The organism is Geodermatophilus sp. SYSU D00684, from assembly GCF_054050455.1.
This window is the reverse complement of the sequence record NZ_JBJGZI010000022.1, coordinates 1-86,570: the sequence shown is the minus strand read 5'-3', so window position 1 is coordinate 86,570 and position 86,570 is coordinate 1. Positions and strand designations below refer to the sequence as shown.

General features: G+C 74.2%; 101 protein-coding genes. 25 read left to right on the top strand and 76 right to left on the bottom strand.

Annotated elements, in window-relative coordinates; translation table 11 throughout:
* Positions 1 to 170: 170 nt before the first annotated feature.
* From ACI79L_RS16870 to ACI79L_RS16850, 5 genes are all read right to left on the bottom strand, one after another.
* Complete coding sequence (locus ACI79L_RS16870; protein ID WP_456937878.1) at positions 171 to 1,193, bottom strand: hypothetical protein; 1,023 nt, start codon at positions 1,191 to 1,193, stop codon at positions 171 to 173.
* Between the two features lie 190 nt (positions 1,194 to 1,383).
* The gene (gene sucD, locus ACI79L_RS16865) at positions 1,384 to 2,262 is read right to left on the bottom strand and encodes a succinate--CoA ligase subunit alpha (protein ID WP_456937877.1); all 879 of its coding nucleotides are present in this window, start codon (positions 2,260 to 2,262) and stop codon (positions 1,384 to 1,386) included.
* A gap of 91 nt (positions 2,263 to 2,353) precedes the next feature.
* Complete coding sequence (sucC, locus tag ACI79L_RS16860; RefSeq protein ID WP_456937876.1) at positions 2,354 to 3,517, bottom strand: ADP-forming succinate--CoA ligase subunit beta; 1,164 nt, start codon at positions 3,515 to 3,517, stop codon at positions 2,354 to 2,356.
* A gap of 64 nt (positions 3,518 to 3,581) precedes the next feature.
* A complete protein-coding gene (locus ACI79L_RS16855) occupies positions 3,582 to 3,968 on the bottom strand; it encodes a hypothetical protein (protein ID WP_456937875.1) in 387 nt (128 codons plus the stop codon).
* The gene (locus ACI79L_RS16850; RefSeq protein WP_456937874.1) at positions 3,965 to 5,065 is read right to left on the bottom strand and encodes a hypothetical protein; all 1,101 of its coding nucleotides are present in this window, start codon (positions 5,063 to 5,065) and stop codon (positions 3,965 to 3,967) included. The genes ACI79L_RS16855 and ACI79L_RS16850 overlap by 4 nt, the downstream gene beginning before the upstream one ends.
* Positions 5,066 to 5,252: 187 nt before the next feature.
* On the opposite strand from ACI79L_RS16850, the gene ACI79L_RS16845 reads away from it, so the two are divergent.
* Together ACI79L_RS16845 and ACI79L_RS16840 are read left to right on the top strand one after the other, a co-directional pair.
* Positions 5,253 to 6,143, top strand: coding sequence for a lipase family alpha/beta hydrolase (locus ACI79L_RS16845; protein WP_456930224.1), 891 nt, complete (start codon positions 5,253 to 5,255; stop codon positions 6,141 to 6,143).
* 182 nt (positions 6,144 to 6,325) lie between these two features.
* The gene (locus ACI79L_RS16840) at positions 6,326 to 7,255 is read left to right on the top strand and encodes a M23 family metallopeptidase (RefSeq protein WP_456937873.1); all 930 of its coding nucleotides are present in this window, start codon (positions 6,326 to 6,328) and stop codon (positions 7,253 to 7,255) included.
* A gap of 96 nt (positions 7,256 to 7,351) precedes the next feature.
* Here ACI79L_RS16840 and pcrA read toward each other — a convergent pair whose 3' ends face one another.
* The gene (gene pcrA, locus ACI79L_RS16835) at positions 7,352 to 9,646 is read right to left on the bottom strand and encodes a DNA helicase PcrA (protein WP_456930226.1); all 2,295 of its coding nucleotides are present in this window, start codon (positions 9,644 to 9,646) and stop codon (positions 7,352 to 7,354) included.
* Between the two features lie 252 nt (positions 9,647 to 9,898).
* Between pcrA and ACI79L_RS16830 the strand changes: the two genes are divergently transcribed.
* The 5 genes from ACI79L_RS16830 (at position 9,899) to ACI79L_RS16810 (ending at position 13,033) form a co-directional block, all read left to right on the top strand.
* On the top strand, positions 9,899 to 10,168 hold the full coding sequence (locus ACI79L_RS16830; protein ID WP_456937872.1) for a chorismate mutase: 270 nt from the start codon (positions 9,899 to 9,901) through the stop codon (positions 10,166 to 10,168).
* Between the two features lie 104 nt (positions 10,169 to 10,272).
* Positions 10,273 to 10,845 (top strand): carboxymuconolactone decarboxylase family protein, encoded by a 573-nt coding sequence (locus ACI79L_RS16825; RefSeq protein ID WP_456937871.1) that lies wholly within the window; start codon positions 10,273 to 10,275, stop codon positions 10,843 to 10,845.
* The gene (locus ACI79L_RS16820) at positions 10,842 to 11,729 is read left to right on the top strand and encodes an RNA polymerase sigma-70 factor (protein ID WP_456937870.1); all 888 of its coding nucleotides are present in this window, start codon (positions 10,842 to 10,844) and stop codon (positions 11,727 to 11,729) included. Before ACI79L_RS16825 ends, ACI79L_RS16820 begins: the two co-directional genes overlap by 4 nt.
* A 9-nt stretch (positions 11,730 to 11,738) precedes the next feature.
* A complete protein-coding gene (locus ACI79L_RS16815) occupies positions 11,739 to 12,473 on the top strand; it encodes a PIG-L deacetylase family protein (RefSeq protein ID WP_387987633.1) in 735 nt (244 codons plus the stop codon).
* Between the two features lie 92 nt (positions 12,474 to 12,565).
* Positions 12,566 to 13,033, top strand: coding sequence for a nitroreductase/quinone reductase family protein (locus ACI79L_RS16810; protein WP_456937869.1), 468 nt, complete (start codon positions 12,566 to 12,568; stop codon positions 13,031 to 13,033).
* Positions 13,034 to 13,039: 6 nt separating this feature from the next.
* Here the strand turns inward: ACI79L_RS16810 and ACI79L_RS16805 are convergent, their stop codons facing one another.
* Entirely contained in the window at positions 13,040 to 13,699 is a 660-nt protein-coding gene (locus ACI79L_RS16805; RefSeq protein ID WP_456930232.1) for a response regulator, read from the bottom strand.
* A complete protein-coding gene (locus tag ACI79L_RS16800; protein WP_456937868.1) occupies positions 13,696 to 14,985 on the bottom strand; it encodes an ATP-binding protein in 1,290 nt (429 codons plus the stop codon). The genes ACI79L_RS16805 and ACI79L_RS16800 overlap by 4 nt, the downstream gene beginning before the upstream one ends.
* Before the next feature lie 125 nt (positions 14,986 to 15,110).
* Between ACI79L_RS16800 and ACI79L_RS16795 the strand changes: the two genes are divergently transcribed.
* Positions 15,111 to 16,004, top strand: a complete 894-nt coding sequence (locus ACI79L_RS16795; protein ID WP_456937867.1) for a PspC domain-containing protein — start codon at positions 15,111 to 15,113, stop codon at positions 16,002 to 16,004.
* Positions 15,997 to 16,296: a hypothetical protein gene (locus tag ACI79L_RS16790; protein ID WP_456937866.1), complete on the top strand. Its 300-nt coding sequence runs from the start codon at positions 15,997 to 15,999 to the stop codon at positions 16,294 to 16,296. The genes ACI79L_RS16795 and ACI79L_RS16790 overlap by 8 nt, the downstream gene beginning before the upstream one ends.
* 73 nt (positions 16,297 to 16,369) lie before the next feature.
* On the opposite strand, the gene ACI79L_RS16785 is transcribed toward ACI79L_RS16790, so the two are convergent.
* Positions 16,370 to 16,954, bottom strand: a complete 585-nt coding sequence (locus ACI79L_RS16785) for a dienelactone hydrolase family protein (RefSeq protein WP_456937865.1) — start codon at positions 16,952 to 16,954, stop codon at positions 16,370 to 16,372.
* Positions 16,955 to 17,018: 64 nt separating this feature from the next.
* Between ACI79L_RS16785 and ACI79L_RS16780 the strand changes: the two genes are divergently transcribed.
* Positions 17,019 to 17,705 (top strand): helix-turn-helix transcriptional regulator, encoded by a 687-nt coding sequence (locus tag ACI79L_RS16780; protein ID WP_456937864.1) that lies wholly within the window; start codon positions 17,019 to 17,021, stop codon positions 17,703 to 17,705.
* A 3-nt stretch (positions 17,706 to 17,708) separates the two neighbouring features.
* On the opposite strand, the gene guaA is transcribed toward ACI79L_RS16780, so the two are convergent.
* The 3 genes from guaA to guaB are packed head-to-tail and all read right to left on the bottom strand — an operon-like array spanning position 17,709 to position 21,942.
* Positions 17,709 to 19,271, bottom strand: a complete 1,563-nt coding sequence (guaA, locus tag ACI79L_RS16775) for a glutamine-hydrolyzing GMP synthase (RefSeq protein ID WP_456937863.1) — start codon at positions 19,269 to 19,271, stop codon at positions 17,709 to 17,711.
* A complete protein-coding gene (locus tag ACI79L_RS16770) occupies positions 19,271 to 20,407 on the bottom strand; it encodes a GuaB3 family IMP dehydrogenase-related protein (RefSeq protein ID WP_456929456.1) in 1,137 nt (378 codons plus the stop codon). The genes guaA and ACI79L_RS16770 overlap by 1 nt, the downstream gene beginning before the upstream one ends.
* Positions 20,408 to 20,409: 2 nt before the next feature.
* Positions 20,410 to 21,942 (bottom strand): IMP dehydrogenase, encoded by a 1,533-nt coding sequence (gene guaB / locus ACI79L_RS16765; RefSeq protein ID WP_456937862.1) that lies wholly within the window; start codon positions 21,940 to 21,942, stop codon positions 20,410 to 20,412.
* 209 nt (positions 21,943 to 22,151) lie between these two features.
* Here guaB and ACI79L_RS16760 point away from each other — a divergent pair, with 209 nt between their 5' ends.
* Positions 22,152 to 22,544 (top strand): DUF5319 family protein, encoded by a 393-nt coding sequence (locus ACI79L_RS16760; protein ID WP_456929458.1) that lies wholly within the window; start codon positions 22,152 to 22,154, stop codon positions 22,542 to 22,544.
* A gap of 63 nt (positions 22,545 to 22,607) precedes the next feature.
* Here the strand turns inward: ACI79L_RS16760 and ACI79L_RS16755 are convergent, their stop codons facing one another.
* On the bottom strand, positions 22,608 to 23,342 hold the full coding sequence (locus tag ACI79L_RS16755) for a response regulator transcription factor (RefSeq protein ID WP_456901378.1): 735 nt from the start codon (positions 23,340 to 23,342) through the stop codon (positions 22,608 to 22,610).
* Positions 23,343 to 23,586: 244 nt separating this feature from the next.
* Here ACI79L_RS16755 and ACI79L_RS16750 point away from each other — a divergent pair, with 244 nt between their 5' ends.
* A complete protein-coding gene (locus ACI79L_RS16750; protein WP_387987654.1) occupies positions 23,587 to 23,886 on the top strand; it encodes a WhiB family transcriptional regulator in 300 nt (99 codons plus the stop codon).
* 128 nt (positions 23,887 to 24,014) lie between these two features.
* Here the strand turns inward: ACI79L_RS16750 and ACI79L_RS16745 are convergent, their stop codons facing one another.
* The 3 genes from ACI79L_RS16745 to groES all read right to left on the bottom strand — a co-directional run bounded on the left by ACI79L_RS16745 (position 24,015) and on the right by groES (position 26,851).
* Complete coding sequence (locus ACI79L_RS16745; RefSeq protein WP_456937861.1) at positions 24,015 to 24,524, bottom strand: hypothetical protein; 510 nt, start codon at positions 24,522 to 24,524, stop codon at positions 24,015 to 24,017.
* 221 nt (positions 24,525 to 24,745) lie between these two features.
* Positions 24,746 to 26,392: a chaperonin GroEL gene (gene groL / locus ACI79L_RS16740; protein WP_456937860.1), complete on the bottom strand. Its 1,647-nt coding sequence runs from the start codon at positions 26,390 to 26,392 to the stop codon at positions 24,746 to 24,748.
* A gap of 150 nt (positions 26,393 to 26,542) precedes the next feature.
* Positions 26,543 to 26,851 carry a co-chaperone GroES gene (gene groES, locus ACI79L_RS16735; protein WP_110005357.1) on the bottom strand — a complete coding sequence of 103 codons (309 nt, stop codon included), beginning with the start codon at positions 26,849 to 26,851 and terminating at the stop codon, positions 26,543 to 26,545.
* Positions 26,852 to 27,034: 183 nt separating this feature from the next.
* Here groES and ACI79L_RS16730 point away from each other — a divergent pair, with 183 nt between their 5' ends.
* From ACI79L_RS16730 to ACI79L_RS16720, 3 genes are read left to right on the top strand one after another with little or no spacing between them, the layout of a single operon-like run.
* Positions 27,035 to 28,252, top strand: a complete 1,218-nt coding sequence (locus ACI79L_RS16730) for a THUMP-like domain-containing protein (RefSeq protein ID WP_456937859.1) — start codon at positions 27,035 to 27,037, stop codon at positions 28,250 to 28,252.
* Positions 28,253 to 28,284: 32 nt separating this feature from the next.
* The gene (locus ACI79L_RS16725) at positions 28,285 to 28,527 is read left to right on the top strand and encodes an RNA polymerase subunit sigma-70 (RefSeq protein ID WP_456937858.1); all 243 of its coding nucleotides are present in this window, start codon (positions 28,285 to 28,287) and stop codon (positions 28,525 to 28,527) included.
* Entirely contained in the window at positions 28,527 to 29,009 is a 483-nt protein-coding gene (locus tag ACI79L_RS16720) for a Clp protease N-terminal domain-containing protein (RefSeq protein WP_456937857.1), read from the top strand. The genes ACI79L_RS16725 and ACI79L_RS16720 overlap by 1 nt, the downstream gene beginning before the upstream one ends.
* A gap of 28 nt (positions 29,010 to 29,037) precedes the next feature.
* Here the strand turns inward: ACI79L_RS16720 and tsaD are convergent, their stop codons facing one another.
* The 5 genes from tsaD to ACI79L_RS16695 are packed head-to-tail and all read right to left on the bottom strand — an operon-like array spanning position 29,038 to position 32,254.
* The gene (gene tsaD / locus ACI79L_RS16715) at positions 29,038 to 30,075 is read right to left on the bottom strand and encodes a tRNA (adenosine(37)-N6)-threonylcarbamoyltransferase complex transferase subunit TsaD (RefSeq protein ID WP_456937856.1); all 1,038 of its coding nucleotides are present in this window, start codon (positions 30,073 to 30,075) and stop codon (positions 29,038 to 29,040) included.
* Complete coding sequence (gene rimI, locus ACI79L_RS16710; protein WP_456937855.1) at positions 30,068 to 30,520, bottom strand: ribosomal protein S18-alanine N-acetyltransferase; 453 nt, start codon at positions 30,518 to 30,520, stop codon at positions 30,068 to 30,070. Before rimI ends, tsaD begins: the two co-directional genes overlap by 8 nt.
* Complete coding sequence (gene tsaB, locus ACI79L_RS16705; RefSeq protein ID WP_456937854.1) at positions 30,517 to 31,152, bottom strand: tRNA (adenosine(37)-N6)-threonylcarbamoyltransferase complex dimerization subunit type 1 TsaB; 636 nt, start codon at positions 31,150 to 31,152, stop codon at positions 30,517 to 30,519. Before tsaB ends, rimI begins: the two co-directional genes overlap by 4 nt.
* Before the next feature lie 11 nt (positions 31,153 to 31,163).
* On the bottom strand, positions 31,164 to 31,625 hold the full coding sequence (tsaE, locus tag ACI79L_RS16700; RefSeq protein WP_456929467.1) for a tRNA (adenosine(37)-N6)-threonylcarbamoyltransferase complex ATPase subunit type 1 TsaE: 462 nt from the start codon (positions 31,623 to 31,625) through the stop codon (positions 31,164 to 31,166).
* Entirely contained in the window at positions 31,622 to 32,254 is a 633-nt protein-coding gene (locus tag ACI79L_RS16695) for a uracil-DNA glycosylase (protein WP_456937853.1), read from the bottom strand. The genes tsaE and ACI79L_RS16695 overlap by 4 nt, the downstream gene beginning before the upstream one ends.
* 102 nt (positions 32,255 to 32,356) lie before the next feature.
* On the opposite strand from ACI79L_RS16695, the gene ACI79L_RS16690 reads away from it, so the two are divergent.
* A complete protein-coding gene (locus ACI79L_RS16690; RefSeq protein ID WP_456937852.1) occupies positions 32,357 to 32,908 on the top strand; it encodes a TIGR04222 domain-containing membrane protein in 552 nt (183 codons plus the stop codon).
* A gap of 3 nt (positions 32,909 to 32,911) precedes the next feature.
* Here the strand turns inward: ACI79L_RS16690 and ACI79L_RS16685 are convergent, their stop codons facing one another.
* From ACI79L_RS16685 to ACI79L_RS16625, 13 genes are all read right to left on the bottom strand, one after another.
* Entirely contained in the window at positions 32,912 to 34,111 is a 1,200-nt protein-coding gene (locus tag ACI79L_RS16685) for an alpha/beta fold hydrolase (protein ID WP_456937851.1), read from the bottom strand.
* Positions 34,112 to 34,131: 20 nt separating this feature from the next.
* On the bottom strand, positions 34,132 to 35,262 hold the full coding sequence (gene alr, locus ACI79L_RS16680) for an alanine racemase (protein ID WP_456937850.1): 1,131 nt from the start codon (positions 35,260 to 35,262) through the stop codon (positions 34,132 to 34,134).
* Entirely contained in the window at positions 35,259 to 36,713 is a 1,455-nt protein-coding gene (locus ACI79L_RS16675; protein WP_456937849.1) for an NAD(P)H-hydrate dehydratase, read from the bottom strand. Before ACI79L_RS16675 ends, alr begins: the two co-directional genes overlap by 4 nt.
* Positions 36,710 to 37,087, bottom strand: a complete 378-nt coding sequence (locus ACI79L_RS16670) for a holo-ACP synthase (RefSeq protein ID WP_456937848.1) — start codon at positions 37,085 to 37,087, stop codon at positions 36,710 to 36,712. The genes ACI79L_RS16675 and ACI79L_RS16670 overlap by 4 nt, the downstream gene beginning before the upstream one ends.
* A 120-nt stretch (positions 37,088 to 37,207) precedes the next feature.
* Positions 37,208 to 39,082, bottom strand: a complete 1,875-nt coding sequence (gene glmS / locus ACI79L_RS16665) for a glutamine--fructose-6-phosphate transaminase (isomerizing) (protein WP_456937847.1) — start codon at positions 39,080 to 39,082, stop codon at positions 37,208 to 37,210.
* A gap of 88 nt (positions 39,083 to 39,170) precedes the next feature.
* Complete coding sequence (locus ACI79L_RS16660; protein ID WP_456937846.1) at positions 39,171 to 40,010, bottom strand: DUF427 domain-containing protein; 840 nt, start codon at positions 40,008 to 40,010, stop codon at positions 39,171 to 39,173.
* A 69-nt stretch (positions 40,011 to 40,079) separates the two neighbouring features.
* Positions 40,080 to 41,429 carry a phosphoglucosamine mutase gene (glmM, locus tag ACI79L_RS16655; RefSeq protein WP_456937845.1) on the bottom strand — a complete coding sequence of 450 codons (1,350 nt, stop codon included), beginning with the start codon at positions 41,427 to 41,429 and terminating at the stop codon, positions 40,080 to 40,082.
* An 11-nt stretch (positions 41,430 to 41,440) separates the two neighbouring features.
* A complete protein-coding gene (rpsI, locus tag ACI79L_RS16650; RefSeq protein WP_456929476.1) occupies positions 41,441 to 41,860 on the bottom strand; it encodes a 30S ribosomal protein S9 in 420 nt (139 codons plus the stop codon).
* Positions 41,857 to 42,300 (bottom strand): 50S ribosomal protein L13, encoded by a 444-nt coding sequence (gene rplM, locus ACI79L_RS16645; RefSeq protein WP_456937844.1) that lies wholly within the window; start codon positions 42,298 to 42,300, stop codon positions 41,857 to 41,859. The genes rpsI and rplM overlap by 4 nt, the downstream gene beginning before the upstream one ends.
* 209 nt (positions 42,301 to 42,509) lie before the next feature.
* A complete protein-coding gene (locus ACI79L_RS16640) occupies positions 42,510 to 43,718 on the bottom strand; it encodes a DUF7373 family lipoprotein (protein WP_456937843.1) in 1,209 nt (402 codons plus the stop codon).
* Positions 43,719 to 43,833: 115 nt separating this feature from the next.
* The gene (locus ACI79L_RS16635; RefSeq protein ID WP_456937842.1) at positions 43,834 to 44,145 is read right to left on the bottom strand and encodes a hypothetical protein; all 312 of its coding nucleotides are present in this window, start codon (positions 44,143 to 44,145) and stop codon (positions 43,834 to 43,836) included.
* A gap of 45 nt (positions 44,146 to 44,190) precedes the next feature.
* Positions 44,191 to 44,676: a beta-class carbonic anhydrase gene (locus ACI79L_RS16630; RefSeq protein WP_456929478.1), complete on the bottom strand. Its 486-nt coding sequence runs from the start codon at positions 44,674 to 44,676 to the stop codon at positions 44,191 to 44,193.
* Positions 44,677 to 44,750: 74 nt separating this feature from the next.
* Positions 44,751 to 45,716: a PfkB family carbohydrate kinase gene (locus ACI79L_RS16625; RefSeq protein ID WP_456937841.1), complete on the bottom strand. Its 966-nt coding sequence runs from the start codon at positions 45,714 to 45,716 to the stop codon at positions 44,751 to 44,753.
* A gap of 69 nt (positions 45,717 to 45,785) precedes the next feature.
* On the opposite strand from ACI79L_RS16625, the gene moeA reads away from it, so the two are divergent.
* Genes moeA through ACI79L_RS16605 form a run of 4 tightly spaced genes read left to right on the top strand, consistent with a single transcriptional unit; the run spans position 45,786 to position 48,521 of the window.
* Entirely contained in the window at positions 45,786 to 46,979 is a 1,194-nt protein-coding gene (moeA, locus tag ACI79L_RS16620) for a molybdopterin molybdotransferase MoeA (protein WP_456937840.1), read from the top strand.
* Positions 46,976 to 47,446 carry a cyclic pyranopterin monophosphate synthase MoaC gene (gene moaC / locus ACI79L_RS16615; RefSeq protein WP_456937839.1) on the top strand — a complete coding sequence of 157 codons (471 nt, stop codon included), beginning with the start codon at positions 46,976 to 46,978 and terminating at the stop codon, positions 47,444 to 47,446. Before moeA ends, moaC begins: the two co-directional genes overlap by 4 nt.
* Complete coding sequence (locus ACI79L_RS16610; protein ID WP_456937838.1) at positions 47,434 to 47,934, top strand: MogA/MoaB family molybdenum cofactor biosynthesis protein; 501 nt, start codon at positions 47,434 to 47,436, stop codon at positions 47,932 to 47,934. Before moaC ends, ACI79L_RS16610 begins: the two co-directional genes overlap by 13 nt.
* Positions 47,931 to 48,521, top strand: coding sequence for a DUF6578 domain-containing protein (locus tag ACI79L_RS16605; RefSeq protein WP_456937880.1), 591 nt, complete (start codon positions 47,931 to 47,933; stop codon positions 48,519 to 48,521). The genes ACI79L_RS16610 and ACI79L_RS16605 overlap by 4 nt, the downstream gene beginning before the upstream one ends.
* On the opposite strand, the gene fdhD is transcribed toward ACI79L_RS16605, so the two are convergent.
* Positions 48,439 to 49,275 (bottom strand): formate dehydrogenase accessory sulfurtransferase FdhD, encoded by an 837-nt coding sequence (gene fdhD / locus ACI79L_RS16600; RefSeq protein WP_456937837.1) that lies wholly within the window; start codon positions 49,273 to 49,275, stop codon positions 48,439 to 48,441. The two genes, ACI79L_RS16605 and fdhD, sit on opposite strands and share 83 nt — an antisense overlap.
* Positions 49,276 to 49,316: 41 nt before the next feature.
* Between fdhD and mobA the strand changes: the two genes are divergently transcribed.
* On the top strand, positions 49,317 to 49,907 hold the full coding sequence (gene mobA, locus ACI79L_RS16595) for a molybdenum cofactor guanylyltransferase (RefSeq protein ID WP_456937836.1): 591 nt from the start codon (positions 49,317 to 49,319) through the stop codon (positions 49,905 to 49,907).
* 32 nt (positions 49,908 to 49,939) lie between these two features.
* Positions 49,940 to 50,602 carry an NAD(P)H-binding protein gene (locus tag ACI79L_RS16590; protein WP_456937835.1) on the top strand — a complete coding sequence of 221 codons (663 nt, stop codon included), beginning with the start codon at positions 49,940 to 49,942 and terminating at the stop codon, positions 50,600 to 50,602.
* Between the two features lie 76 nt (positions 50,603 to 50,678).
* Here ACI79L_RS16590 and truA read toward each other — a convergent pair whose 3' ends face one another.
* The 37 genes from truA to rpsL form a co-directional block, all read right to left on the bottom strand.
* On the bottom strand, positions 50,679 to 51,461 hold the full coding sequence (gene truA / locus ACI79L_RS16585; protein ID WP_456937879.1) for a tRNA pseudouridine(38-40) synthase TruA: 783 nt from the start codon (positions 51,459 to 51,461) through the stop codon (positions 50,679 to 50,681).
* A gap of 73 nt (positions 51,462 to 51,534) precedes the next feature.
* On the bottom strand, positions 51,535 to 51,912 hold the full coding sequence (locus ACI79L_RS16580) for a hypothetical protein (RefSeq protein WP_456937834.1): 378 nt from the start codon (positions 51,910 to 51,912) through the stop codon (positions 51,535 to 51,537).
* A complete protein-coding gene (gene rplQ, locus ACI79L_RS16575; protein WP_456937833.1) occupies positions 51,909 to 52,550 on the bottom strand; it encodes a 50S ribosomal protein L17 in 642 nt (213 codons plus the stop codon). The genes ACI79L_RS16580 and rplQ overlap by 4 nt, the downstream gene beginning before the upstream one ends.
* A 149-nt stretch (positions 52,551 to 52,699) precedes the next feature.
* Complete coding sequence (locus ACI79L_RS16570; RefSeq protein ID WP_456937832.1) at positions 52,700 to 53,776, bottom strand: DNA-directed RNA polymerase subunit alpha; 1,077 nt, start codon at positions 53,774 to 53,776, stop codon at positions 52,700 to 52,702.
* A 120-nt stretch (positions 53,777 to 53,896) separates the two neighbouring features.
* On the bottom strand, positions 53,897 to 54,523 hold the full coding sequence (rpsD, locus tag ACI79L_RS16565; protein WP_456929490.1) for a 30S ribosomal protein S4: 627 nt from the start codon (positions 54,521 to 54,523) through the stop codon (positions 53,897 to 53,899).
* A gap of 35 nt (positions 54,524 to 54,558) precedes the next feature.
* The gene (gene rpsK, locus ACI79L_RS16560; RefSeq protein ID WP_012950456.1) at positions 54,559 to 54,966 is read right to left on the bottom strand and encodes a 30S ribosomal protein S11; all 408 of its coding nucleotides are present in this window, start codon (positions 54,964 to 54,966) and stop codon (positions 54,559 to 54,561) included.
* 100 nt (positions 54,967 to 55,066) lie between these two features.
* The gene (gene rpsM, locus ACI79L_RS16555; protein WP_456548794.1) at positions 55,067 to 55,447 is read right to left on the bottom strand and encodes a 30S ribosomal protein S13; all 381 of its coding nucleotides are present in this window, start codon (positions 55,445 to 55,447) and stop codon (positions 55,067 to 55,069) included.
* 15 nt (positions 55,448 to 55,462) lie between these two features.
* Positions 55,463 to 55,576 (bottom strand): 50S ribosomal protein L36, encoded by a 114-nt coding sequence (rpmJ, locus tag ACI79L_RS16550; RefSeq protein ID WP_012950458.1) that lies wholly within the window; start codon positions 55,574 to 55,576, stop codon positions 55,463 to 55,465.
* A 73-nt stretch (positions 55,577 to 55,649) separates the two neighbouring features.
* Positions 55,650 to 55,871: a translation initiation factor IF-1 gene (gene infA, locus ACI79L_RS16545; protein ID WP_012950459.1), complete on the bottom strand. Its 222-nt coding sequence runs from the start codon at positions 55,869 to 55,871 to the stop codon at positions 55,650 to 55,652.
* Positions 55,872 to 56,178: 307 nt separating this feature from the next.
* The gene (gene map / locus ACI79L_RS16540) at positions 56,179 to 56,982 is read right to left on the bottom strand and encodes a type I methionyl aminopeptidase (RefSeq protein ID WP_456937831.1); all 804 of its coding nucleotides are present in this window, start codon (positions 56,980 to 56,982) and stop codon (positions 56,179 to 56,181) included.
* 70 nt (positions 56,983 to 57,052) lie between these two features.
* Entirely contained in the window at positions 57,053 to 57,661 is a 609-nt protein-coding gene (locus ACI79L_RS16535; RefSeq protein ID WP_456937830.1) for an adenylate kinase, read from the bottom strand.
* Positions 57,661 to 58,971, bottom strand: coding sequence for a preprotein translocase subunit SecY (gene secY / locus ACI79L_RS16530; protein WP_456937829.1), 1,311 nt, complete (start codon positions 58,969 to 58,971; stop codon positions 57,661 to 57,663). Before secY ends, ACI79L_RS16535 begins: the two co-directional genes overlap by 1 nt.
* A gap of 191 nt (positions 58,972 to 59,162) precedes the next feature.
* Positions 59,163 to 59,606 carry a 50S ribosomal protein L15 gene (gene rplO / locus ACI79L_RS16525; protein WP_456937828.1) on the bottom strand — a complete coding sequence of 148 codons (444 nt, stop codon included), beginning with the start codon at positions 59,604 to 59,606 and terminating at the stop codon, positions 59,163 to 59,165.
* Positions 59,607 to 59,619: 13 nt separating this feature from the next.
* Complete coding sequence (gene rpmD, locus ACI79L_RS16520) at positions 59,620 to 59,799, bottom strand: 50S ribosomal protein L30 (protein WP_387987725.1); 180 nt, start codon at positions 59,797 to 59,799, stop codon at positions 59,620 to 59,622.
* A gap of 1 nt (position 59,800) precedes the next feature.
* Positions 59,801 to 60,415 carry a 30S ribosomal protein S5 gene (gene rpsE, locus ACI79L_RS16515; RefSeq protein WP_387987727.1) on the bottom strand — a complete coding sequence of 205 codons (615 nt, stop codon included), beginning with the start codon at positions 60,413 to 60,415 and terminating at the stop codon, positions 59,801 to 59,803.
* Between the two features lie 40 nt (positions 60,416 to 60,455).
* Positions 60,456 to 60,863, bottom strand: coding sequence for a 50S ribosomal protein L18 (gene rplR, locus ACI79L_RS16510; protein WP_456937827.1), 408 nt, complete (start codon positions 60,861 to 60,863; stop codon positions 60,456 to 60,458).
* Entirely contained in the window at positions 60,863 to 61,402 is a 540-nt protein-coding gene (gene rplF, locus ACI79L_RS16505; RefSeq protein WP_456937826.1) for a 50S ribosomal protein L6, read from the bottom strand. Before rplF ends, rplR begins: the two co-directional genes overlap by 1 nt.
* Before the next feature lie 14 nt (positions 61,403 to 61,416).
* A complete protein-coding gene (gene rpsH / locus ACI79L_RS16500; protein ID WP_456901390.1) occupies positions 61,417 to 61,821 on the bottom strand; it encodes a 30S ribosomal protein S8 in 405 nt (134 codons plus the stop codon).
* A gap of 122 nt (positions 61,822 to 61,943) precedes the next feature.
* Positions 61,944 to 62,129 (bottom strand): type Z 30S ribosomal protein S14, encoded by a 186-nt coding sequence (locus tag ACI79L_RS16495; protein ID WP_012950469.1) that lies wholly within the window; start codon positions 62,127 to 62,129, stop codon positions 61,944 to 61,946.
* Positions 62,130 to 62,151: 22 nt separating this feature from the next.
* A complete protein-coding gene (gene rplE, locus ACI79L_RS16490) occupies positions 62,152 to 62,736 on the bottom strand; it encodes a 50S ribosomal protein L5 (RefSeq protein WP_456937825.1) in 585 nt (194 codons plus the stop codon).
* A 2-nt stretch (positions 62,737 to 62,738) separates the two neighbouring features.
* Positions 62,739 to 63,092 (bottom strand): 50S ribosomal protein L24, encoded by a 354-nt coding sequence (rplX, locus tag ACI79L_RS16485; protein ID WP_456937824.1) that lies wholly within the window; start codon positions 63,090 to 63,092, stop codon positions 62,739 to 62,741.
* 2 nt (positions 63,093 to 63,094) lie between these two features.
* Positions 63,095 to 63,463: a 50S ribosomal protein L14 gene (rplN, locus tag ACI79L_RS16480; RefSeq protein WP_387987738.1), complete on the bottom strand. Its 369-nt coding sequence runs from the start codon at positions 63,461 to 63,463 to the stop codon at positions 63,095 to 63,097.
* A gap of 220 nt (positions 63,464 to 63,683) precedes the next feature.
* Entirely contained in the window at positions 63,684 to 63,983 is a 300-nt protein-coding gene (gene rpsQ / locus ACI79L_RS16475; RefSeq protein ID WP_369202793.1) for a 30S ribosomal protein S17, read from the bottom strand.
* Positions 63,980 to 64,213 (bottom strand): 50S ribosomal protein L29, encoded by a 234-nt coding sequence (gene rpmC, locus ACI79L_RS16470; RefSeq protein ID WP_387987741.1) that lies wholly within the window; start codon positions 64,211 to 64,213, stop codon positions 63,980 to 63,982. Before rpmC ends, rpsQ begins: the two co-directional genes overlap by 4 nt.
* A complete protein-coding gene (gene rplP, locus ACI79L_RS16465) occupies positions 64,213 to 64,629 on the bottom strand; it encodes a 50S ribosomal protein L16 (RefSeq protein ID WP_387987743.1) in 417 nt (138 codons plus the stop codon). The genes rpmC and rplP overlap by 1 nt, the downstream gene beginning before the upstream one ends.
* A 3-nt stretch (positions 64,630 to 64,632) precedes the next feature.
* Entirely contained in the window at positions 64,633 to 65,541 is a 909-nt protein-coding gene (rpsC, locus tag ACI79L_RS16460) for a 30S ribosomal protein S3 (RefSeq protein ID WP_456937823.1), read from the bottom strand.
* Positions 65,541 to 66,020, bottom strand: a complete 480-nt coding sequence (rplV, locus tag ACI79L_RS16455) for a 50S ribosomal protein L22 (RefSeq protein WP_456929499.1) — start codon at positions 66,018 to 66,020, stop codon at positions 65,541 to 65,543. The genes rpsC and rplV overlap by 1 nt, the downstream gene beginning before the upstream one ends.
* A 26-nt stretch (positions 66,021 to 66,046) precedes the next feature.
* Entirely contained in the window at positions 66,047 to 66,328 is a 282-nt protein-coding gene (rpsS, locus tag ACI79L_RS16450) for a 30S ribosomal protein S19 (protein ID WP_073421347.1), read from the bottom strand.
* A 23-nt stretch (positions 66,329 to 66,351) separates the two neighbouring features.
* The gene (gene rplB / locus ACI79L_RS16445) at positions 66,352 to 67,185 is read right to left on the bottom strand and encodes a 50S ribosomal protein L2 (RefSeq protein WP_073421345.1); all 834 of its coding nucleotides are present in this window, start codon (positions 67,183 to 67,185) and stop codon (positions 66,352 to 66,354) included.
* A 41-nt stretch (positions 67,186 to 67,226) separates the two neighbouring features.
* Positions 67,227 to 67,529 carry a 50S ribosomal protein L23 gene (rplW, locus tag ACI79L_RS16440; protein ID WP_456929500.1) on the bottom strand — a complete coding sequence of 101 codons (303 nt, stop codon included), beginning with the start codon at positions 67,527 to 67,529 and terminating at the stop codon, positions 67,227 to 67,229.
* Positions 67,526 to 68,335: a 50S ribosomal protein L4 gene (gene rplD, locus ACI79L_RS16435; protein WP_456937822.1), complete on the bottom strand. Its 810-nt coding sequence runs from the start codon at positions 68,333 to 68,335 to the stop codon at positions 67,526 to 67,528. Before rplD ends, rplW begins: the two co-directional genes overlap by 4 nt.
* Positions 68,332 to 68,997 (bottom strand): 50S ribosomal protein L3, encoded by a 666-nt coding sequence (gene rplC, locus ACI79L_RS16430; RefSeq protein WP_456937821.1) that lies wholly within the window; start codon positions 68,995 to 68,997, stop codon positions 68,332 to 68,334. The genes rplD and rplC overlap by 4 nt, the downstream gene beginning before the upstream one ends.
* Before the next feature lie 16 nt (positions 68,998 to 69,013).
* Positions 69,014 to 69,319, bottom strand: a complete 306-nt coding sequence (gene rpsJ, locus ACI79L_RS16425; protein ID WP_014742859.1) for a 30S ribosomal protein S10 — start codon at positions 69,317 to 69,319, stop codon at positions 69,014 to 69,016.
* 168 nt (positions 69,320 to 69,487) lie between these two features.
* Positions 69,488 to 70,681, bottom strand: coding sequence for an elongation factor Tu (gene tuf, locus ACI79L_RS16420; protein ID WP_456929503.1), 1,194 nt, complete (start codon positions 70,679 to 70,681; stop codon positions 69,488 to 69,490).
* Positions 70,682 to 70,771: 90 nt separating this feature from the next.
* Positions 70,772 to 72,871, bottom strand: coding sequence for an elongation factor G (fusA, locus tag ACI79L_RS16415; RefSeq protein ID WP_456937820.1), 2,100 nt, complete (start codon positions 72,869 to 72,871; stop codon positions 70,772 to 70,774).
* Positions 72,872 to 72,975: 104 nt separating this feature from the next.
* Positions 72,976 to 73,446, bottom strand: coding sequence for a 30S ribosomal protein S7 (rpsG, locus tag ACI79L_RS16410; protein WP_075013303.1), 471 nt, complete (start codon positions 73,444 to 73,446; stop codon positions 72,976 to 72,978).
* A 1-nt stretch (position 73,447) separates the two neighbouring features.
* A complete protein-coding gene (rpsL, locus tag ACI79L_RS16405; RefSeq protein ID WP_012950487.1) occupies positions 73,448 to 73,822 on the bottom strand; it encodes a 30S ribosomal protein S12 in 375 nt (124 codons plus the stop codon).
* A gap of 612 nt (positions 73,823 to 74,434) precedes the next feature.
* Between rpsL and ACI79L_RS16400 the strand changes: the two genes are divergently transcribed.
* The 3 genes from ACI79L_RS16400 (at position 74,435) to ACI79L_RS16390 (ending at position 76,898) form a co-directional block, all read left to right on the top strand.
* Entirely contained in the window at positions 74,435 to 75,400 is a 966-nt protein-coding gene (locus ACI79L_RS16400; protein WP_456937819.1) for a hypothetical protein, read from the top strand.
* Positions 75,401 to 75,546: 146 nt separating this feature from the next.
* Complete coding sequence (locus tag ACI79L_RS16395; RefSeq protein WP_456937818.1) at positions 75,547 to 75,777, top strand: hypothetical protein; 231 nt, start codon at positions 75,547 to 75,549, stop codon at positions 75,775 to 75,777.
* Positions 75,778 to 75,854: 77 nt separating this feature from the next.
* A complete protein-coding gene (locus ACI79L_RS16390; RefSeq protein WP_456937817.1) occupies positions 75,855 to 76,898 on the top strand; it encodes an LLM class F420-dependent oxidoreductase in 1,044 nt (347 codons plus the stop codon).
* A 155-nt stretch (positions 76,899 to 77,053) separates the two neighbouring features.
* Here ACI79L_RS16390 and ACI79L_RS16385 read toward each other — a convergent pair whose 3' ends face one another.
* The 4 genes from ACI79L_RS16385 to ACI79L_RS16370 form a co-directional block, all read right to left on the bottom strand.
* Complete coding sequence (locus ACI79L_RS16385) at positions 77,054 to 80,959, bottom strand: DNA-directed RNA polymerase subunit beta' (protein WP_456937816.1); 3,906 nt, start codon at positions 80,957 to 80,959, stop codon at positions 77,054 to 77,056.
* A 96-nt stretch (positions 80,960 to 81,055) separates the two neighbouring features.
* Positions 81,056 to 84,565: a DNA-directed RNA polymerase subunit beta gene (gene rpoB / locus ACI79L_RS16380; protein ID WP_456937815.1), complete on the bottom strand. Its 3,510-nt coding sequence runs from the start codon at positions 84,563 to 84,565 to the stop codon at positions 81,056 to 81,058.
* Positions 84,566 to 84,947: 382 nt separating this feature from the next.
* Positions 84,948 to 85,892 (bottom strand): hypothetical protein, encoded by a 945-nt coding sequence (locus tag ACI79L_RS16375; RefSeq protein WP_456937814.1) that lies wholly within the window; start codon positions 85,890 to 85,892, stop codon positions 84,948 to 84,950.
* A 5-nt stretch (positions 85,893 to 85,897) separates the two neighbouring features.
* Positions 85,898 to 86,359 carry a hypothetical protein gene (locus ACI79L_RS16370; protein WP_456937813.1) on the bottom strand — a complete coding sequence of 154 codons (462 nt, stop codon included), beginning with the start codon at positions 86,357 to 86,359 and terminating at the stop codon, positions 85,898 to 85,900.
* Positions 86,360 to 86,570: the final 211 nt, after the last annotated feature.

The following is an 86,570-nucleotide window of genomic DNA, read 5'->3' as shown; positions in this document are numbered from 1 at the left end:
GGCCCGCGCCCGCCCGCCCGCCCCGCGCCCCCCCCCCCCCCCCCCCCCCCCCCCCCCCCCCCCCCCCCCCCCCCCCCCCCCCCCCCCCCCCCCCCCCCCCCCCCCCCGCCGGGGCGCCCCCCCCCCCCCCCCCCCCCGGGACGGTGCGCCCCTGACGGGGCGCGGTCGGGTCAGGACTGGCCGTGGCCCGAGGCGGAGGAGCCGCCGTGCTGCCCGGAGGACGGCTGACCGGGGTCGGTGGCCGGCGACGGGGTGTACGGCTGGCCGTGACCCGGCTGCCCGGGCTGCCCCGGCTGGGCCCACGGCTGCGCCGGCCGGCCGCCGTAGGGAGCGGGCTGGCCGTACGGGCCCGGGGCGCCGTACGGGCCGGGGGCCGCAGGCGCGCCCGGGGTGCCGCCCTGGCCGACGCCGAAGTCCGGCGCCTGCTGGTTGGCCCACTGCGCGGCGCCGGCGAAGGCGCCGGGCAGCGCCGGCCTGGTGCGCATCTCCGGCAGCAGCCGCAGGAACGCGAAGACGACGACCGCGACGGTGACCAGGAAGCCGAGCAGCGCGAAGACCGAGAAGCCGGCGTCGAAGGTCTGGATCCAGGCGATCAGGGTGAGCAGCGCGGCCAGCCCGGCCAGGCCCACGGTGATCCAGCTGCGCGGGAAGCCCAGGTCCAGCGGCACGACCGCCGGCAGCAGCGCCCACACGGCGGCCAGGAGCAGCAGCACGAAGCTGGAGGTCACCAGGCCGCTGACCTCGAAGCCGGAGAAGCTGTAGCTGATCTCCGGGACGTCGAAGCCGGGGACGTCGAAGCCGAAGTCGTCACTGCTGGAGAAGGTCGCCCACGGCAGCAGCGCGAGGACCAGGTAGACCAGCGCGCCGGCGGCGACGACGTAGTCGGCCATCTTCAGGCGCTTGAGGTCGAAGCCCGGACCGGTCGGGCGCGGGGCCTGGCCGTACGGCGAGGGGGCGCCGGGCGGCGGCTGCTGGCCGTACGGCTGCCCGTAGGGCTGCGGCGCGCCGTAGGGCTGCTGGCCGTAGGGCGGCTGCTGCCCGTACGGGGCCTGCTGGCCGTAGGACGGCTGCCCCTGGGGAGCTCCGTAGGCGGGCGGCTGCTGCCCGTACCCCGGCTGGCCGTACCCCGGCTGGCCGCCCGGTCCCGGCTGCCCGGGCATCCCGGGCTGCTGAGGCGGCTGACTGGACGTCATCGTTCGACTCTCCCTCGTCACATCGGTACGGCGTCGCGGATGCTCTCCCCCGCCGTCGACGGGCTGCAACCTCGCCACGCTCGCCCCTCACCACCAGGGGCGAGATCGTGACCGCCTCGCGACCCGTCCCCGGGAAGCGGAACTGCCCCGGCTCCTGGGGAGGGGCCGGGGCAGTTCACGCAGGTGGCGCTCAGGCGCCGACGATCTCCCGCATGAGGCGGGCGGTCTCCGACGGCGTCTTGCCGACCTTGACCCCGGCGGCCTCGAGGGCCTCCTTCTTGGCCTGCGCGGTGCCGGCCGAGCCGGACACGATGGCACCGGCGTGCCCCATCGTCTTGCCCTCGGGCGCGGTGAACCCGGCGACGTAGCCGACGACCGGCTTGGTCACGTTCGCCTTGACGAAGTCGGCCGCACGCTCCTCGGCGTCGCCACCGATCTCACCGATCATGACGATGGCCTCGGTCTCCGGGTCGTCCTGGAAGGCCTGCAGGCAGTCGATGTGCGTGGTGCCGATGACCGGGTCGCCGCCGATGCCGACGCAGGTGGAGAAGCCGATGTCCCGGAGCTCGTACATCATCTGGTAGGTCAGCGTGCCGGACTTGCTGACCAGCCCGATCTTGCCCTGCTTGGTGATGTTGGCCGGGATGATGCCGGCGTTGGAGCGCCCGGGGCTGATCAGGCCGGGGCAGTTCGGGCCGATGATCCGGGTGGCGCCGCCCTGGGCGTGGGCCCAGAAGTAGGTCGAGTCGTGCACCGGGATGCCCTCGGTGATGACGACGGCGAGCCCGATCTGGGCGTCGACGGCCTCGATGACCGCGCCCTTGGCGCCGGCCGGCGGCACGAAGATGACGCTGACGTCGGCGCCGGTCTCCTTCATGGCCTCGGACACGCTGCCGAACACCGGCACGCTGGCGCCCTCGAAGTCGACGCGCTCGCCGGCCTTCTTCGGGTTCACGCCGCCGACGATCGCGGTGCCGGAGGCGAGCATGCGCTGGGTGTGCTTGCGCCCCTCCGAGCCGGTCATGCCCTGGACGATGACCTTGCTGTTCTCGTTGAGGAAGATCGACATCTCTTCAGGTCCTGTCTGGAGGTGATGGAACGGCCCCTTTCCAGGGGCCCGCCCCGAGCCTGCGAGGGGTGGGGAGGGAAGGGGTCCTTCCTCAGGCGGCGGCGAGCTCGGCGGCCCGGCGCGCGGCGCCGTCCATCGTGTCCACCAGGGTCACCAGCGGGTGGTTCGCCTCGGCGAGGATGCGCCGGCCCTCCTCGACGTTGTTGCCGTCGAGCCGGACGACCAGCGGCTTGGTGGCCTCGTCGCCGAGGATGCCCAGCGCGTGCACGATGCCGTTGGCGACCGCGTCGCAGGCGGTGATGCCGCCGAAGACGTTGACGAAGACGCTCTTCACGGCCGGGTCGGACAGGATGATGTGCAGCCCGTTGGCCATCACCTCGGCCGAGGCGCCGCCGCCGATGTCGAGGAAGTTGGCCGGCTTGACCCCGCCGAACTCCTCGCCCGCGTAGGCGACGACGTCGAGGGTGCTCATGACGAGCCCGGCGCCGTTGCCGATGATCCCGACCTCGCCGTCGAGCTTGACGTAGTTGAGGTCCTTCTCCTTGGCCGCGGCCTCCAGCGGGTCGGCCGAGGCGGCGTCCTCGAGCTCGGCGTGCTGGGGGTGCCGGAAGGAGGCGTTCTCGTCGAGGGTGACCTTCGCGTCGAGCGCGAGGACGGTGCCGTCGGGCGCCTTGGCCAGCGGGTTGACCTCGACCAGGGTGGCGTCCTCCTGGGCGAAGGTCTCCCACAGCTGGACGGCGATGGCGATCACCTGGTCGCGCACCTCGGGGGCGAACCCGGCGGCGTCGACGATCTCGGCGGCCTTCTGCGCGTCGACGCCGGTCGTGGCGTCGACGGGGACGCGGGCGAGGGCCTCGGGCCGCTCGACGGCGAGCTGCTCGATCTCCATGCCGCCCTCGACGCTGGCCATGGCCAGGAAGGTGCGGTTGGCGCGGTCGAGCAGGTAGGAGAAGTAGTACTCCTCGGCGATGTCGCTGGCCTGGGCGACCATCACGCGGTGGGTGATGTGGCCCTTGATGTCCAGCCCGAGGATGTCCTGGGCCCGCGCCCGGGCCTCGTCGGCGTCGTTCGCCAGCTTGACGCCGCCGGCCTTGCCGCGGCCGCCGGTCTTGACCTGCGCCTTGACGACGACGGTCTGCCCGATCTCGCGGGCGATCGCCTCGGCCTGGTCGGGTGTCTCGGCCACGCCGCCGGGCAGCACGGGCACGCCGTGCGAGGCCAGCAGGTCACGCGCCTGGTACTCGAAGAGATCCACGAACAGGCACCGTAAACCTCGCCCGTCCCGGCCGCCGCACCGGCACCGGGCCCCGTGCGCGGGGTCACAGACCCCCGGAGAGCCGCCGCAACGCGGCCACGACGTCGTCGGGCGGGGTGCCGTCGGGGAAGCGGCGCACGCCGGCGGGCAGGTCGCCTCCCCCGTCCCCGTCGCCGTCCCCGAGGACGAAGGCGATGACGTCGTCGGCGCCGGTGGCGGACAGCCGGTCGAGCAGCTCGCCGAGCAGCCCCGGCGGCGCCCCGGCCACGCCGACGGCGTCGGCGTCCTCCTGCACGACCGTGGCGGCCAGCCGCCCGGCCGAGGCCACCTCGCCGGTCAGCACGACCTCGGCGCCGGTGTCGCGCAGCGCGCAGGCGAGGGCGACCGCGCGCGGGTCGTCCCGCCCCTGGGGCCCGGCGACGACGACGCGCAGCCGCTCGCCCGCGGTCACCGGGCGGTCGTGCGGCGCAGCCGCCAGGCGAGCACGGTGAGCAGCGCGTAGCCCAGCCCGGCGGCGAGCAGCCCGGCGCCGGGGACGGTCCACTCCAGCTCGTCGGAGGCGACGGCGTCGCGCAGCCCGCCGAGCCCGGCGGCGAGCACGGTCACCGTGACGGCGAGGAAGCCGCCGACGGCGGCCAGCCGCGGCCGCAGCGAGGGCGCCAGCACCGAGGCGAGCAGGACGGCGCCGGCCAGCAGCAGCCCGCCGAGCAGTGCCAGCCCGGGCCGCTCGAGCAGCGCCTGCGGGCCCTGCTGCTCGACGACGACCTCCAGGCCGGTGGACGGGTCGGCGACCAGCCGGTCGGGGACGTCGGCGGCCGGCAGCGCCAGGCACAGCACGGTGAGGACACCGAGCAGCACCGCCGCGCCGGCCAGCGCGCCGCGTGCGGGGTCCAGCGCGCCGCGGTCCTCCATGACCGTGCGGCTCCACGCCGCCGCGGCGCACCCGCCGGCCAGGACGGCCAGCGCGAGCCCGGCGACCTCCAGCCACCAGCCGGCCCCGGTCTGCACGGAACTGGTGAGCACCCGCTCCCCGGCCAGCACCTCGACGCCGGGACGGACGGTGGAGGAGCTGCCGCGGTAGACCTCGATGAGCAGGGAGCCCAGCGCCAGCACGCCGCCGACGCCGCTGTAGGCCAGCCCGAAGCGCGGCACCCGGCCGGCGGCGAGCCCCGCGCCCACGGCGACGGCGGTCAGCGGGACGACCAGGCCGACCAGCACGCCGCCGAGCCCGCCGGCCAGCGACAGCTCCCGGCCGCCGACGACGAGGTAGACGGGGAACAGCGCGGCCACCCCGGCCAGGCCGGCGAGCACCAGCAGGACACCCGCGACGCGGGCGCTGCCGGGCCGGTGGCCGACGACCAGCCCGTCGTCCGGGACAGGAGGGGCGGCCGGCGGGCGGGCCGGGCGCCGGTCCGCGGCGGGCCGGGCGCCGGTGCGCCGCGCCCCCGCGGCCGCGGACCCGGTGCGGCGGGCGGCCCCCGCGGTTCCGGGCCGCCGCACGCCGTCCCGGGTCCGGTCGTCGCGGGCAGCACTCTCACGGCCGGCCACGGGTCCCCCTTCGTCGAGATGTGTCGCGTTCCGGTCTCGATCTCGTCGAGATCTCCGCATCGCCTGTGTGACGGTCACCACACCAGGGCATTACCGTCGCGTGAACCGAGCACCACTGCGGTGCTCCGCCGCTGACGGGCCCGGGTCCCTGGACACCGCCGGCGGCAGTCGAACGGGAAGGACGTCCATGCGCGCGACCGGCGACCCCGGGTGCCGTCCAGAGTGGCACACCGGAGAGCCCTCCCCGGGTACGCCACGGGACGCCCTGCGGGCGCTGGTCTCCCCCACCACCGTCGCCGGCGGGCTCACCGAACTGGCCTGGGTCGGGGCGCACGCGCTGCTCTACCCGCTCGGCGCGCGGACGGAGGCCCTGCTGCTGGACCCGCGCCGCCGCCCGGGCGTCCAGCCGGCCGCCGTCCGCGCGCTGTTCGCCGCCGACCCGCTCGCCGCGCGCGTCCCGGTGCTGCTGGTGCACGGGCTCATCGACAACCGGTCGATCTTCACCGTCATGCGCCGCCGCCTGCGGCGGCGCGGGTTCACGCAGGTCTGCACCTGGAACTACAGCCCGCTGCTGGGCGACGTCGCCGAGGGCGCGCGCGACCTGGGGGAGCACGTCGAGCGGATCTGCGCCCGCACCGGCCACGACCGGGTGCACCTGGTGGGACACAGCCTCGGCGGCCTCATCGCCCGGCACTACGTGCAGCGCCAGGGCGGGGGCCGGCGGGTGGAGTCGCTGGTGACCCTCGGCACGCCGCACGGCGGCTCGGTGCTGGCCCACCTGCTGCCGACGCCGATGGTGCGCCAGCTGCGGCCCGGGTCGCCGGTGCTCCAGGAGCTCGCCGAGCCGGCGCCGGACTGGTCGACGCCGATGACCGCCGTCTACAGCAACCTCGACCAGATCGTCGTCCCCACCGTGGCCGGCCGGTGCGACCACCCGGACCTGCGGGCGCGCAACGTCCTCGTCCGCGGCGTGGGGCACATGTCGCTGCCGTTCCACCGCGGCGTCGTCGACGAGGTGGCCGCGACGCTGGCCGGGCTGCGCCCGGCCGCCCCGGCGCCGCTCGCCGCCGCCGCCTGAGCCCCCGGGTGGACATGGCGACACGCAGCGTCGCGTCCCACGGTCGGCCCTGACGGAACGTTACGGTCCGATCACGGCGCCGGTACCCACCGGCGGGCGTCTCGCAGGCGCCTCCACCGCCGTCGCTCCCCCGACGGACTGCCCCCGCAGCGGGTCCCGGGAGCGTGGACGAAGGGTGCCCCGTGACCTCGCTCCTCGAGCCCGCGGCGACCGGCCGCCGGGCGACCGGGCCCGACGCGACCGGCCGCATCTCGTCCGGCCCGCTGGGGACCCCGGCCGTGCCGCCGGTCCCGCGGCCCGCGGTGCCGAGCACCGTCCTCCCCGCCCGGGTGGTCGCCCCCGTCGCCGCTCCGGCCGAGGACGCCGAGGTCGAGGACGCCGCCGCCGAGGCCGCCGCCGAGGCCGCCTCCGAGGCGGCCGACACCGAGCCCGCGGACACCGGGCCCGCCGCTCGGCGCACGGTCCGCCGCCCGCCCGGCCGCCGCGGCCCGCTGTGGCTGGGCGCGCTCGTCGCCGGTGCGCTCGTCGCCGCCGTCCCCGCCCTCACCGGCGGCACCCCGGCCCCGGCCGCCTCGGTGAGCGCCGCCGACTACGGCCTCGGCGCCGCCGACATCGGCCTGACCGGGGACATGGAGGACGCCGGCGTCCGGCAGGGCATCACCCAGGCCGAGGCCGCCGTCCGGCTGTCCGAGCTGGCCGCCTCCCGCGCCGCCCGCGAGCCGCGGACCGTCGCACCGACGACCGGCCGGATGACCACCTGCTTCTGCCAGCGCTGGGGCTCCATGCACTGGGGCATCGACCTGGCCAACTCCCTCGGCACGCCGATCCACTCGGTCACCGACGGGGTCGTGCTCCGCGCCGGCCGGGCCTCCGGGTACGGCAACGCCGTCTACATCCAGGACGCCGACGGCAACGTGCACATCTACGGGCACATGCGCTACTACGACGTCTCGGCCGGCGACATCGTGCACGCCGGCGACGAGATCGCCAGGATCGGCAACGAGGGCCAGTCCACCGGCCCGCACCTGCACTACGAGATCCACCGCGGCGGCATGACCGGCCGGCCGATCGACCCCGAGGAGTGGCTCGCCGACCACGGCGTCGTCCTCTGAGCCTGGCGTCGACCCTCTGCGGTGTCCCCCGTGCTCCTGCGGTGTTGCACCCGCAGGAGCGGGTGCAACACCGCAGGAGCGCGGCGGAACGCCTGCTCAGAGCTTGACGAGAGGGGCGTAGCGCAGGACGAGGCGCTTGGTGCCGCCGGAGCCGAAGTCGACCGTGGCCTGCGCCTTGTCGCCGGCGCCGTTGACCTCGACCACCGTGCCCAGGCCGAACGCGTCGTGGCTGACCCGGTCGCCGACCTCGACCGAGATCACCGGCCGGTTGCCGCGGCCGCCGCGCAGCCCGCCCGTCGACAGCCCGGTCGCCGCCACCCGCTGCTGCGCCGACGAGCCGGTGCTCGGCGCCGGCGTCGGGTCGGTGCGCGCCCAGTGCACGGTGTCCGAGGGGAGCTCGTCGAGGAACCGCGACGGCGGGTTGTAGGCCGGCTGCCCCCAGCTGGTGCGCACCGTGGCGCGGGAGAGGAACAGCCGCTGCCGGGCGCGGGTGATGCCGACGTAGGCCAGCCGCCGCTCCTCCTCCAGCTCCCGCGGGTCGCCGAGCGCCCGCAGGTGCGGGAACACGCCGTCCTCGAGGCCGGTGAGGAACACGACCGGGAACTCCAGGCCCTTGGCGGTGTGCAGCGTCATCAGCGTGACGACGCCGGCCTCGTCGCCGGAGACCGGGATCTGGTCGGCGTCGGCCACCAGCGAGACCTGCTCGAGGAAGTCGGTGACGGTGCCGCCGGGGTTGGCCGCCTCGAACTCGGCGGCCACCGAGATGAGCTCGTTGAGGTTGTCGACGCGGCCCTCGTCCTGCGGGTCGGTGCTGGCCTCGAGCTCGGCGAGGTAGCCGGTGCGGTCGAGGATGCTCTCCAGCAGCGCGGCCGGGCCCGAGCCGGTCTCGACCAGCTGCTCGAACTCCTCGAGCAGCGCGACGAACTCCTGGATCGCCTTGAGCGACCGCGGCGCCAGCGTGGTGATCTCCGGGCAGCGGCGCAGCGCCGACGGGAAGGCGATCCGCTCGCGGTCGGCGAACTGCTCGATGCAGGACTCGGCCTTGTCCCCGATGCCGCGCTTGGGCGTGTTGATCACCCGGCGGAGGCTGACGACGTCGGCCGGGTTGGCGACCACCCGCAGGTAGGCCAGCGCGTCGCGGACCTCCTTGCGCTCGTAGAAGCGCACCCCGCCGACGACCTTGTAGGGCATGCCGACGCGGATGAACACCTCCTCGAACACGCGGGAGGCGTTGTTGGTCCGGTAGAAGACGGCGATGTCCGCCGGCCGGACCGTGCCGGCGTCGACCAGCGCGTCGATCTGCTCGGCGACCCAGGCGGCCTCGTCGTGCTCGTTCTCGGCGACGTAGCCCTCGATCAGCTCGCCGTCGCCGGCGTCGGTCCACAGGTTCTTGGGACGGCGGCCGGTGTTCTTCGCGATGACGGTGTTGGCCGCCTTGAGGATCCGCTGCGTGGAGCGGTAGTTCTGCTCGAGCAGGATCGTCGTCGCGTCGGGGTAGTCGCGCTCGAACTCGTCGATGTTGCGGATCGTGGCGCCGCGGAAGGCGTAGATCGACTGGTCGGCGTCGCCGACGACGCACAGCTCGGCCGGCGGCACCGGCCCCTCGCCCGTGCCGACCAGCTCGCGGACCAGCACGTACTGCGCGTGGTTGGTGTCCTGGTACTCGTCGACCAGCACGTGCCGGAACCGGCGCCGGTAGTGCTCGGCGACGTCGGGGAAGGCCTGCAGCAGGTTGACCGTCGTCATGATCAGGTCGTCGAAGTCCATGGCGTGCGCCTCGCGCAGCCGCCGCTGGTAGAGCGTGTAGGCCTCCTTGAGCACCTTCTCCGGCGCCGTCTGGGGGCTGAACGCCTCCTCGTCGACCAGCTCGTTCTTCAGGTTCGACACCTGCGCGGCGAGGCTGCGGCCGGGGTAGCGCTTGGCGTCGAGGTCGAGGTCGCGGGCGACCATCGTCATCAGCCGGACCGAGTCGCCCTGGTCGTAGATCGTGAACGACGACTTCAGGCCGAGCTTGGCCGACTCGGCGCGCAGGATCCGCACGCACATCGAGTGGAACGTGGACACCCACATCGCCCGGGCGCGCGGCCCGACCAGCTGCGCGACGCGCTCCTTCATCTCGCCGGCGGCCTTGTTGGTGAACGTGATCGCGAGGACCTCGCCCGGCTGCACCCCGCGGGCGCCGAGCAGGTAGGCGACGCGGTGGGTGAGCACCCGGGTCTTGCCCGACCCGGCACCGGCCACGATGAGCAGCGGGCCGCCCTCGTGGACGACGGCCTGACGCTGGGGACCGTTGAGTCCGGCCAGCATGCGGTCCAGTTCCCGGCCGGCCGAGCCGGGAGCGGAACGCTGGAGCGCGGCGGTTCCGGGGAGGGCCTGCTGCACGCTGCTCATAGCCACACCACTGTAGTTCGGACCGGCGACGGACCCGCCCGCGCCGGACCGCCCCTCGTGGCCGCCGGGCGTGCTGTGGCACACTCGGCGACGTGCTGCTCGCCACCGTCAGCTTTTACTACGGGCACCGGGTTCCGGTGTCCGTCGCCGCCGGCTGAGCAGCCGCCGCAACGAACGCCCCGGGCCCGAGGAGCCCGGGGCGTTTCTCGTTCCCCGGGGTCCGACGGCCCCTTCCCGCCCCGGAGGAACCCGATGACCGCCACCCTGCCGCCCACCGACGCCGACACCCGCATCGCCGAGCTGCGCGGCGAGATCGACGCCTGCGACGCCGAGCTGATCGCCCTGGTGCAGCGCCGGCTCGCCGTCTCGCAGCAGATCGGCGAGCTGCGCCGCTCCACCGGCGGCACCCGGCTCTCGCTGTCCCGGGAGCAGCAGGTGATCGACCGCTTCCGCACCGCGCTCGGTCCCGACGGCGCCGCGCTCGGGATGCTGCTGCTGCGCCAGGGCCGCGGCCACCTGTAGACGGAGGACCCCCTCGCGCGGCGGACCCCTGCGAGGGGGCCGCCCTGTCACGTTCCGGGCGGCTGCGTCGTCTCCATGGGCACCCCACCGGAGAGGACGCCGCCGTGACCGAGACCCGCACCGCCCGCATCCCGCTCGACCCGCCGCGCACGCTGCTCACCCGCGTCGTCGACCGGTACTCGCGCCGCACCTACGGCGCGACGCTCGACCCCGCTGCCGCGATGGCCCACCACCCGCGGTTGCTGTTCACCGAGCTCCGCCACGAGCAGTCCCTCGCGAGGTGGGACCGGCTCGACCCCACGCTCAAGCCGCTCGCCGTCATGTCGGCGGCGGTGACGGTCGGCTGCTCGTGGTGCGTCGACTTCGGCTGGTGGATCGGGACCGCGCACGAGGGCGTGGACCCGGCCAAGCTGCGCGCCGTCCCCGCCTGGCGGGACAGCGACGCGCTCACCGACCTCGAGCGGCGCGTCGTCGAGTACGCCGAGGCGATGAGCACCACGCCGATGGGCGTCACCGACGAGATGGTCGCCGCCCTGCGGCGCGACCTCGACGACGCCGCCCTGGTCGAGCTCACGATGATGGTCGCCGTGGAGAACAGCCGGGCGCGGGCCAACAGCGCCCTGGGCCTGACCAGCCAGGGCTTCCGGGACCGCTGCGAGCTCCCGGCCCCCGCGTGACCGGCCCGCTGCCGGCGTTCGACGCCCACCGGCGGCTGCTGTTCACCGTCGCCTACCAGATGCTGGGCAGCGTCGCCGACGCCGAGGACGTCGTCCAGGACGCCTGGCTGCGCTGGTCGGCCGCCGACCGCGGCGACGTCGCCGACCCGCGCGCCTACCTGGTCCGGGTCACCACCCGGCTGGCGCTGGACCGGCTGGACTCCGCCCGCGCGCGCCGGGAGGCCTACGTCGGCCCGTGGCTGCCCGAGCCGCTGCTCACCGACGCGGCCGCGGACCCGGCCGACGAGGCGGTGCTCGGGGAGGAGGTGTCGCTGGCGCTGCTCGTCGTCCTGGAGAGCCTGTCCCCCGCCGAGCGGGCGGTGTTCGTCCTGCGCGAGGTGTTCGGGCTGCCGGCCGCGGAGGTGGCCGCCGTCCTCGGCCGCTCGGAGGCGGCGGTCCGGCAGATCGGGCACCGCGCGCGGGAGCACGTGGCCGCGCGCCGCCCGCGGTTCGACGCCGACCGGGCGACCCACCGCGAGGTCACCGAGCGGTTCCTCGCCGCGTGCGCCGGCGGCGACGTCGACGCGCTCCTGGCCGCGCTGGCCCCCGACGCGGTGCTGCTGACCGACGCCGGCGGCCGGGCCAAGGCGGCGCTGCGGCCGATCACCGGCGCGGACAAGGTGGCCCGCTTCCTCGCCGCCGTCATCCCCGGAGGGGTGTCGCAGCCGGGACTGCGGATGGTGCTGACCGAGGTCAACGGCCGGCCCGGGGTGGCGGCGTGGACCGACGGGGAGCCCCTCGTCGCGGTGTCGCTGGTCGTCACCGACGGCCTGGTCCAGCAGGTCCTCGTGGTGCTCAACCCGGACAAGCTGGCGGGTCTGCGGGTGGGCGCGCCCCCTGCATAGGCTCGCGCGGTGACCGCCGTCCCGCCCCGGAAGCCCGCCGAGCACGTCGAGCGCGTCCTGTGCGTGCTCGCCCACCCCGACGACGTCGACTTCGGCAGCGCGGGCACCGTGGCGACCTGGACGGCGGCCGGCACCGAGGTCGTCTACTGCATCGTCACCGACGGCGACGCGGGCGGCTTCGACGAGACCCCGCGCGACCGGATGGGCCCGCTGCGGCGGGAGGAGCAGCGCGCCGCGGCCGCCGCCGTCGGCGTCACCGACGTGCGCTTCCTCGGCTACCCCGACGGCCGGCTGGAGCTGACCCTCGACCTGCGCCGGGACATCAGCCGGGTGATCCGGCAGGTGCGCCCGCAGCGGGTGCTCACCAGCTCCCCCGAGCGCTGGTACGAGCGGGTCGGCGCCAGCCACCCCGACCACATGACCGTGGGCGAGTCGACGCTGCGGGCGGTCTACCCCGACGCCCGCAACCCGTTCGCCTTCCCCGAGCTGCTGGCCGACGAGGGCCTCGAGGCGTGGACGGTGGAGGAGGTGTGGCTGGGCGCCAGCCCGCGGGCCGACCACGCCGTCGACGTGACCGACGTCGTCGAGCTCAAGTTCGCCGCGCTGAAGAGCCACGTGACGCAGGTCAGCCACATCCACGACCTGGAGTCCTTCGTCACGGGCTGGATGGCGCAGACCGCCCGCCGCTTCGGTCTGCCCGACGGCCGGCTGGCCGAGGCCTTCCACGTCGTCCACACGGCCTGACCTCCGGCCGCCTCCCGGCGGGACCTCCGCCTCCTGCGGTCGGGAGCCGTCCCCGGCCACCGTGGTCGGGACGGCTCCGGACGGAGGGGACGATGACCGCGACGCACCGCCTCGACCGCTGGATGTACCGCGGGCACCGGCCCCACCGGCTGGCCCGCACCCTCAACCGGGCGTGGGCGGCCCTGGCCGGCGCCGGCCTCGGCCCGTCCCGGCTGGTGACCCTGGAGGTCGCGGGACGGCGCAGCGGGCGGACGATCGCCTTCCCGGTGGTCGTGGCCGACCTCGACGGCGAGCGCTACCTGGTGTCGATGCTCGGCGAGGACGCGAACTGGGTGCGCAACGTCCGGGCCGCCGGGGGACGGGCGGTGCTGCGCCGCCGCCGCCGCTCCCCCGTCCGGCTCGAGGAGGTCCCTCCCGGCGACCGCGTCCCGGTGCTGCGCCGCTACCTGGAGCTCGCCCCGGGCGCCCGCGCGCACGTCCCGGTGACGGCGTCCGCCCCGGACGAGGACCTGGCGCGGATCGCCCCCCGGCACCCCGTCTTCCGCGTCACCGGCGGCTGACCGGGGTCAGAGCAGGCGGTTGGTCGCCGCCCAGCGGGTGAGCTCGTTGCGGTTGGACAGCTGCAGCTTGCGCAGCACGTTGGACGCGTGGGACTCCACCGTCTTCACCGAGATGAACAGCCGCGAGCCGATCTCCCGGTAGGTGTAGCCGCGCGCCAGCAGCTGCATGACCTCGCGCTCGCGGGCGCTGAGCAGGTCCAGGCCGGGGTCGGTCGCCGGGTCCTCGGCGGGTGCCGCCGACGGCGCGCTCGCGGCGAAGGCGTCGAGCACGAAGCCGGCCAGCCGGGGGCTGAACACGACGTCGCCCTCGGCCACCCGCTGCACCGCCGACACGAGGTCCGGCCCGGAGATGGTCTTGGTGACGTAGCCGCGGGCGCCGGCGCGGATGACCGCGATGACGTCCTCGGCGGCGTCGGACACCGACAGTGCCAGCCAGCGCACGTCGGGCAGCTCGGCGCGCAGCGTCTCGAGCACGGTGCGGCCCCCGCCGCCGGGCATGTGCACGTCGAGGAGCACGACGTCGGGGACGGTGGCCCGGATGCCGGCGACGGCGGAGTCGACGTCGGCCGCCTCGCCGACCACGGTGACGGCGCCGCCGAGCTCGGCGCGGACGCCGGCGCGGACCATGGCGTGGTCGTCGACGACGAAGACGCGGGGGACGCTCACGCGGCGGCCTCGCGGGGCAGCACGAGCTCGACCTCGGTGCCCTCGCCCGGCGCCGAGCGCACCGTCGCCGTCCCGCCCAGGCGGGTGAGCCGGCCGGACACCGAGTCGCGCAGCCCGCGGCGGTCGGCCGGGACGGCGGACGGGTCGAACCCGGCGCCGCGGTCGCGGACGAACACCGACACCGACTGGGCGCCCACCTCGGTGTAGAGGTCGGCGGAGGTCACGCCGGCGTGCTTGGCGGCGTTGAGCAGTGCCTCGCGGGTGGCCGCGCCCAGCGCCGCGAGCGCGTCGTCGACCGGGGCGTCCCCGACGACCACCGGGTCCACGGTGAGCGCGTGGTCGCCCTCCACCTCGGCGACCATCTCCGTGACCAGCGCGGCCCAGGTGCCGCCGCCGACGGACGACGCCGGCTCGTACAGCCAGCTGCGCAGCTCGCGCTCCTGGCTGCGGGCCAGCCGGGCGACCGCCTGCTGGTCACCGGAGTTCCGCTGGATCAGCGCGAGGGTCTGCAGCACCGAGTCGTGCAGGTGCGCGGCGACGGCGGCCCGCTCCTCCGAGCGGATGCGGGCGGTGCGCTCGGTCTCGCGGGAGTCCAGCAGCCGCCGCCAGAACGGCGCGGTGGCCAGCACGACGCCGACCATGATGACCAGGGTGGCGACGAAGCCGTTGCGCGCCGCGGCGAGCTGCCCCGTCGTCGCGAGCAGCAGGACCAGGCCGATCGCGGCGAGCGCCGCGCCGCCGGCGAGCACCCAGCGGACGCCGGGCCGGGTCAGCGTCCGGTCGGTGTCCAGCTGCCGCCAGATGACGGCGAGCCCGCCGCCGACCAGCAGCAGCGGGGCGATGAGGTCGTTGTTCCCCCAGGTCGCGAGGTTGGTGACCAGCACCAGCGCGCCGAGGCCGAAGAAGACCAGACCGACGGTCTGCCGGCGGCTGGGCCGGGCCGCCGGGTCGGGGGCGATCTCGCCCAGCGGCACGAAGAACCACAGCAGCGCGTAGGCGATGACGCCGATGCCGGTCACCGCCAGCGCGACGAACGCCGCGCGGACGACCAGCGGGTCGGTGCGCAGGTGCGCCGCCGTCCCCGCCGCGACGCCGGCGAGCATCCGACCCTGCCTCGGGCGGACCAGCGGCGGCCGGGTCCCGGCCGGGCGGGTCGCCACGGCGGTGGCGCCCGCGGGGGCCGGCAGGGTCTCCGGGGGCTGGGGGGTCTCGGTGGGCACGTCGACGGGGCCGGCCGGCGGGGCGCCGGCCGGCAGCCCGCCCGTGCTGGGCGCCGTCCTCGTCACGGCACCGATCGTCGCACCGCGCGCCCCTCCCCCGGTACCGGGAGACCCCCGGACGGGCAGGACCAGGGTCGGATGGGGGCCTTCCCCGATGCCGCGGCGGGCGCCCGCTCGGCACGCTCTGTGCCATGACCGCCGCCTCCCCTCCTCCCGCCCCACCCTTCGACCCCCCGCCCGCCCCACGCCCCACGCTCCGGCGCAGTCGCACCGACAAGGTGCTCGGCGGCGTCGCGGGCGGCCTCGCCGAGTACAGCGGCGTCGACGCGCTGCTGTGGCGGGTCGGCTTCGTCGCCCTGACCCTCGCCGGCGGCACCGGCGTCCTCGTCTACGCGCTGCTCTGGCTGCTCATGCCGCGCGGCCCGCGCCGGGCCGTCGACGGCGCGCCCGCCGAGCCGCCGGCGCCCCGCTCCCCCGTCGCCGGGATGACGATCGCGGGGCTGCTCATCGTCGTCGGCCTGATGGTCCTGGTGACCCGCTACACCGACCTCGACCTCGGCCCCCGCGGGTTCCTCGCCGGCGCGCTGCTCGTCGTCGGCCTGGGGCTGGTCGTCTCGGCGCTGACCCGCGGCCGCACGCCGCGCGGCGGGCTGATCGCGCTGGGCTCGGTGCTCACCCTGGCGCTGCTGTTCACCTCGTCCGTCCCCACCTGGGACGCCGACGACCGCTTCGGGCCCGGCGGCGGCGTGGGTGACCGCGACTACCGCCCGGCGACCGTCGAGGACGTGCGCCCCGTCTACCGGCTGGGCGCCGGCGACATGGACGTCGACCTCTCCCGGATCGACGTCGACGACATCGACGAGCCGGTCGAGGTGCGCATCGACCACGGCGTCGGCGACCTCGACGTCACCGTCCCCGAGGACGCCGACGTGCGCGTCGACGTCGAGAACGGCATCGGCAACGCCGAGCTGTTCGACCAGGACGGCGAGGACGGCTACTTCCGCGCACCGGGCGGCGACAGCCGGCCCGAGTTCGTCCTGACCATCGACCACGGGGTCGGCGACCTGGAGGTGTCCCGTGCCTGACTACAGCGAGTTCCCCACCACTCCCACCGGCTGGCAGGAGCGCGCGCTGGCCGCCGACTGGCAGCACACCAGCGCCCTCCCGGTCGAGGCCCCCGCGCCGGAGCGGCGGGTGGACCTGGTCGCGCTGGTCCCGGGCGTCGCGTTCGTCGTCCTGGCGCTGGTCTTCCTCGCCGGGGTGACCGTGCCGCTGGGCTTCCTCGCCGACGGCGGGCTGCTGTGGCTGCTGTTGGTCGGCGTGGGCGTCGCGCTGATGGTGAGCGAGCTGCGGAGGGCGCGCCGCAGGCGCGGCTGACGGCACGGGGGCGGCCGTTCCGAGGGCCCGGGGAGCGAGGAGCTCCCCGGGCCCTCGCCGTGTCAGCGCCGGGTCAGCCGGCGACCCGGTCGACGAAGGCCAGTGCCCGCGCCCAGAACGACCCGGTGGCCTCCGGGTCGTACTCCGCCGGGAGGGACGGGTCGGTGAACAGGTGCCCGTGCCCGGGATAGCGGAAGACCTCGAGGGTCGCGCCGGCCGCGGCGACGTCGGCGGCGAACGCCTCGTCCCACTCCGCGGAGCGCTTGGGGTCGTCCGTGGTCCGGTGCAGCTGCGCGGGCAGCCCGGCCGGCCAGCCCGGCACCCCGAGGACCGCCACCGGCAGCGCCCCGGAGACCAGCAGGACGCCGCTGCACCGGCGCTGCGTGGCCACGTGCTCGGCCATCCCCGCGCCGTTGGAGAAGCCGGCGGCGACGAACCCGTCGGGCAGGTCCCGGACGGCGTCGACCGCGCCGGCCATGAGTGCCGGGAAGCCGACCGTCTCGACGTACGCGCCGGCCTCGGCGTAGTCGTCGAAGACCCGCCCGCCGTACTGGTCGACGACGCGGACCTCGTGGCCGGCCGCCCGCAGCCGGTCCGCGGCGTCGGTGACCCCGGGCCGGACGCCGAGGACGGAGTGGAAGAGCGCGATGGTCGTCATGGACCCACGGTGGCGGGTCCTCGGTGACACCGTCCTGTCACCGACTCCTGCGAGGATCCGCGCCGTGAACCGCACCCACCGGTTGCACGCGCTCACCGAGGAGCTGCGTCGCGCCGGGCCGCGCGGGCGGACGGCGCAGCGGCTGGCGGCGTGGCTGGAGGTGTCCACCCGCACGGTCAAGCGGGACGTCGGCGCCCTGCAGCAGGCCGGCGTCCCGATCTGGGCGAGCTCCGGTCCCGGCGGCGGCTACGTCCTCGACGCCGCGGCCACGCTGCCGCCGGTGAACCTGACGCCGGCGCAGGCGGTGGCGGTCGCCGTCGCCCTGGCCGGCGCGGCGGACGCGCCGTTCGCCGCCGACGGCCGCGCGGCGCTGGAGAAGGTGCTCGACGTCCTGGGACCGCAGGCCCGGGCGGAGGTGGAGCGGCTCGGGGGGCGGGTGTGGGTGCGGGCGCCCTCCGGCCGGCGCCCGGACCCGGCGCCGGTGCTGGAGGAGGCGCTGGCCCGGCGCCGCGTCGTCGCGATCACCTACCGGGACCGTTCGGGGACGGCGTCCCGGCGGCGGGTGGAGCCACACCTGCTGGCCCGCACCGGCGACCGCTGGTACCTCATCGGCTGGTGCCGGGAGCGGGACGCGCCCCGCTGGTTCCGCTGGGACCGCATCGAGGCCGCCGCCCTGACCACCGAGCCCGCCCCGGAGCGGGACCCCGCCGTCTACGGCACACCCCCGCCCGACGCCCACGCCGTCAGGTGAGGCTCACTCCCACTCGATCGTGCCCGGCGGCTTGCTCGTCACGTCGAGGACGACGCGGTTGACCTCGGGCACCTCGTTGGTGATGCGCGTGGAGATCCGGGCGAGCACGTCGTAGGGCAGCCGGGTCCAGTCGGCGGTCATGGCGTCCTCGCTGGACACCGGGCGCAGCACCACCGGGTGGCCGTAGGTGCGCCCGTCGCCCTGGACGCCGACCGAGCGGACGTCGGCCAGCAGCACGACCGGGCACTGCCAGATCTCGGAGTCCAGCTTCGCGGCGCTGAGCTCCTCGCGGGCGATCGCGTCGGCGCGCCGCAGCACGTCGAGCCGCTCGCGGGTGACCTCGCCGACGATGCGGATGCCCAGCCCCGGCCCGGGGAACGGCTGGCGCTGCACGAGCCGGTCGGGCAGGCCGAGCTGCCGGCCCACCTCGCGCACCTCGTCCTTGAACAGCGTGCGCAGCGGCTCGACGAGGGTGAACTGCAGGTCCTCGGGCAGCCCGCCGACGTTGTGGTGGCTCTTGATGTTGGCCGTGCCGGTCCCGCCGCCGGACTCGACGACGTCGGGGTAGAGCGTGCCCTGCACGAGGAAGTCGACGGTCTCGCCGTGCGCCTGCGCGTCGGCGACGACGTCGGTGGCCGCCTGCTCGAACACCCGGATGAACTCGCGGCCGATGGTCTTCCGCTTCTCCTCCGGGTCGCCGACCCCGGCCAGGGCGGACAGGAACTGCCCGCTCGCGTCGACCACCCGCAGGTCGGCGCCGGTGACCTCGGCGAAGTCGCGCTCGATCTGCTCGGTCTCGCCCTGCCGCATGAGCCCGTGGTCGACGTACACGCAGGTGAGCCGGTCCCCGATGGCCCGCTGGACGAGCGCGGCGGCCACCGCGGAGTCGACGCCGCCCGACAGCGCGCACAGCGCCCGCCGGTCGCCGATCTGCTCCCGGATCCGCTCGACCTGCTCGTCGACGACGTTGCTCATCGTCCAGGTGGGCTCGAGGCCGGCGATGTCGAACAGGAAGTGCTCGAGCACCGTCTGACCGTGCGCGGTGTGCCGCACCTCGGGGTGGAACTGCACCCCGGCCAGCCGCCGGTCGACGTCCTCGAACGCCGCCACCGGCGCGCCGGTGGAGGTGGCGGTGACGGTGAACCCGGGCGGCGGGACGCTGACGGCGTCGCCGTGGCTCATCCACACCGACTGCTCCACCGGCAGGTCGCCGAACAGCCGGCCCTGCGTGGTGACCGTCAGCGGGGTGCCGCCGTACTCGCGGTCGCCGGTGTGCGCGACGGTGCCGCCGAGCGTCTGGGCCATCGCCTGGAAGCCGTAGCAGATGCCGAAGGCGGGCACGCCGCCCTCGAACAGCGCCGGGTCGACCTGCGGCGCGCCGTCGGCGTAGACGCTGGAGGGACCGCCGGAGAGCACGATCGCCGCCGGCTTCCGCGCCAGGACCTCCTCCGCGGGCACCGAGGACGGGACGATCTCGGAGTAGACGCCGGCCTCGCGGATGCGCCGGGCGATGAGCTGGGCGTACTGCGCGCCGAAGTCGACGACCAGGACGGTGGGGAAGTCCATCAGTCGGGTCGACCGCCGATCACCAGGTCCACGCGCTGGAACTCCTTGAGGTCGCGGTAGCCGGTCTTGGCCATCGTGCGGCGCAGCGCGCCGAACAGGTTGGTGCGACCGTCGGCGGTCTCGGCCGGCCCGAGCAGCAGCTGCTCCAGCGAGCCGGCCGCCGGGACCGGCGCCGAGGTGCCGCCGCGGGGCAGCCGCGGGTGGGCGGCCACCGAGTCCCACCAGACCCCGCCACCGGGGGCCTCCCGCGCCGCGCGCAGCGGCTCGCCGACCTGGACGGCGTCGGCGCCGCAGGCCAGCGCCCGCGCGATCGCGCCGCTGGTCTCGATCCGGCCGTTGGCGATGACGTGCACGTACCGGCCGCCGGTCTCGTCGAGGTAGTCGCGGCGGGCGGCCGCGGCGTCGGCGATCGCGCTGGCCAGCGGCACCCGGATGCCCATCACGGCGTCGCCGGTGGAGAAGCTGTCCGCGCCGACGCCGACGATCACCCCGGCCGCGCCGGTGCGCATGAGGTGCAGCGCCGTCGTGTAGTTCGCCGCGCCGCCGACGATCACCGGGACGTCGAGGTCGGCGATGAACGACTTGAGGTTGAGCGCCGCGCCCTGGGTGGTCACGTGCTCGGCGGAGACGATCGTGCCCTGGATGACCAGCAGGTCGACCCCGGCGGCGAGCACCGCGGGCGCGAGCTGCTCGGTGTGCTGGGGCGAGACGCGCACCGCCGTCGTCACCCCGGCGTCGCGCATCTCCTTGATCCGGGCGGTGATCAGGTCCGGCTTGACCGGCTCGGCGTAGACCTGCTGCAGGAGCGACACCGGCGGGGGCGCCTCGGCGGCGGCGTCGCGCAGCTGCCGGTAGACCGGCAGCGGGTCGTCGTAGCGGGTCCACAGGCCCTCGGCGTTGAGCACCCCGAGGCCGCCGGCCCGGCCGACGGCGATCGCCGTCGCCGGGCTGACGACCGCGTCGCTGGGGCTGGTGACCAGCGGGATGTCGAACCGGAAGGCGTCGATCTGCCAGGCCGTGGAGACGTCGTCGACGTCGCGGGTGCGGCGGGACGGGACGATCGAGACCTCGTCCAGGTCGTAGCCGCGGCGGGCGAAGCGGTTGAGGCCGATCTCGACGGTGTCGCGGGCGGGCATCGTCACCGCCCCCGGTAGTTCGGCGCCTCGACGGTCATCTGGATGTCGTGGGGGTGGCTCTCCACGAGACCGGCCGAGGTGATGCGGGTGAGCTGCCCGCGGTCCTGCAGGTCGGCGACGGTGCCCGCGCCGGCGTAGCCCATGGACGCGCGCAGGCCGCCGACGAGCTGGTGGGCCACGGTCGCCAGCAGGCCGCGGTAGGGCACCTGGCCCTCGATGCCCTCGGGGACGAGCTTGTCGTCGGAGAGGACGTCGTCGGCGAAGTAGCGGTCGCGGCTGTAGGACTGGTTGCCGCGCTTCTGCATGGCGCCCAGCGACCCCATGCCGCGGTAGGTCTTGAACTGCTTGCCGTTCATGAAGACCAGCTCGCCCGGGGCCTCCTCGACCCCGGCGAACAGCCCGCCGATCATGACGGTGTCGGCGCCGGCGACCAGCGCCTTGGCGATGTCGCCGGAGTACTGCAGGCCGCCGTCGGCGATGACCGGGACGCCGGCCGGCTTGCAGGCCAGGCTCGCCTCGTAGATGGCGGTGATCTGCGGGACGCCGACGCCGGCGACCACGCGGGTGGTGCAGATCGAGCCCGGGCCGACGCCGACCTTGACCGCGTCCGCGCCGGCGTCGACCAGCGCCTGGGCGCCGCCGCGGGTGGCGACGTTCCCGCCGACCACCTGCACGCCGCCGTCGCCGCCGAAGTCCTTCCGGACCCGGGCGACCATGTCGAGGACGGCGCGCTGGTGGCCGTGCGCGGTGTCGACGACGACCACGTCGACCCCGGCGTCGACCAGCAGGCCGACCCGCTCGTAGGCGTCCTCGCCCACGCCCACCGCCGCGGCGACGACGAGCCGGCCGTCGGCGTCCTTGGTGGCGTTCGGGTACTGGTCGCGCTTGACGAAGTCCTTGACGGTGATCAGGCCGCGCAGCCGGCCAGACCCGTCGACGATCGGCAGCTTCTCGATCTTGTGCTGGGACAGCAGCCGCAGCGCGGTGTCGGGGTCGACGCCGACCGGGGCGGTGACCAGCGGCATCTTGGTCATGACGTCGCGGACGAGCCGGTTCTGGTCGGTCTCGAAGCGCATGTCGCGGTTGGTGACGATGCCGACGAGCACGCCCTCGTCGTCGACGACGGGCGCGCCGGAGATGCGGTAGCGGGCCGACAGGGCGTCGACCTCGGCGAGGGTGTTGTCCGGCGAGCAGGTGACCGGGTTGGTGACCATGCCGGCCTCGGAGCGCTTGACCAGGTCGACCTGCCCGGCCTGCTCCTCGGCGGCGAGGTTGCGGTGCAGCACGCCGACGCCGCCGACCCGCGCCATCGCGATCGCCATGCGGGCCTCGGTGACGGTGTCCATGGCGCTGGAGACCAGCGGCACGGCCAGCCGGATGCCCCGGGTGAGCCGGCTGCTGGTGTCGACCTCGGCGGGGACGACGTCGGACTCACCGGGGATGAGCAGGACGTCGTCGTAGGTCAGGCCGAGCGGGGCGAACTTCGCCGGCAGCTCGGGGCGGTGCCCGTCAGGTGCGTGGTCGTCGGGCTGCATGGTGCCGCCACCCTCTCCGTCGGCTCGGCCCCCGGCCGGGCGCGCGGGAACCCCTCCGATCGTAGGCCGGGCGCCGCGGCGCCCGGGACGCCGCCGGGTGCGCGGCATGGGAAGCGTCGGCGCGGGCGGCTACCGTGGGTCCCCGGACGGGCGAGCCCGCGCGTCCGGGCCGGGACGCCCGCGCCGCCAGCACGAGGGAGGAGGCACCCGTGAGTCCCTTCGACGACGCCCCGGGGCCCGACTTCGACTCGCCGTCGGACCCGCCACCGCTGTCGATGGAGGAACGGGCCGGCGTCCTCGACGACCTGGCCGAGCTCGAGGTGTTCCGCACCCTGCTCGAGCCGACGGGGATCAAGGGCATCGTCGTCGACTGCCCGGACTGCGACGAGGAGCACCACGTCGACTGGGCGCTGATGCAGGCCAACCTGCGCCAGCTGCTCGAGGAGGGGCAGACCGGCCGGCACGAGCCGCCGTTCGACCCCGACCCCGACGACTACGTCAGCTGGGACTACGCCAGCGGCTACGCCGACGGGGTGGCCGCGATGGCCGAGCGCGAGGAGCCCGGCTCCGGCCGCACCGGCCGCCACGCCCGCGACGACTGAACGGGAACGCACCGAGGGCCCCCTCCGACGATCGGAGGGGGCCCTCGGCGCGTGTTCGTCGGGTCAGGACATCATGCCGCGGCGGAAGCCGGTGGCCACGGCCTCGGCGCGGTCCTTCGCGCCGAGCTTGCGGAACAGCCGGCGGGCGTGGGTCTTGATGGTGTCCTCGGACAGGTAGAGCTCCCGGCCGATCTGGGCGTTGCTCTTGCCCTGGCTCATCCCGGTGAGCACCTGCATCTCGCGCATCGACAGCGTGACCGCGGGCGCGGCCTCGCGGACGGGGGTGCTGACCACGCGCGGGCCGGCGCCGTTGAGCGGCGTCGCCCAGGCGGGCACCGGGGCGCCGACGGAGTTCAGCGGCACCGGGGCGGGCGCCGGCTGCGGCGGCCGGCCGTCGGCGCGCAGGCCCACGCGGGACAGGCCGAGGCCCATCTCCAGGGCGCTGGCGTCCCAGCGGAGGTAGCCGCGGGCCCCGACGGCGACCGCGGCGCGCACCGTCTCGGCGTCGTCGGGCGCGCCGAGCACGAGCACCGGGACGGTGGGGTGGGTGCGGATGACCTGGGTGGCGACGGTGAGGCCGGTGTCCACCGCGCGCTGGGTGCCGACCAGCAGCACGTCGGGCTGGCGGGTGGCCAGGCGCTGGACGAGGGCGGCGGCGTCCCCGACGACCTCGACCCGGCCCACGAAGGGCAGGGCCACCAGGCGGGCGGCGACGTCGTCGCGGACACGGCGGCGCTCGTCGTACACCCACACGGTCGTGGCCCCGTGGCCCGGACCGCGCATCCTGTCGTCGATCACGTGGTTCTCCTCGTCTCCCCCGGCCGTGGAGGGCACCCGGGTCCCCACGACCCGGAACGGCTACGGCCTGGAACGACCATGACCGGCGGTGACGAGGCGCAACACCCGTGATCACCCTGCGGGGGGAGACGCGGACCGGGAAAATGTCCGATCCCCCTGTGTTTGACCACGGGACCCCTCGGGCACCGGCTCCCGTGCGACCGGACCGCCCCCTCCGGCTCGCACCGAGCCGAGGAGGACCGACATGGCCGACATCCGCCGTCTCCCGACGCCCGTTGCCGAGGTGTGGGACTGGCAGCTGCACGGCGCCTGCCGTGGTGAGAGCACCGCGCTGTTCTTCCACCCCGACGGCGAGCGCGGCCCCGCGCGGGCCCGTCGCCAGGCCGCGGCCAAGGCCGTGTGCGCGAAGTGCCCTGTCGTCGAGGCCTGTCTGAAGCACGCCCTGAGCGTCCGTGAGCCCTACGGCGTCTGGGGCGGCATGAGCGAGGAGGAGCGGGCCCGGCTGATCGCCGCGGAGCCCGCCGCCGTCGCCGCGGGGGTCTAGAGGAAGAACCTCCCTCCTCCCCACGACTCGCAGGCTCGCGGCGGGACCCGAGAGGGGGCCGCACCCGGCACTCGCGAACGAGAGGGCCGGTCCAGCACCCGCTGGACCGGCCCTCTCGTCGTCTGCGCTCAGCCCGTGCGCTCGGCGGCCATCAGCTCGTCGTGCACCCAGGTGCTCCCCCGGTCGTGCGACGTCTCCGCCGACCAGGTGAAGGAGTCCGGGCGGACGTCGGTGAACCGCCAGCGCAGCCACGGGTCCTCGTCGTCGCTGAGCAGGACCACCCCGCCGTCCTCCGTGGGCCGGCCCACGAAGCGCCGGACGCGCCCGTTGACGGGCTCCATCCAGGTGGAGCGCCAGGTGCCCGGCGCGTGCGGGTCGGGGAAGCGGACCGTCGTCCCGTGGAACGCCCGCGGCGGGACGCCGGCACCGGGCTCACCCCGGCCGGGGACGATCCACACGTCCTGCACCGCGCGGCCGCCGAGCACGCGCCCGACGTGCAGCTCGCCGACCGCCGTCGACCAGGTGCCGTCCGGCTCGAGGCCCCGCCAGTGCAGCCGCCAGGCGCCCGCCAGCCGCCCGAAGAGCCCCAGGTCGTCGGGTCCCTCCGGCGAGGGGTCGTGCAGGGCGTCCGGGAGCATCGGGTCCTCCTCCACCGGTCGGTCGCGGGGACGACGGTGCCGCGCCGGCCCGCCGCGCGTCCAGGGGGCGGACAGCGAGAGGGCCGGTCCAGCGTCTGCTGGACCGGCCCTCTCGTCGTGCGGTGGCCGTCCTGGCTCACCGCCGCGCGTCCTGGCTCACCGTCGGCGGGGGGCCAGGACGCAGCACGATCAGCTCAGCTGATCGTGCGCGGCGGCGCCGTTCAGTGGCTGTGGCCGTGGCCGTGGCCGTGCGAGTGGCCGTGGGTGTGGTGCCCGGCCCCCGCGTGCTCGTCCTCCTCCGGCGCCTCGACGACGGCGGAGTCGGTGGTGAGCACCATCGCGGCGATCGACGCGGCGTTGCCCAGCGCGGCCTTGGTGACCTTGACCGGGTCGATGACGCCCTGGGCGGCCAGGTCGCCGTACTCGCCGGTGGCGGCGTTGAAGCCCTGGCCCACGCCGAGGTCGCGGACCTTGCTGACGACGACGCGGCCCTCGAAGCCGGCGTTGTCGGCGATGCGGGCCAGCGGGGCCTCCAGCGCGCGCCGCACGGCGCGGGCGCCGGTCAGCTCGTCGCCGGAGAGGTCCAGCGCGTCGATCGCGGCGGCGGCGTGCACGAGCGCCGAGCCACCACCGGGGACGACGCCCTCCTCGACCGCGGCCTTGGTGGCGGCGATGGCGTCCTCGATGCGGTGCTTGCGCTCCTTGAGCTCCACCTCGGTGGCCGCGCCGACCCGGATGACGCCGATGCCGCCGGCCAGCTTGGCCAGCCGCTCCTGCAGCTTCTCGCGGTCCCAGTCGGAGTCGGTGGCCTCGATCTCCCGGCGGATCTGGGCGACCCGGTCGGAGATCGCGCCGGCCGTGCCGCCGCCGTCGACGATCGTCGTCGTGTCCTTGGTGACGGTGACGCGGCGGGCGGTGCCGAGCACCTCGAGGCCGACCTGGTCGAGCTTGAGGCCGACGTCCTCGCTGACCACCTGGCCGCCGGTGACGACGGCGAGGTCGGTCATGAACGCCTTGCGGCGGTCGCCGAAGTAGGGCGACTTGACCGCGACGACCTTGATCGTCTTGCGGATGGAGTTGACGACGAGGGTGGACAGTGCCTCGCCCTCGACGTCCTCGGCGACGATCAGCAGCGGGCGGGCGCCGTTGCCGAGGACCTCCTCCAGCAGCGGCAGCAGGTCGGCCAGCGCGCCGACCTTGCCCTGGACCAGCAGGACGAGGACGTCGTCGAGGACGGCCTCCATCGCCTCCTGGTCGGTGACGAAGTAGGGCGAGAGGTAGCCCTTGTCGAACTGCACGCCCTCGGTGACGTCGAGGTCGGTGGAGAGGGTGTTGCTCTCCTCGACGGTGATGACGCCGTCCTTGCCGACCTTCTCCATCGCCTCGCCGATCAGGCGGCCGACCTCGGCGTCCTGCGCCGAGATGGTCGCGACGCCGGCGATGGCGTCCTGCTCCTCGACCGGGGTGGCGACCTCGTCGAGGGCGGCCGACACGGCGTCGACGGCGGCGCGCATGCCGCGGCCGAGGCCCATCGGGTTGGCGCCGGCGGCGACGTTGCGCATGCCCTCCTTGACCAGGGCCTGCGCCAGCACGGTCGCGGTGGTGGTGCCGTCACCGGCGACGTCGTTGGTCTTGGTGGCGACGTTCTTGGCCAACTGGGCGCCGAGGTTCTCGTACGGGTCCTCGAGCTCGACCTCGCGGGCGATGGTGACGCCGTCGTTGGTGATGGTCGGGGCGCCGAACTTCTTGTCGAGGACGACGTTGCGCCCGCGCGGGCCGAGGGTCACCTTGACGGCGTCGGCGAGCTTGTCCACGCCGCGCTCGAGCGCGCGGCGGGCGTCCTCGTTGAACTTGATGATCTTGGCCATGGGGCCCTTCCGATCAGGGTTGCTACGGGGTGAGACGGCGACCGCCCCGGGACCCGGTCAGTTCGGGTCGCCGGGGCGGTCGCGTCGAGCTGTCGTGCGGCCCCTGCAGGTGCCCGCGGCGAGCGGGCGAGCCGGGGGCAGGGGGTCCTTCTACTTCTCCACGACGGCGAGCAGGTCGCGGGCGGAGAGCACCAGGTACTCCTCGCCGGCGTACTTGACCTCGGTGCCGCCGTACTTCGAGTAGATGACGACGTCGCCGACGTTGACGTCGAGCGGCACGCGGTTGCCGTTGTCGTCGATGCGGCCGGGGCCCACGGCGATGACCGTGCCCTCCTGCGGCTTCTCCTTGGCGGTGTCCGGGATGACCAGGCCGGAGGCGGTGGTGGTCTCGGCCTCGTTGGCCTGGACGACGACGCGGTCCTCGAGCGGCTTGATGTTGACCTTGGTAGCGGTCGTCACGAGGTGACGCCCCCTTCGGGATCGGACGGCGGGTGGTCTCTCATGCTGTGGCACGGGGGCCGGGCCTGCCGTCGCGGGGGTCAGGCGCCTGCCCGTGTCGATTGGCACTCTACCCATGAGAGTGCCAGCCCCTCAACCGGGTCGCCGGGTCGGGCGACGCCGCCCTGCGGGAGGCTGGACGCCGTGCCCGACGACGCCGGCCCGGTCGCCCTCCTGCGCACTCCGGAGGGGGCCGCGGCGACCGCGCGGGCGGCGGCGCTGCTGGCCGAGGGCGCCGACGTGCTCGCCGGCGTGGCCCGGCTGCGCGCCGAGGTCGGCCCGGAGCTGGCCGGCCCGGCCTGGGAGCTGGCCCGGCTGCGCGCGCGGGCCCGCCCGGTGTTCGGCGCCGACGCCGACCGGCTGTTCCTCACCGCCGACACCCTCGAGCAGGCCGGCCGTCCCGAGCTGGCCGCCCGCCGCGCCGCCCGGCTGCTCGCCGACGGCACCGACTCCGCCGCCGACCTCGGCTGCGCGGCCGGGACCGACACGGTCGCGCTGGCGCGGGCCGGCGCGCGGGTGCTCGCCGTCGACCGCGACCCTGTGGCGCGGGAGCTGACCGCCGCCAACACCGCCGCGCTCGGGGTGGACGACGACGTGTGGGTGGTCGCCGGCGACGTCGTCGAGCTGGTGGACGCCGCCCGCGGCGGGGAGGTGGCCGGGTGCGGGGCCGCCGTCCTCGACCCCGCCCGGCGGGCCGGCGGGCGGCGGCAGCTGGACCCCGACCGCTGGTCGCCGCCCTGGTCGACGGTGGCCGCGCTGCTCGACCGGGTGCCGCGCTCGGTGGTCAAGGTGGCGCCCGGCCTCGACCACGACCGGGTGCCCGACGGCGTCGAGGCCGAGTGGGTCTCGGTCCGCGGGTCCGTCGTGGAGGCGCTGCTGTGGGGCCGCGGGGTGTCGGAGGTGTGGCGGCGGGCGGCCGTCGTCCGCGACGGCGCCGTCCACGAGCTGACCGCGGACGCCGACCCGGGTCCCGCCGACGCCGGCCCGGTCCGCGGGTGGCTGCACGAGCCCGACCCGGCCGTGATCCGCTCGGGGCTGGTGTCCCTGGCGGCCGCGGAGCTCGGCGCCAGGCTGGTCGACCCGACGATCGCCTACCTGACCTCCGACGCCCCGGCCGGCTCCCTCTGGGTCACCTCGTACCGGGTCGACGAGGTGCTGCCGTTCTCCCTCAAGCGGCTGCGCGCGCTGCTGCGGGCACGCGGCGTCGGCCGGGTGGTGGTGAAGAAGCGTGGGTCGGCGATCGAGCCGGAGACCCTCGCCCGGCAGCTGCGCGGCCCGGGCGCCGGCAGCGCGACCGTCGTCGTCACCCGGGTGGCGGGCGCTCCCACGGCCCTCGTGTGCGACGTCATCAACCCGGGTTGACGAACGACGCCGCATCAACCTAGGTTGATGGCGTGGCGGTCGAACCGGTCTCCGTGCCCGGGCCCGAGGACCCCGAGGCGGCCCTGGCCGCCGTCGTCGCCCTGCGCCGGCTGGCGAGCCGGCTGGAGGTGGAGGCGGTGGTCGAGGCGGTCGGCCGGGGCTGGACGTGGGCCCAGGTCGGCGAGGCGCTCGGCATCAGCGCGCAGGCCGCCCACAAGAGGTTCGCCCCCGAGGTCCGCGCGCGGCGCGGGCACCGACCAGGAGGAGAGAGCTGATGGGGATCGTCACCGCGGTGCGGGACCTGCGGACGGTGAGGGCGCTGCTCACCGGCGCCGAGGCCGAGGCACGCGGCGGCGGGGAGGCGACGCCCAGCCCCGAGCACCTCCTGCTCGCGGCCACCGCGCTCCCCGACGGCACGGCCGCCGCCGCGCTCGCCCGGGTCGGGACCGACGCCGACCGCCTGCGCGCGGCCGTCGAGGCGGCGCACGCGGCCGCGCTCGCGTCGGTCGGGGTGGGCACCGGGACCGGGGAGCCGGCGCTGCGCGGGCCCGCCACCGGCCCGATGCGCTCGACCCCGCAGGCCCAGCAGGTCTTCCGGGCGGCGGTCGCGGCGGCGAAGGCGGCGCGCTCCCCGCTGCGCGGCGCGCACGTCGTCGCCGCGGTGTGCGACCTCGAGCGCGGCACCGTCGTCCGCGCGCTGGCCGACCTCGGCGTCGACCGCGCCCGGCTGCGCGACGCGGCCCGCGCCGTCAGCTGACCGCGGCAGAAATGGCCATTTCTGCCGCCTAGCGGCTGACGACGTCGATCGGCAGCGAGCTGTCGGCGCCCAGCTCGGGCGCCGACGGCTCGACGCCGGCCGCGACCAGGCGTGAGCCGAGCGCGGCGACCATCGCGCCGTTGTCGGTGCACAGCCGCGGGCTGGGCACCCGCAGCACGATCCCGGCCGCGGCGCAGCGCTCCTCGGCCAGCGCCCGCAGCCGCGAGTTGGCCGCCACTCCCCCGCCGAGCACCAGGTGGTCGACGCCGTGCTCGCGGCAGGCCCGCACCGCCTTGGCGGTCAGCACGTCGGCGACCGCCTCCTGGAACGACGCCGCGACGTCGGCCACCGGCACCGGCTCCCCCGCCGCCCGCCGGGCCTCGACCCACCGCGCGACGGCGGTCTTGAGCCCGGAGAAGCTGAAGTCGTAGGGCGCGTCGCGGGGGTCGGTGAGCCCGCGCGGGAAGTCGATCGCCGCCGGGTCGCCCTCGCGCGCGGCCCGGTCGATCGGCGGGCCGCCGGGGAAGGGCAGGCCCAGCACGCGGGCGACCTTGTCGAAGGCCTCGCCGGCGGCGTCGTCGATCGTGCGGCCCAGCGACTGCACCTCCTGGGCCAGGTCGGGCACCAACAGCAGCGAGCTGTGCCCGCCGGAGACCAGCAGTGCCAGCGACGGCTCGGCGAGGCGGCCGTGCTGCAGCTCGTCGACGGCGACGTGCGCGGCCAGGTGGTTGACCCCGTACAGCGGCTTGTCCAGCGCGAGCGCGTACGCCTTGGCGGCGGCCAGCCCCACCAGCAGGGCGCCGGTGAGCCCGGGCCCGGCGGTCACGGCGACGGCGTCGACGTCGGCCGCGGACACCCCGGCCTCGGCCAGCGCGCGGTGCACGGTCGGGACCATCGCCTCCAGGTGCGCCCGCGAGGCGATCTCGGGCACCACCCCGCCGAAGCGCTCGTGCTCGGCCATCGAGGTGGCGAGCGCGTCGGCGAGCAGCGTGTGCCCGCGGACGACGCCGACGCCGGTCTCGTCGCAGGAGGTCTCGAACCCGATGACCAGCGGCTCGTCAGCCACGGAGCCTCTCCCTCTTCATCACGACCGCGTCGGTGTTGCTCGGCTGGTAGTAGCCGCGCCGCCGGCCGATCTCGGTGAACCCGCGCCGCCGGTAGAGGCCCTGCGCGAGTTCGTTGTCCGCCCGCACCTCGAGCAGCACGACCGGGCTGCGCCGGTCGGCCTCGGTGAGCAGCGCGTCGAGCAGCCGCGCCCCGATCCCCTCGCCCTGCCGGTCCCGCGCGACGCCGAGGGTCGCCACGTGCGCCTCGTCGTCGTAGGCGATCAGCCCGGCGTAGCCGACCACGGCCCCCTCGTCCTCGGCGACCAGGTAGTGGCGGGTGTCGGTGCGGGCGAGCTCGTCGCGGTACATCGCGCGGGTCCAGGTGTCGGGCGCGAAGAGCTCCTCCTCCAGCGCGAGGACCGCGTCGAGGTCGGCCAGCCGCATCGGCCGCAGCCGCGCGCTCACGCGGTGGTCACCGGCTTGAACGACGTCGGCGGGACGGCGTCGGGCCGGCGGAGGTACAGCGGCACCAGCGGCCCGGCGGACGACGGGTCGTCGAGCAGGGGCGCCGCCGCGCGCAGCAGCCCGGCGGTGGTGACCTCGGCGGGCTCGACGGGCGCGCCCAGCCGGTCGGCGAACCGCGGGTCGCCGACCAGCGGGCCGGGGAACCCGGCCTCCTCGGGCCGGACGACGCCGGGACCGTCCACCCGCGCGCCGGCGTCGTCGTAGGCGGCCCAGTAGACCTCCTTGCGGCGGGCGTCGGTGACCACGGTGCGGCGCCCGGAGCCGACCGCGTCCAGCGAGCAGACCCCGACGGCGGGGACGCCGCGCGCGTCGGCGAGCGCCGCGGCGGTGACGACGCCGACCCGCAGGCCGGTGAAGGGCCCCGGGCCGAGGCCCGTCACGACGGCGTCGACGCCGGCGAGGGTCAGCCCGGCCGCGGCCAGCGCCTCGCGGACGGCGGGGACGAGCAGCTCGGCGTGCCGGTTGCCCGAGGGCACCGCCCGCTCGGCGAGCACCTCGACGTCCCCGGCGGTGCGGCGGGCGACCCCGGCGACGAGGGTGGGGGTCGCGGTGTCGAGGGCGAGGACGAGCACGACTCGCCAGGTTAGTCCGGCCGGTCGCCGTCGAGCCGGGCCTCCCAGCCGGGGCCGTGCGGGACGAGCACGGCGGTGCGGACGTCGTCGTCGCGGCGGTCCAGCCGGACCTCGAGGTGCTCGTCGGCCAGCCGCTCGACCAGCCCGGCGCCCCACTCGACCACGGTCACCGACTCCTCGGTGGAGGCGTCGAGGTCGAGGTCGTCGACGTCGGCCACGCTGCCGAGCCGGTAGGCGTCGACGTGCACCAGCGGCAGCCGCCCGCCGCGGTGCACGCGGGCGATGACGAACGTGGGCGAGGTGACCGGCTCGGTCACCCCGAGCGCGGCGCCGAGGCCCTGGGTGAGCGCGGTCTTGCCCGCACCCAACGGCCCGGTGAGGACCACGAGGTCGCCCGGCCGCACCACGGCGGCGAGCTCCGCGCCCAGCGCCCGGGTGTCCTCGGGGGTGGGCAGCTCGTGCTCGCGCCTCACCGGGCCAGGCTCCGCGCCACCGACGTGAGGTCCTCCAGCAGCCCGGCCCGCGGCGCCCCCGCCGGGCCGAACCGGATCGCCGCCGACGGGTGGTAGGTCGCCCAGACCGCGCGGCCGCCGACGTCGTGCGGGCGGCCGCGAGCCTCGGCGAGCACCGTCCGCGGCCCGAGGAACCACTTGGCCGACGACAGCCCGAGCGCCACGACGACGGGCGGGTCGAGCAGCTCGAGCTGGCGGCGCAGCCAGCCGCTGCACCGGGCCACCTCGGGGGTCCTCGGCGTCCGGTTGCCCGGCGGCCGGCACTTCACGATGTTGAGCACGGCCGCGTCGGCGCGGTCCAGCCCGGCCTCGGCGAGCAGCTGGTCGAGCAGCTGCCCCGACTTCCCGACGAAGGGCCGGCCGGTCTCGTCCTCGTTGGCGCCGGGTGCCTCCCCGACCAGCGCGAACCGGGCGCGGCCGCGCACCGGCGGGTCCCCGACGACGACGTGCTGCCGGGTGGTGGCCAGCTCGGGGCAGGCGACGCAGGGGGTGGCGGCCGCGGCCAGCTCGGACCAGTCGGCGGCCGCCGCGGCGGTGCGCGCGACCTCCTCGGCCGCGGCGTCGAACCGGGGCGGACGGGGGGCGGCCACGCGCCGACCCTACGGGGGCCGCTGCGGCCGGGCCTCCGGGCTTCCCTCCACGGCCCGGGAGGCTCACCCTGTGCTCGGGACCCCGCGCCGGGAGGAGCCGCCATGACGCCGCAGCCGGACGTGTACGACGTCGCCTGCCTCGCCGGCGGGACCCAGCGGGTGGTCGACACCGCCCTGGTGGCCCTGGTGGTCACCGGCCGGGTCCGCGCGGTCGCCCCGGGCGAGCTGCAGGTGGTCTCCCCTCGACGTCGCCACCCGGTCGAGGCGGCGGTGCTCGACGCCGTCGGGGCCCGGGGCCGCCGCTCGGTCGAGACCGTCCGCTGGCGGGCGCTCGGCGACGACCGGGTGGCCGAGGTCGCGCGGCGGCTGCGGCACGAGGGGCTGCTCGGCCGGCTGCTCGGCCCGACCGCCGCGGGCCGGCGGCTGCTGCGGGACGCGCGGGCCGGCGACGCCGACCCGGTGCGCCGGGCGGCGCTGGACGGCGCGCAGCAGCTGCCCGACCCGGCGCTGCGGGCGGCGGTGGTGGAGCCCCCGCGCCGTCCGGTCGTGCCCGGCGCCGGGACGCCGTGGGAGCTGACCTTCGCCGACGGCTGCGAGGCCGCCCACCGCACCCGCGACGAGCTGATGGGCCGCCTGTACGACGCGCGCGGCTGAGGGTCAGTCCCGGACGGGCGTCCCGGCGGCGACGCGGCGCAGCAGGCCGGACAGGGCCCGGGTGACCTCCTCGGGCCGCTCCAGCGGGACCAGGTGCCCGGCGTCCGGCACGACGACGTACTCGACCATCGGGCTCTCGCCGCCGAGCAGCTCCACGAGGGTGTCGCTGTGCGCCCGCGGGATCATCTTGTCCGCGTCGCCGGTGAGCACCAGCGTCGGCACGCCGCGCAGCGGCTCGAGCGCGCCCGTCTCGTCGAGGCCGGCCAGCGCCGGGTAGAACTCCGCGATCACGTCGACCGGGGTGCCGCCGATCATCGCGTCCACGTAGCGGCCCAGCCGCGGGTCCACGTCGGTGGAGGAGAACGACAGCGACCAGGTGGCCGCGGAGACGACGTCGGCGGCCAGCCGGCGGGTGCGCTCGGCGAACGCCGGCCGGCGGCGCATCGTCCAGGCCGCGACCGGCAGCACCGCGGCGCGCACGCGGGTCAGGAACTCCGGCAGGCCGAAGTCCAGCTCGGCCAGGTTGCCGCTGGACGTCGACACCAGGGCCGCGCCGACGACCCTGGTGCCGAACAGCTCCGGGCGCAGGTCGGCCAGGCCCATGACGGTCATGCCGCCCATGGAGTGCCCGACGAGCACGACCGGGCCCTCGGGCACCCGGGTCTCGATGACGGCGGCGAGGTCGTCGGCGAGCTGCTCGATCGTCGAGTTCTCCGCCGGGCCGCGGCTGGAGCCCCCGTGGCCGCGCTGGTCGTAGAACACCAGCCGGGCCGCGGGGCGGTGCCCGTTGGCGGTGGCGAGCTGCGCGCCCAGCGACCGCCGCTGGAACGTCCACGACGCCATCGACAGCGTGTAGCCGTGCACGAAGACGACGGTCAGCGGCGCGTCGAGCGGGCCGACCTCCTCCACCGCCAGCAGCACGCCGTCGTCGGCCTGGACGAGCGCGGTGCGGTCGGCCCGGCGGGAGGCCGGGCCGAGCGGGTCGTCCTCGCGCAGCTCGGCGGCGGTGGCACCCTCGGGCAGCGCCCCGGCGGGACTCAGCCGCTCGGCGCGCACCCGGCGGGTGGCGATCCGGGCGACGGCCACGCCGACGGCGGTGCTCGCCGCCGCCAGGCCGACGACGGCCCCGGCGATCCCGGCGGCCGGGTGGCGCTCCAGCGCCCCGGCGACACCGGACCGCGCCGGGGCGGCCGCGCGCCGCACCGGTCTCCTGCTGCGTGCCATCAGACCGCCCCCGCGGACCCGACGTGCCGGCGGGTGAACCGCCCGCCGACCCGGGTGACCAGCTCGTAGTGGATGGTGTCGACCGCGTCGGCCCACTGCTGCGCGGTGGGCTCGCCCCGGTCGCCGGGACCCCAGAGGACCACCTCGTCGCCCGGCGCCACGGCGGCGTCACCGACGTCGAGCACGAACTGGTCCATGCACACCCGCCCGGCGATGGTGCGCTGGGTGCCGCCGGCGAGCACCGGCGCCCGGTTGCCCGCCGCCCGCGGCACCCCGTCGGCGTACCCCACGGGCACGAGCGCGAGCGTGGTCTCGGTCACCGGCGAGTAGGTGTGGCCGTAGGAGACGCCGACGCCCGCGGGTACCCGCTTGGTCAGCGCCACCCGCGCGCGCACGGTCATCGCCGGCCGCAGGCCGTGCACCGCCGGGTCGCCGCCGAGCGGGTCCAGCCCGTAGAGGGCGATGCCGGGGCGGACCATGTCGTACCAGGTGTCCGGCAGCGCCACGGTGGCCGCGGAGTTGGCCAGGTGCCGCCGCCCGTCCAGCCCGGCGCCGCGGGCGAGGTCCACGGCCTCGTCGAACACCCGCACCTGGGCGCCGATCGTCGGGTGGGTCGGCGCGTCGGCGTAGGCCATGTGGCTCCACAGGCCGACCACCTCGACCTCGCCGTCGGCCTGCGCGCGGGCGGCCGCGGCGACCAGGCCGGGCCAGTCGGCCATCGTGGCGCCCTCGCGGGACAGGCCGGTGTCGGCGAACAGGTGCAGCCGCGCGGTCCGGCCGGTGGCGCGGGCGGCGGCGACCACCTCGGCCAGCCCCCACTCCGCGTTCACCGACACCTCGACGTCGGCCTCCAGGGCCGGGGCGAAGTCGGTGCCGGGGGTGTGCAGCCAGGCCAGCAACGGCGCGGTCACCCCCGCGGCCCGCAGCGCCAGCGCCTCCTCGAGGACGGCGACGCCGAGCGCGTCGGCACCGCCGGCCAGCACCGCCCGGGCCGCGGGCACCAGTCCGTGCCCGTAGCCGTCGGCCTTGACCACCGCCATGAGCGGCCGGCCGACCCGTTCGCGCAGCACGGCGGTGTTCGCCGCGATCGCGTCGAGGTCGACGACCACCTCGGCCCGGGGTTCGCTCACACCCCCGAGTCTCGCAGGCCGGTGCTCCGCACCCGGCCCACCGTCTCGGAGAGCCGCCGCACCAGGTCGCCGGCGACCACCGGCCCGGTCTCCGCGGCGACCTGACCGGCGCGGCCGTGCAGGTGCGCGGCCGCCGCCGCGGTCTCCGCCGCCGGGCTGCCGGTGGCCAGCAGCGCGCCGAGGATCCCCGACAGCACGTCGCCGGTGCCGGCGGTGGCCATCTCGGGGGTGCCGGTGCCGTTGACGAACGCGGTCCCGTCGGGGTCGGCGACGACGGTGGCGCTGCCCTTGAGCAGCACGACGGCGCCGAGGTCCGCGGCCAGCCGGCGGGCGCTGCCGACCCGGTCGGCGCCGACCGCGACGCCGAAGCGCTCGAACTCGCGGTCGTGCGGGGTGAGCACGGTGGGGGCGGTCCGGCGGCGGACGAGGTCCGGCTCGCGGGCGGCCATCGTCAGCGCGTCGGCGTCGACCACCACGGGCAGGTCGGTGGCCAGCACCTCGGCGAGCACGCTGCGGGCGTCGTCGTCGGTGCCCATGCCGGGGCCGACCACCCAGGCCTGCACCTGCCCGGCGTCGCCGGGGCGGCCCGCGGTGACGATCGCCTCGGGCCACGCGGCGCGCACGCCGTCGGCCGCGGTGCCGGCGTAGCGGACCAGCCCCGGCCGGGTGCGCAGCGCCGCTCCGGTGCACAGCACCCCGGCGCCGGGGTAGGTGGCCGAGCCGGCCACGATCCCGACGACGCCGCGGGAGTACTTGTCGTCGACGTCGCCGGGCGGCTGCAGGTGCGCGGCGACGTCGCCGTCGGTGAGCCGGTGCGCCCGCGCGGGCGCCAGGTGCGGGCCCAGGCCGATGTCGACCAGGTGCACCGTGCCGGCGTGCCCGCGGCCCTCGCCGACGACGAGGCCGGGCTTCACCGCGCCGAAGGTGACCGTGTGGACGGCGGCGAACGCGGCGCCCTCGACCGCGCCGGTGTCGGCGTCCACGCCGCTCGGGACGTCGACGGCGACGGTGATGCCCGGGCCGGTGGCGGCGCGCCCGGCCAGCCGGGCGGCGTCCGGCCGCAGTCCGCCGCGGCCGCCGATGCCGACGATGCCGTCGAGGACGAGGTCGGCGCGGTCCAGCCCGTCGGGCCCGTCCGGGCCGGTGACCCGCCCGCCGGCGCGGCGCAGCGCCGCCAGCCCGGCGGGGTGGGCGCGGTCCGGGGTGAGCAGGACGGCGGTCACCCGGGCGCCGCGGGCGGCCAGCCGCGCGCCGGCGAACAGCGCGTCGCCGCCGTTGTTGCCGCCGCCGGCCAGGACGGTGACCCGCGCGCCGTGCGCCCGGCCGAGCAGCCGCAGGCAGACGGTGGCCAGGCCGGTCGCCGCCCGCTGCATGAGCGCGCCCTCGGGGGTGCGGGCCAGCAATACGTCCTCGGCGGCGCGGACCTCCGCGACGGTGGACAGCCCGATCACGCGGGGCCTCCCTCGGCGACGACCACGGCCGACGCGATGCCGCCGTCGTGGCTGAGCGAGAGGTGCCAGCTGCCGATGCCGAGGTCCGCGGCCCGCTTCGCGACCGTGCCCCGCACCTCCAGGTGCGGGCGGCCGCGCTCGCCGACCGTGACCTCGACGTCGTGCCAGTGCAGCGAGCCGGGCGCGCCGAGGGCCTTGGCGACCGCCTCCTTGGCGGCGAACCGCGCGGCCAGCGACTCCGCGGTGCGGGGGCTCCCCGACGGCGTCGTCTGCTCGTCCGCGGTGAACAGCCGGTCCCGCAGCCCGGGGGTGCGCTCCAGCGACTCGGCGAAACGGGTCACGGGGACCACGTCGATCCCGACCCCCACGATCACCGGGCCAGTCTGCCGTGCGCCCGCCGGACGCGCCGTCCTGGCTCACCGTCACGCGTCCGGGCTCACCGCCGACGGCGAGCCAGGACGCAGCACGATCAGCTCACCTGATCGTGCACGAGCTCACTCGACGGTGACGCTCTTGGCCAGGTTGCGGGGCTGGTCGACGTCGAAGCCGCGGGTGTCGGCGATCTCGCAGGCGAGGATCTGCAGCGGCACGGTGGTCACCACGGGGGCGAGCAGCGTGGGCGTGCGCGGCACCCGGATCAGGTGGTCGGCGTAGGGGACGACGTCCTCGTCGCCCTCCTCGGCGATGACGATGGTGCGCGCGCCGCGGGCCCGGATCTCCTGGATGTTCGAGACGACCTTGCCGTGCAGCAGGCTGCGCCCGCGCGGCGACGGCGCGATGACCACCACCGGGGTGCCCTCGTCGATGACCGCGATCGGGCCGTGCTTGAGCTCGCCGGCGGCGAAGCCCTCGGCGTGGATGTAGGCCAGCTCCTTGAGCTTGAGCGCGCCCTCCAGCGCCACCGGGAAGCCGACGTGGCGGCCGAGGAACAGGACCGTGTCCGAGTCGGCCAGCGACCGGCCCAGCTCCCGCACCGGCTCCATCTGGGTCAGCACCTGCTCGACCGCCTCGGGCAGCCGCTGCAGCTGCTGGACGATCGAGCCGACCTCGTCGGCGTACTTGATGCCGCGCACCTGGGCGAGGAACAGCCCGACCAGGTAGCAGGCGACGATCTGCGCCAGGAACGCCTTGGTGGAGGCGACGGCGATCTCCGGGCCGGCGTGGGTGTAGAGCACGGCGTCGGACTCGCGCGGGATCGTCGAGCCGTTGACGTTGCAGATGGCCAGCACGCGGGCCTTCTGCTCCTTGGCGTGCCGCAGCGCCATGAGGGTGTCCATCGTCTCGCCGGACTGGCTGATGACGACGACCAGCGTGGAGCGGTCGAGCACCGGGTCGCGGTAGCGGAACTCGCTGGCCACCTCGACCTCGACCGGGATGCGGGTCCAGTGCTCGATGGCGTACTTGGCGATCAGCCCGGCGTGGTAGCTGGTGCCGCAGGAGACGACGAAGACCTTGTCGACGTCGCGCAGGTCCTGGTCGGACAGCCGCACCTCGTCGAGGACCAGCTCGCCGTCCTCGCCGAGGCGCCCGCGCAGGGTGTCGGCGACCGCCTGCGGCTGCTCGGCGATCTCCTTGAGCATGAACCAGTCGTGACCGCCCTTCTCGGCGGCCGCGGCGTCCCAGTCGACGGTGTAGGCGGCGGGCTCGGCGGGCGCGCCGTCGAAGTCGGTGACGGTCAGGCCCCGGGTGCGGTCGATCTCGACGACCTGGTCCTGGCCGAGCTCGCGGGCCTCGCGGGTGTGCGCGATGAACGCCGCGACGTCGGAGCCGAGGAAGTACTCGCCGTCGCCGACGCCGACCACCAGCGGGCTGTTGCGGCGGGAGGCGACCAGCGTGTCGGGCTCGTCGGCGTGCGCGGCGACGAGGGTGAACGCGCCCTCCAGCCGGCGGCTGACCGCGCGCATCGCCTCGGCGAAGCGGCCCAGGCCCGCGGGCAGCTCCGCGTAGGCGGCGGCCAGCAGGTGCGCCACGACCTCGGTGTCGGTCTCCGAGCGCATCTCGGCACCGGCGGCCTCGCACTCGGCGCGCAGGTGCGCGAAGTTCTCGATGATCCCGTTGTGGATGACGGCGACCCGGCCGTCGGCCGACAGGTGCGGGTGGGCGTTGCGGTCGGTCGGGCCGCCGTGCGTGGCCCAGCGGGTGTGCCCGATGCCCAGCGTCGCCTCCGGCAGCGGGGCGTCGGCCAGGACCTTCTCCAGGTTGGCCAGCTTGCCCGCCTTCTTGGCCGACGCCAGCTCACCGGAGCCGTCGCCGTCCACCCGGACGGCGACGCCCGCGGAGTCGTACCCGCGGTACTCGAGCCGGCGCAGGCCCTCGAGGACGACGTCCAGGGCGTTCTGGGGGCCGACGTAACCCACGATGCCGCACATGTGCATCGAGGCTACCGGGGAAGGGGGACCGATCCGTCCCTCTGCGGTGTGAGACGCGGAGCCGGTCCCACCCGCCCCACCGGGCCGGTCAGGACCAGGGCGTCACCGGGCGCGGGCGCGGCACGCCGTCGACGGCCACGTCGAAGCGCTCGTCGAAGAAGCACAGCAGCCCCCGGAGCTGGGCCGCGTCGGGCAGCGGGTCGCGGTAGCTCCACACCGCGTCCGGGACCAGCCCGTCGCCGGTCCGCACCGACCAGTAGCCGGCCTCGCCCTTGTAGGCGCACCACGTGCGCGTCCCGCTGGGCACCAGGTCGGCGACGACGTCCTCGGCCGGCAGGTACCAGCGCACCGGCAGCAGCGTCTCGAACACCAGCCGCGGCCGGGAGGAGGCGGCCAGCAGCTGCCCGCCGGCCGACACCCGCACCGACCGCGAGCCGGCCCGGACGTCGACCCGGTGGAACGGGTCGCGCGGGTGCCCGTGCAGCGGCTCGTCCTCCTCGTACCAGGCGTCGCAGCCGCCGAAGTCCAGGACGACGTACCCGGCCAGCGCCGGGTCGGCGGGGCAGAACCCCTCGACGACGCGGTCGCTGCCCGGCACCCGCACCGCCACCGGCTCCCCCGGCGTGCTGCGCACGGAGAACGGGACCCGCGGGTCGAGGACGCGCAGCGCGGTCACGTCGGGGACGGCGAAGCCGGTGCCCGCCGGCACGTCCGGGGGCGGGGCCGGGGCGGGGGTCAGGGTCCCGCGCAGGTCCTCGCGCGGGACGGCGTACGCGGGCACCACCCGCCGGGGCTCCCACACCAGCAGCGCCCGGTCGGTGAGCGCGACGACGACGCCGTCGGCCTCGGCCCGCACCCGCTTGGCGGTGGGCTCGTACCGGAGCCGGCCGACGGCCCCGCCGAGCAGGTCGCGCATCCGCACGGTCATGGCGTCCTCCCGCCGGGCCGGTGGGCGCCATGCTCGTCCCGGGGCGCCGCCCCGGTCCAGCCCGGGCGGTCAGTCGACGGCGGCGACGACCGCGGCGAGCCGGGAGGCGATCCCGTCGGCGAGCTCCTGGGTGGGCGCCTCGACCATCACGCGGACGAGCTGCTCGGTGCCCGAGGGCCGCAGCAGCACCCGGCCGTCGTCGCCGAGCTCGGCCTCCGCGGCGTTGACCGCGCTGCCCACGGCCTCGCTCTCCACGACCCGGATGCGGTCGCGGACCGGGACGTTGACCAGGGTCTGCGGGAGCCGGCGCACCACCGAGGCGAGGTCGGCGAGCGAGCTGCCGGTGGCGGCCACGCGGGACAGCAGCGACAGCCCGGTGAGCAGCCCGTCGCCGGTGGTGGCGTGGTCGAGGAAGACCAGGTGGCCGCTCTGCTCTCCGCCGAGGCTGAGCCCCTGCTCGCGCAGCGCCTCGAGCACGTAGCGGTCGCCGACGGCGGTGGTGTGCACCGCGATGCCGGCGTCGCGCATCGTGTGGTGGAAGCCGAGGTTGCTCATCACCGTGGCGACGACGGTGTCCCCGGCGAGCTCGCCGCGCTCCTTGAGCGCCAGCGCGCACACGGCGAGGATCGCGTCGCCGTCGACCACCCGGCCGTCGGCGGTGACCGCGAGGCAGCGGTCGGCGTCGCCGTCGTGCGCGATGCCGAGGTCCGCGCCGGTCTCGCGGACGGCGTCGGTCAGCGGGCCCAGGTGGGTGGAGCCGATGCCGTCGTTGATGTTCCAGCCGTCGGGCTCGCCGCCGATGACGGTGACCTCGGCGCCGGCGCGGCGGTAGACGTCGGGGGCGACGGTCGCGGCCGAGCCGTGCGCGCAGTCGACGACCAGGCGCAGGCCGGACACCGACGCCGGGAGCGTCGACAGCAGGTGCTTGGCGTAGTCCTCGCCGGCGCCGGGCAGGTCGCGGACCCGGCCGATGCCGGCGCCGGTCGGGCGGTGGCCGTCGGTGCTGCGGCGGGAGGTGGCGATGGTCTGCTCGATCGCCGCCTCGACCGCGTCGGGCAGCTTGTGGCCACCGCGGCTGAACAGCTTGATGCCGTTGTCGGGCATCGGGTTGTGGCTGGCCGAGATCATGACGCCGAGGTCGGCGCCGGTTTCGGCGGTGAGGAAGGCGACGGCCGGGGTGGGCAGCACGCCGACGCGCAGCACCTCGGCGCCGGCGCTCGCGAGGCCCGCCACCACGGCGGCCTCGAGCATCTCCCCGCTGGCGCGGGGGTCACGCCCGACGACCGCGACGGGACGCGAGGTCCCGTCGCGGTCGGCGAGCACGCTGGCGGCGGCACGCGCCACCGAGAGGGCCAACTCCGGCGTGAGGTCGGCGTTGGCCCGACCCCGGACGCCGTCGGTCCCGAAGAGGCGACCCACGGCGGTGCCGGTCAGCGCTTCGAGTACTGAGGAGCCTTGCGGGCCTTCTTGAGGCCGTACTTCTTGCGCTCCTTGACCCGCGCGTCGCGGGTGAGGAAGCCGGCCTTCTTGAGGGCCGGGCGGTCCTCGGCCTCGACCTCGATCAGGGCGCGGGCGATCGCCAGGCGCAGCGCGCCGGCCTGGCCGGTGACGCCGCCGCCCTTGAGGATGCCGACGACGTCGTACTGCTCGGCCTTCTCGAGGGTCACGAACGGCTCGCGGATGAGCTGCTGGTGGACCTTGTTCGGGAAGTACTGCTCGAGGCTGCGGCCGTTGAGGCGGAACTGGCCGGTGCCGGGCACGAGCCGCACACGGACGATGGCCTCCTTGCGCCGGCCGACGGTCTGGACCGGGCGCCCCTCGGCGTCGGTCACGGTGAGGGGAGAGGTCACTGGGCCACCTGCTTGATCTCGAACGTCTCGGGCTGCTGGGCGGCGTGCGGGTGCTCGGGGCCCGCGTACACCTTCAGCTTCTTGATCATCTGCCGGCCGAGGCTGTTGTGCGGCAGCATGCCCTTCACCGCGCGCTCGACGACGCGGTCGGGGTGGGTGCGCAGCTGGTCGCCGACGTTGATCGCGCGCAGGCCGCCCGGGTAGCCGGAGTGCCGGTAGGCGGTCTTCTGGTCGCGCTTGGAGCCGGTGAGGGCGATCTTGTTCGCGTTCACGACGACGACGAAGTCACCGACGTCGACGTGCGGGGCGAACTGGGGCTTGTGCTTGCCGCGCAGCAGGGTCGCGACCTGGCTGGCGAGTCGACCGAGCACCACGTCGGTGGCGTCGATGACGTGCCAGGCGCGGGTGACCTCGCCGGGCTTGGGTGAGTACGTGCGCACGGCGCTCGTGTCCTCCGTCGTCGTCGGGGCGGCTGGTGGGATCGCCTCACCGAGGACGGGAGACGCCGACGGCGCGCGCGCACCAGCCGGCGGCCGCGCACCAGCCGACGACGATACCAGCCCACCCGACAGGCCGAGGTGACGTGCTGGAACGGCCCTCCTGCAGGGTCCCGCCGCGAGCGGAGCGAGCGGGGGGGCAGGAGGGCCCTTCAACCGGCGATCAGGTCGCGCTGCGCGGGCAGCAGCCGGTCCATCGCGGCGACGTCGTCGGCGGCGGCCAGGCCGAGGACGTCGACGCTGGCGAGGTGGCTGCCGTAGCCGACGTAGCAGCGCTGGTAGTAGCTCTCCCCCGCCTGGAACCAGAAGCACGGGGCGTCGGGGACCGAGGGGAGCGTGAACCGCGTGCCACCGAACTCGGCGCCCTCGAGCTCGGCGAACGTCGTGTAGACGGCGTTGGTCTCCGCCGACGTCGGGAAGGCGTACAGCGCCACCGCGTAGCTGAGCTCGTCCTCGTCGGACTGCTTGGCGTAGAAGCCGCGGAACCCGTTGGCCGACAGCAGGTCGCGCTCCCGGGCCGGGTCGATCGCCAGCCGCAGGTAGCCCTCGAGGTCATAGGGCCCGGAGAACTCCGTGAAGTCGCCGGGCGGGTCCAGGGTGAGCGGCTGCAGGCCGACCGGGTCGGTGGGCAGCGTGGGCACCTGCGCCTGCGGCGTGGGGGTGAAGCCCTGCAGCAGCCCGACCTGGTCGGTCATCAGCCGGCCGACGTCGTCGAGGCCCTGACCGGGGCCGGTGCTGTGGTACGCGTAGGCGAGCATCCGGCCGACCGGCACGAACGCCTGGACGACGTCCTCCCCACCGCCCTCCTGCAGCAGCACCTCGCCGTCGACGCCGGGGATCTCGGCCGCCTGGTAGCCCCCGGCCTGGTCGGCGGCGAGCTCCGCGGCCGCCCGCCGCGCGGACTCGGGGTCGGACAGCTCGGCGACCAGGGTCAGGGTGCCGGCGCCGTCGGCGGGGTCGCTGTTGCACTGGCCCCAGGCGGTGACGAAGCCCCAGCGGTCGAGGATCGGGCCCGCCGTCCCGGTGCCGAAGTAGGCGGCGTCGAGGGCGCCGGAGTCGCTCCACGGCCCGGACGGGAAGCAGGTGTCCGTCCGCGCCGGGAAGGTGGCCTGCACCAGCGAGGTCACCGAGGCGATGCGGTGGGCCTCCAGCAGGGTGCCGACGGTCGGCTCGGGGGCCGGCGTGACGTCGACCGGCGGCCCGGACGGCGTCGTCGTCGCCGGCGGCTCGCCCGTCGTCGGCGCGGCAGCGGCCGGCGGGGTGGCCGTCCCGGTCACCGTGCTCGTGCACCCCGCCAGCAGCGCCGCTGCGGCCACCGCGGCGCCCGCGGCGGCCAGCCGTCGTCCCCGTGTCCCCGTCACGGGCGGGGAGCCTAGGGGCGGCGTCCTCGCAGGTCACGCACCCGCGGACGCGGGAGGGGCCGGGTGCACCGCGCACCCGGCCCCTCCGTCGTGCCGTCCGGTCAGCGGGCGGCGGTCACCGCGGCGAGCGCGTCGACCTTCCCGGTGCCGTACCAGAGGTGTGGCCCGAGCCGCCCTGGCACTGCTGCACCGCACCGCTCTCCGAGCCGGTGAACGCCTCGTACGGGCGGCCGGTGTGGGCGCCGCTGGTGGCGGCCGGCAGCGCCTCCGGGCACAGCTGCCCGTCGGCGGTCCGGCTGATCAGCGCCTCGACCTGCGTGGTCCGCATCGCCCCGTCCTGCGGGGGGCGCGCGTCGCCGTACCGGCTGATCACCAGGGCGGCGACGCCGGCGACGGTGGTGCGGACGGTGACCGTGGTGACGGTCACCCGCGAACGGAGTCGTTCCGGATCGGGTCCGTGCAGGTGGCGCGGTCAGGCGACCCGGTGCAGCAGCCCGGTCTCGACGTCGTAGACGGTGCCGCAGATCTCCTTGGACAGCAGGAACGGGCTCTCCTGCAGCAGCCGGATCGACTCGCGGACGTCCTCGTCGGCGTCGGTGAACGTGCGCGCGGGCCACGGCGGCCGGACCCCGGTGGCCTGTTCGACCAGGTCGGCGAACGAGGCGTCGTCGGTCTTCTGCAGGCCGCAGTCGGTGTGGTGCACCAGCACGATCTCGCGGGTGCCGAGCACGTGCTGGGAGATGGTCAGCGAGCGGATGGTGTCCTCGGTGACCACCCCGCCGGCGTTGCGGATGACGTGCGCGTCGCCCACGGCCAGGCCGAGCAGCGGGAACAGCGGCATGCGCGAGTCCATGCAGGCGACGACGGCGACCTTGCGCGCCGGGGCCACCGGCAGCCCGCCCTGGAAGTCGCGGGCCCACTCCTCGTTGGCGGCCAGCATCCGCTCGTACTCGGCCACGCGGGCGCTCCTCTCGTGTGGTGGGGCAGGAAGCCCTCCGCGCGTCTCGGGCGCGCGGACGTGGGGACAGCTTCCTATGCCCGCACCACGCGCTCGCGGGCGACCTGGCCCGCGAGCGCCGCCGGGGAGAGGTCCGGGCGGCCGCCGAGCCGCCGCACGGTGTGCGTGGACGCCGCCGAGGCGGTCCGGGCGGCCTCGGCCGGGCCGGCGCCGCCGAGCAGCGCGGCGACCAGCCCGGCGACGTAGGCGTCCCCGCCGCCGGTCGGGTCGACGGGGTCGGTGTCCGACAGCGGCACGCGGACCACCCCGTCGGCCGGCCAGTCCGCGCCGCCCGTGGCCCGCGTCCCGCCGGCGCGCCAGGCGACCACCTCGCCGTCGGCGCCCGCGGACAGCACCACCAGCCGCGGTCCCGCCGCCCGGAGCTCGAGCGCGGCCTCCCGGACGGCGTCGACGCCGTCGAGGTCCCGGCCGACCAGCAGCGCGGCCTCCTGCGCGTCGGCGCGCAGCACGGCGGCACGGGCGAGCAGCGCGTCGCGGGTGGCGTCGTCGGCGGGGGCGCCGTCGGCGACGACGAGGGCGTCCGGGCGGGCCAGCTCCAGCGCCGCGCGCACCGCCTCCCCCGGCTGCTGCAGCTGCAGCGACAGCGCCTGGCACCCGGCCACCAGGTCGGCGGCCGCGGCGACGTCGTCGGCGGTGAGCAGCACGCCGTCCGGGACGTCCTCGAGCAGCCGGCGCGCGCCCCCGCGCCCCACCACGTCGACCAGCAGCGCGGAGGGGACGCCCGGCCGCCGGCGCACGCCGGACACGTCCACGCCGTCGGCCCTCGCCTGCGCGAGCAGTGGGTCCCCGTCGTCCCCCACCACGCCGACCAGCGCCACCGGGACGCCCAGCTGGGCCAGTGCCACCGCCTGGTTGGCGCCCTTGCCGCCGAGCACCTCGACCCGGCGGAGCACCTCCGCCGAGCCGCCCGCGGACGGCAGCCGCCCGACCTGCAGCACCAGGTCCCGCCCCGCCTGCCCGAGCACCACGACGTCGGTCACCCGGCCCACGCTGCCCGCGGCGCCGGGCACCCGCCAGCCGGGCCGGGGCCCATCCGCCAGGATGACCGGGTGCGCACGGTCGAGGAACACCAGGCGGTGGTCGCCGCCCTGCTCGCCCCGCTCGGCGAGGAGGAGGTGCCGCTGGCCGCGGCGCACGGCCGGGTGCTGGCCCGCGACGTCGTCGCGGAGGTGCCGCTGCCCGGCTTCGACAACTCGGCGATGGACGGCTACGCCGCCCGGTCCGCCGAGCTCGGCGCGCTCCCCGCCCGGCTGCCGGTGGCCGACGACGTCCCGGCCGGCCGCACCGACGTCGCCCCCCTCGCCCCGGGCACCGTGCAGCGGATCATGACGGGCGCGCTGCTGCCGCCGGGCGCCGACGTCGTGGTCCCGGTCGAGCTCACCGACGCCGCCACCGCCGTCGTCGAGATCCGCGACGCGCCCGCGGCGGGCACCCACCTGCGCCGCGCCGGGGAGGACATCACCGCCGGCACCGTCGCGCTGGAGGCCGGCAGCCCGCTGGGCGCCGCGCAGCTCGGCCTGGCCGCCGCGGTGGGCGCCCGGACGCTGTGGGTGCGCCGCCGCCCGCGGGTGCTGGTGCTGTCCACCGGCAGCGAGCTGGTCGAGCCGGGCGAGCCGCTGCTGCCCGGGCAGGTGTACGAGTCGAACTCGCTGCTGCTGTGCGCCGCGGTCGAGGACGCCGGCGGCACCGCGCGCCGGCTGCACTTCGTGCCCGACGACGTCGGCCAGTTCCTCACCACCGTGCGCGCCGAGCTGGCCGACGCCGACCTGCTGGTCACCAGCGGCGGCGTGAGCGCCGGCGCCTACGAGGTGGTCAAGGACGCGTTCGGCACGCTCGGCACCGTCGAGTTCGTCAAGGTCGCCATGCAGCCGGGCGGCCCGCAGGGGTGCGGCACCGTCGACGGCGTGCCGGTGGTCACGCTGCCGGGCAACCCGGTGAGCTCGTTCGTGTCCTTCGAGGTGTTCGTCCGCCCGGCGCTGCGCCGGGCGCTCGGGCACGCCGCACCCGGCCGGCTGCGGGCGCCCGCGGTGCTCACCGCGCCGCTGCGCTCCCCCGCCGGGCGCCGGCAGTTCCTCCGCGGCCGCTACGACGCCGGCCGCGTCTCCCAGGTCGGCGGGCCCGGCTCGCACCTGGTCGCCCACCTGGCCCGGGCCAACTGCCTGGTCGTCGTGCCCGAGGACGTCACCGAGCTGCCCGCGGGCGCCGAGGTCGACGTCGTCCTGATCGAGGGAGCGCTGCAGTGACCGACCGTCTCACGCACGTCGACGAGCGGGGCGCCGCCCGGATGGTCGACGTCTCCGCCAAGCCGGTGACCGCCCGTGAGGCCACCGCCGCCGGGCGGGTGCTGGTCAGCCCCGAGGTGGTGGCGCTGCTGCGCGGCGAGGGCGTGCCCAAGGGGGACGCCGTGGCCGTCGCGCGGATCGCCGGCATCGCCGGGGCCAAGCGGACGCCGGACCTCGTGCCGCTGTGCCACCCGATCGCGCTGCACGGCGTCACCGTCGACGTCGAGGTCGCCGACGACGCCGTGGAGATCACCGCCACCGCCCGCACCGCCGACCGCACCGGCGTGGAGATGGAGGCGCTGACCTCCGTCGCCGTCGCCGGGCTGACGGTGATCGACATGGTCAAAGCCGTGGACCCGCGGGCCTCGATCACCGACGTGCGGCTGCTGGCCAAGTCCGGCGGCAGGAGCGGCGAGTGGCGGCGGTGAGCGAGCTCCCCGAGGGCGCCCGCGCCGTCGTCGTCACCGCGTCCAACCGCGCCTCGGCCGGGGTCTACGAGGACCGCAGCGGGCAGGCGCTGGCCGAGGGGCTGCGCTCGCTCGGGTTCGTGGTCGAGGGGCCGCACGTGCGCCCCGACGACGTCGACGCGCTGGCCGCCGTCCTCCGCGAGGCGGTGGCGTCGGGCGCCGACGTCGTCCTCACCACCGGCGGCACCGGGCTCTCCCCCACCGACGTCACGCCCGAGGCCACCCGCGCGGTGGTCGAGCGGGAGGCCCCGGGGCTGGCGGAGGCGGTGCGCCGGTACGGCGAGGGCACGGTTCCGACCTCGGTGCTGTCCCGGGGGATCGCCGGCACCGCGGGGCGGACGCTGGTCGTGAACCTGCCCGGCTCCACCGGCGGCGTGCGCGACGGGCTCGCCGTCCTCGGGCCGCTGCTCCCCCACGTGGTCAGCCAGCTCCGCGGCGGCGACCACTGAGCGAGGAGCCCGACGTCGAGGTCTTCCTCGCCGACCGGGAGATCGAGTGCTGCCGGCCGCCGCCCGGGCGGGGTGACCGCGTGAGCTGGCCGCTGCAGTGGGTCGACGACCCCGCCGGCCCCGGCGCCCGGCAGGTCCCCTGGCGTGCGCGCCCGCTGTCCGGTGCGACGGACCTCGGCCTCCTCCTGCGGCACGAGCGGCTCACCGCCCGGTGGCGCGCGGGCGGCGCCGAGGTGCCCGGCCGCGGGGCCCTCCTGGCCGACGCCCACGGGCAGGTCCCCGAGCAGGTGCCGCCGGTTCCCGGCCGCGTGGTGCGCGTCCACGTCGTCGTGCGGACCTGGCGGCTGCGACCTCCGCGCACGTACGACCCGGTGGACGGCGAGTTCGAGCTCCGGCCGGTCGACCGCGGTCCCCGGTGGTTCGACCCCGGTCCCGTGAGCAGCCGCTCCCGCTCTCGTCCCGCCGGGAGAGCGGCGTGCTGGTGGGGCTCCGGCTGGGCCGAGGTCAGCGCTGGTCGTCGAGGACGATGCGCTCCTGGCGGCTGTAGACGTTGCAGCCGTCGCCGCGGAGGAAGCCGACCAGCGTGATGCCGACGTCGGCGGCCAGCTCCACCGCCAGCGACGACGGCGCCGACACCGCGGCCAGCACCGGGATGCCGGCCATCGCCGCCTTCTGCGTCAGCTCGAAGCTGGCCCGGCCGCTGACCATGAGCACGTGCCCGGCCAGCGGCATCCGGCCGGCGCGCAGCGCGTCGCCGATCACCTTGTCCACCGCGTTGTGCCGGCCGACGTCCTCGCGCAGCGCCACCAGCTCGCCGTCGGCGGTGAACAGCCCCGCCGCGTGCAGGCCGCCGGTCTTGGTGAACACCTCCTGCGCCGCCCGCAGCCGGTCGGGCAGCGCCAGCAGCGTGGCCAGCTCCAGCCGGGTGCCGTCGCCGGCGACGTCGTACCGCGTGCGGGTGCGGATCGCGTCGATGCTCGCCTTGCCGCAGACGCCGCACGAGCTCGAGGTGAGGAAGTTGCGGTCCAGCGCGGTGTCCGGCGGCTCGACGCCGGGCGCCAGGTCGACGTCGACGACGTTGTAGGTGTTGCGGCCCTCGGCGTCCACCGAGTCGCAGTAGCGCAGCCCGGCGACGTCCTCGACGCCACCGATGACGCCCTCGGTGGCCAGGAAGCCGTGCACCAGGTCGAAGTCGGCGCCGGGCGTGCGCATGGTGACCGCCAGCGGCGACCCGGCCAGCCGGATCTCCAGGGGCTCCTCGGCGGCCACCGTGTCGGGCCGGGTGGTGCGCACGGGGCCCCGGATGCGCAGCACGGGGGTGCGGCTGGTGACTCGTCCCACGAACGGGCACGGTACCCACGCCGGGCCCCTACGGTCGGACCGTGACCGCCCCGGACCCGCTCCCGCCCTACGCGGCGGTGGTCCTGGCCGGCGGCCGCGCGGCCCGGCTGGGCGGGCAGGCCAAGCCGCAGCTCGAGGTCGGCGGCCGGACGATGCTCGCGGCCGTCCTCGCCGCGGTCCCCGACGCCGCGCCGCGGGTCGTCGTCGGGCCGCCGCAGCCGGTCCCCGACGGCGTCCGCGTCGTCCGGGAGCGGCCGCCCGGCGGCGGGCCGGTCGCGGCGATGCGCGCAGGGCTCGCCGCCGTCGACACCCCGGTGGTCGCCGTCCTCGCCGGGGACCTGCCGTTCGTGACCCCCGCGCTGGTCCGCGACCTGCGGGCGCGGCTGACCGCCGACGGCGTCCTGGTCGTCGACGACGCCGGCCGCGACCAGTACCTGCTCGGCGTCTGGCGCACCGCGGCCCTGCGCGCGGCCGTGGCCGGCGCGGACGGCCCGGTGCCGGTCCGCCGGGTCGTCGGCCGGCTGGCGGTGACGCGCCACGCCCCCGCCCGCGAGCCGGGCACCCCGCCGCCGTGGACCGACTGCGACACCCCCGCCGACCTCGCCCGGGCCCGCAGGGACGCCGGCGGGTGACCGCCCCGGCCGCCGGGTGGTAGGACGGCGGCATGCGCGTCGTCATCGCCGGTGCCCACGGTCAGGTCGCCCGCCGCCTCGGCCGGCTGCTCGCCGGGCGCGGGGACACCGTCGTCGGCATCGTCCGCAACCCCGGCCACGCCGCCGACCTCGAGGCCGACGGCGTCACGCCCGCGGTGCTCGACCTGGAGTCCGCCTCGGTCGACGACGTCGCGGAGGTCGTCCGCGGCGCCGACGCCGTCGTGTTCGCCGCGGGCGCCGGCCCGGGCAGCGGCGCGGAGCGCAAGCACACCGTCGACCACGGCGCCGCGGTCCTGCTGGCCGACGCCGCCGAGCGCGCCGGCGTCCGCCCCTACCTGCTGGTGTCCTCGATGGGCGTCGAGCAGGCCCGGCAGGGGACCCCGAAGGGCATGGACCCGGTGTTCGCCGTCTACCTGCAGGCCAAGCTGCGCGCCGAGGACGTCATCCTGCCGCGCACCGCGCTGGACACCGTGATCGTGCGGCCCGGGCGGCTCACCGACGAGCCCGGCACCGGCCGGGTCACCCTCGCCCACGGCGTGGAGTACGGCGAGGTCCCCCGCGACGACGTCGCCGCGGTCCTGCTGGCCTTCCTCGACTCGGGCAAGACGAACGAGGTCGTGGAGCTGGTGTCCGGCGACACCCCGGTCGCCGACGCCGTGGCCGCACTGCCGTGAGCGTCGAGTTCCGGCTCGTCGGCCCCCTCCAGGGCGTCCCCGAGCGGACGAGGGGACCCAGGAGGGGGTCCTCCCACTAGTCGCGGCGGGCGCGGGTGACCAGTGCGCGGGCGGCGAGGTCGGCGTCGTCCGGGTAGTCGACCCGCACCAGCGTGAGCCCCCCGGGCGGCGCGACGACGACCTCGCCCGCCCGCTCCCGGCGGTCGAGCAGGCCGGCGGGCCACTCCGGCGCCCGGCGCCCCTCCCCGACCGCGACCAGCGAGCCGACGAGGCTGCGCACCATCGAGTGGCAGAAGGCGTCCGCGGAGGCCCGGACGGTGACCAGGTCGCCGTCGCGGGTCACGGCCAGCTCCAGCAGCGTGCGGACGGTCGTGGCGCCCTCCCGGCGGCGGCAGAAGGCGGCGAAGTCGTGCACGCCGGTCATCAGACGGGCGGCGGCGTCCATCGCGGCGGCGTCGAGCCGGCGGGGCCAGCCCACCGTGTCCGCCCGGCGCAGCGGCGGCGGTCCGGCGTCGCTGTCGGTGAGCCGGTAGACGTAGTGCCGCGCCAGCGCGCCGAAGCGGGCGTCGAAGCCCGGCGGCGCCTCGGCGACGGCGGGCACCGCCACGTCCGGCGGCAGCAGGCCGCGCAGCCTGCGGACGAGGCGCTCGCGCTGCTCCTCCCAGGCGGCGCGCGGGACGTCCGCGTGCGCGACCTGGCCGGTGGCGTGCACGCCCGCGTCGGTGCGGCCGGCCACGGTCAGCTCGACCGGCGCGCGCAGCACGGTGGCCAGCGCGGCCTCCAGCTCGCCCTGCACGGTGCGCCGCCCGGGCTGGCGGGCCCAGCCGGAGAAGTCCGTGCCGTCGTAGGCGACCGACAGCCGGAGACGGACGAGCCCGCCCCCGGGATCGGGAGCGGGCTCGTCGCGGTGGTGCTCGGTGTTCAGCAGCGGGTCACTTCGGGTCGGGCGCGGACTCGCCGCCGGGGGCGTGGGTGCCCGCGGTCGCGGCGTCGCCGATCTCGGCGGCCTCGACCTCGGCGGCCGCCGCGGCGGCCACGTCCGGGGACAGCACCGGGTCCTCGACCACGGCCAGGTTCTCGGCCTTGGGCTCGGGGGTCACGTCGCCGTCGTCCTGGCGCTCGCCGTCCGGGTTGTAGAGGTCGGTCACGACCTCCTGCGCCTCGGCGTCGACCTCACCGGAGGTCACGGCCGGCGAGGTGTCACCACCGGGACCGGTGGTCTCGCCCACGGACGTCGCGCCCTGGTCGCCGCCGCCGGCGGAGACCCCGGCCGCGCCGGCGTCGCCGCCCTGACCCGGCTGCTCGGTCACTTGGAGCCGTCCGCGTCCTCGGCCGGGGCCTCGGCATCGGCGGCCACGGCGGCGTCGCCGGCGTCGGTCGCCACGGCGGCGTCGTCGGCGTCGGTCGCCTCGACGTCGGTGGCCTCGGCCTCGGCCTCGGTCTCGTCGGCCGCGGTGGTGTCCTCGTCGGCCGCGGCGGTCTCGACGGCGTCCGCGGTGACCTCACCGGAGGCGGCGGCCGCGCCGGCGCCGGCGGCGAAGCGGGTGCCACGGGCGCGCTCGGCCTCACCGACGGCCTGCTGGGCCACGGTCAGCGCCTCGACGAGCTCGATGACGGCCATGGGGGCGTTGTCGCCCTTGCGCGGGCCGACCTTGGTGATGCGGGTGTAGCCGCCGGGCCGGTTCTCGAAGCGCGGGCCGATCTCGGCGAACAGGTGGTGGACGACGTCCTTGTCCCGGATGACCGTCATCACCTGGCGGCGCGCGTGCAGGTCACCGCGCTTGGCGAAGGTGACCAGCTTCTCGGCGAACGGGCGCAGCCGCTTCGCCTTCGCCTCGGTGGTGGTGATCCGCCCGTGCTCGAACAGCGACGTGGCCAGGTTCGCCAGCATCAGCCGCTCGTGGGAGGCGGACCCGCCGAGACGGGGGCCCTTGGTGGGGGTGGGCATGTCGGTCCTTCCTCAGGCGGCCGGGCGGGCGTGTGCCGGCTGCATCCAGGTGGTGCTGTCGTCGCTGTGTCAGTGTGGCGGACCCGCCTCAGCCGGGCCCACGCGGTCCGGCCGGGCGGCGGTCGTCCCGCCGCCCGGCCGGTGCAGCGTCAGAGCTGCTCGGTCTCCTGGTAGGAGCCCTCGTCGTACTGGACCTGCCCGTACTCGGTGCCGTACTCGCCGTGGCCCTGGTAGGCGTCGGTCTCGTAGCCCTCGTCGTAGCTCTCGACCGACGTCGGGATGAACCCGGGCGGGCTGTCCTTGAGCGCCAGGCCCATGGCCGCCAGCTTCATCTTGACCTCGTCGATCGACTTGGCCCCGAAGTTGCGGATGTCGAGCAGGTCGGCCTCCGAGCGGGTCACCAGCTCGCCGACGGTGTGCACGCCCTCGCGCTTGAGGCAGTTGTAGGACCGGACGGTGAGGTCCATGTCCTCGATCGGCATCGAGAAGTTCGCGATGTCGGCGGCCTCGGCCGGGCTGGGCCCGACCTCGATGCCCTCGGCGTCGACGTTCAGCTCGCGCAGCAGGCCGAACAGCTCGACCAGCGTGGAGCCGGCGGAGGCGATGGCGTCCCGCGGGGCGATCGAGGGCTTGGTCTCGACGTCGACCACGAGGCGGTCGAAGTCGGTGCGCTGCTCGACGCGGGTGGCCTCGACGGCGTAGGTGACCTTGAGGACCGGCGAGTAGATCGAGTCGACCGGGATGCGGCCGATCTCCTGGCCGGGCTGCTTGTTCTGCGGCGCCGGGACGTAGCCGCGGCCCCGCTCGACGACCAGCTCGATCTCGAGGCGGCCCTTGCCGTTGAGGGTGGCGATGTGCAGCTCGGGGTTGTGCACCTCGACACCGGCCGGGGGCGCGATGTCGGCGGCGGTGACCTCACCCGGGCCCTGCTTGCGCAGGTACATGGTCACCGGCTCGTCGGAGTCCGAGCTGACGACCAGGCCCTTGAGGTTGAGGATGATCTCGGTGACGTCCTCCTTGACCCCGGGCACGGTGGTGAACTCGTGCAGGGTGCCCTCGATCCGGATGCTGGTGACGGCAGCGCCGGGGATCGAGGACAGGAGGGTGCGGCGCAGCGAGTTGCCGAGGGTGTAGCCGAAGCCGGGCTCGAGCGGCTCGATGACGAACCGCGAGCGCTGCTCGGTGAGGGTCTCCTCGGTCAGCGTCGGACGCTGTGCGATGAGCATCGTGTGTTCTCCCTTGGGTCCTCCGGCGCCCGCCATATGACGCCGTGAGGGGGTGGTGCGGGCCCCGGCGGACATCCGTCCGCCCGCCGGGGCCGGGTGGTGCTGTGGTGCTGCGAGCCCTTACTTGGAGTAGAGCTCGACGATCAGCTGCTCCTGCACCGGGGTGTCGATCACCTGGCGGGCCGGGACGCTGTGCACGACGGCGCGCAGCTGGCCGCTGATGACCTCCAGCCACGGCGGCACGGGGCGCTCGCCGGCGCGGGCCTGGGCGATCTCGAAGGGCACCATCCGCCGCGACTTCTCGGCGACCTCGATGATGTCGTTCGCGCTGACCCGGTAGGACGGGATGTCGACCTTGCGGCCGTTCACCCGGATGTGGCCGTGCTTGACCAGCTGGCGGGCCATGTCGCGGCTCTCGCCCCAGCCGGCCCGGTACACGACGTTGTCCAGGCGGGACTCGAGGATCTGCAGCAGGACCTCACCGGTCTTGCCGGTCTTGCGGTTGGCCTCCTCGTAGTAGCCGCGGAACTGCTTCTCGAGGACGCCGTAGATGCGGCGGGCCTTCTGCTTCTCGCGCAGCTGCAGGAGGTACTCGCTGTCCTTGCTGCGGCCCCGGCCGTGCTCGCCCGGCGGGTAGGGCCGGATCTCGATCGGGCACTTCGGGGACTCGCACTTGCTGCCCTTGAGGAACAGCTTCATCTTCTCGCGCCGGCAGAGGCGGCAGTCGGCTCCGGCGTAACGGGCCACGTCAGGTACTCCTCGTTCTTCTCGTCAGTGGCCGGTCAGACCCGGCGGCGCTTCTTCGGGCGGCAGCCGTTGTGCGGCTGCGGCGTCACGTCCTGGATCTGCCCCACCTCCAGGCCGGTGGCCTGCAGCGAGCGGATCGCGGTCTCGCGGCCCGAGCCCGGGCCCTTCACGAAGACGTCGACCTTGCGCATGCCGTGCTCCTGGGCCTTGCGCGCGGCGTTCTCGGCGGCCATCTGGGCGGCGAACGGCGTCGACTTGCGCGAGCCCTTGAAGCCGACGTGGCCGGCGGAGGCCCAGCTGATCACGTTGCCGGTCGGGTCGGTGATCGACACGATCGTGTTGTTGAACGTGCTCTTGATGTGCGCGGCGCCGTGGGCGACGTTCTTCTTCTCCTTGCGGCGGACCTTCTTGGCACCAGCCGCGGCGCGAGCCCTGGGAGGCATGTCTCTCCGGTTTCCTTCTGAGCGTTCAGTGGCCAGATGAGCACGAGGGGCGCACCGCCGCTCCCGCCCTCACGGGTCGTGCGACAGCGCGCCTCACGGCTTACTTCTTGCCGGCCTTCTTCTTGCCGGCGATGGTCTTGCGCGGGCCCTTGCTGGAGCGCGCGTTGGTGCGGGTGCGCTGACCGTGCACGGGCAGGCCACGACGGTGGCGCAGGCCCTGGTAGCAGCCGATCTCCACCTTGCGGCGGATGTCGGCGGCCACCTCGCGGCGGAGGTCACCCTCGACGCGGAAGTGCTCGTCGATGTAGTCGCGCAGCTTGAGCAGGTCCTCGTCGGAGAGGTCCTTGGCCCGCAGGTCGGGGCTCACGCCGGTCGCCGCGAGGGTCTCCTTGGCGTGGGTCTTGCCGATCCCGTAGATGTAGGTGAGCGCGATCTCCATCCGCTTCTCGCGGGGCAGGTCGACGCCGGCCAGTCGTGCCATGTCTCAGGTACTCCCTCAGCCCTGCCGCTGCTTGTGGCGGGCGTTGTCGCAGATGACCATGACCCGGCCGTGCCGGCGGATCACCTTGCACTTGTCGCAGATCTTCTTCACCGACGGCTGGACCTTCACCGGTGCCGCCCCTCATTCCTGTCGATCGATGGCCGCCCACGCGGCACCCGGGGGTGCCCCGCGCCGGCGGCGGTCACTTGTAGCGGTAGACGATGCGACCGCGGGTCAGGTCGTAGGGCGAGAGCTCCACGACGACGCGGTCCTCGGGCAGGATGCGGATGTAGTGCTGGCGCATCTTGCCGCTGATGTGGGCGAGCACCCGGTGCCCGTTCTGCAGCTCGACCCGGAACATCGCGTTGGGCAGCGGCTCGACGACGCGACCCTCGACCTCGATGGCCCCGTCCTTCTTCGCCATGCCCGACACGGCCTCCCTGACTCGGTGGTGCTGGTTGGTGTGGTGCTGGAGTCGCATGCGCCCGCGCCGGATGCCGGCCGGGTCGTACGCGGTGGTTGCAGACCAGGTGGTGCAGGCGCTCCCGCGAGGGCGTCCCGGGTCGTGCGGCCACAGCACGACGACAGGACGGCGCGAACGCCGTCGTTCACTGTACCCCGCTGCAGCGGGGCGCTCCAACCCGGCCTCCGTCACAACGGAACGCCCGGGGTGGCCCCCTCGCAGGGCCCCACCACGGGCTCGCGAGTGGTGGGGGCGAGGGGTTTCTCGCTCAGGTGCGCGGGGTGATCCCGAAGGGGGCCAGCCCCGCGACGCCGCCGTCCTCCGCCGTCAGGACCCAGGGCCCCTCGGGGGTGATGGCGACGGTGTGCTCGAAGTGGGCGGCCCGCGAGCCGTCCTTGGTCACCACGGTCCAGCCGTCCTCGAGCTCGGCGGTCGCGGGGTCCCCCACGGTCACCATGGGCTCGATGGCCAGCGCCAGCCCGGGGACCAGCCGCGGGCCGCGGCCGGGCCGGCCGTAGTTGAGGACGTGCGGGTCCTGGTGCATCTCGGTGCCGATGCCGTGACCGCCGTAGTGGTCGACGATCCCGTAGGGGTGCGCCTCGGCGGTGATGACCTGCTCGACCGCGGAGCTGATGTCGGTGAGCCGGCCACCGGCCACGGCCCGCGCCAGTCCGGCCCACATGGACCGCTCGGTGACGTCGATGAGCGCGGCGTCCTCGGCCGACGGCGGGCCGACGGTCACGGTGACCGCCGAGTCGCCGTGCCAGCCGTCGAGGATCGCGCCGCAGTCGATGGAGATGTTGTCGCCCTCGGCGAGGGCGCGCTCCGGGTTCGGGATGCCGTGCACGACCTCGTCGTTGATCGACGCGCAGATGCTGCCGGTGAAGCCGTGGTAGCCGAGGAAGGACGGGATCGCTCCGGAGGACCGGATGACGTCCTCGGCGATCGCGTCGAGCTCCCCCGTGGTCACGCCCGGGCGGACCGCCGCGCGGACCGCGGCGATCGCCCGGGCGACGACGAGGCCGGCGCCGCGCATGAGCTCGATCTCGTGCGGTGTCTTGATCTGGATCATGCGTCCACTCCACTTCGCCAGCAGCGGGAGGCGGGTCAGGATCCCGGCCGACATCGGCGGCGCCGTCCCCTCAGCTGTCGCTCGGCTGCCCGGACTGCGCGGGCCGGCCCAGGGCGGTCATCACCCGGGCGGTGACCTCCTCGATGGTGCCGATCGCGTCGATGCGCGACAGCAGCCCCTCGCCGTCGTAGAACCCGGACAGCGGGGCGGTCTGTTCCCGGTAGACCTGGAGGCGGTGCCGCACGGTCTCGGGCCGGTCGTCGTCGCGCTGCACCCACTCGCCGTCGACGAGCATCCGGCGGCCGGAGAGCCGGCGCACCAGCTCCTCCTCCTCGACGACCAGCTCGACGACGCGGTCCAGCCCGTGGCCGAGCTCCTCGAGGGAGCCGCGCAGCTGCTCGGCCTGGGCGATCGTGCGGGGGAAGCCGTCGAGCAGGAAGCCGGCCTTGGCGTCGGGCTCGGCGAGCCGGTCCCTGACCATCGCGACGGTGATCTCGTCGGGGACGAGGTCGCCGGCGTCCATGAAGACCTTGGCCCTGCGGCCGAGCTCGGTCTGACCGCTCACGTTGGCGCGGAAGATGTCGCCCGTGGAGATGGCGGGCACCCCGAGCTGGCCGGCGATGATCTGGGCCTGGGTCCCCTTGCCGGCTCCCGGCGGGCCCAGCAGCACGATGCGCACTACTTCAGGAACCCTTCGTAGTTGCGCTGGTTGAGCTGCGTCTCGATCTGCTTCACGGTCTCCAAGCCCACTCCCACCATGATCAGCACTGCGGTCCCGCCGAACGGGAAGTTCTGGTTCGCCCCCTGCTGCGTGATCGACAGGAAGAAGTTCGGCAGCACCGCGACGATCCCGAGGTAGAGCGACCCGGGCAGGGTGATCCGGGACAGCACGTACTGCAGGTACTCCGCCGTCGGCCGGCCCGGGCGGATGCCGGGGATGAAGCCGCCGTAGCGCTTCATGTCGTCGGCCCGCTCCTCCGGGTTGAAGGTGATCGACACGTAGAAGTACGTGAAGAACACGATCAGGCCGAAGTACAGCGCGACGTGCACCGGGCTGCTCTGGTCGATGACGTAGTTCTCGAAGAACTGCCGGACCGGGCCGGTCTCGTCACCCTGGAGCTGGGTGATCAGCTGCGGGAGGTAGAGCAGCGACGAGGCGAAGATGACCGGGATGACGCCGGCCTGGTTCACCTTGAGCGGGAGGTAGGTGGAGGTGCCGCCGTACATGCGGCGGCCGACCATGCGCTTGGCGTACTGGACCGGGATCCGTCTCTGCGCCTGCTCGACGTAGACGACGGCCCCGATGATCAGCAGGGCGAAGGCGCAGACGACGGCGAAGACGACGCCGCCGCGGGTCTGCAGGATCGAGCCGCCCTCGGCGGGGATGCGGGCCGCGATCGAGGTGAAGATCAGCACGGACATGCCGTTGCCGATCCCCTTCTCGGTGAGCAGCTCGCCGAGCCACATGATCACCGCGGTGCCGGCGGTCAGGGCGACCACGAGCACGACCGTCGTCCAGATGCTGTCCGACGGGATGATGTCCTGCTGACAGCCCGGGAACAGCTGGCCGCTGCGGGCCAGGGCGATGATGCCGGTGCTCTGCAGGACCGCCAGGGCGATCGTCAGGTAGCGGGTGTACTGGGTCAGCTTCTGCTGGCCCGACTGCCCTTCCTTCTTCAGCTGCTCGAACCGCGGGATCACCACGACCAGCAGCTGCACGATGATGCTGGCGGTGATGTACGGCATGATCCCCAGCGCGAAGATCGACAGCCGGAGCAGCGCCCCGCCGGAGAACAGGTTCACCAGCGAGTAGACGTCGCGCTGGCTGCCCGCCTGCGCCTGCTCGAGACAGCTGTTGATCGCCTCGACGGAGACCCCCGGGCCGGGCACCGAGGCGCCCAGCCGGTACACGGCGATGATCGCCAGGGAGAACAGCAACTTGCGCCGGAGGTCTGGCGTCCGGAACGCCGCGGCGAACGCCTGCAGCACGTGCCCTCCCCTTCTCGGTCGGACGAGGTTAGCAACGGTCGGGGTCGCGCCGGTCACAGCCCTCCCCCAGCGGGTGTCCCCGGCGCGGCCTCCTGGCCGGCGCGGGGCCCGGGCGGGCCCGTCCCTGGAGGGGCCCGGAACAGCAGACGACCCCCGGGGCTGGTCGTGCGGCCCCGGGGGTCGTCAGCTGCTCAGATGCGGGTGGTGCTGCCCCCGGCCGCGGCGATCTTCTCGGCGGCGGAGGCCGAGAAGGCGTGCGCGTGCACGGTGACCTGGACGCCGCCCAGCTCACCGGTGCCGAGGACCTTCACCGGCTGGCCGCGGCGGACCGCACCGGCGTCGGCGAGCGTGTCGGGGTCGACGTGCCCGCCCTGCGGGAACAGGGACGCGATCCGGTCGAGGTTGACGACCTGGAAGACGACCTTGTTCCGGTTCTTGAAGCCGGACATCTTGGGCAGCCGCATGTGCAGCGGCGTCTGGCCGCCCTCGAAGCGCGCGGAGGTGTTGCCGCGCGCCCCGGTGCCCTTGGTGCCGCGACCGGCGGTCTTGCCCTTGGAGCCCTCACCCCGGCCGACGCGCGTCTTGGGGGTGTGGGCGCCCGGGGCCGGACGCAGGTGGTGGACCTTGAGAGTCATGACGAGTCCCTGCTCAGATCTCTTCGACGGCGACGAGGTGCGTCACCGTGGCGACCATCCCGCGGATCTCGGGACGGTCCTCCTGCACGACCGTGTCGTTGATCCGCTTGAGGCCCAGGGACCGCAGCGTCTGCCGCTGGTTGGGCTTCGTGCCGATCGCCGACCGGACCTGGGTCACCTTCAGCTGCGCCATGTCAGACCCCCTGGCCCGCACGCGCCCGCAGCATGGCGGCCGGGGCGACGTCCTCGAGGGGCAGCCCGCGGCGGGCGGCGATCTCCTCGGGGCGGACGAGCTCCTTCAGCGCCTGCATGGTGGCGTGCACGATGTTGATCGGGTTCGACGAGCCGAGGCTCTTCGAGAGCACGTCGTGGATGCCGGCGCACTCGAGGACGGCGCGCACCGGGCCACCGGCGATGACACCGGTACCGGGGCTGGCCGGCTTGAGCAGCACGACACCGGCAGCGGCCTCACCCTGCACCGGGTGCGGGATGGTGCTGGCGATGCGCGGCACCTTGTAGAAGTGCTTCTTGGCCTCCTCGACGCCCTTGGCGATCGCCGCGGGCACCTCCTTGGCCTTGCCGTAGCCGACGCCCACGGTGCCGTCACCGTCGCCGACGATCACCAGGGCGGTGAAGCTGAAGCGCCGACCACCCTTGACGACCTTCGACACGCGGTTGATGGCCACCACGCGCTCGATGTAGTTGCTCTTCTCGGCAGGCGCGCCGCCGGGCCCCCGCCCGCCGTCACGACGGTCGCGGCGGTCGTTGCCGCCGCCGGCGCCGCCGCCGCGTCGCTGTGGTCCTGGCATCAGACGTCCCTCTCGATCTGCTGGTTGGCGGTGCTGCTCATCAGAAGTCCAGCCCGCCCTCACGCGCGCCGTCGGCCAGCGCGGCGATGCGGCCCTGGTAGCGGTTGCCCCCGCGGTCGAACACGACCTTGGTGATGCCGGCGGCCTGTGCGCGCTCGGCGACCAGGGCGCCCACCCGGCGGGCCAGGGCGGACTTGTCGCCCTCGGTGCCGCGCAGGCTGGCGTCGAGCGTCGAGGCGCTCACCAGGGTACGGCCGGCGGTGTCGTCCACGACCTGCACGTGGATGTGCCGCGTGCTGCGGTTGACCACCATGCGCGGGCGGTCCGGCGTGCCGGAGACCCGCTTGCGGAGCCGGTTGTGGCGGCGCAGCCGCGAGACGCGGCGCGCGGTGCTGATGTCGGTGCCGACGGGCGTGTGCACCCGAGCGGCCTTCTCGGTCTGTGCCATCACTTACCCGTCTTCCCGACCTTGCGCTTGACGACCTCGCCCTGGTAGCGGACGCCCTTGCCCTTGTACGGGTCGGGCTTGCGGAGGCCGCGGATGTTGGCGGCCACCTGGCCGACCTGCTGCTTGTCGATGCCGGTCACCCGCAGGCGGGTGGGCGACTCGACGGTGAAGGTGATGCCCGCCGGGGCACGCACCGGCACCGGGTGGCTGTAGCCGAGCGCGAACTCCAGGTCCGAGCCGCGGGCCTGGACGCGGTAGCCGACGCCGACGATCTCGAGGGTCTTGGTGTACCCCTCGGTGACGCCGGTGATCATGTTGGCGATCAGGGTGCGGGACAGGCCGTGCAGCGCCCGGCTCTCACGCTCGTCGTTGGGCCGCTGGACGCTCAGCGTGCCGTCCTCGCCCCGGGCGACCGTGATGGGCGCCGCGACGGTGTGGGACAGGGTGCCCTTGGGGCCCTTCACGCTGACCGTCTGGCCGTCGATGGTGACGTCCACGCCACCGGGCACGGGAACCGGCAGTCGTCCGATCCGTGACATCTCGCTCGCTCCTCTTACCAGACGTAGGCGAGGACTTCCCCGCCCACGCCCTTCTTGGTCGCCTGCCGGTCGGTCAGCAGCCCGGTCGAGGTGGAGATGATGGCCACCCCGAGGCCGCCCAGGACCTTCGGCAGGGCGTTCGACTTCGCGTAGACCCGCAGGCCCGGCTTGGACACCCGGCGCACCCCGGCGATGCTGCGCTCGCGGTTGGGGCCGAACTTCAGGTCGATCACCAGCTCCTTGCGGGTGGCGCCGTCCTTCTCGACGTCCTCCACGCGCCAGCCGGCGATGTAGCCCTCCTGCTGGAGGATCTCGGCGATGTGCGTCTTGAGCTTCGACGACGGCATGCGCGTCGAGTCGTGGTAGGCCGTGTTCGCGTTGCGCAACCGCGTGAGCATGTCCGCGATCGGGTCGGTCATCGTCATGGGTGTCGTGCCTCTCTCGCCGCGGTTCCTCACGCGTACCTCGCGTGGGCCTCTCGGCGACCGGTGGTGCTGGGGACCCGCCCCGCGCGGTCAGCGCGCGGGGCGGGGACTGCGGACTACCAGCTGGACTTGCTCACACCCGGCAGCTCGCCGGCGTGCGCCATCTCCCGCAGGCAGATCCGGCACAGGCCGAACTTGCGGAAGACCGAGTGCGGACGACCGCACCGCTGGCAGCGGGTGTAGCCGCGGACCGCGAACTTGGGCTTGCGGGCCGCCTTGTTGATCAGCGCCTTCTTGGCCATCTGTCTGTCTCCTCGGCCCGGCTCAGCGGATGGTGGTGACGACGGGCTGGCCGGCGAACGGGAAGCCCAGGAGGCGGAGCAGCTCGCGACCCTCCTCGTCGTTCGTGGCGGTGGTGACGAGCGTGATGTCCATGCCGCGCGGACGGTCGATCTTGTCGACGTCGATCTCGCGGAACATCGACTGCTCGGTCAGCCCGAACGTGTAGTTGCCGTGCCCGTCGAACTGCTTGGCGTTCAGGCCGCGGAAGTCGCGGATGCGGGGCAGGGCCAGCGCGAGGAGCCGGTCGAGGAACTCCCACATGCGGTCGCCGCGGAGGGTGACCTTCGCGCCGATCGGCATGCCCTCGCGCAGCTTGAACTGGGCGATGGACTTGCGGGCCCGGACGACGGCCGGACGCTGGCCGGTGATGGCGGTGAGGTCGCGGACCGCGCCGTCCATCAGCTTCGCGTCGCGGGTCGCCTCGCCGACGCCCATGTTGACGACGATCTTCGTCAGCCGCGGGATCTGCATGACGTTCTCGAAGCCGAACTCCTCCTGGAGGGCCGGCGCGATCGACTCGCGGTAGTGCGCCAGCAGGCGCGGGAGCTCACGGGTGGGTGCAGTCATCGTCAGAGGTCCTTACCGGTCCGCCGCGACACCCGGATGTTGCGGCCTTCCTCGTCCTGGCGGTAACCGACCCGGGTCGGCGTCCCCTCGGAGTCGATCACCATCACGTTGCTGACGTGGATGGGAGCCTCCTGGGTGACGATGCCGCCCTGCTGCGCGCCCCGCTGGTTCGAGCTGATGCGGGTGTGCTTCTTGACGCGGCCGACGCCCTCGACGAGGACCTTCTGCAGCTTGGGGTAGGCGGCGATCACGCGACCCCGGGCGCCCTTGTCCTTGCCGGACAGGACCACCACGGTGTCGCCCTTCTTCACCTTCATGCTCGGCGTCTTGGCCGGCGTGGTCTTCTTGGCAGCCATGGTCAGAGCACCTCCGGGGCGAGCGAGATGATCCGCATGAAGCGCTTGTCGCGCAGCTCGCGGCCGACGGGACCGAAGATGCGCGTGCCGCGCGGGTCGCCGCTGTCGCGGATGATGACCGCGGCGTTCTCGTCGAAGCGGATGTAGGAGCCGTCGGGACGACGACGCTCCTTCCGCGTGCGGACGACGACGGCCTTGACGACGTCGCCGCGCTTGACGCCGGCACCGGGCAGCGCGTCCTTGACGGTCGCCACGATGACGTCGCCGATGCCGGCGTAGCGCCGCCCGGAACCGCCGAGCACCCGGATGCAGAGGATTTCCTTCGCACCGGTGTTGTCGGCGACCCGGAGCCGCGACTCCTGCTGGATCACGTCCTACTCCCAATCTCAGTGGTGACAGCCGGGCCGGAACGGTGAACCGGCTGTCCGGTACCCACGCGCGGACGCACCGGCGACTGATGCCGCCGGTGCGTCCGACACGGGTACCGGGATGTGGCGCTCACCCGGAGGGGCGCCAGTCGTCCAGGGTACCCGGTCCCGCGACCCGCCCCGCAGGGCGTGGGTCACAGGGCCCGCGGACCCCCGACGGGTGTTACTTGGCCTTCTCGAGGACCTCGACCAGCCGCCACCGCTTGGTGGCCGACAGCGGCCGGGTCTCCATGATCTGCACGCGGTCGCCGATGCCGGCGACCCCCTGCTCGTCGTGGGCCTTCAGCTTGCTGGTGCGCCGGAGGACCTTGCCGTAGAGGCCGTGCTTCACGCGGTCCTCGACCTCGACGACGATGGTCTTGTCCATCTTGTCGCTGACCACGAGGCCCTCGCGGACCTTGCGGTAGCCGCGGCCGGCCAGGCCGGGGCCGCTGGCGACAGCGGTGTTCTCGGGCTCGCTCATGCCACACCCTCGTTCGGGGCGACCGAGAGACCCAGCTCGCGCTCGCGCATGATCGTGTAGATCCGGGCGATGTCGCGGCGGACGGTCTGCAGTCGCCGGTTGTTGTCCAGCTGGCCGGTGGCCACCTGGAAGCGCAGGTTGAACAGCTCTTCCTTGTGCTCACGCAGCCGCGTGGCGAGCTCCTCGGCCGAGAGCTCGCGCAGCTCCGGGGCGGTCAGACCGGCGGCCATCACACCTCTCCTTCACGCGTGATGAAGCGAGCCTTCATGGGCAGCTTGTGGATGGCGCGGCGCATGGCCTCGCGGGCCACCGACTCCGGGACACCCGACAGCTCGAACATGACGCGGCCCGGCTTGACGTTGGCGACCCACCACTCCGGGGAGCCCTTGCCGGAACCCATGCGGGTCTCGGCCGGCTTCTTGGTGAGCGGGCGGTCCGGGTAGATCGTGATCCAGACCTTGCCGCCACGGCGGATGTGCCGGGTCATGGCGATACGGGCGGACTCGATCTGCCGGTTGGTCACGTACGCCGGCTCGAGGGCCTGGATGGCGTACTCACCGAAGTTGATCGCCGTGCCGCCCTTGGCCCGGCCGGAGCGGTCCGGGTGGTGCTGCTTGCGGTGCTTGACGCGCCGGGGGATCAGCACGTGTCAGCCCTCCGTGTTCTCGGTCGCGGTCGTCTCGGCCGCGGCGGTCGCCTCGGGGCCGGCGGCCTCGGCGACGGTCTGCTCGGGCGCGACCTCACCCGAGGTCACGGCCACGGTGCTGTCGGCGCCGGTCTCCGGACCGGTCGACGTCTCGGCGGCGGCGCGGCCGGCCTCGGTGCCACCGGCGGTGGTGCCGCTGGAGCCCGACCGGCGGGGGCGCTGCGGGCGCTCCCGGCGCTGCTGCCGGGCGGCGAGGGCCTCGAGGGCCTCGCGCTCGGCACGCGAGCCGCTGACGTCGCCCTTGTAGATCCACACCTTCACGCCGATGCGGCCGAAGGTGGTGCGGGCCTCGTACAGGCCGTAGTCGATGTTCGCCCGGAGGGTGTGCAGCGGCACGCGACCCTCGCGGTAGAACTCCGACCGGCTCATCTCGGTGCCGCCCAGGCGCCCGGAGCACTGCACCCGGATGCCCTTGACCTGCGGGCTGCGCTGGGCCGACTGCATGGCCTTGCGCATGGCGCGACGGAAGCTGACGCGGCTGGACAGCTGCTCGGCCACGGCCTGGGCGACGAGCTGCGCGTCGGCCTCGGGGTTCTTGACCTCGAGGATGTTCAGCTGCACCTGCTTGCCGGTGAGCTTCTCCAGCTCGCCGCGGATGCGGTCGGCCTCGGCGCCGCGGCGGCCGATGACGATGCCCGGCCGGGCGGTGTGGATGTCGACCCGGACCCGGTCACGGGTGCGCTCGATCTCCACCTTCGAGATGCCGGCGCGCTCCATGCCCTTGGTCATGAGCTTGCGGATGGCCACGTCTTCCTTGACGTAGTCCTTGTAGAGCTTGTCGGCGTACCACCGGGACTTGTAGTCGGTGGTGATGCCGAGGCGGAACCCGTGCGGGTTGACCTTCTGACCCACTAGCGGGTCCCTCCCCTCGTGTTGGAGCGCTGCTGCGTGCCCTGCTGCTGCGTCGCCGGGCCGGACTGGCCGGTGCGGCGACGGGCGGTGCGGGACTTGCCGGCGAGCTCGGCGCTGGAGCCGACCTCGCTCACCTCGACGGTGATGTGGCTGGTCCGCTTGTTGATGCGGTAGGCGCGGCCCTGGGCGCGCGGCCGGATCCGCTTCATGGTGGGGCCCTCGTCGACGTAGGCGGCGCTGACGACGAGCGCGGCCGGGTCCAGCCGCAGGTTGTGCTCGGCGTTGGCGACGGCGCTGGCGACGACCTTGGCCACCGGCTCGCTGGCCGACTGCGGGGCGAACCGCAGGAGGGCCAGGGCCTCGTCGGTGGGCAGGTAGCGGATGAGGTCCACCACCCGGCGTGCCTTCATGGGGGTGACGCGGACGCCGCGGGCGACGGCCCGGGCGACCTGCGTCTCCTCTCCCAGCTGGGAAGTCATCTCAAGTCTCTCTCTCGGGACCGGGCTCAGCCGCGCCGCGACCGGCGGTCGTCCTTGACGTGACCGCGGAAGGTCCGGGTCGGAGCGAACTCGCCGAGCTTGTGCCCGACCATCGCCTCGGTCACGAAGACCGGGACGTGCTTGCGACCGTCGTGCACGGCGATGGTGTGGCCGAGCATGTCCGGGATGATCGTCGAGCGGCGGGACCAGGTCCGGATGACCGTCTTGGTGCCCTTCTCGTTCTGGACGTCCACCTTCTTGAGCAGGTGGTCGTCGACGAACGGGCCCTTCTTCAGGCTGCGTGGCATGTCTGTCGGACTCCTCTACCCGCTCAGCGCTTCTTGTTGGTGCGCCGGCGGCGCACGATCAGGGCGTCACTGGCCTTGCGCTTGCGCGTGCGGCCCTCCGGCTTGCCCTTCGGGTTCACCGGGTGGCGACCACCGGAGGTCTTGCCCTCACCACCACCGTGCGGGTGGTCCACCGGGTTCATGGCGACACCGCGGACGGTCGGGCGCTTGCCCTTCCACCGCATGCGGCCGGCCTTGCCCCAGTTGATGTTCGACTGCTCGGCGTTGCCCACCTCGCCGACGGTGGCGCGGCAGCGCACGTCGACGTTGCGGATCTCGCCCGAGGGCATGCGCAGCTGGGCGAAGCGGCCCTCGCGGGCGACCAGCTGGACGCTGGTGCCGGCGGAGCGGGCGATCTTCGCGCCGCCGCCTGGCCGCAGCTCGATCGCGTGGACGACCGTGCCGACGGGGATGTTGCGCAGCGGCAGGTTGTTGCCCGGCTTGATGTCGGCCGCGGGGCCGCACTCGACCGTGTCGCCCTGCTTCAGGCGGGCCGGCGCGATGATGTAGCGCTTCTCGCCGTCGGCGAAGTGCAGCAGCGCGATGCGCGAGGTGCGGTTCGGGTCGTACTCGATGTGCGCGACCTTCGCCGGCACGCCGTCCTTGTCCGCCCGACGGAAGTCGATGACGCGGTAGGCGCGCTTGTGGCCGCCGCCCTGGTGGCGGGCGGTGACCTTCCCGTGGACGTTGCGCCCGCCGCGACCGTGCAGCGGCCGGACCAGCGACTTCTCGGGGTGGTCGCGGGTGACCTCGGCGAAGTCGGCGACGCTGGAGCCGCGGCGGCCCGGCGTCGTCGGCTTGTACTTGCGGATAGCCATTGCTGACTCAGTCCTCTATCTCTGGTCCGGCAGTCCCGGGCTCAGGCGCCCGGGCCCCCGAAGATCTCGATCCGGTCGCCGGGCGCCAGCGAGACGATGGCCCGCTTGGTGTCCTTGCGCTTGCCGAGCTTGTTGCCCCGGCTGCGCTTGCGCTTGCCCTGGCGGTTGATGGTGTTCACGCCGAGGACCTTCACGTTGAAGACCTGCTCGACCGCGATCTTGATCTGCGTCTTGTTGGCCTCGGGCAGCACCACGAACGTGTACTGGTTGTCGTCCAGCAGCCCGTAGCTCTTCTCCGAGATGACCGGCGACAGCAGGACGTCCCGGGGGTCGCGGACGCTCACGCCTTCTCCTCGGTGGTGTCGGTGGCCTCGTTCTGCTCGAGGTCCAGGTCGGTCGTGCCCTCAGCCGGCTGGATGGACGGGATGGCGCCGGGGATGTCCGGCGTCGTCAGGTCCGGCTTGGTCAGCGAGGTGCCGCCGTTGCCGCCGTGCGGGCCGGCGACGAACTCGGCGAGCGCGGTCTCGGTGAAGACCACCTCGTCGCTGACCAGGACGTCGTAGGTGTTGAGCTGGCCGGCCTCGATCAGGTGGACGCGCGGCTCGTTGCGCAGGCTCACCCAGTTGAGGACGTCGTCGCGGTCGAGGACCACGAGCACCCGCTTGGCCGAGGTGACGGCGTCGAGGGTGGCGATGGCCGCCTTGGTCTTCGGGGCGTCCCCGTCGACGAAGGTGGTGACGACGTGCACGCGGCCGTCGCGCGCCCGGTCGGAGAGGGCACCGCGCAGCGCGGCGGCCTTCATCTTCTTGGGCGTGCGCTGCGAGTAGTCGCGCGGCTGGGGGCCGTGGACCGTGCCACCGCCGGTGAACTGCGGCGCGCGGATCGAGCCCTGACGGGCGCGGCCGGTGCCCTTCTGGCGGTAGGGCTTGACGCCACCGCCGCTGACGGCGCCGCGCGTCTTCGTCGCGTGCGTGCCCTGGCGGGCCGCGGCCAGCTGGGCGACGACGACCTGGTGCATGAGCGCGACGTTCGCGTTCGCGTCGAACAGGTCACCGGGCAGCGTGACGCTGCCCGAGGTCTCCCCCGCCGGCGTGCGGACGTCGACCTGGCGGTCGGCGCGCGCGGCCTCGGTCGCGGTCGACTGGGTCACTGGTTGTCACTCCCCACGGGACCGCCCTTGACGGCCGAGCGGACGAGCAGGAGCCCGCCCTTCGGGCCGGGGACGGCGCCCTTGATCAGGATGAGGCCGCGCTCGGTGTCGACCTTGTGGACGACGAGCGAGAGGGTCGTGGTCTTCACCGCACCCATGCGCCCGGCCATCTTCAGGCCCTTGAACACGCGGCCGGGGGTGGAGGCGCCGCCGATGGAGCCGGGCGACCGGTGCTTGCGCTGGGTGCCGTGCGCGGCGCCGAGGCCCTTGAAGCCGTGGCGCTTCATGACACCGGCGGTGCCCTTGCCCTTGCTGGTGCCGATGACGTCGACCTTGGCCACGCCGTCGAAGACCTCGGCGGTCAGCTCCTGGCCGACCGTGTACTGGCCGGCGTCCTCGGTGCGGAGCTCGACGACGTGGCGGCGCGGCGTCACGCCGGCCTTGGCGAAGTGGCCGCCCTCGGGCTTGTTCACCTTGCGGGGGTCGATCTCGCCGAAGCCGAGCTGGACGGCCGAGTAGCCGTCGACCTCGGGGGTGCGCACCTGCGTCACCACGTTCGGGCCCGCCTTGACGACGGTCACCGGCACGATGCGGTTGTTCTCGTCGAAGACCTGGGTCATCCCCAGCTTCTCGCCGAGGAGCCCGCGGAACGTACTCGCCATGACTGGACTCGGTTCCTTACTGGATGTTCACGTCGACCGAGGCCGGCAGGTCGATGCGCATGAGCGCGTCGACCGTCTTCGGCGTCGGGTCGAGGATGTCGATGAGCCGCTTGTGCGTGCGCATCTCGAAGTGCTCGCGCGAGTCCTTGTACTTGTGCGGCGAGCGGATGACGCAGTACACGTTCTTCTCCGTCGGCAGCGGCACCGGGCCGACGACGCGCGCACCGGTCTTGGTCACCGTGTCGACGATGCGCCGCGCCGAGGCGTCGATCGCCTCGTGGTCGTAGGCCTTCAGCCTGATGCGGATCTTCTGTCCCGCCATCGCTGTCTCTCGCTCCTGCCGATCGCTGTTCTGCTTGCTGGGGAACGCCGGGTGCGTCCGGACGTCATCCGGTCTGGCCCCAGCGGGGAGGGTGGCGGTGCACACACGCACCTCGCTCACCCGGGGACGGGCGGCGACGCAGGGGTGCGCCGCCGCCCGTCGGGGGTGTTACTTGATGATCTTGGTGACGCGACCGGCGCCGACGGTGCGGCCACCCTCACGGATGGCGAACCGCAGGCCCTCCTCCATGGCGATCGGCTGGATCAGCTCGACCGTCATCTCGGTGTTGTCGCCCGGCATGACCATCTCGGTGCCGGCCGGCAGCGTCACGACGCCGGTGACGTCGGTCGTCCGGAAGTAGAACTGCGGACGGTAGTTGTTGAAGAACGGCGTGTGACGGCCACCCTCGTCCTTCGAGAGGATGTAGACCGAACCCTCGAAGTTGGTGTGCGGGGTGATCGAGCCGGGCTTCACGACGACCTGGCCGCGCTCCACGTCCTCGCGCTTGATGCCGCGCAGCAGCAGACCGACGTTGTCGCCGGCCTGGCCCTGGTCGAGCAGCTTGCGGAACATCTCGACGCCGGTGACGGTGGTCTTGGTCGACGACGGACGGATGCCGACGATCTCGACCTCCTCCGACACCTTGACGATGCCGCGCTCCACGCGCCCGGTGACGACGGTGCCGCGACCGGTGATGGTGAAGACGTCCTCGACCGGCATGAGGAAGGGCTTGTCGACCTCACGCTGCGGCTCGGGGATCGCCGTGTCGACGGCGTCCATGAGCTCCATGAGCTTGTTGCCCCACTCGGCGTCGCCCTCGAGGGCCTTCAGCGCCGAGACGCGGACCACGGGGACGTCGTCGCCCGGGAACTCGTACTCGGACAGCAGCTCGCGGACCTCCAGCTCGACGAGCTCGAGGATCTCCTCGTCGTCGACCATGTCGGCCTTGTTCAGCGCCACGACGATGTAGGGGACGCCGACCTGGCGGGCCAGGAGCACGTGCTCCTTGGTCTGCGGCATCGGGCCGTCGGTCGCGGCGACCACCAGGATGGCGCCGTCCATCTGCGCCGCACCGGTGATCATGTTCTTGATGTAGTCGGCGTGCCCGGGGCAGTCGACGTGCGCGTAGTGACGGTTCTCCGTCTGGTACTCGACGTGGGCGATCGAGATCGTGATCCCGCGGGCCTTCTCCTCGGGCGCCTTGTCGATCTGGTCGAAGGCCGACGCCTCGTTGAGGTCCGGGTACTTGTCGTGCAGCACCTTGGTGATCGCCGCGGTCAGCGTGGTCTTGCCGTGGTCGATGTGCCCGATGGTGCCGATGTTGACGTGCGGCTTGGTCCGCTCGAACTTGGCCTTGGCCACTGGGTTCCTCTCCTCGTGGTCTCGCGTAGTGCGCGAACTCTGGGGTGGGCTTGCTGGGGGTGCCGGGCGGGGACGTGCCCGCCCGGCGGGTCACTCGCCGGTGGCCTTGGCGATGATCTCCTTGGCCACGTTCTGCGGGACCTCGGCGTACGAGTCGAACACCATGGTGTAGCTCGCCCGCCCCTGGGTGCGGCTGCGCAGGTCGCCCACGTAGCCGAACATCTCCGAGAGCGGGACCAGGGCCCGGACGACGCGGGCGCCGGAGCGCTCCTCCATCGCCTGGATCATCCCGCGCCGGGAGTTCAGGTCGCCGATGACGTCACCCATGTAGTCCTCGGGCGTGACGACCTCGACGGCCATCATCGGCTCGAGCAGGGCCGGGCTGGCCTTGCGGGCGGCCTCCTTGAAGACCATCGAGCCGGCGATCTTGAAAGCCATCTCCGAGGAGTCGACCTCGTGGTACTGGCCGTCGACGAGGGTCGCCTTGACCCCGACCATCGGGTAGCCGGCGAGGATGCCGTACTGCATGGCGTCCTGCATGCCCTGGTCGACCGAGGGGATGTACTCCTTCGGGATGCGACCACCGGTGACGGCGTTGACGAACTCGTAGGTCGGGCCGTCGCCGCTGACCTCGAGCGGCTCGATGCTGACCTGCACCTTGGCGAACTGGCCGGACCCACCCGTCTGCTTCTTGTGGGTGTAGTCGACCTTCTCGACCACCTTGCGGATGGTCTCGCGGTAGGCGACCTGCGGCTTGCCGACGTTGGCCTCGACGCGGAACTCGCGCCGCATGCGGTCGACCAGGATCTCCAGGTGGAGCTCGCCCATGCCGGAGATGACCGTCTGGCCGGTCTCCTCGTCGAGGCGGACCTGGAAGGTCGGGTCCTCCTCGGCCAGCTTCTGGATGGCGGTGCCGAGCTTCTCCTGGTCGCCCTTGGTCTTCGGCTCGATGGCGACCGAGATGACGGGGGCCGGGAAGGTCATCGACTCGAGGATCACCGGGTTCTGCGGGTCGCAGAGGGTGTCACCCGTGGTCGTCTGCTTCAGGCCGACGACGGCGACGATCTGGCCGGCGCCCACGCCCTCGCGCTCCTCGCGCTTGTTGGCGTGCATCTGGTAGATCTTGCCGATCCGCTCCTTGCGGTCCTTGGTGCTGTTGAGCACCGGGGACCCGGAGTTGAGCCGGCCCGAGTAGACCCGGACGTAGGTCAGCTTGCCGAGGTGCTGGTCGGTCTGGATCTTGAAGGCCAGCGCCGAGAACGGCTCGTCCTCGTCGGCGTGCCGCAGGACCTCGGTCTCGCCGTCGAGGGCGGTGCCCACGATGGCCTCGATGTCCAGCGGGCTGGGCAGGTAGTCGACGACGGCGTCGAGCAGGGGCTGCACGCCCTTGTTCTTGAACGCCGTGCCGGTGAGCACCGGGTTGATCTGCGCGGCGATGGTCGCCTTGCGGATGGCGGCCTTGAGCTGGTCGACGGGGATGTCCTCGCCGCCCAGGTAGGCCTCCATGATCGCGTCGTCGGTCTCGGCGATCGTCTCGAGCAGCTTGTCGCGGTACTCGGCGGCCTGGTCGGCGAGCTCGGCGGGGATCTCCTCGATGGCGTAGTCCTCGCCCATCTTGGTCTCACCGCGCCAGGTGAGCGCGCGCATCTGCACCAGGTCGACGACGCCGATGAAGTCGGCCTCGGCGCCGATGGGCAGCTGCAGCACGGCCGGGTTGGCGGCGAGCCGCTCGACCATCATGTCGACGCAGCGGAAGAAGTTCGCGCCGGTCCGGTCGAGCTTGTTGACGAAGCACATGCGCGGGACGCCGTACTTCTCCGCCTGCCGCCAGACCTGCTCGGTCTGCGGCTCCACGCCGGCGACACCGTCGTAGACGGCCACGGCACCGTCGAGCACGCGCAGGGACCGCTCCACCTCGACGGTGAAGTCGACGTGCCCCGGGGTGTCGATGATGTTGATGTCGTGGTCGTTCCAGGAGCACTTCGTCGCGGCGGACGTGATGGTGATGCCGCGCTCCTGCTCCTGCTCCATCCAGTCCATCGTGGCCGCGCCGTCGTGGACCTCACCGATCTTGTAGTTGATACCGGTGTAGAAGAGGATGCGCTCGGTCGTCGTGGTCTTGCCCGCGTCGATGTGCGCCATGATCCCGATGTTGCGGGTCCTGGCGAGCTGGGCCTTGGGGTCGGCCATTCCTCACTCCTCTTTGTCTCTGGTCCGCGTGCGGGGTCCGGGGGTGGCCCGGCGTTCCCGCCGGCGGGTGCTGGTGGACGGGGGTGTCACCAGCGGGGGTGCGACTACCAGCGGTAGTGCGCGAAGGCCTTGTTCGACTCGGCCATCTTGTGGGTGTCCTCGCGGCGCTTGACCGCGGCACCGAGGCCGTTGCTGGCGTCGAGCAGCTCGTTCATGAGGCGCTCGGTCATCGTCTTCTCGCGGCGCGCCCGGCTGTACTGGATCAGCCAGCGCAGGCCGAGGGTGGTGCTGCGGGAGGCGCGGACCTCGACCGGGACCTGGTAGGTCGCGCCACCGACGCGGCGGCTGCGGACCTCGAGGGCCGGCTTGACGTTGTCCAGCGCGCGCTTGAGCGTGACCACCGGGTCGGTGTCGGTCTTGGCGCGGCAGCCCTCCAGGGCGCCGTAGACGATCGACTCGGCGACCGAGCGCTTGCCGTCGACGAGGACCTTGTTCACCAGCTGGGTGACCAGCGGCGACTGGTAGACCGGGTCGTTGACCAGCGGACGGCGCGGCGCGGGGCCCTTGCGCGGCATGTCAGCTCTTCTCCTTCTTCGCGCCGTACCGGCTGCGAGCCTGCTTGCGGTTGCGGACACCCTGGGTGTCGAGCGAGCCGCGGATGATCTTGTAACGCACACCCGGGAGGTCCTTCACGCGGCCGCCGCGCACGAGCACCATCGAGTGCTCCTGCAGGTTGTGGCCGACGCCCGGGATGTAGGCGGTCACCTCGATGCCACTGGTGAGGCGGACGCGAGCGACCTTGCGGAGCGCCGAGTTCGGCTTCTTCGGCGTCGTGGTGTACACGCGGGTGCACACGCCTCGACGCTGAGGGGAGCCCTTCAACGCCGGGGTCTTGGTCTTCTCGACCTTGTCCTCGCGGCCCTTGCGGACCAGCTGGTTGATCGTGGGCATGGGTGGCCTGGATCTCCTACCTGCGCTGGGTCGTGCTGTGGACGGTGCTGCTGTCGTGTCGCCGGTGCCGGTCCTGCCGGGGTCGTCCGCCCTGGTCGCGAGCCACTCACCGGTCCCCGCGGTCGGGCGTGTCGCCCTCCCCAGGACCGGCCGGCGGTCGTACCGGACAGGTCGCCCCCCGCGACTCGGCGCCGCCACCTCCGGACACCGTCCTCCGTGGACGGCCCACCGGGGCGGACCCGCGGCCTGGAGGCGGACCTCCGGACACCCAGGCGCACCGCGAACGGGAGCAGGCCCAGGGCACCCTGGGCACGGCTGACCACGATACCCGCGTGCTGGGAGGCGGTCAAAGCCGGGTCCCGGGAGCCGAGCGGACAGGGTCTGCCTGCCACCCGGGCCCGTTCGACGGGGACAACGACGCGGGCGCGCCGGCCATTCCCGGCGGCCGCGGGGACCGTGCCGCACGGCCCCGGGGGAGGCCGCACCATACCGCGGCCGGGCCCGCACACCAGGGGACGGCGCGTGCCGGCAGGCCCCCGGTGGGCGCGCGACTGTCAGCCCCTCCCCCTACCGTCGGTCCCAACAAGACCACTCACCGCTACGGAGGTCCTGGTGCTGATCGACACGGCGCGCGAGCTCAAGGCGCGGCTGTCCGCCCGCCTGGCCGAGGGCTTCCCCCCGGTCCGGGCCAGCGACCTCGGCGGCCGCGTGTGGACGCGGCCCGCCATCGGGCTGGCCCCCGTCGCCCCCGGGCGGGTGCACCTGGCGATCCGCGTGGCGGCCGAGGCCGACGCCCGGGTGCTGCTCACCGACCTCGACGACGTGGTGCGCGCGGAGATCGACGTCCGGGTGACCGGGCCGATAGTGCCGCTGTCCTCCCCCACCCCGGCCGAGCTCCAGCAGCGCACCCGCCCGCTGCACCCCGGGCTGTCGGTGGCCCACCCCGCCGTCACGGCCGGGACGCTGGGCGGCTTCGTCCGGGTGGACGGCCGGCTGGCGATCCTGTCCAACAACCACGTCCTCGCCGCCAGCGACGCCGGCGCGGTCGGCGACGCGGTGCTGCAGCCCGGACCGGCCGACGGCGGCGTCCCGGCCGACCGGGTGGCCACGCTGACCGCCTTCGAGCGCTTCACCGGGGGCCGCAACAGGGTCGACGCCGCCGTCGCCGTCCTGGACGCGGGCGTCGAGGCCGAGCCGGGCCGGGTCCCGGGCGGCCCACTGGCCGGCACCGTGGCCGACGGGGAGGAGGTGGAGCCGGACGAGGAGGTCGAGAAGGTGGGCCGCACCACCGGGCACACCCGCGGGCGGGTCACCGCCGTCGAGGTCGACGGGGTCGCCGTCCAGTACGACGACGGCGTGCACGTCTTCGACGACCAGATCGAGATCGAGGGCCTGTCGGGGCCCTTCTCCGCCGGTGGGGACAGCGGGTCGGTCATCTGGCGCAGCGCCGACCGCGTCCCGCTGGGCCTGCTGTTCGCCGGCAGCGACCAGGGCGGCAGCAACGGCGCCGGGCTGACCTTCGCCAACCCCCTGGCGACCGTGCTGGCCACCCTGGGGGCGGAGTGGGTCGCCTCCTGACCTCCTCCTGAGGTCGTCCCCCAGGTCAGGGGGATGTCGCTCCGGGCGGGAACGAGGCACCATGGGGAGGTGACCGAGCCCGCACGGCCGTCCGGGACCTCCCTCGTCCCGGGCACCCGGCGCGCGGGCGTCAGCGAGGAGACCTCGTGACCGACCGTGCCGCCGCCCGCGCCGCCAAGGGCGTCCTCGCCCACCAGCTCTCCGCCCAGCCGGGGGTGGTCGGCATCGGCCTGGCCCGGCGGGACAGCGGCTACGTCGTCAAGGTCGACGTCGCCGACGCCGACGCGGCCGGCCTGGTCCCCCGCGACGTGGACGGCGTCCGGGTCGTCACCGAGGTCGTCGGGGTGATCCGCCCGCTGCGCAGCCGCACCGCCTGAGCCTCGGGCCCGCCCGCGCGCACCCGCTACGGTCGCCGGAGGCGCCGACGCGGGCGCCGCCGACCAGAGGAGTGCAGGTGCGCATCGGCATCCAGGCCAGTTACGCGGGGGGATTCCAGGAGACGGCGGCGGAGATCGTCGACCTCGAGGCCGCGGGGCTCGACCTCGCGATGTGCGCGGAGGTCTACACCTTCGACGCCGTCAGCCAGCTCGGGTACCTGGCGGCCGTCACGCAGCGGGTCGAGCTGATGAGCGCGATCCTGCCCATCTACAGCCGGACGCCGGCCCTGACGGCGATGACCGCCGCCGGGCTGGACTTCGTCTCCGGCGGGCGGTTCACCCTGGGCCTGGGCGCCTCCGGCCCGCAGGTGATCGAGGGCTGGCACGGCGTCCCCTACGACGCCCCGCTGCAGCGCACCCGCGAGGTCGTGGAGATCTGCCGGCAGGTGTGGCGCCGCGAGCGGCTCGTGCACGAGGGGCCGAAGTACACGGTGCCGCTGCCGGCCGAGCAGGGCACCGGCCTGGGCAAGCCGCTGAAGCTGATCAACACCCCGGTGCGCGAGCGCATCCCGGTGATGCTCGCCGCGCTCGGCCCCAAGAACGTGGAGCTCGCCGCCGAGATCGCCGAGGTGTGGGAGCCGATCTGGTTCATGCCCGAGCGCGCCGACGACGTCTGGGGCGACTCGCTGCGGGCCGGGACGGCCAAGCGGGACGCCGCGCTCGGGGACCTGCAGGTGATCTGCGGCGTCCCGGTCGCGATCGGCGAGGACGTCGACCACCTGCACGACCAGGTGCGGCCGCAGCTGGCCCTCTACGTCGGCGGCATGGGCGCCCGGGGCAAGAACTTCTACAACGACCTCGCGCGCCGCTACGGCTACGAGGAGGCCGCCACCACCGTCCAGGACCTCTACCTGGACGGGAAGAAGGACGAGGCGGCCGCGGCGCTGCCCGAGGAGTTCGTCCGCAAGGTGTCGCTCATCGGGCCGGAGTCCTACGTGGCCGAGCGGGTGGCCGCCTACGCGGAGGCCGGCGTCACCACCATCGCGCTGCAGCCCCTCGACGACAGCCGCGAGGGCCGGCTGCGGACGGTGGAGACCATGCGGAAGCTGGCCGACCGCTAGTCCGGTGTTGCGTCACGTGACGCAGCCGCTCCCGTGACACGGAGAAGGGCCCCCAGGTCGGTGACATGGGGGCCCTTCTCACGTGAGGTGCTGGAACGGCCTCCCTCAGGGGCCCGCCGTGAGCGTGCGAACGGCGGGGAGCGGGAGGCCCTTCGTCAGCCCCGCCAGTCGTACTCCTCGAGGCGCACGGCCTCACCGGAGCCCGACCCGAAGACGTCCGGGCTGTAGTACTGCCCGTCGTCGTACCCGGCCATCGTGTAGACGGCGGCGCGGGCCTCCTCGGTCGGCTCGACCGTGATGTTCCGGTAGCGGCTGATGCCCGTACCCGCCGGGATCAGCTTGCCGATGATCACGTTCTCCTTGAGGCCGAGGAGCGAGTCGCTCTTGCCCTGGATGGCGGCGTCGGTGAGCACCTTGGTCGTCTCCTGGAAGGAGGCGGCCGACAGCCACGACTCGGTCGCGAGCGAGGCCTTCGTGATGCCCATGAGCACCGGACGGGCCGAGGCCGGCTCGCCGCCCTCGGCGACGACGCGGCGGTTCTCGGTCTCGAACAGCGTCCGCTCGACCAGCGCACCGGGGAGGAACTCCGTGGCGCCCGAGTCGATGATGGTCACCCGCTTCAGCATCTGGCGGATGATCACCTCGATGTGCTTGTCGTGGATCGACACGCCCTGGCTGCGGTAGACCTCCTGGACCTCGCGGACCAGGTGCAGCTGCACCTCGCGCGGGCCCATGATCCGCAGCACCTCGTGCGGGTCCACCGCACCCTCGGTGAGCTGCTCGCCGACCTCGACGTGGGCGCCGTCCTCGACCCGCAGCCGCGACCGGCGCGACAGCTTGTCGTAGACGACCTCGTCGGAGCCGTCGTCCGGGGTGATCGTGAGCTTGCGGAACTGCTCGCCGTCCTCGATCCGGACGGAGCCGGCCAGCTCGGCGATCGGGGCCTTGCCCTTGGGGACGCGGGCCTCGAAGAGCTCCACGACACGCGGCAGACCGTGGGTGATGTCCTCCCCCGCGACACCACCGGTGTGGAAGGTGCGCATCGTCAGCTGGGTGCCGGGCTCACCGATCGACTGGGCGGCGATGATGCCGACCGCCTCGCCGACGTCGACGAGCTTGCCGGTGGCCAGCGACCGGCCGTAGCAGGTGGCGCAGGTGCCCAGCAGGGACTCGCAGGTCAGGACGCAGCGGACCTTGACCTCGGCCACGCCGGCGTCGACCAGCTGGCCGATCAGCACGTCGCCCAGGTCCTGGCCGGCCTGCGCGATCAGCGTGCCGTCCTCGGCCACCACGTCGGCGGCCAGGGAACGGGCGTAGACGCTGGTCTCGACGTGCGCGTCCCGGGTCAGGACACCGTCGACGACGGTCGCGATCGGCATGATCACGCCGCGCTCGGTGCCGCAGTCCTCCTCGCGGATGATGACGTCCTGCGAGACGTCGACCAGCCGGCGGGTGAGGTACCCGGAGTCCGCGGTCCGCAGCGCGGTGTCGGCCAGGCCCTTGCGCGCACCGTGCGTGGAGATGAAGTACTCCAGCACGGACAGACCCTCCCGGAAGTTGGCCTTGATCGGCCGCGGGATGATCTCGCCCTTCGGGTTGGCCACCAGGCCGCGCATGCCAGCGATCTGGCTGATCTGCATCATGTTGCCTCGGGCGCCCGAGTTGACCATGACCCAGACCGGGTTGGTGGTCGGGAAGTTGTCCACCATCGCCTGCGAGACCTCGGCCCGCGCGCGGGTCCAGATCTCGATCAGCTCGCCACGGCGCTCGGCGTCGGTGATGACACCGCGCTCGTACTGCCGCTCGATGCCGCGCGCCTCGGCCTCGTGCCGGTCGAGGATCTCCTGCTTGGCCGGCGGGGTGACGACGTCGTCGATGGCGATCGTGACGCCCGAGCGGGTGGCCCAGCGGAAGCCGGCCGACTTGAGGGCGTCCAGCGTCGCCGCGACCTGCACCTTGGGGTAGCGCTCGGCGAGGTCGTTGACGATCGCCCCGAGCTCCTTCTTCGGCACCTGGTAGTTGACGAAGCGGTAGTCCTCGGGCAGGGCCTCGTTGAACAGCACCCGGCCCAGGCTGGTCTCGACCAGCGCCGGGGCACCCGGGGTCCAGTCCTCGGGCTGGGTCCAGGGCTCGTTGACCTTGCCGTTGTCGACGCCGAACACCTCGTCGAGGCGGATCAGCGCGCGCTCCTGCAGGGCCAGGGCGCCCTTGTCGAACGCCATGATCGCCTCGGCCGTCGACCCGAAGGCCGCCGGACGGCCACCGTCGGCCTGGTGCCGGCTCGGCACCAGGGTGGTCAGGTGGTACAGGCCCAGCACCATGTCCTGGGTCGGCGCGGTGATCGGGCGACCGTCGGCCGGGCTCAGGATGTTGTTGCTGGACAGCATGAGGATGCGGGCCTCGGCCTGCGCCTCCGCCGACAGCGGCAGGTGGACCGCCATCTGGTCACCGTCGAAGTCGGCGTTGAAGGCGGTGCAGACCAGCGGGTGGATCTGGATGGCCTTGCCCTCGACCAGCTGCGGCTCGAAGGCCTGGATGCCCAGGCGGTGCAGCGTCGGCGCCCGGTTCAGCAGCACCGGGTGCTCGGTGATGACCTCCTCGAGCACGTCCCAGACGACGGGACGGGCGCGCTCGACCATGCGCTTGGCGGACTTGATGTTCTGCGCGTGGTTGAGGTCGACCAGCCGCTTCATGACGAAGGGCTTGAACAGCTCCAGCGCCATCTGCTTGGGCAGGCCGCACTGGTGCAGCTTCAGCTGCGGGCCGACGACGATGACCGACCGGCCGGAGTAGTCGACGCGCTTGCCGAGCAGGTTCTGCCGGAACCGGCCCTGCTTGCCCTTGAGCAGGTCGGACAGCGACTTGAGCGGGCGGTTGCCCGGGCCGGTCACCGGACGGCCGCGGCGGCCGTTGTCGAACAGCGCGTCCACGGACTCCTGGAGCATCCGCTTCTCGTTGTTCACGATGATCTCGGGCGCGCCGAGGTCGAGCAGCCGCTTGAGCCGGTTGTTCCGGTTGATGACCCGGCGGTACAGGTCGTTCATGTCGCTGGTGGCGAAGCGGCCACCGTCGAGCTGCACCATCGGGCGCAGGTCCGGCGGGATGACCGGGACGCAGTCCAGCACCATGCCCATGGGCGAGTTGCGGGTCTGCTGGAACGCCGCGACGACCTTGAGCCGCTTGAGGGCCCGCAGCTTGCGCTGGCCCTTGCCGCTGCGGATGGTCTCGCGCAGCGAGGCGGCCTCGGCGTCGAGGTCGAAGTCGGCCAGCAGCTTCTGCAGGGCCGCGGCACCCATGCCGCCCTCGAAGTACTCGCCGAACCGGTCGCGCAGCTCGCGGTACAGGCCCTCGTCGGCGATGAGCTGCTTGACCTCGAGCTTGCGGAAGGTGTCGAGCACCTCCTCGAGGCGGTCGATCTCCCGCTGGGCGCGGTCGCGCAGCTGGCGCATCTCGCGCTCGCCGCCCTCGCGCACCTTGCGGCGGACGTCGGACTTGGCGCCCTCCGCCTCGAGCTCGGCCAGGTCGGCCTCGAGCTTCTGCTGGCGGGCCTCGACGTCGGCGTCGCGCCGGCTCTCGAGGTTGTGCTTCTCCGCGCTGATCTCGGCCTCGATGGTCGGGAGGTCGCGGTGGCGCGCCTCGTCGTCGACCGAGGTGATCAGGTAGGCGGCGAAGTAGATGATCTTCTCGAGGTCCTTGGGCGCCAGGTCGAGCAGGTAGCCCAGGCGCGAGGGGACGCCCTTGAAGAACCAGATGTGGGTGACCGGCGCGGCCAGCTCGATGTGGCCCATCCGCTCGCGGCGGACCTTGGCGCGGGTCACCTCGACGCCGCAGCGCTCACAGATGATGCCCTTGAAGCGGACGCGCTTGTACTTGCCGCAGTAGCACTCCCAGTCCCGCGTGGGACCGAAGATCTTCTCGCAGAAGAGACCGTCCTTCTCCGGGCGCAGCGTCCGGTAGTTGATGGTCTCGGGCTTCTTCACCTCACCGTGCGACCACTGGCGGATGTCGTCGCCGGTGGCCAGACCGATGCGGAGCTCGTCGAAGAAGTTGACGTCGAGCACTGAGTGGACCCCTTTCCCGGGGCTCGTTACTGCACTTCTAGTCGTTGGCTGGGGACGCCGGCCGGCCCGTCACGCGGAGGGCCGGCCGGCGGCCGATCACACGTCCTCGACGCTGGAGGGCTCGCGGCGGGACAGGTCGATGCCCAGCTCCTCCGCGGCCCGGAACACCTCGTCGTCGGTGTCGCGCAGCTCGATCGCCTGTCCGTCGCCGGAGAGGACCTCGACGTTGAGGCAGAGCGACTGCAGCTCCTTGAGCAACACCTTGAACGACTCGGGGATGCCCGGCTCGGGGATGTTCTCGCCCTTGACGATGGCCTCGTAGACCTTGACGCGGCCCAGGATGTCGTCGGACTTGATGGTCAGCAGCTCCTGCAGCGCGTAGGCCGCGCCGTAGGCCTGCATCGCCCAGCACTCCATCTCACCGAAGCGCTGGCCACCGAACTGCGCCTTACCGCCCAGCGGCTGCTGCGTGATCATCGAGTAGGGGCCGGTCGACCGGGCGTGGATCTTGTCGTCGACCAGGTGCAGCAGCTTCAGGATGTAGACGTAGCCCACCGAGATCGCCTCGGGGAACGGCTCGCCGGAGCGGCCGTCGAACAGCCGCGCCTTGCCGGTCTCCTGCACCATCCGGTTGCCGTCGCGGTTGGGGATCGTCGAGCCGAGCAGGCCGATGATCTCCTCCTCGCGGGCGCCGTCGAACACCGGCGTCGCGGTCCGGGTGCCCGGCTCCGCGTGGCGCGCCTGCTCGGGCAGGTTGGCCGCCCACTCCGGCGTGCCCTCGACCTGCCAGCCGGACTTGGCGATCCACCCGAGGTGGGTCTCCAGGACCTGCCCGACGTTCATCCGGCCCGGGACGCCGAGCGGGTTGAGGACGATGTCCACCGGGGTGCCGTCCTCGAGGAACGGCATGTCCTCCTGCGGCAGGATCTTCGCGATGACGCCCTTGTTGCCGTGGCGCCCGGCGAGCTTGTCGCCGTCGGAGATCTTGCGCATCTGGGCGACGTAGACCCGGATCAGCTCGTTGACGCCGGCGGGCAGCTCGTCGCCGTCCTCGCGGGAGAACACGCGGACGCCGATGACCTTGCCGGACTCGCCGTGCTTGACCTTCAGCGACGTGTCGCGGACCTCCCGGGCCTTCTCACCGAAGATCGCCCGCAGCAGCCGCTCCTCGGGGGTCAGCTCGGTCTCGCCCTTGGGCGTGACCTTGCCGACGAGGATGTCGCCGGGGACGACCTCGGCACCGATGCGGATGATGCCGCGCTCGTCGAGGTCGGCGAGGACCTCCTCGGAGACGTTCGGGATGTCCCGGGTGATCTCCTCGGCACCGAGCTTGGTGTCGCGGGCGTCGACCTCGAACTCCTCGATGTGGATCGAGGACAGGACGTCGTCCTGCACGAGGCGCTGCGACAGGATGATCGCGTCCTCGTAGTTGTGGCCCTCCCACGGCATGAAGGCGACGAGCAGGTTCTTGCCCAGCGCCATCTCGCCCTGGTCGGTGCACGGCCCGTCGGCGATGACCTGGCCGACCTCGACCCGCTGGCCCTCGTCGACGACGGGGGTCTGGTTGATCGAGGTGCCCTGGTTCGAGCGGCGGAACTTCAGCAGCCGGTAGGTCTGCCGGGTGCCGTCGTCGGCCATGACGGTGACGTAGTCGGCGGTCGAGTCCTCGACGACACCGGCCTTCTCCGCCACGACGACGTCGCCGGCGTCGACGGCGGCCCGCAGCTCCATGCCGGTGCCGACCAGCGGCGCCTCGCTGCGCAGCAGCGGGACGGCCTGACGCTGCATGTTCGCGCCCATGAGCGCGCGGTTGGCGTCGTCGTGCTCGAGGAACGGGATCATCGCCGTCGCGACCGAGGTCATCTGCCGCGGCGAGACGTCCATGTAGTCGACCTGCTCGGGCGACAGGTAGTCGACCTCACCGCCCTTGGTGCGGACCAGGACGCGCTCCTCGGCGAACCGGCCCTGGGCGTCCAGCGGCGAGTTGGCCTGGGCGACGACGAAGCGGTCCTCCTCGTCGGCGGTCAGGTAGTCGATGTGGTCGGTGACGACGCCGTTCTCGACCCGCCGGTAGGGGGTCTCGATGAAGCCGAAGGCGTTGACCCGGCCGTAGGCCGACAGCGAGCCGATCAGGCCGATGTTCGGGCCTTCCGGGGTCTCGATCGGGCACATCCGGCCGTAGTGGCTCGGGTGCACGTCGCGGACCTCCATGCCGGCCCGCTCACGGGACAGACCACCCGGCCCCAGCGCCGACAGGCGGCGCTTGTGGGTCAGGCCCGCGAGCGGGTTGGTCTGGTCCATGAACTGCGAGAGCTGGCTGGTGCCGAAGAACTCCTTGATGGAGGCGACGACCGGCCGGATGTTGATCAGGGTCTGCGGCGTGATCGCCTCGACGTCCTGGGTGGTCATCCGCTCGCGGACGACGCGCTCCATGCGGGAGAGGCCGACCCGGATCTGGTTCTGGATCAGCTCGCCGACGGTGCGCAGGCGGCGGTTGCCGAAGTGGTCGATGTCGTCGACGCCGTGGTCGGGCTCGCCGGCGTGCAGCCGCACGACGTACTCGATGGTGGCGACGATGTCGTCCTCGGTCAGCGTCAGGGTGCCCTGCGGGACCTCGACGCCGAGCTTCTTGTTCACCTTGTAGCGGCCGACCTTCGCCAGGTCGTAGCGCTTCGGGTTGAAGAAGAGGTTCTCCAGCAGCGCCTGGGCGCTCTCCCGCGTCGGCGGCTCGCCCGGCCGCAGCTTGCGGTAGATGTCGAGCAGCGCCTCGTCCTGCCCGGCGATGTGGTCCTTCTCCAGGGTGGCGAGGACGGTCGGCGACCACTGGAAGTGCTCGCGGATGCGGTCCTCGGTCCAGCCCAGCGCCTTGAGCAGCACGGTGACCGGCTGGCGGCGCTTGCGGTCGATGCGGACGCCCACGGTGTCGCGCTTGTCGACGTCGAACTCCAGCCACGCACCACGGCTGGGGATCACCTTGGCGCTGAAGACGTCCTTGTCGGAGGTCTTGTCCAGGGTCTTGTCGAAGTAGACGCCGGGGCTGCGCACGAGCTGGGAGACGACCACGCGCTCGGTCCCGTTGATGACGAACGTGCCCTTGTTCGTCATGATCGGGAAGTCGCCCATGAACACCGTCTGGCTCTTGATCTCGCCGGTGGTGTTGTTCATGAACTCGGCGGTGACGAACAGCGGCGCCGCGTAGGTCATGTCCTTGTCCTTGCACTCCTCGAGGGACGCCTTGACGTCCTCGAAGCGCGGGTTGGAGAAGGACAGCGACATCGAGCCGCTGAAGTCCTCGATCGGGGAGATCTCCTCGAGGATCTCGGCCAGGCCCCCGACGGCGGCCGCCTGCTCCTCGGGCGAGAGGGTGGCGCGCCACTCGGGGCTGCCGACCAGCCAGTCGAAGGACGCGGTCTGCAGGGCGAGCAGATCCGGCACCTCGAGGGGCTCGGAGATCTTCGCGAACGAGACCCGGAGCGGAGCGCCGGGGATCTTCTGCTGGTCGGCCTCTCCGGTGCGGGGGCCGGCCTGGGGAGTCTGGTTCTGCTGGCCGAAGCCGCCGGACTCGGTCGTGCTGGGGGAGATGCTGGTGGGGCGAGAGCCTGCCAAGATGCGTCCTTCCAAGGACCTCACGACGTGCGGGCGGTGGGTGCGGGTTCGTCCTGGGTCGTCGTCGGTGATGGCGGGGCTGTCCGCGGCGTCCGGCCCGCTCGGGGAACGGGTGTCGCCCAGGTGCCGGGAGGGGATCCCGGGCAGCCCAGGTGACCCGTCTCGGCGGGCAGGCAGTCAGGGGGCAGCGCAACAGAGAACCCTACCCCTGCTCGCGCACGCTGTCCACGTCGGGGGTGGGGTGACGCTGACCCCACTCCCGGGAAGGACGGCGTCCGGCAGACCGGGCGGCGTTCCGCGCGGCCATGATGCCAGCCCGGGGGCCCCGCTGTCTCCGCCACGCCGCGGGGAACGCGGGCCGGCCCGGCCCGCGGCCCCCGGATCAGCTGGTCGTGAGCAGGGTCAGGTCGCTGATCTTCCAGTCGCCGTCGACCCGCGCCAGCTGCACCTGGACGGTCTGGGTGCACGACTGCGCGCCCTCCGGGGTGACCGTGCACTCGGAGCCCTCGGGGGCGGGCTGGGTCCCGCTGTTGACCGACTCGACGACGTACTGGCCGAACACGACGACGGTCGCGCCGTCCTGGTCGTCGGAGACCTGCTGCAGGCCCACGTCGAGCACCTCGTACCGGGTGGTGGCCGACACCTGCTCGTAGGTGTCGACGATCCCGCCCTGGGACAGGTCCTGCTCGTACTGGTCGCGCAGGTCGCCGGTCAGGACGTCGAGCTTGCCCTGCACGCTGCCCTCGGAGTCCCGGTAGTCGTAGGCGTAGAGGGCCTCCACGTCCTCGCGCGCCGCGGCGAACACCGACGGCGAGACGGACGCGGGATCCAGCCGCTGCCAGGCGAGGAGGCCGACCAGGCCGGCGGCGAGCACGCACAGCACCGCGAGGACCGCCACCAGCGGCAGCCGGCGACGACGTCGCGGCGACGGCCCGGCGACGGTCCGGGCGGGGCCCCCGGCGCGGGTGCGGCGGGCGCCGTGCCGGGCGGGCGCGTCCTCGTCGGCGGTCCCGGTGCCGCCGGTCCCGTCCGGAGCGGGCGCCGGGGCCTTGGCCAGCGAGACGGCCGCGGCGTCGCCGCCCACCGGGCCGGGACGGGCCCGGCGCCGGGCGGTGGTCGCCGCGGTGGGCGCCTCCTCCGCCGGCGTCACCGCCGCAGGGGCCTCGGTGGCGGGGACCTCGGCGACCGGGGTCTCTGGTGCCGCCTGGGCGCGGGCCTCGTCCCGGTCCCGGCGGCTGCCGGCCACCCGGGGACGCGGGGACGGGCGGGGGCGGTCCGCGCGCGGGCGCGGCGTGGGGCGGGGGCGCTCCCCCGGGGTCTCGCTCACGCCGGTCACCTCCCCGAGATCCCGGACAGCAGCCAGCGGCCGTCCTCGCGCACGAGCTCCACCTGGATGCGGTAGCGCAGCACCTGGGCCTGCGGGCTCGCGGTGCTCCGCTGCGTCGACTGGATGACCAGCAGCACGGTGCCGGAGTCCTCGTCGGCGCTGACCACGCCCGCGCCGACGACCTCGGTCTGCACGACCGCCTGGGCGTCGACCAGCTCCTGCCGCCGGTCCTGCAGCTGGGCCAGGGACTCGTCGCGCAGGTCGCCGGTGGCCACGCGGCGGACCTGCTCGATGTCGTCGTCGATGGTCACCGCGTCGAAGGAGGTCAGGTCGACGATCCCCGAGCGGGCCGCCTGCAGCACCTGCACGTAGCTGTCGGTGCGCACCGGCGACTCGTCCTCGCGGGTCAGCCACAGCCACCCGGCCGCGGCGAGCAGCAGCACGAGCAGCACCGCGAGCACGGGCACCAGCGGGACCGACGGCCGGCGGCGGGCGCGCGGCGCGGCGTCGTCGTCGGCGGGGTCGGCGGGGTCGGCGCCGCCGGCGGAGGCCGGCGCCTCGGGAGCGGCGTGGCGGGCCCGCCCCCCGCCGGCGCGGGCGGGGGGGGGGGGGGGGGGGGGGGGGGGGGGGGGGGGGGGGGGGGCGGGGGGGGGGGGCGGCGTGGGGCGGGGGGGCGGG

Excerpts from the sequence above, each read along its gene's own strand:
- guaB (WP_456937862.1), bottom strand. The coding sequence starts at position 21,942 with ATGCAGCCCGACGACCACGCACCTGACGGGCACCGCCCCGAGCTGCCG.
- ACI79L_RS16845 (WP_456930224.1), top strand. The coding sequence starts at position 5,253 with ATGCGCGCGACCGGCGACCCCGGGTGCCGTCCAGAGTGGCACACCGGA.
- rpmC (WP_387987741.1), bottom strand. The coding sequence starts at position 64,213 with ATGGCCGCCGGTCTGACCGCCCCGGAGCTGCGCGAGCTCTCGGCCGAG.
- map (WP_456937831.1), bottom strand. The coding sequence starts at position 56,982 with ATGATCCAGATCAAGACACCGCACGAGATCGAGCTCATGCGCGGCGCC.
- rpsL (WP_012950487.1), bottom strand. The coding sequence starts at position 73,822 with ATGCCCACGATCAACCAGCTGGTCCGCAAGGGCCGCGAGGACAAGGTC.
- rpsK (WP_012950456.1), bottom strand. The coding sequence starts at position 54,966 with ATGCCTCCCAGGGCTCGCGCCGCGGCTGGTGCCAAGAAGGTCCGCCGC.
- ACI79L_RS16870 (WP_456937878.1), bottom strand. The coding sequence starts at position 1,193 with ATGACGTCCAGTCAGCCGCCTCAGCAGCCCGGGATGCCCGGGCAGCCG.
- rplR (WP_456937827.1), bottom strand. The coding sequence starts at position 60,863 with ATGGCACAGACCGAGAAGGCCGCTCGGGTGCACACGCCCGTCGGCACC.
- rpsE (WP_387987727.1), bottom strand. The coding sequence starts at position 60,415 with ATGCCAGGACCACAGCGACGCGGCGGCGGCGCCGGCGGCGGCAACGAC.
- rplO (WP_456937828.1), bottom strand. The coding sequence starts at position 59,606 with ATGACTCTCAAGGTCCACCACCTGCGTCCGGCCCCGGGCGCCCACACC.
- rplV (WP_456929499.1), bottom strand. The coding sequence starts at position 66,020 with ATGACTTCCCAGCTGGGAGAGGAGACGCAGGTCGCCCGGGCCGTCGCC.
- ACI79L_RS16810 (WP_456937869.1), top strand. The coding sequence starts at position 12,566 with ATGACCGCGACGCACCGCCTCGACCGCTGGATGTACCGCGGGCACCGG.
- rpsG (WP_075013303.1), bottom strand. The coding sequence starts at position 73,446 with ATGCCGCGCAAGGGCCCCGCGCCGCGCCGTCCGCTGGTCAACGACCCG.
- ACI79L_RS16830 (WP_456937872.1), top strand. The coding sequence starts at position 9,899 with ATGACCGCCACCCTGCCGCCCACCGACGCCGACACCCGCATCGCCGAG.
- ACI79L_RS16720 (WP_456937857.1), top strand. The coding sequence starts at position 28,527 with ATGGGGATCGTCACCGCGGTGCGGGACCTGCGGACGGTGAGGGCGCTG.
- ACI79L_RS16795 (WP_456937867.1), top strand. The coding sequence starts at position 15,111 with ATGACCGCCGCCTCCCCTCCTCCCGCCCCACCCTTCGACCCCCCGCCC.
- pcrA (WP_456930226.1), bottom strand. The coding sequence starts at position 9,646 with ATGAGCAGCGTGCAGCAGGCCCTCCCCGGAACCGCCGCGCTCCAGCGT.
- rplX (WP_456937824.1), bottom strand. The coding sequence starts at position 63,092 with ATGGCTGCCAAGAAGACCACGCCGGCCAAGACGCCGAGCATGAAGGTG.
- ACI79L_RS16750 (WP_387987654.1), top strand. The coding sequence starts at position 23,587 with ATGGCCGACATCCGCCGTCTCCCGACGCCCGTTGCCGAGGTGTGGGAC.
- rpsQ (WP_369202793.1), bottom strand. The coding sequence starts at position 63,983 with ATGAGCGAGCCCGAGAACACCGCTGTCGCCAGCGGCCCCGGCCTGGCC.
- rplF (WP_456937826.1), bottom strand. The coding sequence starts at position 61,402 with ATGTCACGGATCGGACGACTGCCGGTTCCCGTGCCCGGTGGCGTGGAC.
- ACI79L_RS16785 (WP_456937865.1), bottom strand. The coding sequence starts at position 16,954 with ATGACGACCATCGCGCTCTTCCACTCCGTCCTCGGCGTCCGGCCCGGG.
- rpsH (WP_456901390.1), bottom strand. The coding sequence starts at position 61,821 with ATGACCGACCCGATCGCGGACATGCTCACGCGGTTGCGCAACGCGAAC.
- rplC (WP_456937821.1), bottom strand. The coding sequence starts at position 68,997 with ATGGCGAGTACGTTCCGCGGGCTCCTCGGCGAGAAGCTGGGGATGACC.
- glmS (WP_456937847.1), bottom strand. The coding sequence starts at position 39,082 with ATGTGCGGCATCGTGGGTTACGTCGGCCCCCAGAACGCCCTGGACGTC.
- sucD (WP_456937877.1), bottom strand. The coding sequence starts at position 2,262 with ATGTCGATCTTCCTCAACGAGAACAGCAAGGTCATCGTCCAGGGCATG.
- rpmD (WP_387987725.1), bottom strand. The coding sequence starts at position 59,799 with ATGGCGCAGCTGAAGGTGACCCAGGTCCGGTCGGCGATCGGCACGAAG.
- ACI79L_RS16770 (WP_456929456.1), bottom strand. The coding sequence starts at position 20,407 with ATGCCCGCCCGCGACACCGTCGAGATCGGCCTCAACCGCTTCGCCCGC.
- rpsM (WP_456548794.1), bottom strand. The coding sequence starts at position 55,447 with ATGGCACGACTGGCCGGCGTCGACCTGCCCCGCGAGAAGCGGATGGAG.
- ACI79L_RS16745 (WP_456937861.1), bottom strand. The coding sequence starts at position 24,524 with ATGCTCCCGGACGCCCTGCACGACCCCTCGCCGGAGGGACCCGACGAC.
- groL (WP_456937860.1), bottom strand. The coding sequence starts at position 26,392 with ATGGCCAAGATCATCAAGTTCAACGAGGACGCCCGCCGCGCGCTCGAG.
- rpsS (WP_073421347.1), bottom strand. The coding sequence starts at position 66,328 with ATGCCACGCAGCCTGAAGAAGGGCCCGTTCGTCGACGACCACCTGCTC.
- fusA (WP_456937820.1), bottom strand. The coding sequence starts at position 72,871 with ATGGCCGACCCCAAGGCCCAGCTCGCCAGGACCCGCAACATCGGGATC.
- rpsJ (WP_014742859.1), bottom strand. The coding sequence starts at position 69,319 with ATGGCGGGACAGAAGATCCGCATCAGGCTGAAGGCCTACGACCACGAG.
- rplB (WP_073421345.1), bottom strand. The coding sequence starts at position 67,185 with ATGGCTATCCGCAAGTACAAGCCGACGACGCCGGGCCGCCGCGGCTCC.
- rplQ (WP_456937833.1), bottom strand. The coding sequence starts at position 52,550 with ATGCCCACCCCCACCAAGGGCCCCCGTCTCGGCGGGTCCGCCTCCCAC.
- ACI79L_RS16590 (WP_456937835.1), top strand. The coding sequence starts at position 49,940 with ATGCGCGTCGTCATCGCCGGTGCCCACGGTCAGGTCGCCCGCCGCCTC.
- ACI79L_RS16570 (WP_456937832.1), bottom strand. The coding sequence starts at position 53,776 with ATGCTCATCGCACAGCGTCCGACGCTGACCGAGGAGACCCTCACCGAG.
- ACI79L_RS16495 (WP_012950469.1), bottom strand. The coding sequence starts at position 62,129 with ATGGCCAAGAAGGCGCTGATCAACAAGGCGGCCCGCAAGCCCAAGTTC.
- guaA (WP_456937863.1), bottom strand. The coding sequence starts at position 19,271 with ATGGACTTCCCCACCGTCCTGGTCGTCGACTTCGGCGCGCAGTACGCC.
- rplE (WP_456937825.1), bottom strand. The coding sequence starts at position 62,736 with ATGACTGCACCCACCCGTGAGCTCCCGCGCCTGCTGGCGCACTACCGC.
- ACI79L_RS16690 (WP_456937852.1), top strand. The coding sequence starts at position 32,357 with ATGACGCCGCAGCCGGACGTGTACGACGTCGCCTGCCTCGCCGGCGGG.
- infA (WP_012950459.1), bottom strand. The coding sequence starts at position 55,871 with ATGGCGAAGAAGGACGGGGCCATCGAGGTCGAGGGTCGCGTCGTCGAG.
- ACI79L_RS16660 (WP_456937846.1), bottom strand. The coding sequence starts at position 40,010 with ATGACCGTGCGGATGCGCGACCTGCTCGGCGGGGCCGTCGGCCGGCTC.